This is a genomic window from Kitasatospora brasiliensis, assembly GCF_032654805.1.
GTDB classification, from domain to species: Bacteria; Actinomycetota; Actinomycetes; order Streptomycetales; family Streptomycetaceae; genus Kitasatospora; species Kitasatospora brasiliensis.
Window position 1 is genome coordinate 849387 of the sequence record NZ_JAUOOW010000002.1, and the last position, 111696, is coordinate 961082.

General features: G+C 71.1%; 112 protein-coding genes and 4 tRNA genes (1 of these 116 cut by a window edge). 100 read left to right on the plus strand and 16 right to left on the minus strand.

Annotation, left to right across the window (positions count from 1 at the left end):
- On the plus strand, window positions 1-1495 hold the 3' portion of the coding sequence (locus QWJ13_RS11690; RefSeq protein WP_316523464.1) for an ATP-binding protein. 1070 nt of this gene lie to the left of the window's left edge; 1495 of the gene's 2565 nt are visible here — the last part of the coding sequence; its start codon lies off the left edge, out of view; it ends in the stop codon at window positions 1493-1495.
- The gene (locus tag QWJ13_RS11695) at window positions 1488-2162 is read left to right on the plus strand and encodes a response regulator (RefSeq protein ID WP_316523465.1); all 675 of its coding nucleotides are present in this window, start codon (window positions 1488-1490) and stop codon (window positions 2160-2162) included. Before QWJ13_RS11690 ends, QWJ13_RS11695 begins: the two co-directional genes overlap by 8 nt.
- Before the next feature lie 290 nt (window positions 2163-2452).
- Here the strand turns inward: QWJ13_RS11695 and QWJ13_RS11700 are convergent, their stop codons facing one another.
- Window positions 2453-3721, minus strand: a complete 1269-nt coding sequence (locus QWJ13_RS11700) for an amidohydrolase family protein (RefSeq protein ID WP_316523466.1) — start codon at window positions 3719-3721, stop codon at window positions 2453-2455.
- Between the two features lie 278 nt (window positions 3722-3999).
- Between QWJ13_RS11700 and QWJ13_RS11705 the strand changes: the two genes are divergently transcribed.
- The 8 genes from QWJ13_RS11705 to QWJ13_RS11740 all read left to right on the plus strand — a co-directional run bounded on the left by QWJ13_RS11705 (window position 4000) and on the right by QWJ13_RS11740 (window position 8747).
- Window positions 4000-4072: transfer RNA gene (locus QWJ13_RS11705), tRNA-Thr, on the plus strand.
- Between the two features lie 43 nt (window positions 4073-4115).
- Window positions 4116-4188 (plus strand) — tRNA-Met (locus QWJ13_RS11710).
- 83 nt (window positions 4189-4271) lie between these two features.
- Window positions 4272-4436, plus strand: coding sequence for a 50S ribosomal protein L33 (gene rpmG / locus QWJ13_RS11715; RefSeq protein WP_006604855.1), 165 nt, complete (start codon window positions 4272-4274; stop codon window positions 4434-4436).
- Between the two features lie 117 nt (window positions 4437-4553).
- On the plus strand, window positions 4554-5012 hold the full coding sequence (locus QWJ13_RS11720; RefSeq protein WP_316523467.1) for a MaoC family dehydratase N-terminal domain-containing protein: 459 nt from the start codon (window positions 4554-4556) through the stop codon (window positions 5010-5012).
- A 5-nt stretch (window positions 5013-5017) separates the two neighbouring features.
- Window positions 5018-5440, plus strand: a complete 423-nt coding sequence (locus QWJ13_RS11725) for a MaoC family dehydratase (RefSeq protein ID WP_316523468.1) — start codon at window positions 5018-5020, stop codon at window positions 5438-5440.
- A gap of 99 nt (window positions 5441-5539) precedes the next feature.
- Entirely contained in the window at window positions 5540-6103 is a 564-nt protein-coding gene (locus QWJ13_RS11730) for a TetR/AcrR family transcriptional regulator (protein ID WP_316523469.1), read from the plus strand.
- 93 nt (window positions 6104-6196) lie between these two features.
- Entirely contained in the window at window positions 6197-7645 is a 1449-nt protein-coding gene (locus tag QWJ13_RS11735; protein ID WP_316523470.1) for a DHA2 family efflux MFS transporter permease subunit, read from the plus strand.
- Between the two features lie 19 nt (window positions 7646-7664).
- Window positions 7665-8747, plus strand: coding sequence for a UDP-N-acetylmuramate dehydrogenase (locus tag QWJ13_RS11740; protein WP_316524005.1), 1083 nt, complete (start codon window positions 7665-7667; stop codon window positions 8745-8747).
- 4 nt (window positions 8748-8751) lie between these two features.
- Here QWJ13_RS11740 and QWJ13_RS11745 read toward each other — a convergent pair whose 3' ends face one another.
- Complete coding sequence (locus QWJ13_RS11745; protein ID WP_316523471.1) at window positions 8752-9816, minus strand: adenosine deaminase; 1065 nt, start codon at window positions 9814-9816, stop codon at window positions 8752-8754.
- Window positions 9817-9959: 143 nt separating this feature from the next.
- Window positions 9960-11207, minus strand: a complete 1248-nt coding sequence (locus QWJ13_RS11750) for a pyridoxal phosphate-dependent aminotransferase (protein WP_316523472.1) — start codon at window positions 11205-11207, stop codon at window positions 9960-9962.
- A gap of 282 nt (window positions 11208-11489) precedes the next feature.
- Here QWJ13_RS11750 and QWJ13_RS11755 point away from each other — a divergent pair.
- The 14 genes from QWJ13_RS11755 (at window position 11490) to QWJ13_RS11820 (ending at window position 28702) form a co-directional block, all read left to right on the plus strand.
- Window positions 11490-11562: transfer RNA gene (locus QWJ13_RS11755), tRNA-Trp, on the plus strand.
- A 147-nt stretch (window positions 11563-11709) separates the two neighbouring features.
- Complete coding sequence (secE, locus tag QWJ13_RS11760) at window positions 11710-12033, plus strand: preprotein translocase subunit SecE (RefSeq protein WP_316523473.1); 324 nt, start codon at window positions 11710-11712, stop codon at window positions 12031-12033.
- A 206-nt stretch (window positions 12034-12239) separates the two neighbouring features.
- Window positions 12240-13115, plus strand: a complete 876-nt coding sequence (gene nusG / locus QWJ13_RS11765) for a transcription termination/antitermination protein NusG (protein WP_316523474.1) — start codon at window positions 12240-12242, stop codon at window positions 13113-13115.
- Window positions 13116-13280: 165 nt separating this feature from the next.
- Entirely contained in the window at window positions 13281-13715 is a 435-nt protein-coding gene (gene rplK, locus QWJ13_RS11770) for a 50S ribosomal protein L11 (RefSeq protein WP_030232334.1), read from the plus strand.
- Between the two features lie 78 nt (window positions 13716-13793).
- Entirely contained in the window at window positions 13794-14516 is a 723-nt protein-coding gene (gene rplA / locus QWJ13_RS11775) for a 50S ribosomal protein L1 (RefSeq protein WP_316523475.1), read from the plus strand.
- 171 nt (window positions 14517-14687) lie between these two features.
- Entirely contained in the window at window positions 14688-15470 is a 783-nt protein-coding gene (locus QWJ13_RS11780; RefSeq protein WP_316523476.1) for a hypothetical protein, read from the plus strand.
- A 121-nt stretch (window positions 15471-15591) separates the two neighbouring features.
- The gene (locus QWJ13_RS11785; protein WP_316523477.1) at window positions 15592-16503 is read left to right on the plus strand and encodes an SCO4651 family lipoprotein; all 912 of its coding nucleotides are present in this window, start codon (window positions 15592-15594) and stop codon (window positions 16501-16503) included.
- 118 nt (window positions 16504-16621) lie between these two features.
- Complete coding sequence (locus QWJ13_RS11790) at window positions 16622-17488, plus strand: SCO4651 family lipoprotein (protein WP_316523478.1); 867 nt, start codon at window positions 16622-16624, stop codon at window positions 17486-17488.
- Between the two features lie 354 nt (window positions 17489-17842).
- Window positions 17843-18406 (plus strand): 50S ribosomal protein L10, encoded by a 564-nt coding sequence (gene rplJ / locus QWJ13_RS11795; RefSeq protein ID WP_316523479.1) that lies wholly within the window; start codon window positions 17843-17845, stop codon window positions 18404-18406.
- A gap of 91 nt (window positions 18407-18497) precedes the next feature.
- Complete coding sequence (gene rplL / locus QWJ13_RS11800; protein ID WP_316523480.1) at window positions 18498-18881, plus strand: 50S ribosomal protein L7/L12; 384 nt, start codon at window positions 18498-18500, stop codon at window positions 18879-18881.
- 710 nt (window positions 18882-19591) lie between these two features.
- Window positions 19592-23068: a DNA-directed RNA polymerase subunit beta gene (gene rpoB, locus QWJ13_RS11805; protein ID WP_316523481.1), complete on the plus strand. Its 3477-nt coding sequence runs from the start codon at window positions 19592-19594 to the stop codon at window positions 23066-23068.
- 98 nt (window positions 23069-23166) lie between these two features.
- Entirely contained in the window at window positions 23167-27060 is a 3894-nt protein-coding gene (locus QWJ13_RS11810) for a DNA-directed RNA polymerase subunit beta' (protein WP_316523482.1), read from the plus strand.
- Window positions 27061-27193: 133 nt separating this feature from the next.
- Window positions 27194-27267: transfer RNA gene (locus QWJ13_RS11815), tRNA-Met, on the plus strand.
- 220 nt (window positions 27268-27487) lie between these two features.
- Window positions 27488-28702, plus strand: coding sequence for a cytochrome P450 (locus QWJ13_RS11820; RefSeq protein WP_316523483.1), 1215 nt, complete (start codon window positions 27488-27490; stop codon window positions 28700-28702).
- Window positions 28703-28796: 94 nt separating this feature from the next.
- On the opposite strand, the gene QWJ13_RS11825 is transcribed toward QWJ13_RS11820, so the two are convergent.
- From QWJ13_RS11825 to QWJ13_RS11840, 4 genes are all read right to left on the minus strand, one after another.
- Window positions 28797-29909, minus strand: a complete 1113-nt coding sequence (locus QWJ13_RS11825; protein WP_316523484.1) for an ADP-ribosylglycohydrolase family protein — start codon at window positions 29907-29909, stop codon at window positions 28797-28799.
- An 84-nt stretch (window positions 29910-29993) separates the two neighbouring features.
- Window positions 29994-31265: a DUF2786 domain-containing protein gene (locus tag QWJ13_RS11830; RefSeq protein ID WP_316523485.1), complete on the minus strand. Its 1272-nt coding sequence runs from the start codon at window positions 31263-31265 to the stop codon at window positions 29994-29996.
- Window positions 31266-31353: 88 nt separating this feature from the next.
- Complete coding sequence (locus tag QWJ13_RS11835; protein WP_316523486.1) at window positions 31354-32967, minus strand: GumC domain-containing protein; 1614 nt, start codon at window positions 32965-32967, stop codon at window positions 31354-31356.
- Complete coding sequence (locus QWJ13_RS11840; protein WP_316523487.1) at window positions 32964-33743, minus strand: ABC transporter ATP-binding protein; 780 nt, start codon at window positions 33741-33743, stop codon at window positions 32964-32966. Before QWJ13_RS11840 ends, QWJ13_RS11835 begins: the two co-directional genes overlap by 4 nt.
- A gap of 301 nt (window positions 33744-34044) precedes the next feature.
- Between QWJ13_RS11840 and QWJ13_RS11845 the strand changes: the two genes are divergently transcribed.
- The 9 genes from QWJ13_RS11845 to QWJ13_RS11885 all read left to right on the plus strand — a co-directional run bounded on the left by QWJ13_RS11845 (window position 34045) and on the right by QWJ13_RS11885 (window position 44533).
- Window positions 34045-34593 carry a DUF1707 and DUF4190 domain-containing protein gene (locus tag QWJ13_RS11845; RefSeq protein ID WP_316523488.1) on the plus strand — a complete coding sequence of 183 codons (549 nt, stop codon included), beginning with the start codon at window positions 34045-34047 and terminating at the stop codon, window positions 34591-34593.
- A 191-nt stretch (window positions 34594-34784) separates the two neighbouring features.
- Window positions 34785-36542 carry a hypothetical protein gene (locus QWJ13_RS11850; RefSeq protein ID WP_316523489.1) on the plus strand — a complete coding sequence of 586 codons (1758 nt, stop codon included), beginning with the start codon at window positions 34785-34787 and terminating at the stop codon, window positions 36540-36542.
- A gap of 19 nt (window positions 36543-36561) precedes the next feature.
- Window positions 36562-38163 carry a DUF2142 domain-containing protein gene (locus QWJ13_RS11855; RefSeq protein ID WP_316523490.1) on the plus strand — a complete coding sequence of 534 codons (1602 nt, stop codon included), beginning with the start codon at window positions 36562-36564 and terminating at the stop codon, window positions 38161-38163.
- 389 nt (window positions 38164-38552) lie between these two features.
- A complete protein-coding gene (gene rpsL / locus QWJ13_RS11860) occupies window positions 38553-38924 on the plus strand; it encodes a 30S ribosomal protein S12 (RefSeq protein ID WP_014144289.1) in 372 nt (123 codons plus the stop codon).
- Window positions 38925-38926: 2 nt separating this feature from the next.
- Window positions 38927-39397, plus strand: a complete 471-nt coding sequence (rpsG, locus tag QWJ13_RS11865; RefSeq protein WP_030055803.1) for a 30S ribosomal protein S7 — start codon at window positions 38927-38929, stop codon at window positions 39395-39397.
- A 39-nt stretch (window positions 39398-39436) separates the two neighbouring features.
- The gene (fusA, locus tag QWJ13_RS11870) at window positions 39437-41542 is read left to right on the plus strand and encodes an elongation factor G (RefSeq protein WP_316523491.1); all 2106 of its coding nucleotides are present in this window, start codon (window positions 39437-39439) and stop codon (window positions 41540-41542) included.
- A gap of 196 nt (window positions 41543-41738) precedes the next feature.
- Window positions 41739-42932, plus strand: coding sequence for an elongation factor Tu (gene tuf, locus QWJ13_RS11875; RefSeq protein WP_316523492.1), 1194 nt, complete (start codon window positions 41739-41741; stop codon window positions 42930-42932).
- A gap of 192 nt (window positions 42933-43124) precedes the next feature.
- Window positions 43125-44087: a glycosyltransferase family 2 protein gene (locus QWJ13_RS11880; RefSeq protein WP_316523493.1), complete on the plus strand. Its 963-nt coding sequence runs from the start codon at window positions 43125-43127 to the stop codon at window positions 44085-44087.
- Window positions 44084-44533 carry a GtrA family protein gene (locus tag QWJ13_RS11885; RefSeq protein WP_316523494.1) on the plus strand — a complete coding sequence of 150 codons (450 nt, stop codon included), beginning with the start codon at window positions 44084-44086 and terminating at the stop codon, window positions 44531-44533. The genes QWJ13_RS11880 and QWJ13_RS11885 overlap by 4 nt, the downstream gene beginning before the upstream one ends.
- Before the next feature lie 64 nt (window positions 44534-44597).
- Here QWJ13_RS11885 and QWJ13_RS11890 read toward each other — a convergent pair whose 3' ends face one another.
- A complete protein-coding gene (locus tag QWJ13_RS11890) occupies window positions 44598-45197 on the minus strand; it encodes a dTDP-4-dehydrorhamnose 3,5-epimerase family protein (RefSeq protein ID WP_316523495.1) in 600 nt (199 codons plus the stop codon).
- The gene (gene rfbA / locus QWJ13_RS11895; RefSeq protein ID WP_316523496.1) at window positions 45194-46069 is read right to left on the minus strand and encodes a glucose-1-phosphate thymidylyltransferase RfbA; all 876 of its coding nucleotides are present in this window, start codon (window positions 46067-46069) and stop codon (window positions 45194-45196) included. Before rfbA ends, QWJ13_RS11890 begins: the two co-directional genes overlap by 4 nt.
- Window positions 46070-46149: 80 nt before the next feature.
- Between rfbA and rfbB the strand changes: the two genes are divergently transcribed.
- The 43 genes from rfbB (at window position 46150) to glmM (ending at window position 76210) form a co-directional block, all read left to right on the plus strand.
- Window positions 46150-47127, plus strand: coding sequence for a dTDP-glucose 4,6-dehydratase (gene rfbB, locus QWJ13_RS11900; RefSeq protein ID WP_316523497.1), 978 nt, complete (start codon window positions 46150-46152; stop codon window positions 47125-47127).
- Window positions 47124-48059: a dTDP-4-dehydrorhamnose reductase gene (gene rfbD / locus QWJ13_RS11905; protein WP_316523498.1), complete on the plus strand. Its 936-nt coding sequence runs from the start codon at window positions 47124-47126 to the stop codon at window positions 48057-48059. Before rfbB ends, rfbD begins: the two co-directional genes overlap by 4 nt.
- Window positions 48060-48076: 17 nt before the next feature.
- Window positions 48077-49387 (plus strand): lipopolysaccharide biosynthesis protein, encoded by a 1311-nt coding sequence (locus tag QWJ13_RS11910; RefSeq protein ID WP_316524007.1) that lies wholly within the window; start codon window positions 48077-48079, stop codon window positions 49385-49387.
- 68 nt (window positions 49388-49455) lie between these two features.
- Window positions 49456-50145 carry a glycosyltransferase family 2 protein gene (locus QWJ13_RS11915; RefSeq protein ID WP_316523499.1) on the plus strand — a complete coding sequence of 230 codons (690 nt, stop codon included), beginning with the start codon at window positions 49456-49458 and terminating at the stop codon, window positions 50143-50145.
- Window positions 50142-50540, plus strand: coding sequence for a DUF2304 domain-containing protein (locus QWJ13_RS11920; RefSeq protein WP_316523500.1), 399 nt, complete (start codon window positions 50142-50144; stop codon window positions 50538-50540). Before QWJ13_RS11915 ends, QWJ13_RS11920 begins: the two co-directional genes overlap by 4 nt.
- 5 nt (window positions 50541-50545) lie before the next feature.
- Window positions 50546-51448 (plus strand): glycosyltransferase family 2 protein, encoded by a 903-nt coding sequence (locus tag QWJ13_RS11925; RefSeq protein ID WP_316523501.1) that lies wholly within the window; start codon window positions 50546-50548, stop codon window positions 51446-51448.
- A 132-nt stretch (window positions 51449-51580) separates the two neighbouring features.
- Complete coding sequence (locus QWJ13_RS11930) at window positions 51581-53392, plus strand: hypothetical protein (RefSeq protein WP_316523502.1); 1812 nt, start codon at window positions 51581-51583, stop codon at window positions 53390-53392.
- A gap of 392 nt (window positions 53393-53784) precedes the next feature.
- A complete protein-coding gene (gene rpsJ, locus QWJ13_RS11935; RefSeq protein ID WP_012785157.1) occupies window positions 53785-54093 on the plus strand; it encodes a 30S ribosomal protein S10 in 309 nt (102 codons plus the stop codon).
- A 14-nt stretch (window positions 54094-54107) separates the two neighbouring features.
- A complete protein-coding gene (gene rplC, locus QWJ13_RS11940) occupies window positions 54108-54755 on the plus strand; it encodes a 50S ribosomal protein L3 (RefSeq protein WP_207810335.1) in 648 nt (215 codons plus the stop codon).
- Window positions 54756-54760: 5 nt separating this feature from the next.
- Window positions 54761-55438, plus strand: a complete 678-nt coding sequence (rplD, locus tag QWJ13_RS11945; protein WP_316523503.1) for a 50S ribosomal protein L4 — start codon at window positions 54761-54763, stop codon at window positions 55436-55438.
- Window positions 55438-55755, plus strand: coding sequence for a 50S ribosomal protein L23 (gene rplW, locus QWJ13_RS11950; protein WP_030280768.1), 318 nt, complete (start codon window positions 55438-55440; stop codon window positions 55753-55755). The genes rplD and rplW overlap by 1 nt, the downstream gene beginning before the upstream one ends.
- Window positions 55756-55801: 46 nt before the next feature.
- On the plus strand, window positions 55802-56638 hold the full coding sequence (gene rplB / locus QWJ13_RS11955; protein ID WP_030232466.1) for a 50S ribosomal protein L2: 837 nt from the start codon (window positions 55802-55804) through the stop codon (window positions 56636-56638).
- Window positions 56639-56649: 11 nt separating this feature from the next.
- Window positions 56650-56931 carry a 30S ribosomal protein S19 gene (gene rpsS, locus QWJ13_RS11960; protein ID WP_030280772.1) on the plus strand — a complete coding sequence of 94 codons (282 nt, stop codon included), beginning with the start codon at window positions 56650-56652 and terminating at the stop codon, window positions 56929-56931.
- Window positions 56932-57013: 82 nt separating this feature from the next.
- The gene (rplV, locus tag QWJ13_RS11965) at window positions 57014-57361 is read left to right on the plus strand and encodes a 50S ribosomal protein L22 (protein WP_030280773.1); all 348 of its coding nucleotides are present in this window, start codon (window positions 57014-57016) and stop codon (window positions 57359-57361) included.
- On the plus strand, window positions 57361-58185 hold the full coding sequence (gene rpsC / locus QWJ13_RS11970; RefSeq protein ID WP_316523504.1) for a 30S ribosomal protein S3: 825 nt from the start codon (window positions 57361-57363) through the stop codon (window positions 58183-58185). Before rplV ends, rpsC begins: the two co-directional genes overlap by 1 nt.
- A gap of 5 nt (window positions 58186-58190) precedes the next feature.
- Entirely contained in the window at window positions 58191-58610 is a 420-nt protein-coding gene (gene rplP / locus QWJ13_RS11975) for a 50S ribosomal protein L16 (protein WP_030457415.1), read from the plus strand.
- Window positions 58610-58834, plus strand: a complete 225-nt coding sequence (gene rpmC, locus QWJ13_RS11980; RefSeq protein WP_316523505.1) for a 50S ribosomal protein L29 — start codon at window positions 58610-58612, stop codon at window positions 58832-58834. The genes rplP and rpmC overlap by 1 nt, the downstream gene beginning before the upstream one ends.
- Complete coding sequence (gene rpsQ / locus QWJ13_RS11985) at window positions 58834-59106, plus strand: 30S ribosomal protein S17 (protein ID WP_030280777.1); 273 nt, start codon at window positions 58834-58836, stop codon at window positions 59104-59106. The genes rpmC and rpsQ overlap by 1 nt, the downstream gene beginning before the upstream one ends.
- Window positions 59107-59208: 102 nt before the next feature.
- Entirely contained in the window at window positions 59209-59580 is a 372-nt protein-coding gene (gene rplN / locus QWJ13_RS11990) for a 50S ribosomal protein L14 (protein WP_030300391.1), read from the plus strand.
- Between the two features lie 15 nt (window positions 59581-59595).
- On the plus strand, window positions 59596-59907 hold the full coding sequence (gene rplX, locus QWJ13_RS11995; RefSeq protein ID WP_030263484.1) for a 50S ribosomal protein L24: 312 nt from the start codon (window positions 59596-59598) through the stop codon (window positions 59905-59907).
- Window positions 59907-60476: a 50S ribosomal protein L5 gene (gene rplE, locus QWJ13_RS12000; RefSeq protein WP_316523506.1), complete on the plus strand. Its 570-nt coding sequence runs from the start codon at window positions 59907-59909 to the stop codon at window positions 60474-60476. Before rplX ends, rplE begins: the two co-directional genes overlap by 1 nt.
- A gap of 4 nt (window positions 60477-60480) precedes the next feature.
- Window positions 60481-60666 (plus strand): type Z 30S ribosomal protein S14, encoded by a 186-nt coding sequence (locus QWJ13_RS12005; RefSeq protein ID WP_030055830.1) that lies wholly within the window; start codon window positions 60481-60483, stop codon window positions 60664-60666.
- 267 nt (window positions 60667-60933) lie between these two features.
- Window positions 60934-61341 carry a 30S ribosomal protein S8 gene (rpsH, locus tag QWJ13_RS12010; RefSeq protein ID WP_316523507.1) on the plus strand — a complete coding sequence of 136 codons (408 nt, stop codon included), beginning with the start codon at window positions 60934-60936 and terminating at the stop codon, window positions 61339-61341.
- Window positions 61342-61363: 22 nt separating this feature from the next.
- Window positions 61364-61903: a 50S ribosomal protein L6 gene (gene rplF, locus QWJ13_RS12015; protein ID WP_316523508.1), complete on the plus strand. Its 540-nt coding sequence runs from the start codon at window positions 61364-61366 to the stop codon at window positions 61901-61903.
- A 3-nt stretch (window positions 61904-61906) separates the two neighbouring features.
- Entirely contained in the window at window positions 61907-62290 is a 384-nt protein-coding gene (gene rplR, locus QWJ13_RS12020) for a 50S ribosomal protein L18 (RefSeq protein WP_316523509.1), read from the plus strand.
- A 48-nt stretch (window positions 62291-62338) separates the two neighbouring features.
- Window positions 62339-62959: a 30S ribosomal protein S5 gene (gene rpsE, locus QWJ13_RS12025; RefSeq protein ID WP_316523510.1), complete on the plus strand. Its 621-nt coding sequence runs from the start codon at window positions 62339-62341 to the stop codon at window positions 62957-62959.
- Complete coding sequence (gene rpmD / locus QWJ13_RS12030) at window positions 62959-63141, plus strand: 50S ribosomal protein L30 (RefSeq protein ID WP_030251557.1); 183 nt, start codon at window positions 62959-62961, stop codon at window positions 63139-63141. Before rpsE ends, rpmD begins: the two co-directional genes overlap by 1 nt.
- A 2-nt stretch (window positions 63142-63143) precedes the next feature.
- Window positions 63144-63596, plus strand: a complete 453-nt coding sequence (gene rplO, locus QWJ13_RS12035; protein ID WP_030280790.1) for a 50S ribosomal protein L15 — start codon at window positions 63144-63146, stop codon at window positions 63594-63596.
- 338 nt (window positions 63597-63934) lie between these two features.
- Window positions 63935-65245: a preprotein translocase subunit SecY gene (gene secY / locus QWJ13_RS12040; protein WP_316523511.1), complete on the plus strand. Its 1311-nt coding sequence runs from the start codon at window positions 63935-63937 to the stop codon at window positions 65243-65245.
- Window positions 65245-65898 (plus strand): adenylate kinase, encoded by a 654-nt coding sequence (locus tag QWJ13_RS12045; protein WP_316523512.1) that lies wholly within the window; start codon window positions 65245-65247, stop codon window positions 65896-65898. Before secY ends, QWJ13_RS12045 begins: the two co-directional genes overlap by 1 nt.
- A gap of 118 nt (window positions 65899-66016) precedes the next feature.
- On the plus strand, window positions 66017-66856 hold the full coding sequence (gene map, locus QWJ13_RS12050) for a type I methionyl aminopeptidase (protein ID WP_316523513.1): 840 nt from the start codon (window positions 66017-66019) through the stop codon (window positions 66854-66856).
- A gap of 133 nt (window positions 66857-66989) precedes the next feature.
- Window positions 66990-67415, plus strand: a complete 426-nt coding sequence (gene mscL / locus QWJ13_RS12055; RefSeq protein WP_316523514.1) for a large conductance mechanosensitive channel protein MscL — start codon at window positions 66990-66992, stop codon at window positions 67413-67415.
- A 194-nt stretch (window positions 67416-67609) separates the two neighbouring features.
- A complete protein-coding gene (gene infA, locus QWJ13_RS12060) occupies window positions 67610-67831 on the plus strand; it encodes a translation initiation factor IF-1 (protein ID WP_003956442.1) in 222 nt (73 codons plus the stop codon).
- 33 nt (window positions 67832-67864) lie between these two features.
- Window positions 67865-67978 (plus strand): 50S ribosomal protein L36, encoded by a 114-nt coding sequence (gene rpmJ, locus QWJ13_RS12065; protein WP_003956441.1) that lies wholly within the window; start codon window positions 67865-67867, stop codon window positions 67976-67978.
- A 175-nt stretch (window positions 67979-68153) separates the two neighbouring features.
- On the plus strand, window positions 68154-68534 hold the full coding sequence (gene rpsM / locus QWJ13_RS12070; RefSeq protein WP_316523629.1) for a 30S ribosomal protein S13: 381 nt from the start codon (window positions 68154-68156) through the stop codon (window positions 68532-68534).
- A gap of 72 nt (window positions 68535-68606) precedes the next feature.
- A complete protein-coding gene (rpsK, locus tag QWJ13_RS12075) occupies window positions 68607-69014 on the plus strand; it encodes a 30S ribosomal protein S11 (protein ID WP_014136257.1) in 408 nt (135 codons plus the stop codon).
- A gap of 130 nt (window positions 69015-69144) precedes the next feature.
- A complete protein-coding gene (locus tag QWJ13_RS12080) occupies window positions 69145-70167 on the plus strand; it encodes a DNA-directed RNA polymerase subunit alpha (RefSeq protein ID WP_049649049.1) in 1023 nt (340 codons plus the stop codon).
- A gap of 127 nt (window positions 70168-70294) precedes the next feature.
- Window positions 70295-70762, plus strand: coding sequence for a 50S ribosomal protein L17 (gene rplQ, locus QWJ13_RS12085; RefSeq protein WP_316523633.1), 468 nt, complete (start codon window positions 70295-70297; stop codon window positions 70760-70762).
- Window positions 70763-70842: 80 nt separating this feature from the next.
- The gene (gene truA / locus QWJ13_RS12090; protein ID WP_316523635.1) at window positions 70843-71757 is read left to right on the plus strand and encodes a tRNA pseudouridine(38-40) synthase TruA; all 915 of its coding nucleotides are present in this window, start codon (window positions 70843-70845) and stop codon (window positions 71755-71757) included.
- Between the two features lie 41 nt (window positions 71758-71798).
- The gene (locus QWJ13_RS12095) at window positions 71799-73457 is read left to right on the plus strand and encodes an ABC-F family ATP-binding cassette domain-containing protein (RefSeq protein ID WP_316523637.1); all 1659 of its coding nucleotides are present in this window, start codon (window positions 71799-71801) and stop codon (window positions 73455-73457) included.
- Between the two features lie 232 nt (window positions 73458-73689).
- Window positions 73690-74133, plus strand: coding sequence for a 50S ribosomal protein L13 (rplM, locus tag QWJ13_RS12100; RefSeq protein ID WP_045305876.1), 444 nt, complete (start codon window positions 73690-73692; stop codon window positions 74131-74133).
- Window positions 74134-74178: 45 nt separating this feature from the next.
- Window positions 74179-74679, plus strand: coding sequence for a 30S ribosomal protein S9 (rpsI, locus tag QWJ13_RS12105; protein WP_316523640.1), 501 nt, complete (start codon window positions 74179-74181; stop codon window positions 74677-74679).
- Between the two features lie 166 nt (window positions 74680-74845).
- Complete coding sequence (gene glmM / locus QWJ13_RS12110; protein WP_316523642.1) at window positions 74846-76210, plus strand: phosphoglucosamine mutase; 1365 nt, start codon at window positions 74846-74848, stop codon at window positions 76208-76210.
- A 73-nt stretch (window positions 76211-76283) separates the two neighbouring features.
- On the opposite strand, the gene coaA is transcribed toward glmM, so the two are convergent.
- The gene (gene coaA, locus QWJ13_RS12115; RefSeq protein ID WP_316523644.1) at window positions 76284-77279 is read right to left on the minus strand and encodes a type I pantothenate kinase; all 996 of its coding nucleotides are present in this window, start codon (window positions 77277-77279) and stop codon (window positions 76284-76286) included.
- A gap of 99 nt (window positions 77280-77378) precedes the next feature.
- On the opposite strand from coaA, the gene glmS reads away from it, so the two are divergent.
- The 6 genes from glmS to QWJ13_RS12145 all read left to right on the plus strand — a co-directional run bounded on the left by glmS (window position 77379) and on the right by QWJ13_RS12145 (window position 84344).
- Window positions 77379-79235: a glutamine--fructose-6-phosphate transaminase (isomerizing) gene (glmS, locus tag QWJ13_RS12120; RefSeq protein ID WP_316523646.1), complete on the plus strand. Its 1857-nt coding sequence runs from the start codon at window positions 77379-77381 to the stop codon at window positions 79233-79235.
- Window positions 79236-79340: 105 nt separating this feature from the next.
- Window positions 79341-80816: an NAD(P)H-hydrate dehydratase gene (locus tag QWJ13_RS12125; RefSeq protein WP_316523648.1), complete on the plus strand. Its 1476-nt coding sequence runs from the start codon at window positions 79341-79343 to the stop codon at window positions 80814-80816.
- 173 nt (window positions 80817-80989) lie between these two features.
- The gene (gene alr / locus QWJ13_RS12130; protein ID WP_316523649.1) at window positions 80990-82189 is read left to right on the plus strand and encodes an alanine racemase; all 1200 of its coding nucleotides are present in this window, start codon (window positions 80990-80992) and stop codon (window positions 82187-82189) included.
- Window positions 82186-83409, plus strand: a complete 1224-nt coding sequence (locus QWJ13_RS12135; protein WP_316523650.1) for an alpha/beta fold hydrolase — start codon at window positions 82186-82188, stop codon at window positions 83407-83409. Before alr ends, QWJ13_RS12135 begins: the two co-directional genes overlap by 4 nt.
- 119 nt (window positions 83410-83528) lie before the next feature.
- Window positions 83529-84026, plus strand: coding sequence for a tRNA (adenosine(37)-N6)-threonylcarbamoyltransferase complex ATPase subunit type 1 TsaE (gene tsaE, locus QWJ13_RS12140; protein ID WP_316523651.1), 498 nt, complete (start codon window positions 83529-83531; stop codon window positions 84024-84026).
- A gap of 120 nt (window positions 84027-84146) precedes the next feature.
- Window positions 84147-84344, plus strand: a complete 198-nt coding sequence (locus QWJ13_RS12145) for a hypothetical protein (protein ID WP_316523652.1) — start codon at window positions 84147-84149, stop codon at window positions 84342-84344.
- 27 nt (window positions 84345-84371) lie between these two features.
- Here QWJ13_RS12145 and QWJ13_RS12150 read toward each other — a convergent pair whose 3' ends face one another.
- On the minus strand, window positions 84372-84938 hold the full coding sequence (locus QWJ13_RS12150) for a hypothetical protein (RefSeq protein ID WP_316524010.1): 567 nt from the start codon (window positions 84936-84938) through the stop codon (window positions 84372-84374).
- Between the two features lie 154 nt (window positions 84939-85092).
- Between QWJ13_RS12150 and tsaB the strand changes: the two genes are divergently transcribed.
- From tsaB to QWJ13_RS12175, 5 genes are all read left to right on the plus strand, one after another.
- A complete protein-coding gene (tsaB, locus tag QWJ13_RS12155) occupies window positions 85093-85749 on the plus strand; it encodes a tRNA (adenosine(37)-N6)-threonylcarbamoyltransferase complex dimerization subunit type 1 TsaB (RefSeq protein WP_316523653.1) in 657 nt (218 codons plus the stop codon).
- A gap of 23 nt (window positions 85750-85772) precedes the next feature.
- Entirely contained in the window at window positions 85773-86261 is a 489-nt protein-coding gene (rimI, locus tag QWJ13_RS12160; RefSeq protein WP_316524012.1) for a ribosomal protein S18-alanine N-acetyltransferase, read from the plus strand.
- A complete protein-coding gene (tsaD, locus tag QWJ13_RS12165; protein WP_316523655.1) occupies window positions 86254-87345 on the plus strand; it encodes a tRNA (adenosine(37)-N6)-threonylcarbamoyltransferase complex transferase subunit TsaD in 1092 nt (363 codons plus the stop codon). The genes rimI and tsaD overlap by 8 nt, the downstream gene beginning before the upstream one ends.
- Complete coding sequence (locus QWJ13_RS12170; protein WP_316523656.1) at window positions 87342-87602, plus strand: hypothetical protein; 261 nt, start codon at window positions 87342-87344, stop codon at window positions 87600-87602. The genes tsaD and QWJ13_RS12170 overlap by 4 nt, the downstream gene beginning before the upstream one ends.
- Before the next feature lie 76 nt (window positions 87603-87678).
- Window positions 87679-88587, plus strand: coding sequence for a polysaccharide deacetylase family protein (locus QWJ13_RS12175; protein ID WP_316523658.1), 909 nt, complete (start codon window positions 87679-87681; stop codon window positions 88585-88587).
- Window positions 88588-88591: 4 nt separating this feature from the next.
- Here QWJ13_RS12175 and QWJ13_RS12180 read toward each other — a convergent pair whose 3' ends face one another.
- On the minus strand, window positions 88592-89764 hold the full coding sequence (locus QWJ13_RS12180; protein ID WP_316523660.1) for a THUMP-like domain-containing protein: 1173 nt from the start codon (window positions 89762-89764) through the stop codon (window positions 88592-88594).
- A gap of 166 nt (window positions 89765-89930) precedes the next feature.
- Window positions 89931-90242: a hypothetical protein gene (locus QWJ13_RS12185; protein ID WP_316523661.1), complete on the minus strand. Its 312-nt coding sequence runs from the start codon at window positions 90240-90242 to the stop codon at window positions 89931-89933.
- A gap of 249 nt (window positions 90243-90491) precedes the next feature.
- Between QWJ13_RS12185 and groES the strand changes: the two genes are divergently transcribed.
- From groES to QWJ13_RS12200, 3 genes are all read left to right on the plus strand, one after another.
- Window positions 90492-90797, plus strand: a complete 306-nt coding sequence (groES, locus tag QWJ13_RS12190; RefSeq protein WP_014136232.1) for a co-chaperone GroES — start codon at window positions 90492-90494, stop codon at window positions 90795-90797.
- A gap of 115 nt (window positions 90798-90912) precedes the next feature.
- Window positions 90913-92541 (plus strand): chaperonin GroEL, encoded by a 1629-nt coding sequence (gene groL / locus QWJ13_RS12195; RefSeq protein ID WP_316523665.1) that lies wholly within the window; start codon window positions 90913-90915, stop codon window positions 92539-92541.
- A gap of 133 nt (window positions 92542-92674) precedes the next feature.
- On the plus strand, window positions 92675-93673 hold the full coding sequence (locus QWJ13_RS12200) for a LysR family transcriptional regulator (RefSeq protein WP_316523666.1): 999 nt from the start codon (window positions 92675-92677) through the stop codon (window positions 93671-93673).
- 120 nt (window positions 93674-93793) lie between these two features.
- Here the strand turns inward: QWJ13_RS12200 and QWJ13_RS12205 are convergent, their stop codons facing one another.
- On the minus strand, window positions 93794-94120 hold the full coding sequence (locus tag QWJ13_RS12205; RefSeq protein WP_316523667.1) for a WhiB family transcriptional regulator: 327 nt from the start codon (window positions 94118-94120) through the stop codon (window positions 93794-93796).
- 564 nt (window positions 94121-94684) lie between these two features.
- Here QWJ13_RS12205 and QWJ13_RS12210 point away from each other — a divergent pair.
- From QWJ13_RS12210 to QWJ13_RS12225, 4 genes are all read left to right on the plus strand, one after another.
- Entirely contained in the window at window positions 94685-95296 is a 612-nt protein-coding gene (locus QWJ13_RS12210; protein WP_014136228.1) for a response regulator transcription factor, read from the plus strand.
- 338 nt (window positions 95297-95634) lie between these two features.
- The gene (locus tag QWJ13_RS12215; RefSeq protein ID WP_316523671.1) at window positions 95635-96351 is read left to right on the plus strand and encodes a sigma-70 family RNA polymerase sigma factor; all 717 of its coding nucleotides are present in this window, start codon (window positions 95635-95637) and stop codon (window positions 96349-96351) included.
- A 262-nt stretch (window positions 96352-96613) separates the two neighbouring features.
- A complete protein-coding gene (gene guaB / locus QWJ13_RS12220; protein ID WP_316523673.1) occupies window positions 96614-98116 on the plus strand; it encodes an IMP dehydrogenase in 1503 nt (500 codons plus the stop codon).
- 149 nt (window positions 98117-98265) lie between these two features.
- A complete protein-coding gene (locus QWJ13_RS12225; RefSeq protein ID WP_316523674.1) occupies window positions 98266-99393 on the plus strand; it encodes a GuaB3 family IMP dehydrogenase-related protein in 1128 nt (375 codons plus the stop codon).
- 83 nt (window positions 99394-99476) lie between these two features.
- On the opposite strand, the gene QWJ13_RS12230 is transcribed toward QWJ13_RS12225, so the two are convergent.
- On the minus strand, window positions 99477-100049 hold the full coding sequence (locus QWJ13_RS12230) for a hypothetical protein (RefSeq protein WP_316523675.1): 573 nt from the start codon (window positions 100047-100049) through the stop codon (window positions 99477-99479).
- Window positions 100050-100301: 252 nt separating this feature from the next.
- On the opposite strand from QWJ13_RS12230, the gene QWJ13_RS12235 reads away from it, so the two are divergent.
- Window positions 100302-102248 carry a serine/threonine-protein kinase gene (locus tag QWJ13_RS12235; RefSeq protein ID WP_316523677.1) on the plus strand — a complete coding sequence of 649 codons (1947 nt, stop codon included), beginning with the start codon at window positions 100302-100304 and terminating at the stop codon, window positions 102246-102248.
- A 23-nt stretch (window positions 102249-102271) separates the two neighbouring features.
- Here the strand turns inward: QWJ13_RS12235 and QWJ13_RS12240 are convergent, their stop codons facing one another.
- Window positions 102272-102841 (minus strand): SHOCT domain-containing protein, encoded by a 570-nt coding sequence (locus QWJ13_RS12240; RefSeq protein WP_316523679.1) that lies wholly within the window; start codon window positions 102839-102841, stop codon window positions 102272-102274.
- A gap of 57 nt (window positions 102842-102898) precedes the next feature.
- On the opposite strand from QWJ13_RS12240, the gene QWJ13_RS12245 reads away from it, so the two are divergent.
- The 5 genes from QWJ13_RS12245 (at window position 102899) to QWJ13_RS12265 (ending at window position 111463) form a co-directional block, all read left to right on the plus strand.
- Entirely contained in the window at window positions 102899-104017 is a 1119-nt protein-coding gene (locus tag QWJ13_RS12245; RefSeq protein WP_316523681.1) for a protein kinase domain-containing protein, read from the plus strand.
- Window positions 104018-104178: 161 nt separating this feature from the next.
- Window positions 104179-105921, plus strand: coding sequence for a serine/threonine-protein kinase (locus tag QWJ13_RS12250; RefSeq protein WP_316523684.1), 1743 nt, complete (start codon window positions 104179-104181; stop codon window positions 105919-105921).
- A gap of 84 nt (window positions 105922-106005) precedes the next feature.
- On the plus strand, window positions 106006-107637 hold the full coding sequence (locus QWJ13_RS12255) for a succinic semialdehyde dehydrogenase (RefSeq protein ID WP_316523686.1): 1632 nt from the start codon (window positions 106006-106008) through the stop codon (window positions 107635-107637).
- 95 nt (window positions 107638-107732) lie between these two features.
- The gene (locus QWJ13_RS12260; RefSeq protein ID WP_316523687.1) at window positions 107733-109565 is read left to right on the plus strand and encodes a GMC oxidoreductase; all 1833 of its coding nucleotides are present in this window, start codon (window positions 107733-107735) and stop codon (window positions 109563-109565) included.
- A gap of 326 nt (window positions 109566-109891) precedes the next feature.
- A complete protein-coding gene (locus tag QWJ13_RS12265) occupies window positions 109892-111463 on the plus strand; it encodes a hypothetical protein (RefSeq protein ID WP_316523688.1) in 1572 nt (523 codons plus the stop codon).
- Window positions 111464-111696: the final 233 nt, after the last annotated feature.

Below are 111696 nucleotides of genomic sequence, written 5' to 3' on the forward strand. Positions count from 1 at the left end.
CGAGGACATCGACGTCCACATGGTCACCCACGCGTTCACCGGCCGCGGCCGGCTGCCCTCGCTCGGCCGCCGCCACTCCCGGCGCCGCACCATCGCCGGCTACCTCTCCGGCCTGGTGGTGCCCTGGCTGCTCACCGCCCTGCTCTCGCAGGCGCACCACAGCATCAACCTGACCACCGACGCGCTGATCTTCCAGCTCGGCGTGGTCATCGTCGCCCTGCTCGGCGGCGCCGTGTCCGCCCTGCTGGCCTCGTTCGTCGCCTCGGTGCTGCTCAACTACTACTTCATCCCGCCGATCCACAGCCTGACCATCGGCGAGACCAACAACATCGTCGCCCTGGTCGTCTTCGCCGCCATCGCGCTCACCGTCTCCACCGTGGTCGACCACGCCGGCCGGCTCACCAGCCGGGCCGCCCGCGCCACCGCCGAGGCCGAGACCCTCTCCACCCTGGCCGGCAGCGTGCTGCGCGGCGCCGACGCGCTGCCCGCCCTGCTGGAGAAGTCCCGGACGGCCTTCGGCATGCGGGCCGTCGCCCTGCTCTCCCGGGCCGACGGCGAGGTGCTCGCGCACAGCGAGGGGGACCACCAGGACGAGGGCGAGGGACCGTACGAGACCACCGAGGTCCCGGTCGGCGGGGAAGCCGTCCTGGTGCTCACCGGCCGCCGGCTGCCCGCCGCCGACCAGCGGGTGCTCACCGCCTTCGCCGCCCACGTCGCCGCCGCGCTGGAACGCGACCGGCTGGCCGTGGCCGCCGCCGAGGTCGAGCCGATCAAGGCCGCCGACCGGATGCGCACCGCCCTGCTCGCCGCCGTCAGCCACGACCTGCGCACCCCGCTGGCCGCCGCCCGCGCCTCGGTCGGCTCGCTGCGCAGCCCCGACGTCGAGTTCTCCGCCGAGGACCAGGCCGAACTCCTCGCCACCGCCGACGAGTCGCTGGTGAAGCTCACCCGGCTGGTCGACAACCTGCTCGACATGAGCCGCCTCCAGGCCGGCGCGCTCACCCTGCACCTCACCGAGACCCACCTGGACGAGATCCTGCCCCGGGCGCTCGACAGCCTCCCCGACCCGTACGCCCCGGTCCAGCCGCTCGACCTGGACACGGCCCCGCCGGTGCTCGCCGACCCGCCGCTGCTGGAACGGGTGCTCGCCAACGTGATCACCAACGCGCTGCGCTACAACGCCCCCGGCGCGCCCGTCCTGGTCACCGCCAGCCACCACGCTGACCTGGTCGAGATCCGGGTGATCGACCGAGGACCGGGCATCGCCCCGGAGGACCGCGACCGGGTCTTCCTGCCCTTCCAGCGCCTCGGCGACACCGACAACACCACCGGCGTCGGCCTCGGCCTCGCCCTCTCCCGCGGCCTCGCCGAGGCGATGGGCGGCAGCCTGGAGGTCGAGGACACCCCGGGCGGCGGCACCACCATGCTGCTCACCCTGCCCGCCGCGAACCCCGCCGCGCACCCCGCCGACACCGCGGAGGAACCACATGAGTGAAATCCTGGTCGTCGACGACGAGCCGGCCCTGCTGCGCACCCTGCGGATCAACCTCAGCGCCCGGCGCTACGCCGTCCGCACCGCCGCCAGCGGCGGCGAGGCGCTCGACCGCGCCGCGCACTCCACCCCGGACGCCGTCCTGCTCGACCTCGGCCTGCCCGACCTCGACGGGATGGACGTGCTGCGCGGCCTGCGCACCCACAGCGCCGTGCCGGTCATCGTGCTCTCCGGCCGGACCGACGCCGCCGACAAGGTGGGCGCCCTGGACGCGGGCGCCGACGACTACCTCACCAAGCCGTTCCTGATGGACGAACTGCTGGCCAGGCTGCGCGCCGTGCTGCGCCGGCCGCCGGCCGGGGTGCCGCTGAGCCGGCCCGTGATCGGGGACTTCACCGTGGACCTCGCGGCCACCACGGTGAACGGCCCGGCGGGCCCCGTCCGGCTCACCCCGACCGAGTGGCGGATCCTCACCCTGCTGCTCGCCAACCCGGGCCGGCTGGTGCCCGGCCGGCAGATCCTGCGCGAGGTGTGGGGCCCGGCCCAGGAGGGGCGCGGCAACTACCTGCGGGTCTACTTCGCCGGGCTGCGCCGCAAGCTGGAGCGCGACCCGGCCCGGCCGCGGCACCTGGTCACCGAGCCGGGGATCGGCTACCGCTACGTCCCCTGACCGGCGTACGGGCGGTGGCACCGGCGCGCGCCCGTGTCGGCCGCCGGTGCGCGCGCCGGTCGTCAACGAGCCGTCAAGGGAGGCCGACAAGCCGACAGGAGGGCGTCAAGGCCGTCGGGTGGCGGTGTTCCGCGGGCGTAGCGTCGTCGTCGAAGGAGCGGGCCCTGCTCCGTGTGGGGGAGGTCCGGGGCCGCTCCGGCCGCCGTCCGAGGACGGCCGGCAGGTGGGGGAGGGGCGCGCGACACCTGTCGCGCGCCCCCAGCTGTCCCCGGAGCCGACGAGGGCCCGGCTCAGCCGTCCCCGCCCCCGCACTGCCGGGGCAGCGCCAGCGCCACCGTGTCCGCGAACTCCCGTACCGCGCTGGTCCGGCTGACCACCCGGCCGCAGTGCACCACCAGCCGGCTGTGCCCGCCCGCGAGCGCCCCGGCCAGGCTGTCCCCGCGCACCGCCAGCAGCTCCGCCGGGAACCCGGCGTCCACCCGGACCGGCGGCAGCCCGAGCGCCGCCCGGGCCTGGTTGGCCACCGCGTCGTACGACTCCTCCGGCCCCAACTCCCCACCGGCGGCCAGCAGATAGGCCGACTCCAGCGGATCCGCCCGGCCGACCGGGTTGGACGGATCGCGCAGCGCCCCGCTGCCCGCCGCCAGCGGCACCCCGGCCGCCGCCAACTCCCGGACCAGACCCGGCCGCAGGCCCGCCGGACGCCCCTCCAGCCCGGTGCAGCAGCCGTTCTGCGGCAGGCAGACCACCCGCACCCCGCTGGTCGCCAGCACCGTCGCCGCGCCCCGGGCCATCGCCCCGCACGGGCCGAGCGTCACCCGGGGGCGCAGCGGCGCCAACGCCCCGGCCAGCCGGGCGAGTCGGGGCGCGTCGTCGGCGCTGGTGTGCAGGTCCACCGCGCAGTCCGCCTCCCGGGCGGCCTCCAGCAGCAGCTGCGCGTACCCGGCCGGGTCCGGATCCAGCTCCGGGCAGCCGCCGGCCGCCGTGGCGCCCAGCCTGAGCGCCTCGCGCAGCTGGGCCCGCCCGTCCGCGCCGGCCCGTCCGGTGAGCAGCCGGGGCATCGCCACCGCCTGGAGCTCGGCCAGCCCGCGCAGCGCCTGCCGGGCGGTGAGCACCGCCTCCAGCCGGTCCAGCCCGTGCACGTCGCCGATCCGGACGTGGGTGCGCTGGGCGGTGGCGCCGTAGCCGAGCGAGGTGAGCGCGGCCTCGGTGATCCGGCGGGTGAGGTCGGCCGGGGTGTCCGGTGGCGGGGTGGGCAGGGCGGCGGAGAAGGCGGCGTCGTAGTGGGCGTGCGCCTCGGCGGGGGCCGGGAGCAGCAGGTAGCCCCGCAGGTCGATCCGGGCGCCGGTGGTGACGGTCGGCGTGCCGGGCAGGGCGGGCAGCGGGCCGAGGCTGCCGGCGGTGCCGACCGCCTGGATCCGGTCACCACTGATCCGGACGTCCACCACCCGTCCGTCGGCCAGTCGGGCGTCGGTGAGCAGGAGGACCGGGCCGTGCCCGAGGGGGTTGGCCGCCGGGCCGGGCCCGGAGTGCGGCCCGTCCGCGGCTGCGCTGTCCATCGCCGGCTCCTTCTCGGGCCGGCCCGCGTGGTCGGCCCCGTACGGCTGGCCCGTCCAGCCGGCCAGTCCTCCCGATCAATGAGCGACGAGCCTATGGGCCCGTGGGGCGGGGCGCCGGGAGGCGGGCAATAGTCGTATCGGGTCGGGGCGCGCGGCTCCCAGGCCGATCGAACGCCGTGCCTTGGATCGCTTGTCAGTGCACCTCGCCCACCTGCGGTCTCCGCCGCGGGATACGGATTTCACCTCCGGGCGCGAAACGTGTAATCTCTTCCTCGTTCGCCCCTATAGCTCAGTCGGTAGAGCGTCTCCATGGTAAGGAGAAGGTCTGCGGTTCGATTCCGCATGGGGGCTCAGGTGAGAAGCGGTCAGCTCCGGCTGTGCTGCGGATCACTGTGGCGGTGTAGCTCAGTTGGTAGAGCAAGCGGCTCATAATCGCTGTGTCACCGGTTCAAGTCCGGTCACCGCTACCCCGCGTAGTCGGTCGGGAGATCGCACTCCCGGTCGGCTACTCTTGTTGTGTTCTTATTCGTTGTCCAAGGAAGGCACTCCCGTGGCTGCCACCGACGTCCGCCCGAAGATCACGCTGGCCTGCGTGGAGTGCAAGGAGCGGAACTACATCACCAAGAAGAACCGGCGTAACGACCCGGACCGTCTTGAGATGAAGAAGCACTGCCCCCGCTGCAACTCGCACACCGCGCACCGCGAGACCCGCTGACCCTTTCGTAGGGCGACGGGCCTGTGTGAATTCAGGTCTCTGACTCCGGGCCGCACCCCTCAACAGGGGGTGCGGCCCGGAGTTTTTCCGTATCCACCCGCGTTCCGAGGAGCCGCCATGGCGCTCGACCCCTCCTTCATCGGGCGTAGCTACCCGCCCACCGAGCCGTACGAGGTCGGCCGGGAGAAGATCCGCGAGTTCGCGACCGCGATCGGCGACGCCAACCCGGCGTACACCGATCCGGAGGCGGCGAAGGCGCTGGGCCACCTGGACGTGATCGCCCCGCCGACCTTCCCGTTCGTGATCACCTACCGTGCGGCCGCCCAGGTGGTCGAGGACCCGGAGCTGGGCCTGGACTTCACCCGGGTGGTGCACGGCGACCAGAAGTTCGCGTACACCCGCCCGGTGCGGGCCGGTGACCGGCTGTCGGTCGCGGTGACGATCGACAACATCAAGTCGCTGGCGGGCAACGACGTGCTCACCGTCCGTGGCGAGGTGACGGACGCGACCGGCGAGCACGTGGTGACGTCGGTCATGACCCTGGTGGCCCGGGCCGCCGACGAGGCGGGGGAGTGAGCGCGATGGCGATCAGCTACGACGAGGTCGAGGTCGGCACCGAGCTGCCGGCGCAGTCCTTCCCGGTGACCCGCGACACCCTGGTGCGCTACGCGGGCGCCTCGGGCGACTTCAACCCGATCCACTGGAACGAGAAGTTCGCGCTGGAGGTCGGCCTGCCGGACGTCATCGCGCACGGCATGTTCACCATGGCCGAGGCGATCCGGGTGGTCACCGACTGGGTCGGCGACCCGGCCGCGGTGGTCGAGTACGGGGTGCGGTTCACCCGGCCGGTGCCGGTGCCGAACGACGGGGTCGGCGCGGTGGTCGAGGTCTCGGCCAAGGTCGCCAAGAAGCTGGACGACCGCAAGGTGCAGGTCGACCTGCTGGCCACCACGGGCGGCCAGAAGGTGCTCGGGATGTCCCGGGCCGTCGTCCGGCTGGTCTGAGCCCGGCGAGGGCGGAGCCGCCGCGGCCGGGACCCGCGAGGGAACCCGGCCGCGGTCGCGGGCCTTGCGTAGCTAGTGATTGGCCACTAACTTGAAGGCATGGCGAAGTCGAGCATCCGGATGAGTGCGGAGGAGCGGCGCGAGAGCGTCGTCCGGGCCGCCCTGATCGAGTTCGCCCGGGGTGGCTACCACGGCACCTCCACCGAGGCGATCGCCCGCCGGGTGGGCGTCTCGCAGCCGTATCTGTTCCGGCTCTTCCCGGGCAAGCAGGCGATCTTCGCCGCGGCCGCCGAGCGCTGCGTCGAGGAGACCTGGCGGGTCTTCGACGAGGCCTCCACCGGGCTGTCCGGCTCGGCGGCGGCCGAGGCGATGTCCGACGCGTACATGGGCCTGGTCGAGGACCGGGACCAGCTGATGATGCAGATGCAGCTCTACGTCTCGGTGTCCGCGGCCCGGGCGGCCGGCGAGGAGGAGATCGGGGAGACCGCCCGGCGGCTGTGGGAGAGCCTGTTCGACCGGGTCAGGATCCGGATCGGCGGTGACATGGAGGATGCCACCCGGTTCTTCTCCTACGGGATGCTGATCAACACCCTGGTGGCGCTGGGCTATCCGCCGGACCACCGGATCTGGAGCGGCTTCGAAGGATGCGGGCCGCCCGCGTAGCCGACCGGGCCGCACGGTGCCTCCGTGCGGCCTTTTCTCGGCCCATAGAAGTTATTGAGCAATAACTACCTAGAGAGGGACCTGGGGGACGTCATGACGGAGAAACCGGCGGCCATGGGCAGAGCCGCGATCTGGACCCTGGTGATCGTCAGCGCGGCGGGCTTCATGGCCGCCCTGGACAACCTGGTGGTCACCACCGCGCTGCCGTCGATCCGCGAGGAGCTCGGCGGCGGGCTGTCCGACCTGGAGTGGACGGTCAGCGCCTACACCCTGAGCTTCGCCGTGCTGCTGATGTTCGGCGCGGCCCTCGGCGACCGCTTCGGCCGCCGCCGGATCTTCCTGGTCGGCCTGGCGGTCTTCACCGCAGGCTCCGCCGCGGCCGCCCTCTCCCCGCAGATCAGCGAGCTGATCGCCGCCCGGGCCGTCCAGGGCGTCGGGGCCGCGGTGATGATGCCGCTCACCCTCACCCTGCTCACCGCCGCCGTGCCCGAGGCCAAGCGGGGACTGGCCTTCGGCATCTGGTCGGGCGTCAGCGGCCTCGCCGTCGCCGCCGGACCGCTGATCGGCGGCTCACTGACCGAGCACTTCTCCTGGCAGTGGATCTTCTGGGTCAACGTCCCGGTCGGCCTGGTCCTGCTGCCGCTGGCCTTCCTGCGGCTCGGCGAGAGCCGGGGCGAGTCCGGCCGGACCCTGGACGCACCCGGAACCGTGCTGGTCAGCCTGGGGATGTTCGGGGTCGTGCTCGGCCTGATCCGCGGCAACCCGGACGGCTGGACCAGCCCGCTGGTCCTCGCCGCCCTGATCGTCGGCGCCCTGCTGCTGGTCGCCTTCGTCTGGTACGAGCAGCTGGTGGCCGCCCACCCGATGCTGCCGATGCGGCTCTTCCGCAGCCGGGCCTTCTCGGCCGTCAACGCCGCCAGCCTGCTGATGTACCTCGGGATGTTCGGCTCGATCTTCCTGATCAGCCAATACCTCCAGGGCGTCGGCGGCTTCAGCCCGCAGGAGGCCGGCATCCGGATGCTGCCGTGGACGGCCATGCCGCTGCTGGTCTCGCCGATCGCGGGCATCGCCTCCGACCGGATCGGCGGCCGGCCGATCGTGGTCGCCGGGCTGGCCCTGCAAGCCGTGGGACTGGCGCTGTTCGGCCTGGTCGTGGACGGGAGCACCGGCCTGGACTACGTCGCCCAGATCCCGGCCATCGTGATCTGCGGGATCGGCATGTCGCTGTACTTCGGCCCGACCGCCCAGCTGGTGATGGCCAGCGTCCGGCCGCAGGAGCAGGGGATCGCCTCGGGCGCCAACAACGCGCTGCGCGAGGTCGGCGGAGCCCTCGGGGTCGCCGTGCTGGCGGCGGTCTTCTCGGCCCAGGGCGGCTACCAGTCGGCGCGGGACTTCACCGACGGGCTGGTGCCCGCGCTGTACGTGGGCGCGGCCGCCGTCGCGCTCGGGGCGCTCGCCGCGGTGTTCATCCCGCGGCGGCGCGCGGCGAAGGTCGCGGCGGCGGGGGAGCGGGCCGGCGAGGCGGCGCCCGCCCGGATCTGAGGAACGGCCGGTGGCCGGGGTGCCGGAGGGCGCCCCGGCCACCCGTACGCTGGTGGGCGTGCTGGTAGAAAACGACGCCCCCCTCGCCCCGCTGACCACGCTGCGGCTCGGCGGCCCGGCCCGCCGCCTGGTGACCGCGCACACCGACGACGAGGTGATCGCCGCCGTCCGCGAGGCCGACGCGGCCGGCGAGCCGCTGCTGGTCCTCGGCGGCGGCTCCAACCTGGTGATCGGCGACGCCGGCTTCCCCGGCACCGTCCTGCGGATCGCCACCGCCGGCCTCGCCCTGGACGGCACCGTCCTGGAGGTCGCGGCCGGCGAGACCTGGTCCGAGGTGGTCCGCCGAACCGTGCTGGACCACGGCCTGGCGGGCGTCGAGTTCCTGGCCGGCATCCCCGGCTCGGCGGGCGCCACGCCGGTGCAGAACGTGGGCGCGTACGGCCAGGAGGTCGCCCAGTCGATCACCGAGGTGGTCGCGTACGACCGCACCGCCGACGCGGTGGTCACCCTCTCGAACGCCGAGTGCGCGTTCTCCTACCGGCACAGCCGCTTCAAGGCCGAGCCGGACCGCTACGTGGTGCTGCGGGTGCGCTTCGCCCTGGCGGACCACGCGGGGCTCTCCACCCCGGTCAAGTACGCCGAGGTGGCCCGGCACTTCGGCGTCGAGCAGGGCGAGCGGGTGCCGCTGGCCGAGGCGTACCGCGCGGTGCTGGGCCTGCGCTCCGGCAAGGGCATGGTGCTGGACCCGGCGGACCATGACACCTGGTCGGCAGGCTCCTTCTTCACCAACCCGGTGCTCACGGCCGCGCAGTACGAGTCCTTCCGCACCCGCCCGGGCGCCGAGAACGCTCCCGCCTACCCGGCCCCGGAGGGCTGCACCAAGACCTCGGCGGCCTGGCTGATCGACAAGGCGGGTTTCGGCAAGGGCTACGGCAGCGGCCCGGCGACGCTCTCCACCAAGCACACCCTGGCGCTCACCAACCGCGGTTCGGCCACCGCCGAGGACTTGCTGGCACTGGCCCGGGAGATCCGGGACGGGGTCCGCGAGGCCTTCGGGGTGGAACTGGTGAACGAGCCGGTGATGGTCGGCGTCAAGCTCTGACGCCTCACACCGGTACGGCGGCCGCGTCCACGGGGGCGTGGCCGTCCACCAGCCAGGCGTCGATGTCCGCCAGCAGCTCCTTGCGGACCGCCTCGGGCGCGACCGAGCCACGCACCGACTGCCGGGCCAGCTCGGCGAGCTCCGCGTCGGAGAAGCCCAGCACGTCCCGGACCAGCTCGTACTGGGCGGCCAGCCGGCTGCCGAACAGCAGCGGGTCGTCCGCGCCCAGGGCGAGCGGCACCCCGGCGTCGAAGAGCCGGCGCAGCGGCACCTGCTCGGGCTGCTCGTAGACGCCGAGCGAGACGTTGGAGGACGGGCAGACCTCGCAGGTGATCTGCCGGTCCGCCAGCCGCTCCATCAGCCGGGGGTCCTCGGCGGCGCGCACGCCGTGGCCGATCCGGGCGGCGCCCAGGTCGTCCAGGCAGTCCCGGACGGACTCCGGGCCGGACAGCTCGCCGCCGTGCGGGGCCGCCAGCAGCCCGCCGTTGCGGGCGATCGCGAAGGCCCGGTCGAAGTCCCGGGCCATGCCGCGGCGCTCGTCGTTGGAGAGGCCGAAGCCGACCACCCCGTGGTCGGCGTAGCGGACGGCCAGCCGGGCCAGCGTCCGGGCGTCCATCGGGGATTTCATCCGGTTGGCCGCGACCAGGACCCGGATGCCCACCCCGGTGGCCGCGGCGGCGTGCTCCACGGCGTCCAGGATCAGCTCCAGCGCGGGGATCAGCCCGCCCAGCCGGGGCGCGTACGAGGTCGGGTCGACCTGGATCTCCAGCCAGCGGGAGCCGTCCCGCCGCTCGTCCTCGGCGGTCTCCAGGACCAGCCGGCGGATGTCCTCCTCGTCCCGCAGCACCGAGCGGGCGGTGTCGTACAGCCGCTGGAAGCGGAACCAGCCCCGTTCGTCGGTGGCGCGCAGTCGGGGCGGCTCGCCGGAGCTGAGCGCCTCGGGCAGCCGGACGCCGTGCTTGTCGGCCAGCTCAAGGAGGGTGGCGGGCCGCATCGAGCCGGTGAAGTGCAGGTGCAGGTGGGCCTTCGGGAGGCCCCTGACGTCTCGCGGATTCAACAGGCGTTCCATTCGCGAATACTGCCGTATACGGCCCCCGAACGGGAACCGCCTCCTTTCCATCCCCTGAAGGGGTGAAAGGAGGCGGCGTGTCGGGTGAATCCCGAATGTCAGGTTGACGCCGAGGTCAGCCGACGAGGGTCAGCCGACCGGGGTCAGTCGCGGGCCTCGCCGAGCAGCTTCTGCACCCGGCTGACGCCCTCGACCAGGTCGGCGTCGCCGAGCGCGTACGACAGGCGCAGGTAGCCCGGGGTGCCGAAGGCCTCGCCCGGGACGACCGCGACCTCGGCCTCGTCCAGGATCAGGGCGGCCAGCTCGCCGGAGGTCTGCGGACGACGGCCGCGGATCTGCTTGCCCAGCAGGCCCTTGACCGACGGGTAGGCGTAGAAGGCGCCCTCGGGCTCGGGGCAGAACACGCCCTCGATCTCGTTGAGCATCCGCACGATGGTCTTGCGGCGGCGGTCGAAGGCCTCGCGCATCTCGGCCACCGCGTCCAGGTCGCCGGCCACGGCGGCCAGGGCGGCGCGCTGGGCGACGTTGGAGACGTTCGAGGTGGCGTGCGACTGGAGGTTGGTCGCGGCCTTGATGACGTCCTTGGGGCCGATCACCCAGCCCACCCGCCAGCCGGTCATCGCGTAGGTCTTGGCGACACCGTTGACCACGACGCACTTGTCGGCCAGCTCGGGCAGCAGGGCCGGCAGCGAGGTGAAGCTCGCGTCGCCGTACACCAGGTGCTCGTAGATCTCGTCGGTGAGCACCCACAGGCCGTGCTCCAGCGCCCAGCGGCCGATCGCCTCGGCCTCGGCCTCGGTGTACACCGCGCCGGTCGGGTTGGACGGCGAGACGAACAGCACGACCTTGGTGTTCTCGGTGCGGGCGGCCTCCAGCTGCTCGACCGAGACCTTGTAGCCGGTGGTCTCGTCGGCGACGACCTCGACCGGGACACCGCCGGCCAGCTGGACCGACTCCGGGTAGGTGGTCCAGTACGGGGCCGGGATGATGACCTCGTCGCCCGGGTCCAGGATCGCCGCGAAGGCCTCGTAGATCGCCTGCTTGCCGCCGTTGGTGACCAGCACCTGGGAGGCGTCCACCTCGTAGCCGGAGTCGCGCAGCGTCTTGGCGGCGATCGCGGCCTTCAGCTCGGGCAGGCCACCCGCCGGGGTGTAGCGGTGGTTCTTCGGGTCGCGGCAGGCCTCGACGGCCGCCTCGACGATGTAGTCCGGGGTCGGGAAGTCGGGCTCACCGGCGCCGAAGCCGATGACCGGGCGGCCGGCGGCCTTGAGGGCCTTGGCCTTGGCGTCCACGGCGAGGGTCGCGGACTCGGCGATCGCGCCGATCCGGGCGGAGACCCGGCGGTCGGCGGGGCGGATGGACTGGTCGGGCTGAGGGGTGGAAGCGCTCATGCCTGCATCGTCCCAGAACCAGGACGGACCGGGCATCGGTGTATCGGCATCCGTACGCCCCCGTCCGCATCGCGATCCCCGGCGACCCTCGGGGGAGGCCCCGCCGGATCGGCCATCCGACGGCTGACCGGCCGGTCCTGCAGAAGAGGTTCGACCAAACGCCCCTCGACCACGTACACTCACTGCTCGACGGCCCGCCGAGATACCGGAGCTTTCACCGCCTGTGCAGACAGCGGGGGGAGATGCGGTAGGTTGGTCGCCACCGGAGCCGCGAGGCGCCGTAGGGCAATAGCTCAATTGGTAGAGCACCGGTCTCCAAAACCGGCGGTTGGGGGTTCGAGTCCCTCTTGCCCTGCTGCTAGATCCGTTTTCAGCCCGTTCGCTCCACAGGAGTGAGCGGGCTTGATGCGGAGATGGCACCGACCAGCACCGCTAGCCGGCCGGTCGTGCCCCACCGGGTGCGCGGCGAAGTCCGGCAGGACCCGGATTCAGGTGAGGACGAGTGACGGAGACCACGGGCTCCACCGCAACGCCTGAGAGCGGCAACCCCGAGGGTGCCGACAGCGCTGCGGAGACCACGTCGGCCGAGGCGTCGGGCAAGCGCGGGAACAAGAAGTCCGGCAAGCGGGCCAAGAAGGGCCTGTTCGCGCGGATCGGTCTGTTCTACCGCCAGATCATCGCGGAACTGCGCAAGGTCGTCTGGCCGTCGCGCGGCGAACTCACCAACTACACCGCCGTCGTGGTCACGTTCGTCGTGGTCGTGATGGCCTTCGTGGCCGGGCTGGACTACGGCTTCTCCAAGCTGAGCCTCCTGGTCTTCGGCTGACGGCCGCCCCCTTCGCAACAGCCTCCCGACCCGGGCCGATTCTTCGGCCCGGGTCGAGCTGTCGGCGCCGGACGTACGCGCGGCTACCGTGGACTCGGTACTGTTGAAGTCTCCGAGACCTCACCTGGCGCCCGCGCGAGCGGCCGCACGCCGGGCCGGTCGCGGAGCGCGCCACCTTCACCATCTCCAGGAAAGAAGCAGCCACCGTGTCTGAGTCCCCCCTGTACGACGCCGACGAGACCGTCCGCGAGGCGGATGTCGCCGCCGAGCTGGACGCGGCCGAGCTGGCTGACGACGTCGAGTCCGCCGAGCAGATCGTCGACGCCGCGGACAGCGACGAGGACGAGGTCGAGGCGTTCGACGAGGCCGAGGCCGGCGAGCCCGCCGAGGAGGCCGCGCTGCACGTGGAGGGCGAGGTCGAGGCCGAGGGCGAGGTCGAGGTCGAGGAGGAGGCCGCCGAGGAGGAGGCCGTCGAGGTCGACCCGGTCGCCAAGTTCCGCGAGGACCTGCGCTTCATGCCGGGCGAGTGGTACGTGATCCACACCTACGCCGGCTACGAGAACCGGGTGAAGCAGAACCTGGAGCAGCGCGCCGTCTCGCTGAACGTCGAGGAGTACATCTTCCAGGCCGAGGTGCCGCAGGAGGAGGTCGTCCAGATCAAGAACGGCGACCGCAAGACCATCCGCCAGAACAAGCTCCCCGGCTACGTCCTGGTGCGCATGGACCTCACCCCCGAGTCCTGGGGCGTCGTGCGCAACACCCCGGGTGTCACCGGCTTCGTCGGCAACGCCTACGACCCGTACCCGCTGACCCTGGACGAGGTCGTCAAGATGCTCGCCCCGGACGTCGAGCGCCAGGCGGCCAAGGAGGCCGGCAAGCCCTCGCCGGTCAAGCCGAGCGAGATCCAGGTGCTGGACTTCGAGGTCGGCGACTCGGTCACCGTCACCGACGGCCCGTTCGCGACCCTCCAGGCGACCATCAACGAGATCAACCCGGACTCGAAGAAGGTCAAGGGCCTGGTCGAGATCTTCGGCCGGGAGACCCCGGTCGAGCTCTCCTTCGACCAGATCCAGAAGAACTAGTCGTACAGACTTCGGATTCGGGGCGGGGCCGAGGGCCCTGCCCCGAATCCGTTTTGGTCCAGCGGCGCAGACGCGTTAGCCTGGTCCGATGTGTGTGCTGGCGGCCGGGTGTCGCCCCGGTTCCGCACGCATCAGCAATCACCTCTCGGAAGGACCCGGAGAGACATGCCTCCCAAGAAGAAGAAGGTCACGGGGCTTATCAAGCTCCAGATCAACGCCGGTGCGGCCAACCCGGCGCCGCCGGTCGGCCCCGCGCTGGGTCAGCACGGCGTCAACATCATGGAGTTCTGCAAGGCCTACAACGCTGCGACCGAGTCGCAGCGCGGCATGATCGTGCCGGTGGAGATCACGGTCTACGAGGACCGTTCCTTCACCTTCATCACGAAGACGCCGCCGGCCGCGCGCCTCATCCTGAAGGCTGCCGGTATCGAGAAGGGCTCCAGCGAGCCGCACAAGACCAAGGTCGCCAAGCTCACCAGCGCCCAGGTCCGCGACATCGCCACCACCAAGATGCCCGACCTGAACGCCAACGACCTGGACGCGGCGGAGAAGATCATCGCCGGCACCGCCCGGTCGATGGGCATCACCGTCGAGGGCTGAGAACCCCTCTCGTCCCCTTGTGGTAGGGCCCGCGCAGGCCCGTGACACCACAACTCCATTCACCATTCAGGAGCAGCCATGACGCGCAGCAAGGCCCTTAAGGCCGCGGACGCCAAGGTCGACCGCGAGCGCCTTTACGCCCCCCTCGAGGCCGTCCGCCTCGCCAAGGCGACCAGCACCACCAAGTTCGACGGCACCGTTGAGGTCGCCATGCGTCTGGGCGTCGACCCGCGCAAGGCCGACCAGATGGTCCGCAGCACCGTGATCCTCCCGCACGGCACCGGTAAGACCGCTCGGGTCCTGGTCTTCGCGACCGGCGAGCGTGCCGAGGCCGCGCGTGCTGCGGGCGCCGACATCGTCGGTGCCGACGAGCTGATCGACGAGGTCGCGAAGGGCAAGCTGGACTTCGACGCCGTCGTCGCCACCCCGGACCTCATGGGCAAGGTCGGCCGCCTCGGCCGCGTGCTCGGTCCCCGTGGTCTGATGCCGAACCCGAAGACCGGCACCGTGACCCCGGATGTCGCCAAGGCTGTCAACGACATCAAGGGCGGCAAGATCGAGTTCCGCGTCGACAAGCACTCGAACCTGCACTTCATCATCGGTAAGGCCTCCTTCACCGACGAGCAGCTGGTCGAGAACTACGCCGCCGCGCTGGACGAGGTGCTCCGCGCCAAGCCGTCCGCCGCCAAGGGCCGCTACATCAAGAAGACCGCGTTCTCGACCACCATGGGCCCCGGCATCCAGGTGGACCCGAACCGCACCCGCAACCTCCTCGTCGAGGAGGACCCGGCCGCGGTCTGAGCCCCAGCGCTCTAGAGCAGTCCGTACGACGGGCCCGTACCCCCTTCACCGGGGGTGCGGGCCCGCCGTCGTTCCCGGATCGGGACACCGGCGGATGGGAACGGTCGGCCGGGGCGTCGTACGCTCTGCCGGTCAGACCACGTGGAGCACCTGTGACCGCCGGAGTGTGCCGTGCCACCCGCCCCTCGCCCCACCGTTCTCGTGGCAGCCGCGCTGCTGCTCGCCACCACCACCGGGTGCAGCCTGCTGGCCGCTCCGACCACCGCCACCCCCGGGGGGCCCGCGCCGGTGCCGCCCAGACAGGTGGTGCTCACGGCCGCGCAGGCGCTGGACGACGCCGGCGGTGCCCGGATCGACGTGGTCCAGGAGGGCCCGGCCGGCCGGCGCACCGCGAGCGGCTCACTGGTCTGGGGCGACGCGGACGAGGCCGCGCTGACCGTCACCGACGAGTCGGGCAGCGGACGGCTGACCCTGAAGGACGGCGCGCTCGACCTCGCGTACCAGGGCGGCGCGGCCAAGCACGCGGAGCGGAGCACCGCCGAGTCGGCCGACCCCAGGGCCGGTACCGGCCCGGCCGGCTTCGCGGGCGGCTGGATGACCACGCTGATCAGCAGCCCGGGCGGCCGGGCGTACGGGATCGCACAGGGCGTCAAACTCGTCTCGCTCGGCGGCGAGCAGCTGGCCGGGGTGACCGCGGCGCACTACCGGGGCTCGGCGCCGGTGGCCGAACTGTTCGGCAAGGGCGACGAGTTGAGCTCGCGGCAGCGCGCCGCCACGCTGGACTGGTACCGGCAGCACGGGGTGACGGCGATCGGCTACGACCTCTGGGTGGGGCCGGGCATGCAGCTGCTGCGGCTGCGCGAGACGGTCACGGGGAGCGCCGGAACCACGGTGACCACGACGGATGTCTCGGCGCCCGGCGCGGCGGACGCGACGCCCACCGCCGGCGGCTGACGGGGGAGGGGATATCCGGTGCGTGGGGGATCCGACGATCCGTTAGAGTCCGCGTGAGAAGAAGATGAGAAGAGCTGACGATCTGCTCTTCCATCGGGGGTTCGGTTCTCTAGGGGGAATCATGGCTGGAACCCGCAAGACCGCCGTCGCCGTCGTCCTCGCCGCTCTGGCGCTGACCGCGACCGCTTGCAACAACAACGACGAGAAGAAGGCCGACTCGGCCGCCCCGACCACGGCGGCCACCGGCTCGACGGCCTCGGCCGCACCGACCGGTGGCGCCAAGCCGGAGAAGGTCAGCCCGGCGGTCTACCTGGAGCAGGTCACCCAGAAGACCAGCGCCGCCAAGTCGGCGAAGGTCGAAGAGCTGATCAAGGTCGGTCAGGTGAGCATGACGGGCAAGGGCGTGGCGTCCTGGGCCGACGGCCTGGAGGCCGACCTCACCATGGACCTGTCCGGCTCCCCGATGGCCAAGCTCCTGGAGCCGGTGACCGGCGGGCCGAACGTGCGCTACCTGTACACCAAGGACGCGATGTTCATGCACCTGGGCGGGAAGGCCGTGGCGGGCGGCGGCCCGGAGTGGGTGCGCTACAGCAAGGCCGACATGGCCAAGGCGTCCGGCGGTTCGAGCGACCAGCTCCAGAGCGCGGACCCGGTGCAGGGCGTCCGGACGCTGATCGCCGGCGGCAAGATCACCGAGGTCGGCCCGGAGACGGTGAACGGCAAGGCCACCACCCACTACAGCGGCGTGCTCAGCGCCGACGACGTGGCCAAGGCCACCAGCCAGGGCATGAGCCAGGAGCAGGTCGACAAGCTCAAGCAGAAGCTGACGGCGGCCGGCATCACCAGCGACAAGATCGACGTCTGGGTCGACGCCGACCAGCTCGTGGTCAAGCGGCGCGAGCAGGCCGAGGCCAAGGCCGGGACGATGGACATCACGGTCACCTACTCGGACTACGGCACCCCGGTGAACGCCACCGCCCCCAAGGACTTCACCACCCTCGCCGACCTCCAGAAGGCCGGCGCCACCGACTGATCCGTCCCGGTGGATCCGTACCGTCCCGAGGGGGCCGCCCTCGGGCCGGTCGGGGACGGGTGGCATGGTGGCCGGACGAGGGGCCGCCGGCGGACGGGGCCGGGCGAGAGGGGCAGCGATGGCGGGACGGCAGCGATGGGTGGCAGCGGCCGTCGTCGTCCTGCTGGCGGGCGCGCTGAGCGGGTGCGGCGGCGGGAGCGGGGAGAGCACCGCCGTGCCGACCGGCAGCCCGAGCCCGACCAGCGCCTCCCCGAGCGCCCAGGCCAAGCCCACCGACCGCTCGCCCCACGGGGTGCTGCTCTCCGCGCAGCTGACCATGCAGACCGCCCGCCGGGCCAAGGTCAGCTACCGGCTCGGCGCCGACGCCGGATCCGGCCCGCTGTTCTGGCAGCCCAAGACCGCGCTCCAGATCAAGCGCTCCACCCCGGCCGACGCCGAACAGCTGATCGTCGTGGACACCATCGCCTACCAGGGCGGGGACGCCGCCACCGCGGCCCGGCACGGCGGCAAGCACTGGGAGCGCTTCACCGTCCCGCCGGACCCGGACGGCCGCAAGGAGATCCCGTACGCCGGGCTGATCGACCTGCTGAACCCGGTCGAGGCGCTGACCGCGGCCACCGCCGAGGGAACGGACCCGGAGTTCGTCGGCGAGGAGAAGTACGAGGACTCCACCGTCGAGCACTACCGGGTCGCCACCACCGCCGAGAAGTACGCGGCCGCCCAGACCCAGCTGAGCCAGTCCCGCCGGGACGGCCTGCGGGCCGCTCTCGCGCCCGGCGGCTCGGCCTCGCTCACCCTGGACCTCTGGCTCAACGACAAGGACCAGCTGGTCCGGCTCCAGCGCACCGGCAGCGGGGACAGCGGCAGGGCGGACGACTCGGTGCTCTACACCGACTTCGCCGGGGCGCTGCTCTCGGCCCAGGCACCGGCCGAGAGCGACACCGTGGACACCGGCGTCCGGACGGTCTCCCCGCCGGCCCGCTGAGCCGGGAGCACGCCGAGCCGCGATCCGGGGGCGATTTGCACCTTGCGGCCGGCTCCCGCTACTGTGGCGGAAGCCAAAGACCGCTGGTTGTCGCCGCGAGCCCGTCAGGGATCCGGCGGCCGAAGGATCTGCGCTTCGTCGCAGGCAGCCCGCGCAGGTGTGTCTGGAGCTTCGACTTCCGGGTACCGCGTTCGCGTGGCCGCCCGTCGAGGTCGTTCCGAGCCCCGTGCCCCTGCGCACCGGGGCTCGTTGCATTTCCGCAAGAGCTTTCCTTCCGTCCGGTCGGTCCACGGCGACCTAGGTCGACTTTCGCGGTCGGCCCGACTTCGACATCACGGAAGGAGGCGTAAGCCTATGGCCAGGCCCGACAAGGCTGCTGCCGTTGCCGAGATCACGGACAAGTTCCGTGGCTCCTCCGCGGCGCTGCTGACCGAGTACCGCGGTCTCTCGGTGAAGCAGGTCAAGACCCTGCGTCGCTCGCTCGGCGACAACGCCGAGTACGCCGTGGTGAAGAACACGCTGACCAAGATCGCGGCCAATGAGGTCGGGATCACGGAGCTCGACGACCTGTTCAACGGTCCGACGGCTGTTGCCTTCGTCACCGGTGACCCGGTGGAGTCGGCGAAGGCTCTGCGTGACTTCGCCAAGGAGAACCCCGCTCTCGTCATCAAGGGCGGTGTCCTTGATGGCAAGGCGCTGTCCGCCGACGAGATCAAGAAGCTCGCGGACCTTGAGTCCCGCGAGGTGCTGCTCGCCAAGCTGGCGGGTGCCCTGAAGGCCAAGCAGTCCCAGGCTGCCGCGCTCTTCCAGGCCCTGCCGTCGAAGCTCGTCCGCACTGTGGACGCGCTGCGCGACAAGGTCGAGCAGGGCGGTGCCGGTACGCCGGCTCCCGCCGCCGAGGACGCTGCCGCCGAGTAATTCGGCAGGCTCCGGCCTCGCTGCGGGCCCGTACGCCCGCCCCACCCGTACATCCGGCACCAACCTGCCGATTTAGTGGAAGGACGCCATCATGGCGAAGCTGTCCCAGGACGAGCTGCTCGCGCAGTTCGAGGAGCTCACCCTCATCGAGCTGGCCGCCTTCGTGAAGGCCTTCGAGGAGAAGTTCGACGTCACCGCCGCCGCCCCGGTCGCCGTTGCCGCCGCCGGCGTTCCCGGTGCCGCCGCTGAGGCCGTCGAGGAGCAGGACGAGTTCGACGTCATCCTCGAGGCCGCTGGCGACAAGAAGATCCAGGTCATCAAGGAGGTGCGCACCCTGACCTCCCTCGGCCTGAAGGAGGCCAAGGACCTCGTTGACACCGCTGGTGCCAAGGTCCTGGAGAAGGTTGCCAAGGACGTTGCCGAGAAGGCCAAGGCCGCCCTTGAGGGTGCCGGCGCCAAGGTCACCGTCAAGTGACTTCTCGCTCTCTCTGAGAGAGCCTGAAGCCGGGCCGATCACCCTTGCGGGTGATCGGCCCGGCTTTTTCGCGTTTCCAGGCCCCGGTCGGGCCCCGTCCGGGCCGTGCCGGGCCCTGTTCCCCCGACCGGCCGGTAGGGCCCGCCGGTGTGGCCGACAGGGCACTCGGCGCCGTCGGTGCCGGGAGGTATGGTGATCAACGTCGTCGAGGGCGGCCCCACCACGGTTTCTGTAACGCCGAGGGGGTCCGGATCGATAGACCGGTCGAGGCCCGCGCCGTCGGCGGGCCCTTGACGAACCTGGCGCGGCGCGCGATTCTCAAGGCGCGAGTCCGCCCGGTTGGTTCGCCGCTGGATGCATAACCAGTGGCACCGGCGGGAAATGACTCCACGTGAGTTAGAGCAGTACCCGGCGGGCGTCCGCGCCCGTCGGCTACCGGGAGGAGTCTCCGATTCGGTCTCCGAATCAGAGCTGGACAGCAGTGTCGCCTTTGGCTACACTGTCCCTTTGCGCTGCCTGTTAGCTGCTCCGTGACTCGTCGCCCGGAGTTTGCGTTGCCCTGAAGGGGTCTGGCATCGCCTCCGCAAAGCGGCTCTGACCTCGGGTTTCGACCCCGGCAGAGGCCAGTGGCGAGGGAGGCGGGACCAAGCCCAAGCAGGCCCGGCTGGTACGCGCGTAGTGAGCTCCGAGCCCTCGGAAGGACCCCCCTCTTGGCCGCGCCGCGCAACGCCTCGAACAATTCCGCCGCATCCACCGCCCCGCTCCGCGTCTCCTTCGCGAAGATCAAGGAGCCCCTCGAGGTCCCGAACCTCCTGGCCCTGCAGACCGAGAGCTTTGACTGGCTGCTCGGCAACGCGGCCTGGAAGACCCGGGTCGAGCAGGCGCTGGAGTCTGGTCTGGACGTCCCCACCAAGTCCGGTCTGGAGGAGATCTTCGAGGAGATCTCGCCGATCGAGGACTTCAGTGGGTCGATGTCGCTGACCTTCCGCGACCACCGTTTCGAGCCGCCGAAGAACTCCATTGACGAGTGCAAGGACCGCGACTTCACGTTCGCCGCCCCGCTCTTCGTCACGGCCGAGTTCACCAACAACGAGACCGGTGAGATCAAGTCTCAGACGGTCTTCATGGGCGACTTCCCGCTCATGACCCACAAGGGCACGTTCGTGATCAACGGCACCGAGCGTGTCGTCGTGTCGCAGCTGGTCCGCTCCCCGGGTGTGTACTTCGACTCCACCCTGGACAAGGTGTCCGACAAGGACATCTACTCCTGCAAGGTCATCCCCTCGCGTGGTGCCTGGCTGGAGATGGAGATCGACAAGCGCGACATGGTCGGCGTCCGCATCGACCGCAAGCGCAAGCAGTCCGTCACCGTGCTGCTCAAGGCCCTCGGCTGGACCAACGAGATGATTCTCGAAGAGTTCGGCGAGTACGAGTCCATGCGCAACACCCTGGAGAAGGACCACACCCAGGGCCAGGACGACGCGCTGCTGGACATCTACCGCAAGCTGCGTCCGGGCGAGCCGCCGACGCGCGAGGCCGCGCAGACGCTGCTGGAGAACCTGTACTTCAACCCGAAGCGCTACGACCTCGCGAAGGTCGGCCGCTACAAGGTCAACCGCAAGCTGGGCAACGCCGAGTCGCTGGACTCCGGCGTGCTCACCGAGCCCGACATCATCGGTGCGATCAAGTACCTGGTGAAGCTGCACGCGGGCGAGACCGAGTGGCGTGACGGCGAGGGCCGCGACATCGTGGTCGAGGTCGACGACATCGACCACTTCGGCAACCGCCGCCTGCGCAACGTCGGCGAGCTCATCCAGAACCAGGTCCGTACGGGTCTCGCCCGTATGGAGCGCGTCGTGCGCGAGCGCATGACCACCCAGGACGTCGAGGCGATCACGCCGCAGACCCTGATCAACATCCGGCCGGTCGTCGCCTCCATCAAGGAGTTCTTCGGCACCAGCCAGCTGTCGCAGTTCATGGACCAGACGAACCCGCTGTCGGGCCTGACCCACAAGCGCCGTCTGTCCGCCCTCGGCCCCGGTGGTCTGTCCCGTGAGCGGGCCGGCTTCGAGGTCCGAGACGTGCACCCCTCGCACTACGGCCGCATGTGCCCCATCGAGACCCCCGAAGGCCCGAACATCGGTCTGATCGGCTCGCTGGCCTCGTACGGCCGGGTCAACGCGTTCGGCTTCATCGAGACGCCGTACCGCAAGGTCGTCGACGGTGTGGTCACCGAGAAGGTCGACTACCTGACCGCCGACGAGGAGGACCGCTACGTCATCGCCCAGGCGAACGCGCCGCTGACCGCGGACCTGCACTTCGCCGAGCCGCGTGTCCTGGTCCGCCGCCGTGGCGGCGAGATCGACTACATCCCGGGCACCGAGATCGACTACATGGACGTCTCGCCGCGCCAGATGGTGTCGGTCGCGACCGCCATGATCCCGTTCCTTGAGCACGACGACGCCAACCGCGCGCTCATGGGCTCGAACATGATGCGCCAGGCGGTGCCGCTGCTGAAGAGCGAGGCTCCGCTGGTCGGTACCGGCATGGAGTACCGCTGTGCCGTCGACGCCGCCGACGTGATCACCGCCGAGAAGCCCGGTGTGGTCCAGGAGGTCTCGGCCGACTACGTCACCGTGGCCAACGACGACGCGACCTACACCACGTACCGCGCCGCCAAGTTCACCCGCTCCAACCAGGGCACCGCCTTCAACCAGAAGGTGCTCGTGGACGAGGGCGCCCGGGTCGAGGCCGGCCAGGTGCTGGCCGACGGCCCGTGCACCGACGAGGGCGAGATGGCCCTCGGCAAGAACCTGCTCGTGGCGTTCATGTCGTGGGAGGGTCACAACTACGAGGACGCGATCATCCTGTCGCAGCGCCTCGTGCAGGACGACGTCCTCTCCTCGATCCACATCGAGGAGCACGAGGTCGACGCCCGTGACACCAAGCTCGGCCCCGAGGAGATCACCCGGGACATCCCGAACGTCTCCGAGGAGGTCCTGGCGGACCTCGACGAGCGCGGCATCATCCGCATCGGCGCCGATGTCGTCACCGGCGACATCCTGGTCGGCAAGGTCACCCCGAAGGGTGAGACCGAGCTGACCCCCGAGGAGCGCCTGCTCCGCGCGATCTTCGGTGAGAAGGCGCGTGAGGTCCGCGACACCTCGCTGAAGGTGCCGCACGGTGAGTCCGGCAAGGTCATCGGCGTCCGCGTCTTCGACCGCGAAGAGGGCGACGAGCTTCCCCCGGGTGTCAACCAGCTGGTCCGCGTCTACGTGGCCCAGAAGCGCAAGATCACCAACGGTGACAAGCTCGCCGGCCGTCACGGCAACAAGGGCGTCATCTCCAAGATCCTGCCGGTCGAGGACATGCCGTTCCTGGAGGACGGCACCCCGGTCGACATCATCCTCAACCCGCTGGGTGTCCCGTCCCGAATGAACCCGGGACAGGTCCTGGAGATCCACCTCGGGTGGCTCGCCAAGCAGGGCTGGGACGTCTCCGGCCTCGCCGACGAGTGGGCCCAGCGCCTCCAGGCGATCGGCGCCGACACCGTCCAGGGCGGCACCAACCTCGCCACCCCGGTCTTCGACGGCGCCCGCGAGGACGAGATCACCGGTCTGCTGGACAACACCACCCTCACCCGTGACGGTGAGCGCCTGGTGAACTCCACCGGCAAGGCCCGGCTGTTCGACGGCCGCTCCGGCGAGCCGTTCCCGATGCCGGTCTCGGTCGGCTACATGTACATCCTCAAGCTGCACCACCTGGTCGACGACAAGCTGCACGCCCGTTCGACCGGTCCGTACTCGATGATCACCCAGCAGCCGCTCGGTGGTAAGGCGCAGTTCGGTGGTCAGCGCTTCGGTGAGATGGAGGTGTGGGCCCTTGAGGCGTACGGCGCTGCCTACGCGCTCCAGGAGCTCCTCACCATCAAGTCCGACGACGTCCTCGGCCGAGTCAAGGTCTACGAGGCCATCGTCAAGGGCGAGAACATCCCCGAGCCCGGCATTCCCGAGTCCTTCAAGGTCCTCATCAAGGAAATGCAGTCGCTCTGCCTCAACGTGGAGGTGCTGTCCTCGGACGGCCAGTCCATCGAGATGCGGGACTCCGACGAGGACGTGTTCCGCGCCGCCGAGGAGCTCGGCATCGACCTGTCCCGGCGCGAGCCGAGCAGCGTCGAAGAGGTCTGACGGAGGTTGGGCCGGCCGCCGCGGCGGCCGGCCCGCCCCCAGGCCCCCCTCAGACCACATGAACGACTCTCGACTTACGAAAGAGGGCTTGACGACCAGTGCTTGACGTCAACTTCTTCGACGAGCTCCGCATCGGCCTGGCCACCGCCGACGACATCCGCCAGTGGTCCCACGGCGAGGTCAAGAAGCCGGAGACCATCAACTACCGCACCCTGAAGCCCGAAAAGGACGGACTCTTCTGCGAGAAGATCTTCGGCCCCACCCGGGACTGGGAGTGCTACTGCGGTAAGTACAAGCGCGTCCGCTTCAAGGGCATCATCTGCGAGCGCTGCGGCGTCGAGGTGACCCGCGCCAAGGTGCGCCGCGAGCGGATGGGCCACATCGAGCTGGCCGCCCCGGTCACCCACATCTGGTACTTCAAGGGTGTCCCGTCCCGCCTGGGCTACCTGCTGGACCTGGCGCCGAAGGACCTCGAAAAGGTCATCTACTTCGCCGCCTACATGATCACCTGGGTCGACGACGAGCGCCGCCAGCGCGACCTGCCGTCCCTGGAGGCGCACGTCTCGGTCGAGCGTCAGCAGATCGAGAACCGTCGCGACTCCGACCTCGAAGCCCGTGCCAAGAAGGCCGAGACCGACCTGGCCGAGCTGGAGGCCGAGGGCGCCAAGGCCGACGTGCGCCGCAAGGTGCGCGAGGGTGCCGAGCGCGAGATGAAGCAGCTGCGCGACCGCGCGCAGCGCGAGCTCGACCGCCTCGACGAGGTGTGGGCCCGCTTCAAGAACCTCAAGGTCCAGGACCTTGAGGGCGACGAGCTGCTCTACCGCGAGCTGCGCGACCGCTTCGGCACCTACTTCTCCGGCTCGATGGGCGCGGCGGCCCTCAAGGACCGCCTTGAGACCTTCGACCTGGCCGAGGAGTCCGAGCGCCTGCGCGAGATCATCCGCACCGGCAAGGGCCAGAAGAAGACCCGTGCGCTCAAGCGCCTCAAGGTCGTCTCGGCGTTCCTCCAGACCACCAACAAGCCCAACGGCATGGTGCTGGACTGCGTCCCGGTCATCCCGCCGGACCTGCGTCCGATGGTGCAGCTGGACGGTGGCCGCTTCGCGACCTCCGACCTGAACGACCTGTACCGCCGCGTCATCAACCGCAACAACCGCCTGAAGCGGCTTCTCGACCTCGGTGCCCCCGAGATCATCGTGAACAACGAGAAGCGCATGCTCCAGGAGGCCGTCGACGCGCTGTTCGACAACGGCCGCCGCGGCCGTCCGGTCACCGGTCCGGGCAACCGCCCGCTGAAGTCCCTCAGCGACATGCTGAAGGGCAAGCAGGGTCGTTTCCGCCAGAACCTGCTCGGCAAGCGAGTCGACTACTCGGCCCGTTCGGTCATCGTCGTCGGCCCGCAGCTCAAGCTGCACCAGTGTGGTCTGCCGAAGGCCATGGCGCTGGAGCTCTTCAAGCCGTTCGTGATGAAGCGCCTGGTCGACCTGAACCACGCGCAGAACATCAAGTCGGCCAAGCGCATGGTCGAGCGTGCCCGTCCGGTCGTGTGGGACGTGCTCGAAGAGGTCATCGCCGAGCACCCGGTCCTGCTGAACCGTGCGCCCACCCTGCACCGCCTCGGCATCCAGGCCTTCGAGCCGCAGCTGGTCGAGGGCAAGGCCATCCAGATCCACCCGCTCGTCTGCACCGCGTTCAACGCGGACTTCGACGGTGACCAGATGGCCGTCCACCTGCCGCTCTCCGCGGAGGCGCAGGCCGAGGCCCGCATCCTGATGCTGTCCTCGAACAACATCCTGAAGCCGGCCGACGGTCGCCCCGTCACCATGCCGACCCAGGACATGGTGCTCGGTCTGTTCTTCCTGACCTCGGACCGCGAGAACGTGAAGGGCGCCGGTCGCACCTTCTCGTCGACCGCCGAGGCGATCATGGCTTTCGACGCCCGCGACCTGGACGTCCAGGCCCCGATCGAGCTGCGCCTGCCGGCCGGCACCGTCCCGCCGCGCGGCTGGACCGCCCCGGTGGACGAGGACGGCCAGTCGACCTGGTACGACGGCGAGCCCTTCCGCCTGAACACCACCCTGGGCCGCGCGCTCTTCAACGAGCTGCTGCCCGAGGACTACCCGTTCGTCGACTACGAGGTGGGCAAGAAGCAGCTCTCCGCGATCGTCAACGACCTGGCGGAGCGCTACCCCAAGGTCGTCGTCGCGGCGACCCTGGACAACCTGAAGGCGGCCGGCTTCCACTGGTCGACCCGCTCGGGTGTCACCGTCTCCATCTCGGACGTCATCGTCCCGCCGAGCAAGCCCGCCATCCTGGAGGGCTACGAGGCCAAGGCCGAGAAGGTCCAGAAGCAGTACGAGCGCGGTCTGATCACCGACAACGAGCGCAAGCAGGAGCTCGTCGGCATCTGGACCCAGGCGACCAACGAGGTCGCGGACGCCATGGCCGCGAACTTCCCGAAGACGAACCCCATCTTCATGATGGTCGACTCGGGTGCTCGTGGAAACATGATGCAGATGCGCCAGATCGCCGGTATGCGTGGTCTGGTGTCGAACGCGAAGAACGAGACCATCGCGCGTCCGATCAAGGCCTCGTTCCGTGAGGGCCTGTCCGTGCTGGAGTACTTCATCTCCACCCACGGTGCCCGTAAGGGTCTGGCCGACACCGCGCTGCGTACCGCCGACTCCGGTTACCTCACCCGTCGTCTGGTCGACGTCTCCCAGGACGTCATCATTCGCGAGGAGGACTGCGGCACCGAGCGCGGCCTGAAGCTGGCGATCGGTTCCGTGGGTGCGGACGGTGTGCTGCGCAAGGCCGACGACGTCGAGACCAGCGTCTACGCCCGCATGCTCGCCGAGGACATCACGGTGGACGGCAAGCTGCTGGCCACCGCCAACACCGACCTCGGTGACGTCCTGATCGACGAGCTGATCCGCCACGGCATCGGCGAGGTCAAGACCCGCTCGATCCTGACCTGTGAGTCGGCCGTCGGCACCTGCGCCATGTGCTACGGGCGCTCGCTGGCCACCGGCAAGCTGGTCGACATCGGTGAGGCGGTCGGCATCATCGCCGCCCAGTCCATCGGTGAGCCCGGCACCCAGCTGACCATGCGTACCTTCCACACCGGTGGTGTGGCCGGTGACGACATCACCCAGGGTCTGCCCCGTGTCGTCGAGCTCTTCGAGGCCCGTACCCCGAAGGGTGTGGCCCCGATCTCCGAGGCCGCCGGTCGGGTCCGGATCGAGGACACCGAGAAGACCCGCAAGCTGGTCATCACGCCGGACGACGGCACCGACGAGATCGCCTACCCGGTCTCGAAGCGTGTGAAGCTGCTCGTCAGCGAGGGCGAGGCGGTCGAGGTCGGCCAGAAGCTGACCATGGGTGCCACCAACCCGCACGACGTCCTGCGCATCATGGGCCAGCGTGCCGTCCAGGTCCACCTGGTCGCCGAGGTCCAGAAGGTCTACAACTCGCAGGGTGTGTCGATCCACGACAAGCACATCGAGATCATCATCCGGCAGATGCTCCGCCGCGTGACGATCATCGAGTCGGGCGACGCCGAGCTGCTCCCGGGCGAGCTCGTCGAGCGCGGCCGCTTCGAGCAGGAGAACCGTCGTGTGGTCGCCGAGGGCGGTCACCCCGCCTCCGGCCGTCCGCAGCTGATGGGTATCACCAAGGCCTCGCTGGCCACCGAGTCCTGGCTGTCGGCCGCCTCCTTCCAGGAGACGACCCGGGTCCTCACCGACGCGGCGATCCACGCCAAGTCGGACCCGCTGCTGGGCCTCAAGGAGAACGTCATCCTCGGTAAGCTCATCCCGGCCGGTACGGGTCTGCCCCGCTACCGCAACATCCGGGTCGAGCCGACCGAGGAGGCCAAGGCCGCCATGTACTCGGCCGTCGGCTACGACGACTACGACCTGTCGCCCTTCGGCGCCGGCTCCGGCCAGGCGGTCCCGCTGGACGACTACGACTACGGCCCGTACACCGGCTGAGTCGGGTAGCTCCGACCGCAGGGCGGTCACCCCTCACGGGGTGGCCGCCCTGCGGCGTTCCCGGGGTGGCGCGGGGCCCGGCGGGAACCGATTAGGTCATTCGGCCGGAGTCGCGTAGAGTCGTGTTCACCGACGCGGGGTGGAGCAGCTCGGTAGCTCGCTGGGCTCATAACCCAGAGGTCGCAGGTTCAAATCCTGTCCCCGCTACTGATTCGAAGGGCCCGGAGGCATCAAGCCTCCGGGCCCTTCGGCGTTCCCGCCGGCCGAGGTGATCCGCGAGCCGATCTCCGAGGTGCTGCCGAAGCCGGTGCGCCGACTTGTCCTGGAGCGGGGCCGAGGGGGAGCCGGAAGGTCGCATTCCCGGACGTACCGCATGCGTACGATGATCATTCCGGCTTCCCCCCTCCTGGCCTGGAGTGATCGACCGATGACGACGACGGCGAAGTTCGACCCCTGGTCGGCGGAGTTCGTGGCCCACCCGTACGACGCGTACGCCGAACTGCGCGAGCACGCGCCGGTGACGTACTTCGAGCCGACGAACCAGTGGCTCGTCTCGCGCTTCGAGGACGTCAGCGCCCTGCTGCGCGACCGGCGGCTCGGCCGCACCTACACCCACCGCTTCGGCCACGAGGAGTTCGGCCGCACCGCGCCCGACCCGGCGCACGAGCCCTTCCACACCCTGAACGACCACGGGCTGCTCGACCTGGAAGGGCCCGACCACACCCGGCTGCGCCGGCTCGTCTCCAAGGCCTTCACCCCGCGCATGGTCGAGGGCCTGCGCCCCACCGTCCAGCGGCTGGCCGGCGAGCTGGTCGACAACCTGCTCGCGGCCGGCGGGGGCGACCTGATCGCCACCGTCGCCGAGCCGCTGCCGGTCGCCGTGATCGCCGAGATGCTCGGCGTGCCGGAGAGCGACCGGCACCTGCTGCGGCCGTGGTCCGCCGACATCACCGGGATGTTCGAGCTCAACCCGAGCGAGGAGGTCGCCCGCCGGGCCGTCACCGCGAGCATCGAGTTCTCCGACTACCTGCGCACCCTGATCCGCGAGCGCCGGGCCGACCCGGGGACGGACCTGATCAGCGCGCTGATCCAGGCCCAGGAGGGCTCCGACGCGCTCAGCGAGCAGGAGATGATCTCCACCTGCGTGCTGCTGCTCAACGCCGGCCACGAGGCGACCGTCAACACCACCGGCAACGGCTGGTGGGCGCTGTTCCGCAACCCCGACGAGCTCGCCCGGCTGCGCGGCTCGGTGGACGAGCTGCTGCCCACCGCCATCGAGGAGCTGATGCGCTGGGACACCCCGCTCCAGATGTTCGAGCGCTGGGTGCTGGAGGACATCGAGGTCGGCGGCGTCACCATCCCGCGCGGCGCCGAGATCGCCCTGCTGTTCGGCTCCGCCAACCGCGACCCCGAGCGCTTCGCCGACCCGGACCGCCTCGACCTCGGCCGCACCGACAACCCCCACATCACCTTCGGTGCCGGAATCCACTTCTGCCTGGGCGCCCCGCTCGCCAGACTGGAGCTCACCGAGTCCTACGGAACCCTGCTGCGCCGGGCCCCGGGCCTGCGGCTGGTCCGCGAGCCCGAGTGGAACCCGGGCTACGTGATCCGCGGGCTCAAGGAACTGGTGGTCGAAGTCTGAGGTTCGAGGGGGGAGGCCGTGGGCCGGGCGACCGGGGCGCTGCCGGGGCCGGCGATCGGCGCGCTCCGGGACCGACCGAGGGCACGCGGCGGGGTCACCGGGCCGGGTAGCGCCCGCCGAGCCCCGGGTGGAGCGGGTCGCGGCTGCCGAACAGCACCAGCAGGTCGTCCGCGACCTGCCGCAGCTCCGCCCGGCCCTCGACCGCTCCGGCCCACTCGGGGGGCAGCGCGGCGGCGCCGTACGCGGCTCCGACCAGGTTGCCGCAGACCGCGCCGGTCGAGTCGCTGTCCCCGGAGTGGTTCACCGACAGCAGCAGCGCGGTGCGCACCGGGTCCGGGTCCAGGGTGGCGGCCAGCAGCGAGTACACCGCGATGGCCAGGCACTCCTCGGCGATCCAGCCGAGGCCCACCCGCTCCACCGTGTCCGCCATCGGCTCGGCCTCCTGGGCCAGCCGCACCGCCCGGGCCAGCGCCTGGACGGTCTCCTTGGAGCTCGGCAGCTCGCGGATCTGCTCCACCGTCTCGCCGACCGCCGCCCACGGCTCGGTGCCGTCGGCGAGCCGCTCGATCAGCGCCGCGAAGGCGCCGGCCGCGAGGTAGCCGGTCGGGTGCCCGTGGGTGAGCTGGGCGCACTGCACCGCCAGCCCGAAGGACTGCTCGACGCCCAGCCGGGCCAGCCCGAACGGCGCCGAGCGCATCACCGTGCCGCAGCCCTTGGAGCCCGGGTTGATCGGCCCGAGCTGCCCGATCGGGGACGGCGACTCGAACACCGGGTGCTCGGAGACCCCGCTCATGCAGGCGTTGCCCGGTGCCCGCCGCGCGTACAGGAACGGTCGGCTCAGCAGCCAGCCGTCGTACGGGTGGGGCTGCGGCTCGGTGTCCGGCCCGCTCTGGTACTGGGTCCGCAGCCAGCGCCGGTAGGCGCTGTGGACGGCCTCCGGCACCGAGCCGCCGCCGCCCGTCCAGCCGCGGACGAAGCCGCGGATCAGGCCCTCGGCGGTGAACAGCGTCATCTGGGTGTCGTCGGTGACCTCGACCGGGCCCGGCCCGGCCGGCAGGGTGGTCACGCCCTGCGGCCCGTACCGGTCCTGGATCTGGTGGAGCTGCTGGAACTCCACCGGCCAGCCCAGCGCGTCGCCGATCGCGCCGCCGAGCAGTGCTCCGCGCACCCGGTCCCGGTACCCCGACTCCGCCGCCGGCTCCGTCACGTCGAGTCCCCCTTCGTTCGTGGCGGACAACGTTCTATCAGGTCTCCCTGAGCGCCGGGCCGCCCTTGTGGATCTTGGCGGGTCCTAGCGCCGGATCTGCCCGGCGCGTCCGTGCAGCGCGGCCCGGTCGGCGGCGGCGCGGCCGGCCGCCCAGCCCACGCCGTCGCTGACCCGCACGCGCTGCGAGACCAGCTTGGGGAACAGCCGGCCGATCTCCTCGTCCACCGCCACCGAGCGGGCGGCGAGGGCGGGCAGCAGCCGCTCGTCGGGCAGCAGCTGCTCCTCGGTGCCGTCCTCGCGCAGGTGCCGTCCGGCCGCGGCGGCGCTGGTGGCGCGCTCGGTGGCGGCGGTCAGCCGCTCGCGGATCCGCGCCGCGTACGCGACCAGGAAGGACTGCCGGAACGCCTTGCTGCGGGAGTCCCGGCGGGAGCCCGCCTTGTTGAGCGCGTGGGTGGCCTGCACCAGCAGCGAGGTGTAGAGCAGCTCGACGCCGTCCAGGTCGCCGTCGAAGCCGACCACGGTGCAGAAGCCGAACTCCTTCGCCCACACGACCCGGCACCGGTTGGCCACCGCGACCGCGTCCAGCAGCATCGTCTTGGGGCCCTCGTACGGGTTGTCCACGCCGATCCGCAGCGCCGCCGGGGTGTCCCGGTCGGTGCCGCCCGCGTCCAGCAGCGCCTCGTCGATGCTGTGCTGGGCCATCAGCTGCTGGGCCTTGGCGGTCAGTGCCTCGGCCTCCTCCGGGTACTCGGTGGACTCGGCCTTGGCCAGCAGCGCCCGGATCCGCGCCAGCATGCGGGGCTCGCCCGTCACCGGCGCCGCGTGCCCGCGCCGACCGGCCTGCCCGGGGGCGGGCCCGGCCGGGGCGATCGGGGGCAGCCGGCCCCAGGTGCGCAGCAGCTCCAGGACGGCGGTGGCGAGCGCGAAGCGGTCCTGCCGGTGCCGGTGGGCGAAGGCGCCGAGGTACTCCTCGTCGCCGGACCACCACACCTCGGTCTCCAGCTCGCGCAGCTGTTCGAGCCAGCGCCGGTCCAGGGCGGCCGCGGGGTGGCGGCGGCCCTCGGCGGCGATCAGGTCCACCGCGAGGGCCAGGTGGACGGGCTTCAGCTCGCGCCGCACCACCCGGACCAGGTCGGCCGGACGCCAGCCGGCCGACCAGCAGCGGCCGACCGCGGTGTCCGCGTGGCTCAGCAGCGCCCGGCTCACCTCCGGCCACTGCCCGGCCGAGGCGGCCAGCAGCGAGGCCCCGGTGTCCAGAGCGAGGTCCAGTGCGTCCTCCGGGGCCGTCAGCACCGACCGCACCGCCTCATCCAGCAGCGGCCCGGCGTTCCCGGCCTGCTGCGCGCCCTTGCCCACGGTGTGTCCCTGCTCTCCTCGACGGTCCGGCCCTCCTGCCCATGATGCCGGAGCCGCCGACGGAGCCCGTCCGCCGAAACGGTTCGGCTCAGCGCTCGATGGCCTTGGCCAGGATCTCCGGCGTGCGCTCCAGCAGCCGGCCCGCAGCCACCCGCACCCCCAGCGCGGCGACCAGGGCGCCGTACAGCGGGCCGACCAGCAGCAGCGGCCAGCTCGGCAGCCCCGAGAGCAGCGCCCAGCCGAGCAGGCCGCCGACCGGCAGGGCCAGCACCGCGACACCGACCATCGAGCCGAACTGGTTGAGCAGGATCAGCCCGCCCTGCCCCGGGGCGGCGTTGCGCATCGGGTTGCTGTCGGCCGGCATGGTGTACGGCACCAGCACGCTGAACATCGAGCCGAGCGCGACCCCGCAGCCGAGCAGCGCCAGCGCCAGGCCGAGCGCGGCCGGCAGCTGCCCCCACCCGCCGGTGACGGCCGCCAGCAGCAGCCCCAGCAGCGCCGTCACCGGGACGGCGTACGACAGCACCGCGTACGCCCGGCCGCGCAGCTCGGCCCGGGCGTCGGCCGGGGTGCACAGGGTGGCCGCGACCATCCAGAACGCCGAGCCGTCCATGCCGAACAGATTGAGCATCTGGAGCCCGAGGAACAGGCCCGTCATCGCCAGCAGGTAGACGCTCGCCCAGCCCTGGACCATCGACAGCACGCAGACCACCAGCGTCATCCCGATGCCGGTGAACAGCGCCGCCTTGGCCCGCGGCTCGCGCCAGGCGTACCGCAGGTGGCGCTGCATCACCGCGCCCGTCCGGCCCTCGGGCAGGAAGCCCCAGCCGCGCGAGCCGCGCACCCCGCGGGCCACCTCCAGGGTGGAGGCGTCGGCGGTGACCATCAGCTCCTGGAGACTCCGCCGCCACCAGCGCAGCAGCAGCGCCAGCAGCACGGCCGCCGCGGCGAGCTGGAGCACCGCCAGGCCGTACCGGCCCTCGCCGACGGTGCGCGCCGCGTCCACCGCGCTGATCGGCGGGATCCACCGCAGCACGGAGGCGATCGGCTTCAACGGGCTGAGGTCGATCGGCCCGCCCCGGCGGCCGAAGACGCTCTGCGAGCCGACGTTGGCCGCCTGGACCAGCAGTGCGAAGGCCAGCCCGCCGAAGATCGCGAAGTCCTTGCCGCGTCGACTGGAGAGCATCCGGGCATTGCCCGCCGCGACCGCCCGGGAGAGCGTGACCAGGCAGAGCACCGCGAGCGGCACGCCGAGCACCGCGACCGCGGCCGAGGCCCCGCCGGCCGCGCCGGCCAGCACCGCGCCCGTCACCAGCACCAGGCTGATCAGCGGGCCGGGACCGATCAGCGCGGCCACCAGCGAGCCGCGCAGCATCGGGCCGGGCCGCAGCGGCAGCATGGTCAGCCGGGTCGGGTCGGCGCTCTCGTCGCTGGAGAACAGGAACAGCGGCAGCGCGGCCCAGCCCAGCGTCAGCACGCCGAGCAGCATCACCCCGGCGTCCCCGGAGCCGGCGTAGCGCCCGTTCAGCGCGGCCAGGGCGACGGCGATGCCGCCCGCGAAGGCCAGGCCGAACAGGCCGCCGATCACATAGACGGCCGTCCGGCCGGGGCTGCGCCGCAGCCCGTTGCGCAGCAGCCGCAGTTTGAGCGCCACCAGGCCCCGGACCACCGTCCGCCCGTCGGGCACCGAAGCACCGGTCACCGGGAGCCACCGCCCAGCCAGCCGAGTGACTGCCCGTCGTCCTCGCGCACGCCGATCAGCTCCAGGAAGGCCTCGTGCAGGCTGCGCCCGGCCCGTACGGAGTCCAGCGGGCCCTGGGCGATCACCTGGCCGGCGTTGATCACCGCGACCCAGTCGCAGAGCTGTTCGACCAGCTCCATCACATGACTGGAGAAGACCACCGTGGAACCGGCCGCCGCGTACCGCTTGAGCACGCCGCGGATGGTCTGGGCGGAGACCGGGTCGACGCCCTCGAAGGGCTCGTCCAGGAACAGCACGTCGGGGTTGTGCAGCAGCGCGGCGGCCAGCCCGATCTTCTTGCGCATGCCGGTGGAGTAGTCGGCGACCAGCTTGTCGGCGTCCCGGCCGAGGTCCAGGACGGCCAGCAGCTCCTCGGCGCGCCGGTCCACCTCGGCGCCGGGCAGACCGCGCAGCCGCCCGGTGTACTGGAGCAGCTCGCGCCCGCTGAGCCGCTCGAACATCCGCAGGCCCTCGGGCAGGATGCCGATCCGGGCCTTGACCGAGACCGGGTCCGCCCAGACGTCGGTGCCGTGCACCAGGACGGTGCCCTGGTCGGGGCGGAGCAGCCCGGTGACCATCGACAGCGTGGTGGTCTTGCCGGCACCGTTCGGCCCGACCAGCCCGATGAACGCTCCGGCCGGCAGCTCCAGGCTCAGTCCGGCGACGGCGGCCTGGGCGCCGAAGCGCTTCCAGAGCCCTTGGATGCTGACGGCGGACGGTGGCGCTGACTCCCGCATGGCGGCCCTTCTTCTCGTGGTGGTCGACACCGTGCCGGCTGAAGCCGAGTCAGCCGGAACCGTGCTGGTCGTAGCCCTCGCAGCCAGCCTGGCACCGCTCGAACGGGCTGTCGCCCGAGTTGAGCATCCCCTGAGCGTGTCCGCCGAACGGGTGAGGCGCGCCGCCCGGCCGCCGCCCCCCCCGGGTCTTCTTCCCGACGGCTGCCGGGCCGATTCGGCAACTACTCGGTGCGGTCGTTCGTCCTGCACTATGAGGAAGCAGTGACGTGCGCGGGGGTGCCGCGCTACCGGGAGGTTGCGGATGTCCGTACAACCGTGGGGTGAGCCCGGGCCCGGCCATCCGCCGGGCAAGCCGTCGGTCGGGGGCTGGCAGCCGGCGCCCGCGCCGACGCACCAGGCCGCGATGCGGGCGGGCCACTCGGACCGGGACCGGACGGTCGACGTGCTCAAGGCGGCGTTCGCCGAGGGGCGGCTCTCCGTCCAGGAGTACGAGCAGCGCCACGAGGCGGCGTCCGCCGCGCAGACCTACGGCCAGCTGGCCGCGCTGGTGGCCGACCTGCCCTCCGGGCCGATGGTGGCGCCGCCGACCGTCGCGACGCCCGTACCGGCCACCTTCATGGCCGTCCCGGCGCCGGCCCCGGTCCGCCGCCCCACCAACGTGCTCGCCGTGGTCTCCCTGGTGTGCAGCCTGATCGGCTTCTCCGCCCCCGCCGTGATCACCGGCCACATCGCCCGCTCGGAGATCCGCCACCGCGACATGGACGGCGACTGGGCGGCCGTGCTCGGCCTGGTCCTCGGCTACATGGGCTGTGCCTTCTGGACCCTGCTCGTCCTCTTCGCCATCGCCTGACCGACGGGACGGGTCCAGGGCCCGGGCGGCGGCGTCGGGGTGCTCCGCGCCCTTCGCCGATGGGGCCTTCGGAACGTGAAGGACCTATGATGCCCGGGGCTGCCGCCGTGCGACTTGAGGCAGAACGTTCCGTCACCGACCGGCGCAGGGGCCGGGCCGAGCCGAGCGACCATGAGCTGAGGACCGTACCAGTGACAGTCAGTGCCCAGGAGGCCTCCAGAATCCCGCCCGGCGGAGGGCGTTCGCTGATCCGGGGAGCGGTCGGCCGCTCCGGGGCCGGGCTCCGGAACTCGGCCCCGCTGCTGCTCGCGGGGGAGGCGGTGGTCTCCTTCCTGGCCGCGCTGGTGCTCCCGCTGCTGGCGCACGGCTTCAAGCTGAACCCGCTGGACCGGATCGCCCAGGTCAGCGGCCTCGCCGCGGTGCAGCTGCGGTTCGCGGTGATCGGCTTCTTGGTGCTCGGAGCGGTCGTGCTCGCGATGCGCTTCCGCTCGGGCCGGCACTTCGGCCTGGTGTCCCGCTTCTCCGCCGCCGCCCTGGCCGGCCTCGCCAGCGGCTTCGTGGCGGCCGGCGCGGTCATCGCGCTGCTCGGCACGCCCTGGCCGATGTTCGGCCTCAACGGCGACAGCGGACGCATCGTCGAGTGGGCCCACGCGGTGGCGAACGGCCAGCCCTCGGGCTCGCCGGTCTACCCGCCGGCTCCGCTCTACACCCTGGGCTACTACGCCGAGTGGTTCCACGGCGGCAACACCGCGTACGCCTTCAAGGACCTCCAGATCCTCGGCGCCGCCGCGTTCGGCCCGCTGGTCTACCTCTCCTGGCGGATGCTGCTCAGCCCGGTCCGCGCGCTCGCCTTCGGCGTGCTGCCGGCCTTCGCGCTGATCGACGCCTACAAGCCGTACAGCCAGACCGTGCTGGTCGTCCTGGTGCCCGTCCTGGTGGCGCTGGTGGTGCACCTGCGCCGCGCCGGCACGGACGCCTGGCGGACGCTGCTGCTCAAGGCGGCCGGTTTCGGCGCGCTGCTGGGCCTGCTGTTCCTCACCTACTCCGGCTGGTTCCTGTGGAGCGGCCTGGGCGTGCTGGTCGCGATACTCGCGTACTTCCCGTGGCGGGCCGACCGGCGCAAGGGCCTGGCCTACCTCGGTGCCACCGGCGCCGCGTTCCTGCTGGTCGGCGGCAGCTACCTGGTGACCATGCTGACGGAGGGCCAGGAGACCAAGGACTCCGCCTTCCGCTTCGACAACTTCACCGACCCCGCCTACTTCCTGATGTGGCGCACGGACATGCCGGGCAAGGTGGGGGAGTGGCCGATCCCCGGCGAGTTCGGCGGCATGGGCCTGTTCGCCGTGGTGATGTTCGTCGCACTGGGCGCCGCCCTCTGGCTGGGCATCCGCAAGCCGATGGTCGTCACCATCTGCTGCATGTTCGCGAGCGCCTGGGTGATGCGGATGTACATCGCCTCGCACATGTACGAGACCCAGACGGTCCAGCTCTACACCCGGACCAACAACCAGATGCTGTACTGCGGCCTGCTGCTCTGTGCGCTGACCGCCCACCTGGTGTCGCTCCGGCTGGTCGAGCGCAAGCGGGCCGTCGAGGCCGGTGCGGCGGGGGCGGGCGGCGAGGCCGACGGAACCCCGTCGGCCGGCCCGGGCGCGCCGTCCACCGGCCCGGGCCTGCCCGGCCGACCCGCCGCTGTGGTCGGCACGTTGTTCGCTCTGCTCTTCCTGTTCGGTACGGTTTCGTCCTCGATGTCGGACCGTTACATGCCGGCGCACGAGAACGACTACCGCATCCTGCCCTGGGTGTCGCACACCGTGCAGAAGCTCGACGGTCACTGCCCGAAGTTCGCGCCCGGTGGGCAGTGCTCCAAGGACGGCGACCAGTCGTGGATAAACATGGTTTGGCTCAGCCCGGAGCACGAACCGGCGCCCGCCGCGAGCTCGCACTGACCCCGAAGGCCCACTCCAGATGATGATCAACGCCGTCAAGAGCCTCGGCGACCGGCTCGCCTCCTCGCCGAGGCGGCTGTGGCTCGTCGCGTTCGCGATCCTGTTCACGCTGAGCGCGTCCTGGTCGTTCTCCACCCCGACCGGAGGCTCTCCGGACGAGCACGCGCACCTGATCCGGGCGGCGGCCGTCGCCCGCGGTCAGCTCAACGGTGAGGAGGTGATGGCTCCGCACACGGTGGGCGGCATCGAGGGCATGTTCGCCGAGACCGGCGTCAAGCTCCCGCGGATCTACCAGGACCTCAAGGACGTCAACGCCTGCTACGTCTTCCGGTCCGAGAACTCGGCCGCCTGCGCCCCGCACCTGCGGGATCGGCCCGGGACGGTCGAGGTGACCACCGCGGCCGGCCGCTACCACCCGGCGTACTACTTCGCGGTCGGCTGGCCCAGCCTGCTGGTGCACGGCGAGAAGGCCTTCTACCTGATGCGCCTGATGTCGGCGCTGATCTGCTCCGCCCTGGCGGCGAGCGCGGTGGTCTCGGCGGCGGAGTGGCGCCGGCGTTCCTTCACCCTGCTCGGCGTGGTCACCGCGACGACCCCGATGGCGCTGTTCATGTTCGGTGTGGTCAACCCGAGCGGTCCGGAGATCGCCGCGGGCATCCTGGTCTGGAGTGCCGGGCTGCCGATGCTGATGAGCCCGGACCCGCACCTGCTGAACCGCCGTCTGGCCCGGCTCGGGGTGGGCGCGCTGGTGTTGATCAGCATCCGCCCGCTGGGCCTGATCTGGTTCGCCGGCGCCCTGTTCTTCGGGCTGCTGCTGAGTCAGAAGGGGGCCGTGCGCGAGGTGGTCCGCCACCGGGTGACCTGGTACTGGGGCGGCGCGTCCCTGCTGGCGGCCGTCTCGGCGCTGGCCTGGTCGTCGACCCACCCGGACCACTCGGTGATCGACACCCCGAGCAACCTCACCCCGCTGACCGCGGCTCGGAAGACCTTCGACGGCGGTCTGATGTACATGAAGCAGATGATCGGCTACTTCGGCTGGCTGGACGCCCAGCCGCCGGCCGGGACGCTGCTGGTCTGGTGCGGCGTGGTGCTGGCGCTGGCGATGATCGCGCTGTGCTACGCCCGGTTCCGGGACACCCTGGCGATCGTCGGCGTGATGGTCGGCATCGTGGTGATACCGATAGCGGCACAGGCCATGCAGGCGCGCCAGCTCGGCATGATCTGGCAGGGGCGCTACCTGCTGCCGTTCGCCGTCGGACTGCCGATCATGTGCGCGGCGCTCTGCCACGAGCGGCTGCCGTGGGGCGGCTTCGCCTGGCGCCGGCTGCTGGTCATCTTCGGCTTCTCGCTCTCCCTGGTGAACGTCGCCGCCTTCCTCTGGGCGCTGCGCCGCAACACCGTCGGCACCACCGGCCCGCTGCTGATCAGTCCGGCCCACTGGTCCCCGCCCGGCAGCTGGGTGCTGTGGCTGGTCGTGTACACCCTGGCGACCCTCGCGCTGGGCGTGTTCGTCGCGATGCCGGACAACCGGGAGCGCCCGCTGCCGCAGGCACCCGGGGCGCCCGGGAACGGCGCCTCGCAGGGGCCGGCCCGGCTCGCCGGGGCCCGCGCGGAGGCGTAGGGTTCGCCGTGCGGGGGGCGCCCGGTTGTGGTAGGGGGCCCCGCCGCCGGCCGGTTCCCGGCCCGCCTCCGCTTCCGCTTCCGGTGCGAGCCCCGCGACCTGCGGCGTTGCATTTGTTTTGACCGCGCCCCATGCGCTAGGTACGCTCTGACCTTGTGCCTGGGGTGTCCCCGGGTCCTTGTGCGTGCATGCACACCGGTCGCCGCGCCGAGCCGGAGCGCCTCCCAGCGCGCCGCGCGTAGAGCGCCGTCGCTGTACATCAGCCATGGGATTCCGTGCCGGAAAAAGCCCAACACACCCGACCGCGTGGGTCGACCACGGGGTCGTGTGCGAGGGAGACACCGCAGGTTAGTTCCACCAAGCCTTGGCACACAGAAAACGGAGAAACGGTGCCTACGATCCAGCAGCTGGTCCGAAAGGGCCGGCAGGACAAGGTCGAGAAGAACAAGACTCCCGCGCTGAAGGGCTCCCCGCAGCGCCGTGGGGTCTGCACGCGTGTGTACACGACCACCCCGAAGAAGCCGAACTCGGCTCTCCGCAAGGTCGCCCGTGTGCGCCTCACCAGCGGGATCGAGGTCACCGCTTACATCCCGGGCGAGGGCCACAACCTGCAGGAGCACTCCATCGTGCTGGTGCGCGGTGGTCGTGTGAAGGACCTTCCTGGTGTCCGCTACAAGATCATCCGCGGTTCGCTTGACACCCAGGGTGTCAAGAACCGCAAGCAGGCCCGCAGCCGCTACGGCGCCAAGAAGGAGAAGTAAGAATGCCTCGTAAGGGCCCCGCCCCGAAGCGCCCGGTCATCATCGACCCGGTTTACGGCTCCCCGGTCGTCACCCAGCTGGTCAACAAGATCCTGCTGCACGGCAAGCGCTCCACCGCCGAGCGGATCGTCTACGGCGCCCTTGAGGGCGTTCGCGAGAAGACCGGCTCGGACCCGGTCGTCACGCTGAAGCGCGCGCTGGAGAACGTCAAGCCGGCCCTTGAGGTCAAGTCCCGCCGTGTCGGTGGCGCGACCTACCAGGTTCCGGTCGAGGTCCGTCCGGGCCGCGCCAGCACCCTGGCGCTGCGCTGGATGGTCGGTTACTCCCGCGCCCGTCGCGAGAAGACCATGACCGAGCGCCTGATGAACGAGATCCTCGACGCCAGCAACGGTCTGGGCGCTTCCGTGAAGCGTCGCGAGGACACCCACAAGATGGCCGAGTCCAACAAGGCCTTCGCGCACTACCGCTGGTAGTCCGTACCCCGTCACTAGACAGAGAGAGAACGAGCCACCATGGCTGCAACCTCCCTTGACCTCGCCAGGGTCCGCAACATCGGGATCATGGCGCACATCGACGCGGGCAAGACCACCACCACCGAGCGGATCCTGTTCTACACCGGTGTCTCGTACAAGATCGGTGAGGTCCACGATGGCGCTGCCACCATGGACTGGATGGAGCAGGAGCAGGAGCGCGGCATCACGATCACGTCGGCCGCGACGACCTGTCACTGGACGGTCGACGACGTCGACAACACCATCAACATCATCGACACCCCGGGTCACGTCGACTTCACCGTCGAGGTGGAGCGTTCGCTGCGCGTCCTCGACGGTGCCGTGACGGTGTTCGACGGTGTCGCCGGTGTCGAGCCCCAGTCCGAGACCGTGTGGCGGCAGGCTGACCGCTACGGCGTTCCGCGTATCTGCTTCATCAACAAGCTGGACCGCACGGGCGCCAACTTCTTCTTCTGCGTCGACACCATCGTGGAGCGCCTCGGCGCCACCCCGCTGGTGATGCAGCTGCCGATCGGCGCCGAGTCGGACTTCCAGGGCGTTGTCGACCTGGTCCGCATGAAGGCTCTGGTCTGGTCCGCCGAGGCCGCCAAGGGCGAGATGTACGACGTCGTCGACATCCCGGCCGACCTGGTGGACCAGGCGAACGAGTACCGCGAGGCGCTGATCGACACCGTCTCCAACGTGAGCGACGAGATCATGGAGCTCGCCCTTGAGGGCGATGACATCCCGGTCGAGCTGCTCCAGACGGCGATCCGCAAGGGCACCCTGAACTCGGACTTCACCCCGATCTTCTGTGGTACCGCCTTCAAGAACAAGGGCGTTCAGCCCCTGCTCGACGCGGTCGTCAAGTACCTGCCGTCGCCGCTGGACATCGAGTCCATCGAGGGCACCAAGCCCAACGACCCGGACACCAAGATCTCGCGCAAGGCGTCGGACGAGGAGCCCCTCGCCGCCCTCGCGTTCAAGATCATGTCCGACCCGCACCTGGGCAAGCTCACCTTCGTCCGGATCTACTCCGGTCGCCTGGAGTCCGGCACCTCGGTGCTGAACGCCGTGAAGGGCAAGAAGGAGCGCATCGGCAAGATCTACCGCATGCACGCGAACAAGCGTGAGGAGATCGAGTCGGTGGGCGCCGGCGACATCGTCGCCGTCATGGGCCTGAAGCAGACCACCACCGGTGAGACGCTGGCCGACGAGAAGAACCCGGTCATCCTGGAGTCCATGGACTTCCCGGCCCCGGTCATCCGCGTCGCCATCGAGCCCAAGTCCAAGGGTGACCAGGAGAAGCTGGGTGTTGCCATCCAGCGTCTCGCCGAGGAGGACCCGTCCTTCCAGGTCAACACGGACGAGGAGACCGGCCAGACCATCATCGCGGGTATGGGCGAGCTGCACCTTGAGGTGCTGGTCGACCGTATGCGCCGTGAGTTCAAGGTCGAGGCCAACGTCGGCAAGCCGCAGGTCGCGTACCGCGAGACGATCCGTCAGGCCGTCGAGCGCATCGACTACACCCACAAGAAGCAGACCGGTGGTTCCGGTCAGTTCGCCAAGGTGCAGATCGCGATCGAGCCGCTTGAGCAGGCCGAGGGCTACGAGTTCGTCAACAAGGTCACCGGTGGCCGCGTCCCGCGCGAGTACATCCCGTCGGTCGACGCCGGTTGCCAGGAGGCCATGGAGTTCGGTGTCCTCGCCGGCTACCCGCTCCAGGGTGTCCGCGTGAGCCTGCTCGATGGCCAGTCGCACGACGTCGACTCCTCCGAGCTCGCGTTCAAGATCGCCGGTTCGATGGCCTTCAAGGAAGGCGCGAGGAAGGCCAAGCCGGTCCTCCTTGAGCCGATGATGGCCGTCGAGGTCACCACGCCCGAGGACTACATGGGCGACGTGATCGGTGACATCAACTCTCGCCGTGGCCAGATCCGGTCCATGGACGAGCGTCACGGTGCCCGCGTCGTCACGGCGCTGGTGCCCCTCTCCGAGATGTTCGGCTACGTCGGTGACCTGCGCAGCAAGACCTCTGGTCGCGCCAGCTACTCGATGCAGTTCGACTCGTACGCCGAGGTCCCCAAGGCCGTGGCTGAGGAGATCATCGCCAAGTCCAAGGGCGAGTGACATCCCGATATTCGGGATGATTGCGACCCCTTAGGCTATTAGGAGGCGACCCGGGAGAATCCGGACGGATTCTCCCGGGGCCTCCGGCCCCCTACCCCGCGGGACGGTACGAGGTGCTTCCGGCACCACGGACCCAGCCCGATCAAGACCAACTGACGTCAGCACGGCGTACAGGAACTGTCCTCAGGAGGACTCAGTGGCGAAGGCGAAGTTCGAGCGGACGAAGCCCCACGTCAACATCGGCACCATCGGTCACATTGACCACGGCAAGACCACGCTGACTGCGGCCATCACCAAGGTGCTGCACGACGCGTACCCGGACCTGAACCCCTTCACGCCGTTCGACCAGATCGACAAGGCCCCGGAGGAGCGTCAGCGCGGTATCACCATCTCGATCGCGCACGTCGAGTACCAGACCGAGGACCGGCACTACGCGCACGTCGACTGCCCGGGTCACGCTGACTACATCAAGAACATGATCACCGGTGCCGCCCAGATGGACGGCGCCATCCTGGTGGTCGCCGCCACCGACGGCCCGATGCCGCAGACCAAGGAGCACGTCCTCCTGGCCCGCCAGGTCGGCGTTCCGTACATCGTCGTCGCCCTGAACAAGGCCGACATGGTGGACGACGAGGAGATCCTGGAGCTCGTCGAGCTTGAGGTCCGTGAGCTGCTCTCCGAGTACGAGTTCCCGGGCGACGACCTGCCGGTCGTCCGCGTCTCCGCGCTGAAGGCCCTTGAGGGCGACGCCGAGTGGGGCCAGAAGCTCCTCGGCCTGATGAAGGCCGTCGACGAGAACATCCCCACCCCGGCTCGCGCCGTGGACCAGCCGTTCCTGATGCCGATCGAGGACGTCTTCACGATCACCGGTCGTGGCACCGTCGTCACCGGTCGCATCGAGCGCGGCATCCTGAAGGTCAACGAGACCGTTGACATCATCGGCATCAAGAACGAGAAGACCACCACCACGGTCACCGGCATCGAGATGTTCCGCAAGCTGCTCGACGAGGGCCAGGCCGGTGAGAACGTCGGTCTGCTGCTCCGCGGCATCAAGCGCGAGGACGTCGAGCGCGGCCAGGTCATCATCAAGCCGGGTTCGGTTACCCCGCACACCGACTTCGAGGCCCAGTCCTACATCCTGTCGAAGGACGAGGGTGGCCGTCACACCCCGTTCTTCAACAACTACCGCCCGCAGTTCTACTTCCGCACCACGGACGTGACCGGCGTCGTGACCCTCCCCGAGGGCACCGAGATGGTCATGCCGGGCGACAACACCGCCATGACCGTCGCGCTGATCCAGCCGATCGCCATGGAGGAGGGCCTGAAGTTCGCCATCCGTGAGGGTGGCCGCACCGTCGGCGCCGGCCAGGTCACCAAGATCATCAAGTAATTGACGATCTGACCTGCCTGCCTCGTACAGGCTGAGTCCGAAGGGCCCCGCTCACCGCTCGGTGCGCGGGGCCCTTCGGCGTCTCAGCGGGCGTTCAGCCGGCGCCCGGCTCCTTCCACCGGCCGCTCATCGCCGACTGTTATGGTCGGGCCACCAGCCAGCCCCGCCGTCGCGGAAAGTGGGACCCAACGCATGTCAACGGCACCGCTGTTGTCGGTCGTGATGCCGATCTACAACGAGCAGGAGGCGCTCCCGCTGACCGTCGAGCGGCTGCGGCCGATCCTCGACGGGCTCGGGGTCGCCTACGAGGTGGTCGGCGTCGACGACGGCAGCACCGACGTCACCCCGGTGCTGATGCGCAAGATCCGCCAGGACTGGCCGGAGTTCCGCATCGTCCGCTTCGCCCGCAACTCCGGGCACCAGGCCGCCCTCACCGCCGGCATCCACCGGGCCTTCGGCGACTACGTCGTCTCCATCGACGCGGACCTCCAGGACCCGCCGGAGAAGATCCCCGAGATGCTGGAGCTCGCCCGCGAGCAGGGCCTGGACATCGTCTACGGGGTGCGCGGCGACCGCGGCACCGACACCTTCTTCAAGCGGCACACCGCCGGCGCGTACTACTGGCTGATGCGCAGGCTGGTCGGCAAGCGGATGCCCAACCAGGCCGGCGACTTCCGGCTGCTCAGCCGGGCCGCGGTGGACGCCCTCAAGGCGATGCCCGAGCACCAGCCGGTCTACCGGCTGCTGGTGCCCTGGCTGGGCTTCCCCAGCGGCGAGGTGGTCTACGTGCGCGAGGAGCGGGTCGCGGGCAGCACCCACTACCCGCTGTCCAAGATGGTCCGGCTCGCGCTGGACAGCGTCACCAACTTCTCCGCCGCCCCGCTGCGGCTGGCCACCTGGCTCGGGCTGTTCAGCTTCCTGATCTGCATCCTGCTGGCGCTCTACACCACGGTCGCGTACGCGCTGGGCTCCACCGTGCCCGGCTGGTCCTCGCTGTTCATAGGGATGCTCTTCATCGGCGCCGTGCAGCTGGTCTGCGTCGGCCTGCTCGGCGAGTACGTCGGCCGGATCTACTCGGCCGTCCAGGCGCGGCCCGCGTACTTCGTGGGCTACGACTCGGCCGAGGAACCGGACCGGTACGGTACGGGCGCGTGAACGAGATCCTCTCCGCCGGCCGGGACGAACGCGACGAGCCCGCCGAGGCGCCCCGGCCGGTCCGCCGGCAGCTGCCGTCCTTCCTGGTCATCGGGGTGCTGAGCACCCTCTTCTACCTGGCGCTGTTCGTCCTGCTGCGGGCGGCGACCTCGCCGCAGGTGGCCAACCTGGTGGCCCTGGCGGTCAGCGCGGTGGCCAACACCGCGGCCAACCGGCGCTTCACCTTCGGCATCACCGGCTCGGACGGCGCGGTGCGCCACCAGCTCCAGGGCGCCGTGGCGTTCCTGATCGGGCTGGGTCTGAGCAGCGGCGCCCTGGCGCTGCTGGACGTCGCCGTGCCGGACGCCTCCCGGGTGGTCGAGGTGACCGGGCTGGTGGTGGCCAACGGCCTCGCCACGGTGGCCCGGTTCGTGCTGCTCAAGCTGTGGGTCTTCCGGAAGCGCTGAGCGACCGGGGGAACGACGGAGGGGACGCGCGCCGCGGCACGCGTCCCCTCCGTCGTCATTCCCACTACTGCTGCTTCAGGGACTCCGTGTAGGCCTTGCAGGCCTGGTAGTCCGGCAGCAGGCCGCCGGCGAGGGCCTCCGCGAGGGAGGGCGCCACCGCGTCGCGGGCCGAGAGCTGGGGGGCGTCGGTCGGCCACTCGATGCCGAGCTCCGGGTCCAGCGGGTGCACGCCGTGCTCGCCGGTCGGGTTGTACGTCGCCGAGCAGAGGTACGTCAGCGTGGCGTCGTCGGTGAGGGCGCAGAAGCCGTGGCCGAGGCCCTCGGGGATGTAGACGGCCTTGCGCTCGGTGTCGTCCAGCCGGACGAACTCCCACGAGCCGAAGGTCGGCGAGCCGACCCGCAGGTCGACGATGACGTCCAGCACCGCGCCGCGGGTGCAGGCCACGTACTTGGCCTGGCCGGGCGGGACGTCGGCGAAGTGGATGCCGCGCACGACGTCCTTGGCCGAGAGCGACAGGTTGGCCTGGGCCAGGTCCAGCGGGTGGCCGACGACCTCGGCGAGGAGGTCGAAGCGGTACCACTCGGTGAAGTGGCCGCGGGAGTCGCCGTGGACCTGCGGGGTGATCTCGAAGGCGCCCTCGATGGAGAGCTCGCGGAACTTCACTTGGCGGCCGCCTCTTCGAGCAGTCCCAGCAGGTACTGGCCGTACCCGCTCTTCAGCAGCGGCTCGGCGAGCTCGCGCAGCTGGGCGTCGTCGATCAGCCCGGCCCGCCAGACGGCCTCCTCGATGCAGCCGATCTTGAAGCCCTGGCGCTCCTCGATGACCCGGACGAACTCCGAGGCCTGGACCATCGACACGAACGTGCCGGTGTCCAGCCAGGCGGTGCCGCGGTCGAGGATCGTCACGTGCAGGTCGCCGGTGCGCAGGTACGCGTCGTTGACGGCGGTGATCTCCAGCTCGCCGCGGGCGCTCGGCTTCAGGGTGCGGGCGATCTCGACGACCCGGTTGTCGTAGAAGTACAGGCCGGGGACGGCGTACCGGGACTTGGGCTCGGTCGGCTTCTCCTCGATGGAGATGACCTGGCCGGTCTCGTCGAACTCCACCACGCCGTACGCGGTCGGGTCGGCCACCGGGTAGGCGAAGACCCGGCCGCCCTTGATGTCGGCGTGCTCGGTGAGCCGGGTGCCGAGGCCGCTGCCATGGAAGATGTTGTCGCCGAGGATCAGGGCCACCGGCTCGTCCCCGATGAAGTCCGCGCCGAGCACGAAGGCCTGGGCGATGCCCTCCGGCTTCTCCTGGACGGCGTACTGCAGCTTGAGGCCGAACTGCGAGCCGTCGCCCAGCAGCCGCTCGAACTGGTCCCGGTCGTTCGGAGTGGTGATGATCAGGATTTCGCTTATCCCGGCCATCACGAGGGTCGAGAGAGGGTAGTAGATCATCGGCTTGTCGAAGACCGGGAGGAGCTGCTTCGACACCGCACGGGTCAGCGGCCACAGCCGCGAGCCGGTGCCGCCGGCCAGGAGGATTCCACGCATGGAAGCACCCTATTCGAGATCTCGAACGCGGTAGGGGCCGGGGCGGGAGGGCATTCGAGCGGCGGTAGACTACGCGCATTATGCGCATCCTCGTGACCGGCGGCGCCGGATTCATCGGTTCGGAGTTCGTCCGTCAGCTCCTCGGGGCTGACGAGAATGCCCGGATCACCGTCTTCGACAAGCTCACCTACTCGGGTGTCCTGGAGAACCTGGCCCCGGTGGCCGGCCACCAGGGCTACACCTTCGTCCAGGGCGACATCTGCGACGTGGACGCCGTCGACCAGGTCATGCCTGGCCACGACGTGGTGGTGCACTTCGCCGCCGAGTCCCACGTGGACCGCTCGATCGCCGGCGCGGGCCCGTTCGTGCTGACCAACGTCGTCGGCACCCAGGTGCTGCTCGACGCGGCCCGCAAGCACGGCGTCGGCCGCTTCGTGCACATCTCCACCGACGAGGTGTACGGCTCGATCAGCGAGGGCTCCTGGACCGAGACCTGGCCGCTGGAGCCGAACTCCCCGTACTCGGCCTCCAAGGCCTCCTCGGACCTGCTGGCGCTGGCCTACCACCGCACCCACGGCATGGACGTGGTGGTGACCCGCTGCTCCAACAACTACGGGCACTACCAGTTCCCGGAGAAGGTCATCCCGCTGTTCACCACCAACCTGATCGACGGCAAGAAGGTGCCGCTGTACGGCGACGGTGGCAACGTCCGCGACTGGCTGCACGTCTCGGACCACTGCCGGGGCATCGAGCTGGTCATGCGCGGCGGCCGCGCGGGTGAGGTCTACAACATCGGCGGCGGCACCGAGGCGACCAACAAGGAGCTGACCGGCCTGCTGCTGGAGGCCGCCGGCGCCGGCTGGGACATGGTCGAGCACGTCGAGGACCGCAAGGGCCACGACCTGCGCTACTCGATCGACATCAGCAAGATCCGCGAGGAGCTCGGCTACGAGCCGCAGGTCCGCTTCGAGGACGGCCTCGCCGCCACCATCGCCTGGTACCGCGAGAACCGCGCCTGGTGGGAGCCGCTGAAGCAGAAGGCGGCCCTGGCCAAGTGACCGCGAACGCCGCCGGCCGGGTGCGCTGGCTGGTCACCGGCGCGGCCGGGATGCTCGGGCAGGACCTGCTGTCGGTGCTCGGCGCCGACCCGTCCGCCGAGATCACCGCGCTGCGCCGGGCGGACCTCGACATCACCGACGCCGCGGCCGTGCAGGCCGCCGTCGAGGGCCACGACATCGTGGTCAACTGCGCCGCGTGGACGAACGTCGACGGCGCGGAGACCGAGGAGGACGCCGCCACCGCCGTCAACGGCACCGGCGTGCGCCTCCTGGCCGCGGCCTGCGCCAAGACCGGCGCGCGGCTGCTGCACGTCTCCACCGACTACGTGCTGCCGGGCGACGCCACCGAGCCCTGCCCGGAGGACGCCCCGACCGCGCCGGTGAACGCGTACGGCCGCAGCAAGCTGGTGGGGGAGCGGGCGGTCGCCGAACTGCTCCCCGAGCACGGCTACGTCGTGCGCACCGCCTGGCTGTACGGCGAGCACGGCCCGAACTTCGTGGCCACCATGCTCAAGCTCGCCGCCCAGCGGGACACCCTGGACGTGGTGGACGACCAGCACGGCCAGCCGACCTGGTCGTACGCGCTGGCCGGCCGCCTGGTCGAGCTGGGCCTGGCCGCGCTCGCCGGGCAGGCCCCCGCCGGGGTCTACCACGGCACCGCGAGCGGCCGGACCACCTGGTGCGGACTGGCCCGCGAGACCTACGCGCTGAGCGGGCTGGACCCGGAGCGGATCCGTCCGACCACCTCGGAGGCCTTCGTCCGCCCGGCCGCCCGCCCGGCCTTCAGCGTGCTGGCCCACGACCGCTGGGCCGCCGCCGGGCTGGCGCCGCTCCCGGAGTGGCGGGCGATGCTGGCCGAGGCCCTGACCCGCCCCGTCTTCGCCGAACTGGCCGCCACGGCCCGGACCACCGAGAGCGACAGACCTCAGTGAAGAACCCCTTGACGAAGGTGGCTGCCGCGCTACCGCCAGGAACCCTGGCGGTGGCCGGCGGCACCGTCGTATTGGGCGCCGCCAACTACATCCACCTGGGAGTGGCGGGCCACAGCCTGTCGGTCGACGACATGGCGAACGTCTCGCTGCTGTGGACGATCGTGATGTCCGTCGGCATCGGCGTCTTCTTCCCGATCGAGCAGGAGCTCACCCGGATCGTCGCCGCGCGCGCGGCGCTCGGCCACGGTGCCGCCCCGGTGCTGCGCCGGGCGACCCTGCTCACCGGCGGGATCCTCGCGGCGACCCTGGTCGCCCTCGGCGCCGCCTCCGGCCCGATCGCCCGGGTGATGTTCCACGGCGACCGCTCGCTGGTGCTGGCGCTCGGCGGTGCCTTCACCGGCATGGCCGTCTGCTACCTCACCCGCGGCGTGCTGGCCGGCCTCGGCCGCTTCGGCCCGTACGGCCTCCAGCTCGGCCTGGACGGCGGCCTGCGGATCGGCCTGGCCTTCGCCTTCGGCGTGGCCGGGGCGCACTCCGCGCTCGCGTTCAGCCTGATCCTGGCGATCGCGCCGATCCTCGCCACGATCGCCACGCTGCCCCCGCTGCTGCGCGCGGCCAAGCCCGGCGAGCAGGTCTCCTGGTCCGAACTCTGTTCCGGGCTGGGCCTGTTGATCTGCTCCACGCTGCTCTCGCAGGTCGTGGTGAACGCCGCGGTGATGAGCACCAAGCTGCTCTCGCCGACCGACTCCGCGCTGATCGCCGCGCTGCTCAACGCGCTGGTGCTGGCCCGGGTGCCGCTGTTCGTCTTCGGCTCGCTCCAGGCCTCGCTGCTGAGCGGCCTCTCCACCGCGATCGCGACGGGGGACCGGGCCGCCTTCACCGGGATGCTCAAGAAGATCGGCGTCGTGGTGGGCGCGCTCGGCCTGCTCGGCGGCATCCCGGCGGTCGCCCTCGGCCCGTGGCTGATCCAGGTGCTGTTCGGCGCCAAGCCGGTGCTGGGCTGCCTCGACTTCTTCTGGTTGTCCGCCGGAACCGTCGCGTACATGTTCGCGATGGTGCTCGGGCAGGCGCTGATGGTATTCAAGCGGCACAACCTTCAGCTGCTCTGCTGGGCGGTCGGCACCGCGGTCCTCGCGGGGGTGACCTTCCTGCCCGGGGAGGTGGCCACCCGCGTGATCCTTGCGTACACGGCCGGTTCGGTGGCCACCGTCCTCGGTATGCTGGCGGTTCTGAGGCAGAGTTTCGCTCGTTCGGCGACGACTTACGCCGGTTCCGTCCAGCAGCCGGGGGACACCGCGGTGTTGAGCAGCCGGACGGCCGGTGACTGACCGTGTCCGCCCCTCATCTTCAGATCGCCGCGCAGCAGCGCGGGCCAGACCCCATTCATGGAGCCTCCGTGTCCCAGTACGACGATGTTTGGCTGGTGATCCCGGCCTACAACGAAGGCCAGGTGATCGCCGACGTTGTGGAGGGGGCGCGAAAGACGTTCCCGAACATCGTGGTGGTCGATGACGGGAGCGGCGACGACTCGGCCAAGCACATCATGACGACCGGCGCGCACCTGGTGCGCCACCCGGTCAACCTCGGCCAGGGCGCGGCCCTCCAGACCGGCCTCGCCTACGCCCTCGCCCAGCCGGGCGCCAAGTACTTCGCCACCTTCGACGCGGACGGCCAGCACCAGACCGCGGACGTCGAGAAGATGGTCGCCCTGCTGCGGGAGGGCGAGACGGACGTCGTCCTCGGCTCGCGCTTCATCGAGCAGAACGGCCAGGTGCCGTGGATCAAGCGGGTGGTCCTGCGCACCGCGGCGACCGTCAGCCCGACCGCGCGCAAGCTCAAGCTCACCGACGCCCACAACGGCCTGCGCGTGCTGAACCGCGAGGCCGCCGGCCGGCTGCGGATCACGATGAACGGCATGGCACACGCCTCGGAGATCGTCAGCTTCCTGGCCGGCTCGGACCTGCGGGTCGCCGAGCTTCCGGTGGACATCCTGTACACCGACTACTCACGCGCCAAGGGTCAGTCCCTGATCAACGGCGTCAACATCATCTTCGACATCTCGCTGCGGGAGCGTAGCCGCCGATGAAATTCTTCTGGATCCAGCTGGTTCTCATTCTCGGCTCGGTCACTCTCGCCTTCATGTTCATCCGGCGTTGGGACCGTGCCAACACCCGCGCCTGGAAGCGGATCGCGTTCTCGGTCTTCGTGATCGTGAACATCTACGCGGTGCTGCGCCCCACCGACGTGACCTGGCTGGCCCACCAGCTCGGCGTCGGCCGCGGCACCGACCTGGTCCTGTACGTGATGGTGCTGGCGATGGGCTTCCTGACCCTGAACACCTTCCTGCGCTTCCGTTCGCTGGAGAAGAAGCTCACGGACCTGGCGCGCACCGTGGCCATCAACGAGGGCGCCCGGCTGAACGAGGAGCGCTTCGACCTGGACCTGCCGATCTCCGCGCCGGTCGACCGGAGCAAGGCCTGAGTCCCATGGCGACCTTCGAGTTCATGCTGCCGTACTACGGCGATGTGTCGCTGATGCAGGCCGCCGTGCGGAGCATCCTCGGCCAGAGCGACCCGGACTTCCGGCTGACCGTCATCGACGACGGCCAGGAGCCCGACGTCCCCGGCTGGTTCGCCGAGCTCGGCGACGACCGGGTGACCTACCTGCGCAACGAGCAGAACCTCGGCATCACCAAGAACTTCCAGAAGTGCGTGGAGCTGTCCACGGCCGACCACGTGGTCATCATGGGCTGCGACGACCTGCTGCACCCGCACTACCTGAAGACCGTCCGGGAGATCCTCAAGGTCAACCCGGACCTGGGCATGGTGCAGCCGGGCGTCGAGGTCATCGACGGCGGCGGCAGGGTCACTTCCGGCCTGGCCGACAACGTCAAGGAGAAGCTCTACGCGCCGACCGTCCGCGGCCGGCGGCTGATGGGCGGCGAGGAGCTGGCCGCCAGCGTGCTGCGCGGCAACTGGCTCTACTTCCCGTCGATCTGCTGGCGGGGCGAGGCGCTGCGCGCGGTCAACTTCCGCGACGAGTACTCGGTGATCCAGGACCTGGCCCTGGTCGTCGACCTGCTGGAGCGCGGCGAGCAGATGATGGTGGACAACACCACCGTCGTCTTCCAGTACCGCCGGCACGCCGTCAGCGAGTCCTCGGTGCAGGCCTTCTCCGGCACCCGGTTCACCGAGGCGGAGCGGTACTTCAACGCGGTGGCCGAGCGGATGGAAGCCCGCGGCTGGAAGAAGGCCGCCCGTGCGGCCCGGTTCCGCAGCGCCTCCCGCCTGCACGCGCTGACGATGCTGCCGGGCGCGCTGAAGCGCGGCCAGACGGCCGGCGCCAAGACCCTGGTCCTCCACGCGCTGACCGGCGGGCAGCGGCATTAGGGCCTCGCGCCCCGGGGTTCTCCCCGCGACCGGCTCCGAGGCACGGCCACCCGATGGTGAACTGCCGCCTGGGGGCCGGTCGTTGTCGTACATGACGAGGTCGTCAACTCATAGAAGTAGGGAAGTGTCCGGGTGCAGCCGCTGATCGACCCTGCCCACACGTCCGACGGGCAGAGCCGGGGTGAGGACGGCGGCCGGACCGCGTCCGACGCCCCGGCTCCGGCCGTCCCGGCCCGGCTCCGGGCGCTGGCCGCCCACCGCTGGTTCTGGCCGGTGGCCCTGCTGCTCGGCTACGGCGGACAGGTGGTGTTCCGCCTGGCGCTGTCGATCCACAACTACTTCCCGTCGGTGCACGCCGACGAGGACTCGTACCTGGTGATCGCGCGGGTGCTGGCCGGCCGGCCGACCACCGAGATGCCGGTCGGGGTGGTGATCCCCGGCGGGTACCCGCTGCTGATCTCGCCGGCCCTGCGGATCGCCGACAACCCGGCCACCGCGTACCACCTGATCATGGGCATCAACGCGGTGCTCAACGCGCTGGTGTTCCCGCTGGTCGTGGTGGCGGCACGGCGGCTGGGGCTGCGCCGGCGGGACGCCTACCTGGTGGGCACCGCCGTGGCGCTGGTGCCGCCGGTGGTCTTCTACTCCCAGTTCGTCATGTCGGACACGGTGCTCCCGGTGCTCCTGCTGGCCTGGGCGATCACCATGCACGGCTGGCTCTCGCCCGGTTCGGCGCGCCGCCGGACGCTGTACGCGGTGGCGATGGGCCTGGTGGCCGGCTACTCGATGGCCACCCACGACCGCGGCGGCGTGGTGGTGGCGCTGACCGCGCTGGTCCTGGTCGTGGTGCTGGCCTTCGGCTGGGCGCCGCGACTCGCCTCGCTGGCCGGGATCGGCGGGCTCGGGGTGTCCTACCTGGGGGCGAAGCTGCTGGCCGGCTTCGTCGAGGGCCGGTTCAAGGACGTGCCGCCGAGCACCGTCGGCAACAAGGTCTTCGAGAACCTGGAGGACCCCCAGTACCGCGGCACGATCATCGCCCGCACCTTCGGGCAGCTCTGGTACTTCATGACCTCGACGTACGGCCTCGGGGCGGTCGCCTTCGTGCTGTGCGTGGTGGTCGTGTTCCGGCGGCGGTACACGGTGGCCGAGCGGGTGGTGGCCTTCGTCATGGTCGCCATGCTGTTCGGCACCGCGCTGGCCTCGGCGGCGGGCCTGGCGGACAACGCCCGGGTCGACAACTGGGTGTACGCCCGGTACTGCGCGGTGCTGGTGCCGCTGTTCCTGCTGGTCGGCCTGGTCGCGCTGTTCCGGGCGGGCACGCGCTCGCTGCTGTGGCTGGCCGGGACGGGCGTGGCGGTGATCGGGATCATCCAGCTCTCGGTCGGCGCGTACGCGGGCTCCGAGCTCAAGCTCTGGGTCAGCTCGTGGACGGTGCCGGACGCGATGTTCCTGGCCTCGGCCTGGAACGGCCTGCACATGGCCCGGACGACCGTCGCCGCGGTGATGGTGCTGGCCGCCTGCCTGCTGCTGCGGGTGGCCGGCGGCCGCCGGGTGGTCGCGGCCGTGGTGGGCTGCGTGACGATGTTCGCCGCCTACGCGACGGTCACCATCACCAACAACGTGTCCGAGCCGCACGCCAAGGCCCGCAAGTACGAGGCGGTCGGCCTGGCCAAGGAGGCCGGGCTGCGCAAGGGCGACAACCTGGTCATGGACTGGGACCTCGACTGGGACACCCGGATGTCGCTGACCTACGAGGTCTACTGGGGCCGGGTCTGGACCGACAACGTGAAGGCCGGCAACACCCCGCCGGAGCGGGCCAACACGTTCCTGGTGACCCTCGGCAAGGACGTCGCGCCCGAGGACAGCTGGCCGAAGCCGGCGCCGGGCTGGCACGTCGCGAAGTTCGACAAGGACCGCGGCTGGGTGCTCTGGCGCAAGGGCTGACCAGCGGAACCACCTGATCGGGGCCGGTGAGCAGCGTCTCACCGGCCCCGATTGGCATCCGGGCTGCTCCGTGTGGCAGTATGTCCAAGTTGCTCGGTTGAGTTGCCGATGCTGCGCGCCTCCCGCCGGGAGGACTGGAAGCGAGTCCCATGTACTCGTCGTTCCCGTGATGGCCGTCAAGCGTGAGTTCTACGCCACGGCAGCTGCGGGGCGAAAGTACGGGAATCTTCCGGGAAGCGTGTGCGGGGCCTCGACCCGGCCACCCCCACCCCGAAAGTTCGAAACCGACGAATTTCTTCGCCGGTTTTTTGCAAGCGCGAGTGCGACACGCCCGAGCGCGGGGGCCGGAGGGGGTCGTGCGGCAACTAAGGACAAAGGACTACTGAGTAGCCATGGCGGGACAGAAGATCCGCATCCGGCTCAAGGCCTACGACCACGAGGTCATCGACTCCTCGGCGAAGAAGATCGTCGAGACGGTGATTCGTACTGGTGCGCAGGTCGCGGGCCCGGTGCCGCTGCCCACTGAGAAGAACGTGTACTGCGTCATCCGCTCGCCGCACAAGTACAAGGACTCGCGCGAGCACTTCGAGATGCGTACTCACAAGCGTCTGATCGACATCCTCGACCCCACGCCGAAGACGGTTGACTCGCTGATGCGTCTCGACCTGCCGGCGGGCGTCGACATCGAGATCAAGCTCTGAGAGGCGCACCGAAGATGGCTAAGCAGATTAAGGGCATCCTGGGCGAGAAGCTCGGCATGACCCAGGTCTGGGACGAGAACAACCGGGTTGTCCCGGTGACCGTCGTCAAGGCTGGGCCCAATGTCGTGACCCAGGTCCACACCGCCGACAGCCCGGCCGGCTACAGCGCCGTCCAGCTCGGCTTCGGCGAGATCGACCCCCGCAAGGTGAACAAGCCCCTCGCGGGCCACTTCGCCAAGGCCGGTGTCACCCCGCGCCGCCACCTGGTCGAGATCCGTACCTCGGACGCGTCCGAGTACACCCTGGGCCAGGAGATCACCGCCGAGCTGTTCGAGGCGGGTGTCAAGGTCGACGTGACCGGCACCTCCAAGGGCAAGGGCTTCGCCGGTGTCATGAAGCGTCACAACTTCAAGGGCCTCGGCGCCGGTCACGGCACCCAGCGCAAGCACCGCTCGCCCGGTTCCATCGGTGGCTGTGCCACGCCGGGCCGCGTGTTCAAGGGCCTGCGCATGGCCGGTCGGATGGGCCACGAGCGTGTGACCACCCAGAACCTGACCGTGCACGCGGTCGACGCGGAGAAGGGTCTGCTGCTCATCAAGGGCGCCGTCCCGGGCCCGAACGGCGGCCTCGTCCTCGTCCGCACCGCGGCGAAGGGGCTGTGAAGGATATGAGCACCATTGACATCCTGTCGCCGGCTGGCGACAAGACCGGCAGCATCGAGCTGCCGGCCGAGATCTTCGACGCGAAGGTCAGCGTTCCGCTGATGCACCAGGTCGTCGTGGCGCAGCTCGCTGCGGCCCGTCAGGGCACCCACAAGACCAAGACTCGTGGCGAGGTCCGCGGTGGCGGCAAGAAGCCGTACCGCCAGAAGGGCACCGGCCGCGCCCGTCAGGGCTCGACCCGCGCGCCGCAGTTCGCCGGCGGTGGCGTCGTGCACGGTCCCGTGCCGCGCGACTACTCGCAGCGGACCCCGAAGAAGATGATCGCCGCCGCCCTGCGCGGTGCGCTCACCGACCGGGCCCGCCACAACCGCATTCACGTCGTCACCGGCGTGACCGCGACCGAGGCGCCGTCGACCAAGGCCGCCAAGGTCCTGTTCGGCAAGATCACCGAGCGCAAGAACGTCCTTCTGGTCGTCGAGCGCGCGGACGAGCTGGGCCTGAAGTCCGCTCGCAACCTGCCGAACGTCCACATCCTGGACGCCGGTCAGCTGAACACCTACGACGTGCTCGTCTCCGACGATGTGGTCTTCACCCAGGCCGCCTTCGAGCGTTTCGTGGCCGGTCCGGCCGCGTCCGCCAAGGCCGTTGCCGCTGAGGGCGAGCTCGAAGGGAGCGCCGCCTGATGAGCGACGTTACGAGCAAGACGTTCACGGACCCCCGTGACGTCCTGGTGAAGCCGGTCATCTCCGAGAAGAGCTACAGCCTTCTCGACGAGAACAAGTACACGTTCATCGTGTCGCCGGGCGCCAACAAGACTCAGATCAAGCAGGCCGTCGAGGCGGTCTTCTCGGTCAAGGTCGAGGCTGTCAACACGATCAACCGTCAGGGCAAGCGCAAGCGCTCCAAGACGGGCTTTGGCAAGCGCAAGGACACCAAGCGCGCCATCGTGACGCTGGCCGAGGGCAACCGCATCGACATCTTCGGTGGTCCGGTCTCCTGAATCAGGGGATCGTGATCGTCGATTAGGACGAGGACGAGAGAGCCAAATGGGCATCCGCAAGTACAAGCCGACTACGCCGGGCCGTCGTGGCTCCAGCGTGGCCGACTTCGTAGAAATCACGCGGTCCACTCCGGAGAAGTCGCTGGTTCGCCCCCTGCACAGCAAGGGCGGCCGTAACAACGCCGGTCGTGTCACCGCTCGCCACCAGGGTGGCGGTCACAAGCGCGCCTACCGCGTGATCGACTTCCGTCGTCACGACAAGGACGGCGTGCCGGCCAAGGTCGCGCACATCGAGTACGACCCGAACCGCACCGCGCGCATCGCGCTCCTGCACTACGCGGACGGCGAGAAGCGCTACATCATCGCGCCGCGCGGCATCGCGCAGGGTGACCGGATCGAGAACGGCGCTGGCGCCGACATCAAGCCGGGCAACAACCTGCCGCTGCGCAACATCCCGGTCGGTACCACCATCCACGCGGTGGAGCTGCGTCCCGGCGGCGGTGCCAAGCTGGCCCGCTCGGCCGGCTCCGGCATCCAGCTGCTGGCGCGTGAGGGCAAGATGGCGCACCTGCGCATGCCCTCCGGTGAGATCCGCCTGGTCGACGCGCGCTGCCGCGCCACCGTCGGCGAGGTCGGCAACGCCGAGCAGTCGAACATCAACTGGGGCAAGGCCGGCCGTATGCGCTGGAAGGGCGTTCGCCCGACCGTGCGTGGTGTGGCCATGAACCCGATCGACCACCCGCACGGTGGTGGTGAGGGTAAGACCTCCGGTGGTCGCCACCCGGTCTCGCCGTGGGGTAAGCCCGAGGGCCGTACCCGTCGCCCGAACAAGGCGTCGGACAAGCTCATCGTGCGCCGCCGCAAGACCAACAAGAAGCGCTAGGAGCAGGTCAGATGCCGCGCAGTCTCAAGAAGGGCCCCTTCATCGACGGCCACCTCATCAAGAAGGTGGACGCTCAGAACGAGGCGGGTACTCAGAACGTCATCAAGACCTGGTCCCGTCGTTCCGTGATCTCCCCGAGCATGCTCGGTCACACGATCGCGGTTCACGATGGCCGTAAGCACGTCCCGGTGTTCGTCACCGAGTCGATGGTCGGCCACAAGCTCGGCGAGTTCGCTCCGACCCGCACCTTCCGTGGCCACGTGAAGGAAGACCGGAAGTCGAAGCGCCGCTAATTGGCCCAACGTGGCCTCCGGGCCACGGGCTGAGCTTGCGCGCCAAGAAGACTCAATGACTTACTCCATTAAGGGGACAACCATGGAAGCCAGGGCACAGGCGCGGTACATCCGCGTGACGCCCATGAAGGCCCGCCGCGTGGTGGACCTCATCCGTGGCATGAATGCCACGGAGGCCCAGGCCGTCCTGCGTTTCGCTCCGCAGGCAGCCACCGTGCCGGTCGGCAAGGTGCTCGACAGCGCCATTGCCAACGCCGCGCACAACTACAACCACTCCAACGTGGACGACCTCTACATCTCCGAGGCGTACGTTGACGAGGGCCCGACCCTGAAGCGGTTCCGTCCGCGTGCCCAGGGCCGCGCCTACCGGATCCGCAAGCGGACCAGCCACATCACCGTGGTCGTCAGCAGCAAGGAAGGGACCCGGTAATGGGCCAGAAGGTTAACCCGCACGGGTTCCGCCTCGGCATCAGCACGGACTTCAAGTCCCGTTGGTACGCCGACAAGCTGTACAAGGACTACGTCAAGGAAGACGTCGCCATCCGTCGTCTCATGACGAAGGGCATGGAGCGCGCCGGCATCTCCAAGGTCGAGATCGAGCGCACCCGTGACCGCGTCCGCGTGGACATCCACACCGCCCGCCCGGGCATCGTGATCGGTCGCCGCGGCGCGGAGGCCGACAAGATCCGGGGCAACCTGGAGAAGCTGACCGGCAAGCAGGTCCAGCTGAACATCCTTGAGGTCAAGAACCCCGAGCTGGACGCCCAGCTCGTGGCTCAGGGCGTCGCGGAGCAGCTGTCCTCCCGTGTCTCCTTCCGTCGTGCCATGCGCAAGTCGATGCAGGGCACCATGAAGTCCGGCGCCAAGGGCATCAAGGTCCAGTGCTCCGGTCGTCTCGGCGGCGCCGAGATGAGCCGTTCGGAGTTCTACCGCGAGGGTCGCGTGCCGCTGCACACCCTGCGTGCGAACGTCGACTACGGCTTCTTCGAGGCCAAGACCACCTTCGGCCGCATCGGCGTGAAGGTCTGGATCTACAAGGGCGACGTCAAGAACATCGCCGAGGTCCGCGCTGAGAACGCCGCTGCCCGCTCGGGTAACCGCCCGGCCCGTCCCGAGGGTGGTCGTCCCGCCCGCGGTGGCGAGCGCCGTGGTGGCGAGCGCGGTGGCCGTGGCCGTCGTCCCGCCGCTGCCGAGGCCCCCGCGGCCCCGGCCGCCGAGGCTCCGGCTGCTGAGAACACCGGAACGGAGGCCTGACCCCAATGCTGATCCCCCGTCGGGTCAAGCACCGCAAGCAGCACCACCCGAAGCGCCGCGGCGCTGCCAAGGGTGGCACCGAGCTGGCGTTCGGCCAGTTCGGCATCCAGGCCGTGACCCCGGCCTACGTGACGAACCGTCAGATCGAGTCCGCTCGTATCGCGATCACCCGTCACATCCGTCGTGGCGGCAAGGTCTGGATCAACATCTACCCGGACCGCCCGCTCACCAAGAAGCCGGCCGAGACCCGCATGGGTTCCGGTAAGGGTTCGCCGGAGTGGTGGATCGCGAACGTGCACCCGGGTCGGGTCATGTTCGAGCTGTCGTACCCGAACGAGAAGATTGCTCGCGAGGCGCTCACCCGTGCCGCGCACAAGCTTCCGATGAAGTGCCGGATCGTCCGGCGCGAGGACGGTGAAAGCTGATGTCGGCCGCTATCAAGGCTGCTGAGCTTCGTCAGCTGGACAACGAGGCCCTCGTTGCCAAGCTCCGCGAGGCCAAGGAGGAGCTGTTCAACCTCCGCTTCCAGGCGGCGACCGGGCAGCTCGACAACCACGGACGGCTCAAGCTGGTCCGTAAGGACATCGCGCGGATCTACACCCTGATGCGCGAGCGCGAGCTGGGCATCGAGACGGTGGAGAACGCCTGATGACTGAGAACACCAACGAGACGCGCGGTTTCCGCAAGACCCGTGAGGGTCTCGTCGTCAGCGACAAGATGGACAAGACCGTCGTCGTCGCCGTCGAGGACCGCGTCAAGCACGCTCTGTACGGCAAGGTCATTCGCCGTACGAACAAGCTGAAGGCGCACGACGAGCAGAACGCGTGCGGCGTGGGCGACCGGGTTCTCCTCGCGGAGACCCGCCCGCTGTCCGCGACGAAGCGCTGGCGCGTCGTCGAGATCCTCGAGAAGGCCAAGTAACGAAGCCGATGTGGTACGGCCGTATGTGCAGCGGGTCCCGATGGGACGCCGATGTGAGCAGCGGCCGGCCCGTCGACTCTCGTTGACGATCAGGAGAAAGCTGTGATCCAGCAGGAGTCGCGACTGCGTGTCGCCGACAACACTGGTGCCAAGGAGATCCTTTGCATCCGTGTTCTCGGTGGCTCCGGTCGCCGCTACGCCGGTATCGGGGACGTCATCGTCGCCACCGTCAAGGACGCGATCCCCGGTGGTTCGGTGAAGAAGGGTGACGTCGTCAAGTGCGTCGTCGTCCGCACCGTCAAGGAGCGTCGTCGTCCGGATGGCTCGTACATCCGTTTCGACGAGAACGCTGCGGTCGTTCTGAAGAACACCGACGGTGACCCCCGTGGTACGCGCATCTTCGGCCCGGTGGGCCGCGAGCTGCGCGACAAGAAGTTCATGAAGATCATCTCGCTGGCGCCGGAGGTGCTCTGACCCATGGCGAACAGCATGAAGATCAAGAAGGGTGACCTGGTTCAGGTCATCACCGGCAAGGACAAGGGCAAGCAGGGCAAGGTCATCCAGGCCATGCCGGCTGAGAACAAGGTCCTCGTCGAGGGTGTCAACCGGGTCAAGAAGCACACCAAGCCGGGTCCGGGTACCCAGGGTGGCATCGTGACCGTCGAGGCCCCGGTGCACGTCTCCAACGTCCAGCTGGTCGTGGAGAAGGACGGCAAGAAGGTCGTCACCCGCGTCGGCTACCGCTTCGACGACCAGGGCAACAAGATTCGCGTTGCCAAGCGAACCGGTGAGGACATCTGATGTCTGAGACGTCTGTTGAGAAGGTGGCCCCCCGCCTCAAGGAGCGTTACAACTCCGAGATCAAGGGCCAGCTGCACGAGCAGTTCAAGTACGAGAACGTCATGCTGATCCCCGGCCTGGTCAAGGTCGTGGTCAACATGGGTGTCGGCGAGGCTGCCCGTGACAGCAAGCTGATCGAGGGCGCGATCCGCGACCTGACCGCGATCACCGGTCAGAAGCCGGCCGTGACCAAGGCTCGCAAGTCCATCGCGCAGTTCAAGCTGCGCGAGGGCCAGCCGATCGGCACCCACGTCACCCTCCGCGGTGACCGCATGTGGGAGTTCCTGGACCGTCTGGTGTCGCTGGCCCTGCCGCGTATCCGTGACTTCCGTGGCCTCTCCCCGAAGCAGTTCGACGGCCGTGGCAACTACACCTTCGGTCTGACCGAGCAGGTTATGTTCCACGAGATCGACCAGGACAAGGTCGACCGTCAGCGCGGTATGGACATCACCGTCGTGACCACCGCTCAGACCGACGACGAGGGCCGGGCGCTCCTGCGCGCTCTGGGCTTCCCGTTCAAGGAGGCGTGAGCCAATGGCGAAGAAGTCCCTCATCGCGAAGTCCGAGCGCAAGCCGAAGTTCGGCGTCCGGGCCTACACCCGGTGCCAGCGCTGCGGCCGTCCGCACTCGGTGTACCGCAAGTTCGGCCTGTGCCGTGTCTGCCTCCGTGAGATGGCGCACCGCGGCGAGCTGCCGGGCGTGACCAAGAGCTCCTGGTAATCCAGGCGCTTTAGGCACGCAGCGACGTAGAGGTGCCCGATCCCACACCGGTCCGTTTTGGGCCTACCGTACGGTTCCCGTAAGGTTGTGGGGTCGGGCCCCCTGCCGCGGCTTCCCCATGGATGCCCGTGGTCCTCTTCTGGGAGGGCTCGCACCCAGTCTTACTACGTCGTAGGTCCCCTGCGCTTGTGCCCCTGACGAACTCGCGAGAGTGCGAAAGGGGGACCTGGTGCGGAGAAACCACGGCGAGAGAGGCCTGAGGCCATCATGACCATGACCGACCCCATCGCAGACATGCTCACGCGTCTGCGTAACGCGAACTCGGCGTACCACGACTCTGTCGCGATGCCGTCGAGCAAGATCAAGGCGCACGTCGCCCAGATCCTCCAGCAGGAGGGGTACATCTCCTCCTACAAGGTTGAGGAGCCCGCTGAGGGCGAGGTCGGCAAGAAGCTGACCATCGAGCTCAAGTTCGGCCCCAACCGTGAGCGCTCCATCGCCGGCATCAAGCGCATCAGCAAGCCGGGTCTGCGCGTTTACGCAAAGTCCACCAACCTGCCGAAGGTTCTCGGCGGCCTGGGCGTGGCGATCATCTCCACGTCGTCCGGCCTCCTGACCGACAAGCAGGCCGCCAAGAAGGGCGTAGGCGGAGAAGTTCTCGCCTACGTCTGGTAATTCGGGAAACGGAGGTACAGCAATGTCGCGCATTGGACGGCTGCCCATCCAGGTCCCCGCTGGCGTGGACGTCACCATCGATGGCCAGGCGGTCTCGGTGAAGGGCCCGAAGGGCTCGCTCACCCACGTCGTCGCCGAGCCGATCGAGATCGGCAAGGGCGAGGACGGCACCGTGCTCGTCACCCGCCCCAACGACGAGCGTCGCTCTAAGGCCCTGCACGGCCTGACCCGCACGCTGGTGGCGAACATGATCACCGGTGTGACCCAGGGCTACCGCAAGTCGCTGGAGATCAGCGGTGTTGGTTACCGTGTGAACGCGAAGGGCTCCGACATGGAGTTCTCGCTCGGCTACAGCCACCCGATCCTGGTCTCTGCGCCGGAGGGCATCTCCTTCGTCGTCGAGTCGCCCACCAAGTTCCACGTGGACGGCATCGACAAGCAGAAGGTCGGCGAGGTCGCCGCGAACATCCGCAAGCTGCGCAAGCCCGACCCGTACAAGGCCAAGGGCGTCAAGTACGCGGGCGAGGTCATCCGCCGCAAGGTCGGAAAGAGTGGTAAGTAAGCGATGAGCGTCTCTGTCAAGATCGGCAAGGGCAACGCCTACAAGAGCGCCGCTCGCAAGCGCCGCGCGATCCGCGTTCGCAAGCGCGTCGTCGGCACCGTGGCGCGTCCGCGCCTCGTCGTGACGCGCTCGAACCGTCACATGGTCGCCCAGGTCATCGACGACGCGCAGGGTCACACCCTGGCGTCGGCGTCCACCCTCGACGTGTCCATCAAGGGCACCGAGGGCGACAAGACCGAGCTGGCCAAGAAGGTCGGGAGCCTGGTCGCCGAGCGCGCCAAGGCCGCCGGCATCGAGTCGGTCGTCTTCGACCGCGCGGGCAACCGGTACGCCGGCCGCATCGCCGCCCTGGCGGACGCGGCTCGCGAGGCCGGGCTCGACTTCTAAGCCGCTCGTCGACTCTGTCGACGGACGTAAACGAGAGAGGTAATTCCAATGGCTGGACCCCAGCGCCGCGAAGGCGGCGCCGGTCGCGGCACGGGTGGCGAGCGGCGCGACCGTAAGCGTGACGGTCAGGGCAACGCCCCGGCTGTCGAGAAGACCGCTTACGTCGAGCGCGTCGTCGCGATCAACCGTGTCGCCAAGGTTGTCAAGGGTGGCCGTCGCTTCAGCTTCACCGCGCTCGTCGTGGTGGGCGATGGCGAGGGCACCGTGGGTGTCGGTTACGGCAAGGCGAAGGAGGTTCCGGCCGCCATCGCCAAGGGTGTTGAGGAGGCCAAGAAGAACTTCTTCAAGGTCCCCCGTATCCAGGGCACCATCCCGCACCCGATCCAGGGTGAGAAGGCCGCCGGCGTCGTGCTGCTGAAGCCCGCCGCCCCCGGTACCGGTGTTATCGCCGGTGGTCCGGTGCGCGCCGTCCTGGAGTGCGCCGGCATCCACGACATCCTGTCGAAGTCGCTCGGCTCGGACAACGCGATCAACATCGTGCACGCCACCGTGGTGGCTCTGAAGGGCCTCGTTCGCCCCGAGGAGATCGCCGCCCGTCGTGGTCTGCCGCTGGAGGACGTGGCCCCCGCCGCTCTGCTGCGGGCGCGTGCTGCTGGGGTGAGCGCCTGATGGCTCGCCTGAAGATCACGCAGACCAAGTCGTACATCGGCAGCAAGCAGAATCACCGTGACACCCTGCGTTCGCTTGGTCTCAAGCGCATGCACGACGTCGTGGTGAAGGAGGACCGTCCCGAGATCCGCGGGATGGCCCAGACGGTCCGTCACCTGGTGACGGTTGAGGAGGTGGACTGATCATGGGCGACAACCCGATCAAGATCCACAACCTGCGGCCCGCCCCGGGTGCCAAGACCGACAAGATCCGTGTGGGTCGTGGTGAGGGCTCCAAGGGTAAGACCGCTGGTCGTGGTACCAAGGGCACCAAGGCCCGCTACCAGGTTCCGCAGCGCTTCGAGGGTGGCCAGATGCCGCTCCACATGCGTCTGCCGAAGCTGAAGGGCTTCAAGAACCCGTTCAAGATCACGTTCCAGGTTGTCAACCTGGACAAGCTGGCCGAGCTCTACCCGCAGGGTGGAGAGGTCACGGTCGAGGACCTGGTCGCCAAGGGCGCCGTTCGCAAGAACTCCCTCGTCAAGGTGCTCGGCACCGGCGAGGTCTCGGTCGCCCTCCAGGTGACGGTCGACGCCGTCTCCGGTTCGGCCGCCGAGAAGATCAAGGCTGCCGGCGGTACGGTCACCGAGCTCGTCTGAGCCCGCTGACTCCGGCTTACGAGCCCCGCACCTCCTTCGGGAGGTGCGGGGCTCGTTCCGTTTCCGGAGCCGTCCTTTTTCGAGGGCCGCTTTCGAGGCCCGCGGCCGTGTCGGCGCTCGTTCTTTTGTGTGGCAAAACCGGGCATCCCGTACCCCATGCGTGGGGGAGCGGCGGTACACGCTTCTTCGGAGTGGCCGCGCACTGTTAGAGTCCGTGGAGTTCCCTTGTAGGCTGCGCGTAGGCTCGCCTGTGCCATCTGTACGGGAACCCGAACCGCAAACTCCCCATTCAGGACCGACCCTCCCGCCGACGACGCGCGGGAGGCGCAGGAGGCACCGTGCTCAGTGCGTTCGCGCGGGCGTTCCAGACGCCCGACCTGCGCAAGAAGCTGCTGTTCACGCTGGGCATCATGGTGCTGTTCCGGCTGGGCTCGCACATTCCGATCCCGGGCGTGAGTTTCACGGCCGTGAACGAGTGTGTGAAGGACACGAAGAACAGTGGCCTCTTCGGACTCGTCAACCTGTTCAGCGGGGGCGCGCTCCTCCAGCTGACGATTTTCGCCCTCGGCATCATGCCGTACATCACGGCGAGCATCATCCTCCAGCTCCTCACCGTCGTGATCCCGCGACTGGAGATGCTGAAGAAGGAGGGACAGGCCGGCCAGGCGAAGATCACCCAGTACACCCGGTACCTGACCATCGCGCTCGCCGTGCTCCAGGGCACCGGCATCGTGGCGACGGCCTCCAGCGGCGCGCTGTTCTCCGGCTGCCCGCTGGCCAACCAGATCGTCCCGGACACCGGCGTGTTCCGGATCGCCGTCATGGTGCTCACGATGACCGCCGGCACCACGGTCATCATGTGGCTGGGCGAGCTGATCACCGACCGCGGCATCGGCAACGGCATGTCGCTGCTGATCTTCACCTCGATCGCCGCGCAGTTCCCCTCCAGCATGTGGAACATCAAGACCACCGGCACCATCGGTGGCGGTTGGGTCGAGTTCCTCTCGGTGATCGCGGTCGGCGTCATCGTCGTGATGCTGGTGATCTTCGTCGAGCAGGCGCAGCGCCGGATCCCGGTCCAGTACGCGAAGCGGATGATCGGCCGCCGGGCCTTCGGCGGCACGTCGACCTACATCCCGCTCAAGGTGAACCAGGCCGGTGTCATCCCGGTCATCTTCGCCTCGTCGCTGCTGTACATCCCGGCCCTGGTGGTCCAGCTGACCAACAGCCAGGCGGGCTGGGCGACGTGGATCCGGACGAACTTCGTCAAGGGTGACCACCCGATCTACATGGCCACCTACTTCCTGCTGATCGTCTTCTTCGCCTTCTTCTACGTCGCCATCTCCTTCAACCCCGAAGAAGTTGCCGACAACATGAAGAAGTATGGTGGGTTCATCCCGGGCATCCGGGCCGGCCGACCGACGGCCGAGTACCTGAACTACGTGCTGACCCGAATCACGTGGCCGGGTTCGCTCTACCTGGGCCTGATCGCGTTGATCCCGATGATCGCCCTGGTCGCCTTCGGACAGCAGACCAACTTCCCGTTCGGCGGCACCAGCGTGCTCATCGTCGTCGGCGTCGGACTCGAAACTGTGAAGCAGATCGAGAGCCAGCTCCAGCAGCGCAATTACGAAGGGTTCCTCCGCTGATGCGTATCGTCCTCGTTGGTCCTCCCGGGGCCGGGAAGGGTACTCAGGCGCACTTGCTCGCCAAGACCCTGTCCATTCCCCACATCTCCACCGGCGACCTTTTCCGCGCCAACATCGGCCAGGGCACCCCGCTGGGGCTTGAGGCCAAGAGCTACATGGACGCGGGCCGGCTGGTGCCGGACGAGGTCACCATCGGGATGGCCAAGGACCGGATGCTCCAGGAGGACGCCGCCCACGGCTTCCTGCTCGACGGCTTCCCGCGCAACCTGGGCCAGGCGAAGGCGCTGGACGAGTTCCTCGCCGAGCAGGGCATCAAGCTGGACGGCGTGCTGGACCTGGAGGTCCCCGAGGACGAGGTCGTCAAGCGGATCGCGGGCCGTCGCCTGTGCCGCAAGGACGGCAGCCACGTCTTCCACGTCGCCTACAACCCGCCGAAGGCCGAGGGCGTCTGCGACGAGTGCGGCGGCGAGCTGTACCAGCGCTCGGACGACACCGAGGAGGCCGTGCGGGTGCGCCTGGAGGTCTACCACACGGAGACCGAGCCGATCATCGACTACTACGTGCAGCAGGGCCTGCTGGTGACGATCCCGGCCCTCGGCAAGGTGGACGAGGTCACCGCCCGAGCGATCGAGGCGCTGAAGCAGGAGAGCTGAGCTCTCGGCGAACGTACGAACGGTACGGCCGGGTCGCCCGCCCAGTGCGGGTGGCCCGGCCGTTTCGGCGTCGTACGGTGGTAAGCAGTGGTAATCCGGACTTGGAAGGCGTGACCAGATGGTGGAGATCAAGACCCCCGAGCAGATCGCGAAGATGCGAGCGGCCGGGCTGGTCGTCGCCGAGGCCCTCAAGGCCTGCCGTGAGGCGGTCGTCCCGGGGGTGACCACCCAGGAGCTCAACGACATCGCGGACAAGGTCATCACCGACCACGGTGCCACCTCGAACTTCCGCGCCCACCACGGCGGGCTCTGGTTCCCGGGTGTGATCTGCGCCTCGGTGAACAACGAGGTCGTGCACGGCATCCCCGGCGACCGGGTGCTCCAGGAGGGCGACGTCATCTCGATCGACTGCGGCGCCATCCTGGACGGCTGGCACGGCGACTCGGCGATCACCGTGGCGGTCGGCGAGGTCAGCCCGGAGGTCGAGATGCTGAGCCGGGTGACCGAGGGCTCGATGTGGGCCGGCATCGCCCAGATGAAGAAGAACAACCGCCTGGTGGACGTCTCCAAGGCGATCGAGGGCTACATCCGCCGCCAGCCGCTGCCGCCCAAGGGCAAGTGGGGCATCACCGAGGGCTACGGCGGCCACGGCATCGGCACCGCGATGCACATGGAGCCGCACGTGCTGAACTACGTCGAGCGCGGCCGCGGCAAGGGTCCGAAGCTCGTCCCCGGCACCGTGCTGGCGATCGAGCCGATGGTCTCGCTCGGCACCCCGCACACCACCGTGCTGGAGGACGACTGGACGGTCGTCACCAACGACGGCACCTGGGCCTCGCACTGGGAGCACTCGGTGGCCGTCACCGAGCAGGGCCCGCTGGTGCTGACCGCCTTCGACGGCGGCAAGGCGGAGTTGGCCAAGCTGGGCATCACCGCAGCTCCGGACCCCCTCGCGTAGTCGCGAAGGCGTCCGAAAGCCGCTGCTGACAAGGGATCAGGGCCCTGGAGGTTTGGACCTCCAGGGCTTTTGTCCTATTTTTATCCGCTGGCAGGGTCAGCAGTGGCACACACGAGCGAGCAGGAGACAGCACGTGCTCAAGGGATTCCGCGACTTCATGATGCGCGGCAACGTCGTCGACATGGCGGTCGGTGTCGTCATCGGTGCCGCGTTCACCGCGGTGGTGACCGGGTTCGTGTCCGCCTTCCTCACCCCGCTGGTGGGTGTGGTGGTCGGTGCGGCCGGTGACTTCAGCTCGTACCAGGCGACCATCGCCGGGGTCACCTTCCCCTACGGCCAGTTCCTCAACGTGGTCATCGCCTTCCTGATGACCGCCGCGGTGCTGTACTTCTGCGTGGTGCTGCCGATCACCAAGGCGACCGCGCGCTACATGCCGCAGAAGCCGAAGACGCCGAAGCGCCCCTGCCCGGAGTGCCTGACCGAGATTCCGCTGGCCGCCCGCCGCTGCTCGGCCTGCACCGCCCACGTCGAGCCGCAGACGGCCTCCGCCGGGGCCTGAGGCCACCGGTGTGACGGTGGCCGCTTTCCGGGACCCCGGTTTTGGTGGGGGGCTCGCGCTGGCGTAGGATGGACCGTCGGCTCACTCGTAGCGTGCTTCAGCACGCCCTCTTCCCTTCGGGGGTGGGGTGAACCCAGGTTCGCACGAGCGTTCCGCATACGGTAGCCGGTCCCGGAAGGTGGATCTCGCAGTTCATGGCTAAGAAGCAAGGCGCCATTGAGATCGAGGGCACCGTGATCGAGTCTCTTCCGAACGCGATGTTCAAGGTCGAGCTGCAGAACGGTCACAAGGTCCTCGCGCACATCAGTGGCAAGATGCGCATGCACTACATCCGCATCCTGCCGGACGACCGGGTCGTCGTGGAGCTCAGCCCCTACGACCTCACGCGCGGCCGGATCGTCTACCGCTACAAGTAAGAACGTCAGATCTAGACCCGGAGAACCTGAAACATGAAGGTCAAGCCGAGCGTCAAGAAGATCTGCGACAAGTGCAAGGTGATCCGCCGTCACGGCCGGGTCATGGTGATCTGCGACAACCTGCGCCACAAGCAGCGCCAGGGCTGACGCTCTCCAGCATTTCTCGTAGTACTTCGCGCGACGCGAAAACGTCATAAGCGGGCTACCCGATCCGTCCCCCGCGGACGGACTGCCGCCCCCGGCGCAGAGGCCGGGGCTCCCTCACCGTGAGGTGTTGGAGTAGGTAGCACGCAAGACCTCTGAAGAACCACAGGAGCCTTGAATGGCACGCCTCGCCGGCGTTGATCTCCCCCGTGAGAAGCGGATCGAGATCGCCCTCACCTACGTGTACGGCATCGGCCGTACCCGCGCCCAGCAGACCCTGGCCGAGACCGGTGTCAACCCGGACGTTCGCGTCCGTGACATCACCGAGGACGACCTGGTCAAGCTGAGCCAGTACATCGACGCCAACTACACGGTCGAGGGTGACCTCCGCCGTGAGGTGGCCGCCGACATCCGCCGCAAGGTCGAGATCGGCTGCTACGAGGGTCTGCGTCACCGCCGTGGCCTGCCGGTCCGCGGCCAGCGCACCCACACCAACGCGCGTACCCGCAAGGGCCCGCGTCGCGCGATCGCCGGTAAGAAGAAGCCGGGCAAGAAGTAGTCCGTCCCGTAACCGGACATCCCTCCGGCCCGCGGGTCAGCGGACCGACCACCTCAGTAGGAGAACAGACTTATGCCCCCCAAGGGTCGTCAGGCTGCCGGCGCGAAGAAGATCCGCCGCAAGGAAAAGAAGAACGTCGCTCACGGCCACGCGCACATCAAGAGCACGTTCAACAACACCATCGTTTCGATCACCGACCCGTCGGGCAACGTGATCTCCTGGGCCTCCGCCGGCCACGTCGGCTTCAAGGGCTCGCGCAAGTCCACCCCGTTCGCCGCGCAGATGGCCGCCGAGGCCGCTGCCCGTCGCGCGCAGGAGCACGGCATGCGCAAGGTTGACGTCTTCGTCAAGGGTCCGGGCTCCGGCCGCGAGACCGCGATCCGCTCGCTCCAGGCCACCGGCCTGGAGGTCGGCTCGATCCAGGACGTCACCCCCACCCCGCACAACGGCTGCCGTCCGCCGAAGCGCCGCCGCGTCTGACGCAGCGCCTTCGGGCACGCAGCACCTGCTGTAAACCTCGTACGGGGTCCTGCTTCTTCGCGGGACCCCGTACGCTTGGTCCTGTCGGCATCAAATAGTGGGTGCCGAAACCAACTGGAGGAACCTCCCCATGCTTATCGCTCAGCGTCCTTCGCTGACCGAAGAGGTCGTCGACGAGTTCCGCTCGCGGTTCGTGATCGAGCCGCTGGAGCCGGGCTTCGGCTACACCCTCGGCAACTCCCTGCGCCGCACGCTCCTGTCGTCGATCCCGGGTGCCGCTGTCACCAGCATCCGCATCGACGGCGTCCTGCACGAGTTCACCACCGTGCCGGGCGTCAAGGAGGACGTGACCGACCTCATCCTCAACATCAAGCAGCTGGTCGTCTCCTCGGAGCACGACGAGCCGGTCGTGATGTACCTGCGCAAGCAGGGCCCGGGTGTCGTCACCGCCGCCGACATCGCCCCGCCGGCGGGTGTCGAGGTGCACAACCCGGAGCTGGTCCTCGCCACGCTGAACGGCAAGGGCAAGCTGGAGATGGAGCTGACCGTCGAGCGCGGTCGCGGCTACGTCTCCGCCGTCCAGAACAAGGCCTCCGGCCAGGAGATCGGCCGCATCCCGGTCGACTCGATCTACAGCCCCGTGCTGAAGGTCACCTACAAGGTCGAGGCCACCCGTGTCGAGCAGCGGACCGACTTCGACAAGCTGATCGTCGACGTCGAGACCAAGCCCGCCATGCGTCCGCGTGACGCCATGGCCTCGGCCGGCAAGACCCTGGTCGAGCTGTTCGGTCTCGCCCGCGAGCTGAACATCGACGCCGAGGGCATCGACATGGGCCCGTCCCCGACGGACGCCGCCCTGGCCGCCGACCTGGCGCTGCCGATCGAGGAGCTGGAACTCACCGTCCGCTCCTACAACTGCCTCAAGCGCGAGGGCATCCACACCGTGGGTGAGCTCGTCGCCCGCTCCGAGGCCGACCTGCTCGACATCCGCAACTTCGGTGCGAAGTCGATCGACGAGGTCAAGGCGAAGCTGGCCGGCATGGGCCTGGCCCTCAAGGACAGCCCGCCCGGGTTCGACCCGACCGCTGCCGCCGACGCCTTCGGCGCCGACGACCTCGACGACTCGCACTTCGCCGAGACCGAGCAGTACTAAGAGAATTGGCCGCGGGGGCGGTTCCACGGAGCCGCCCCCGTCGTCGTGAAAGTCGTGCGGGCACCGTGCCCGTACGCCCGCTGCGGTACCTGGTACGGCCGCAGTCGGAGATTCAAGGAGTAATTCCATGCCGCGTCCCACCAAGGGTGCCCGCCTGGGCGGTGGCCCGCACCACGAGCCGCTGCTGCTCGCCGGCCTGTGCCGTGAGCTGTTCCAGTACGGCCGCATCACCACGACCGAGGCCAAGGCCCGTCGGATGCGCCCGCTGGCGGAGAAGCTGATCACCAAGGCGAAGAAGGGCGACATCCACAACCGTCGCCTGGTGCGCAAGACCATCACCGACATCTCGGTGCTGCACACCCTCTTCACCGAGATCGCGCCGCGCTACGAGAACCGCCCGGGTGGCTACACCCGCATCACCAAGATCGGTCCCCGTCGTGGCGACAACGCCCCGATGGCCGTGATCGAGCTGGTCGAGGCGCTGACCGTCGCGCAGACCGCCGTCGGCGAGGCCGAGGCCGCCACCAAGCGTGCCGTCAAGGAGGCCGACGCCAAGGTCGAGGCCACCGAGGCCGAGGCCGCCGAGCAGGCCTGACACCGCTAGGTGTGTTGCGGGCCCGCTCTCCCATCCGTGGGGGAGCGGGCCCGTTCCTCATGTCCAGGGAGTGAAGAGCAGTGGTCAACGATTGCGCCGAGCAGCCGCCGGTGAAGGACGGCCCGGCCGACGGGTACGTCCGGGTCCGGCTGGACCTCGCCTACCAGGGCGCCGAGTTCTCCGGCTGGGCCCGCCAGAAGGGCGGCCGCCGGACGGTCCAGGAGGAGATCGAGACCGCGCTCCAGATCGTCACCCGCAGCCCGGAGCTGTTCCCGCTGACCGTGGCCGGCCGCACCGACGCCGGGGTGCACGCCCGCGGCCAGGTCGCCCACGTCGACCTGCCGGCCGAGCTGTGGGAGGCGCACCGGGAGAAGCTGCTGCGCCGGCTGGCCGGCCGGCTGCCCGGGGACGTCCGGATCTACCGGGTCGGCGAGGCGCCGGCCGGGTTCGACGCCCGCTTCTCGGCGATCTGGCGCCGCTACGCGTACCGGGTCGCCGACCACCCCGGCGGGGTGGACCCGCTGCTGCGCGGCCACGTGCTCTGGCACGACCGCCCGCTGGACGTGGAGAAGATGAACGCGGCGGCGAAGCTGCTGCTCGGCGAGCACGACTTCGCCGCGTACTGCAAGAAGCGCGAGGGGGCCACCACCATCCGCACCCTGCTGGAGCTCCACTGGGACCGCGTCCCGGTGGACACCTACGCCGCCCAGGAGGGCTCGCTCGCGGTCGCCACCGTCCGGGCCGACGCCTTCTGCCACAACATGGTCCGGGCGCTGGTCGGCGCGATGCTGCTGGTCGGCGACGGGCACCGGCCGGTGGAGTTCCCCGGCGAGGTGCTGGCCGGCGGGGTGCGCAACTCCGCCGTCAACGTGATCCGGCCGTACGGGCTCACGCTGGAGGAGGTCGGCTACCCGCCGGACGACCAGCTGGCCGAACGCAACCGCGCGGCCCGGCGGATGCGCACCCTGCCCGGGCAGCCGGCCGCCGACGGGTAATCCGTTTTGGCCCGGCGCGTCCGCTTGGGACAATCCCTCCCATGGGACACGTCGAAATTTCACACCTGGAGTACTACCTTCCTGACGGGCGGGTGCTGTTCGACGACGCGTCCTTCCGGGTCGGCGAAGGTGCCGCGGTCGCCCTGGTCGGTGCCAACGGGGCCGGCAAGACCACCCTGCTGAGGATGATCGCGGGGGACCTCCAGCCGCACGGCGGCTCGGTGACGATCAGCGGCGGGCTCGGCGTGATGCGCCAGTTCGTCGGCACCACCGGCCGCGAGGACCAGCAGTCCACCCCCGGCGCGCTGCCGGCCGACGCCTCGGTGCGCGACCTGCTGGTCTCCGTCGCCCCGGAGCGGATCGCCAAGGCGGCCCGCGCGGTGGACGCCGCCGAGCTGGCGATGATCGCCCAGGACGACGAGAAGACCCAGATGGCCTACGCCCAGTCCCTCTCGGACTGGGCCGACGTCGGCGGCTACGACTACGAGACCGACTGGGACGTCTGCACCATGGCGGCCCTGGGGATGCCCTTCGACAAGGCCCAGTGGCGCGGCCTGAACACCCTCTCCGGCGGCGAGCAGAAGCGGCTGGTGCTGGAGGCGCTGCTGCGCGGCCCCGAAGAGGTGCTGCTGCTCGACGAGCCCGACAACTACCTGGACGTCCCGGCCAAGCGCTGGCTGGAGGAGGCGATCAAGGCCACCTCGAAGACCGTCCTGTACATCTCGCACGACCGCGAGCTGCTCTCCAAGACCGCCGACAAGATCATCTCGGTGGAGTCCGGTGCGGCCGGCAGCAGCGTCTGGGTGCACGGCGGCGGCTTCGACTCCTTCCACGAGGCCCGCAAGGACCGCTTCGCGCGCTTCGAGGAGCTGGGCCGGCGCTGGGACGAGGAGCACGCCAAGCTCAAGAAGCTGGTCGTCACCCTGCGCCAGGCCGCGGCCGTCAGCCACGCCCTGGCCACCCGCTACGCCGCCGCCCAGACCCGGCTGAAGAAGTTCGAGGAGGCCGGGCGGCCGGAGGAGCCCCCGCGCGAGCAGAGCATCACCATGCGGCTCAAGGGCGGCCGCACCGGGATGCGCTCCTTCACCCTGGAGCAGCTGGAGCTCACCGGCCTGATGCGGCCCTTCGACCTGGAGGTCTTCTACGGCGAGCGGGTCGCGGTGCTGGGCGCCAACGGCGCCGGCAAGTCGCACCTGCTGCGGCTGCTGGCCGGCGACGAGACGGTCGCCCACAGCGGTTCCTGGAAGCTCGGCGCCCGGGTCGTGCCCGGCCACTTCCGGCAGACCCACGCCCACCCGGAGCTGTTCGGCCGCACCGTGCGCTCGATCGTGGAGGAGGAGCACGCGCTCAGCCGCGGCGCCGCGATGGGCGCGCTGCGCCGGTACGAGCTGGACCGCCAGGAGGAGCAGAAGTTCGAGTCGCTGTCCGGCGGGCAGCAGGCCCGGCTGATGATCCTCAAGCTGGAACTCTCCGGGGTGACGGCCCTGCTGCTCGACGAGCCGACCGACAACCTGGACCTGGAGAGCGCCGAGGCGCTCCAGGCCGGGCTGGAGGCCTTCGAGGGCACCGTGCTGTGCGTCACCCACGACCGTTGGTTCGCCAAGACCTTCGACCGCTTCCTGGTGTTCGGCGCGGACGGCAAGGTGTTCGAGGCGCCGGAGCCGGTCTGGGACGTGACCCGGGTGGAGCGCGAACGCTGAGTGACGGCCCGGAGGGTTCCCGGCGATTTTTGACCGCTTCGGGCCGTGCCGGTAACCTGGACGCTTGATGTGCGTATTGGCTCGCTCTTTCTCACGTGAGAGGTCGGTACGCCGGAGACATCAGGTCGTCGACCAGCGGTCCCCCTTGAATTGCGTCCAAGGATGGCCAGACTGCTCTTCCGTCCAGGTGCTCCTGTCAGGACTCACTCACTGAAAAGCGAAGGCTACGACCGTGCGTACGTACAGCCCCAAGCCCGGCGACGTCCAGCGTCAGTGGCACGTCATCGACGCGACCGACGTCGTGCTCGGCCGCCTGGCTTCCCAGGCCGCCAACCTCCTCCGGGGTAAGCACAAGGCGATCTACGCGCCGCACGTTGACACTGGTGACTTCGTCATCATCATCAACGCGGACAAGGTGCACCTGTCGGGTAACAAGAAGACCCAGAAGCTGGCCTACCGCCACAGCGGTTTCCCGGGCGGTCTCCGCTCGGTCCGCTACGACGACCTCCTGGAGAAGAACCCGGAGAAGGCCGTCGAGAAGGCCATCAAGGGCATGATCCCCAAGAACAGCCTGGGCCGCCAGATGCTCTCGAAGCTGAAGGTCTACTCGGGCGACCAGCACCCGCACGCTGCCCAGCAGCCGGTGCCGTTCGAGATCACCCAGGTCGCGCAGTAATTCGGCCACCAAGCCCCCCAACACTGAAAAGAGCTGAGGAACATCGTGGCCGAGACCACTGAAACCCTTGAGGTCGACTTCGACGAGACCGTCGAGGGCGAGTACACCTCCGAGGAGAGCTACACCTCCGAGTCCCTGGCCGGCCGCTTCGGCGAGGCCGTCCCGGGCGCCGGCCTTGGCCGCCGCAAGGAGGCGATCGCCCGCGTGCGCATCGTCCCCGGCACCGGCCAGTGGAAGATCAACGGTCGCACCCTTGAGGGCTACTTCCCCAACAAGGTGCACCAGCAGACCGTGAACGAGCCCTTCAAGCTCCTGGAGCTGGACGGCCGTTACGACGTCGTCGCCCGCATCAGCGGTGGCGGCGTCTCCGGCCAGGCCTACGCGCTGCGCCTCGGCGTCGCCCGTGCCCTGAACGAGGCCGACGTGGACAACAACCGCGGCGCGCTGAAGAAGGCCGGCTTCCTGACCCGTGACGCCCGCGCCGTCGAGCGCAAGAAGGCCGGTCTCAAGAAGGCCCGCAAGGCGCCGCAGTACAGCAAGCGCTAATCGCCTCCCCGGGGGTGCGGTCCGCCCTGGCGGCGCACCCCCTGGTTGCGCGAAAAACCGTCGCCCCGGAGTACCTCGCGTACTCCGGGGCGACGTGTTCCCCGGCTTCTGTGCGGCGGCCGGGACTATCGGTTGGTTCCGAGCAGTGGTGATGGAGGACGGGACAGTGGGACGACTCTTCGGTACGGACGGCGTGCGCGGGGTGGCCAACGAGGGCCTGACGGCGGAGCTGGCGCTCGGGCTGTCGGTCGCGGCGGCCCATGTGCTCGGCGAAGCCGGCGCCTTCGACGGCCACCGGCCGGTCGCGGTGGTCGGCCGGGACCCGCGCGCCTCGGGCGAGTTCCTGGAAGCCGCCGTCATCGCCGGTCTGGCGAGTGCCGGTGTCGACGTCCTGCGGGTCGGCGTCCTGCCCACCCCGGCCGTGGCCTACCTCACCGGCGCGCTCGGCGCCGACTTCGGCGTGATGCTGTCCGCCAGTCACAACGCCATGCCGGACAACGGCATCAAGTTCCTCGCCCGCGGCGGCCACAAGCTGGACGACCGGATCGAGGACGCGATCGAGACCCACTACCGCAAGCACACCCTCGGCGACGAGGACTGGAACCGTCCGACCGGCGCGGCCGTCGGCCGGGTGCGCGAGTACACCGAGGGCTTCGACAAGTACGTCGCCCACCTGATCGGCGTCCTGCCCAACCGCCTGGACGGCATCAAGGTCGTCATCGACGGCGCCCACGGCGCGGCCGCCTACGTCGCCCCCGAGGCCTTCGCCCGGGCCGGCGCCGAGGTCGTCCACACCCTGGGGGCCGAGCCCACCGGCCTCAACATCAACGACGGCGTCGGCTCCACCCACCTGGACCGGCTGCGGGTCGCGATGAAGGAGCACCGCGCCGACCTCGGCATCGCCCTGGACGGCGACGCCGACCGCTGCCTGGCCGCCGACGCCGAGGGCAACGAGGTGGACGGCGACCAGATCATCGCCATCCTCGCGGTCGCCATGAAGGAGGCCGGCACCCTGCGCCGCAACACCGCGGTGGCCACCGTGATGTCCAACCTCGGCTTCAAGCTGGCGATGGAGCGCGAGGGCATCGAGCTGGTGGAGACCGCCGTCGGCGACCGCTACGTGCTGGAGGCGATGAAGGAGCAGGGCTTCGCGCTGGGCGGCGAGCAGTCCGGCCACGTCATCCTGCTGGACCACGCCACCACCGGCGACGGCACCCTGACCGGCCTGATGCTGGGCGCCCGACTGGCCGCCACCAAGCAGCCGCTGGCCGACCTCGCCACCGTGATGACCCGGCTGCCGCAGGTGCTGGTCAACGTCAAGGGCGTCGACAAGTCCCGGGTGAAGACCAGCACCGAGCTGGCCGCCGCCGTCGCCGAGGCCGAGGCCGAGCTGGGCTCCACCGGCCGGGTGCTGCTGCGCCCCTCGGGCACCGAGCCGCTGGTCCGGGTGATGGTCGAGGCCGCCGACCCGGCGCAGGCCGAGGCGGTCGCGCAGAAGCTGGCCGAGGCGGTGCGCACCCACCTGGGCTGAGCCCGGAACGCACAGGAGGGCCCCCGCCGGTGCGGCGGGGGCCCTCCTCGTCGTGCGGTTCCCCGGTGTGGTGTCAGAGCTTGCGCAGCAGGGCGCGGCGGACCTTGTGGTCCGGGCCCTTCTGCAGGATCAGGGTGGCCCGGCCGCGGGTCGGCAGCACGTTCTCCAGCAGATTGGGCTTGTTGATGGTGCGCCAGACCTGCCGGCCGTACTCCATCGCCTCCTCCTCCGGCACCTCGGTGAAGCGGCGGAAGTAGGAGTTCGGGTCCTGGAAGGCGGTCTGCCGCAGCTTGCGGAAGCGGTCCAGGTACCAGTGCTCGATGTCGTCGGTGCGGGCGTCGACGTAGATCGAGAAGTCGAAGTAGTCGGCCACCGCGAGGCGGGTGCGGCCGTCGGTGCCGGGCAGGGCCGGCTGGAGCACGTTCAGGCCCTCGACGATCAGGATGTCCGGACGCTCCACGGTCAGCCGCTGGTCCGGGACGATGTCGTACACCAGGTGCGAGTAGACCGGCGCGCTGACCCTGTCCTTGCCGGCCTTCACGTCCGCCACGAAGCGCGTCAGCGCCCGGCGGTCGTACGACTCGGGGAAGCCCTTGCGGGCCATCAGGCCGCGGCGGCGCAGCTCGGCGTTGGGGAGCAGGAAGCCGTCGGTGGTGACCAGTTCGACCCGGGGGTGCTCGGGCCAGCGGGCGAGCAGCTCCTGGAGCAGGCGGGCGGTGGTGGACTTCCCGACCGCGACCGAGCCGGCCACCCCGATGATGAAGGGGGTGCGGGTGCGCTCGGTGTCCGGGGTGTCCAGGAAGGTGCCCAGGGTGCCGCGCAGTTCGTGCGTGGCGTGGATGTACAGGTTCAGCAGCCGTGACAGCGGGAGGTAGACGTCGCGGACCTCGTCCAGGTCCAGGGCGGTGCCCAGGCCGCGGAGTTGCTCCACCTCCTCGGCGGTCAGCGGCAGCGGCGTACGCTCGCGCAGCGCGCTCCACTCGGCCCTGCTGAGGTCCACGTAGGGGGACGGTGACGGGCCGGGCGTGGCGGCGCCCCGCGGACAGAGTTCGGTCAGCACATGCTCCATTGTGAGCCGTAGCGGCGTTCACGGTCGTTGTGGTGTCGGTCACGCAGCGTTCCCGCGCGGCGGGAAAACGGCCACAGAACCGCCCTTATGCTGGCACGCATGTGCGGAATTGTTGGATACGTGGGCGCACAGTCCGCCCTCGACGTAGTAATCGCAGGCTTGCAGCGGCTGGAGTACCGGGGTTACGACTCGGCCGGTGTCGCGGTGCAGGTGCAGGGCTCCGACGGGCAGTGGAGCCTGGCCACCGACAAGCGGGCGGGCAAGCTCGCGAACCTGGAGAAGTCGCTCGCCGAGGCCCCTCTGCCCGGCGGCACCACCGGCATCGGCCACACCCGCTGGGCCACCCACGGCGGCCCGACGGACGCCAACGCCCACCCCCACCTGGACGACCACCAGCGGGTCGCCGTGGTGCACAACGGCATCATCGAGAACTTCGCGCAGCTGCGCGCCGAGATCGCCGAGCGCGGCCACACCCTCCGCTCCGAGACCGACACCGAGGTCGTCGCCCACCTGCTGGGCGAGGCCTACGCGGGCGACCTCGCCGAGGCGATGCGGGTGGTCTGCCGTCAGCTGGAGGGCGCCTTCACCCTGGTGGCCGTGCACGCCGACGCGCCCGACGTGGTCGTCGGCGCCCGCCGCAACTCGCCGCTGGTGGTCGGCCGCGGCGAGGGCGAGAACTTCCTCGCCTCCGACGTCGCCGCCTTCATCGCGCACACCCGCGAGGCGATCGAGCTGGGCCAGGACCAGGTGGTCGAGCTGCGCCGCGAGGGCGTGACCGTCACCAACTTCGACGGCACCCCGGCCGACGTGCGCGAGTACCACGTCGACTGGGACGCCTCCGCCGCCGAGAAGGGCGGCTACGACTACTTCATGCTCAAGGAGATCGCCGAGCAGCCGAAGGCCGTCGCCGACACCCTGCTCGGCCGGATCGGCACCGACGGCCGGCTGACCCTGGACGAGCTGCGGATCTCCGACGCCGACCTGCGCTCGGTCGACAAGGTCGTGATCGTCGCCTGCGGTACGGCCTTCCACGCCGGCATGATCGCCAAGTACGCGATCGAGCACTGGACCCGCATCCCCTGCGAGGTCGAGGTCGCCTCGGAGTTCCGCTACCGCGACCCGATCATGGGTCCGGGCACGCTGGTCATCGCCATCTCGCAGTCCGGCGAGACCATGGACACCCTGATGGCGCTGCGGCACGCCCGCGAGCAGGGTGCCAAGGTGCTGGCGATCTGCAACACCAACGGCTCCACCATCCCGCGCGAGTCGGACGCGGTGCTGTACACCCACGCCGGCCCGGAGGTCGCGGTCGCCTCCACCAAGGCGTTCCTGACCCAGCTGGTCGCCTGCTACCTGGTCGCCCTGTACCTGGGCCAGGTGCGCGGCACCAAGTGGGGCGACGAGATCTTCGCCGTCATCAAGGAGCTCGGCGACGCGCCGAAGCAGGTCGAGCAGGTCCTGGAGACCATGGAGCCGGTGCGCGAGCTGGCCCGCTCGCTGGCCGACGCCCGTTCGGTGCTGTTCCTCGGCCGCCACGTCGGCTTCCCGGTGGCCCTGGAGGGCGCGCTCAAGCTCAAGGAGCTGGCGTACATGCACGCCGAGGGCTTCGCGGCGGGCGAGCTCAAGCACGGTCCGATCGCGCTGATCGAGGAGGGGCTGCCGGTCGTGGTGGTCGTGCCCTCGCCGCGCGGGCGGTCGATCCTGCACGACAAGATCGTCTCCAACATCCAGGAGATCCGGGCCCGTGGCGCCCGCACGATCGTGATCGCCGAGGAGGGCGACGAGGCCGTCGTCCCGTACGCGGACCACCTGATCCGCATCCCGGCCACCCCGGTCCTGCTCCAGCCGCTGGTCTCCACCGTCCCGCTCCAGGTCTTCGCCTGCGAGCTGGCCACGGCCAAGGGCCACGAGGTCGACCAGCCGCGCAACCTGGCGAAGTCGGTCACCGTCGAGTAAGGCTCGTCGAGGCGCCCCTGCGGTGGCTGTGCCCTACCGCAGGGGCGCCGTCGTGCGCTCTTCCGGCTAGCGTCGGCGGTAGCCGACTGCTGAAGGAGCCCCGCCATGCGTCATGCACACCGTGTGGACACCGTCCGGGCCGCGGAGGCCGCGTTGATGGCGCGGCTGCCGGAGGGGACGCTGATGCAGCGGGCGGCCGCCGGGTTGGCGGCGACCTGCGCACGGCTGCTGACACGGCGTCGGGGGCGGGTGTACGGGAGCCGGGTGGTGGTGCTCGCGGGCAGTGGGGACAACGGGGGTGACGCCCTGTACGCCGGGGCCGCGCTGGCCCGGCGCGGGGCGCGGGTGACGGCGGTGCTGCTGACGCCCGACAAGGCGCACCCGGGCGGGCTGGCCGCGCTGCGGGCCGCCGGCGGGCGGGTGACGGTGGAGCAGGAAGTCGGCCTGGCCGACTTCTCGCGCGCGGACCTGGTGCTGGACGGCATCGTCGGCATCGGCGGCCGGGGCGGGCTGCGCCCGGAGGCCGAGCCGTACACCCGGGCCGAGCGGCCGGGGACCGTGGTGGCGGTGGACCTGCCGAGCGGGGTGGACGCCGACACCGGCGAGGTGCCGGGCGCGGCGCTGCGCGCGGACGTCACGGTCTGCTTCGGCACGTACAAGCCCGGCCTGCTGGTCGACCCGGGGGCCTCGTACACGGGCGCCGTACAGCTGGTCGGCATCGGGCTGGAGCCGCCCGCGGCGCAGGTGACGGCGCTCCAGCACGCGGACGTGGCGGCGCTGCTGCCGGTGCCGGGCGCGGAGAGCGACAAGTACCGGCGCGGCGTGGTCGGGGTGGCGGCCGGCTCGGCGACGTACCCGGGCGCGGCGCTGCTCGCGGTGGCCGGGGCGCTGCACGGCGGCGCGGGCGCCGTCCGGTACGTGGGCACGGCGGCCGAGGAGGTGGTGCGGCGCTTCCCGGAGGCGCTGGTCACCGAGGGCGGTCCGGCCGGGGCCGGACGGGTGCAGGCCTGGGTGGTCGGGCCGGGCGGCGGCGAGGGGGCGCGGCAGGCGCTGACCGAGGCGCTGGCGAGCGACGTCCCGGTGCTGGTGGACGCGGACGGGCTGACCGAGCTGGGCCGGCTGGGCCCGGACGCGCTGGCCGGCCGCACCGCGCCCACCCTGCTCACCCCGCACACCGGCGAGGCCGCCCGGCTGCTCGCGGGCGCCGAGGGCGGCGCGCCGCCGGCCGCCGGCGAGCTGGCCGCGGCCCGGCTGGCCACCGCCCGCCGGCTGGCGGCCCACTACCGGGCGACGGTGCTGCTCAAGGGCTCCACCACGGTGGTCGCCGACCCGGGCGGGGCCGTCCGGGTGAACCCCACCGGCACCTCCTGGCTGGCCACCGCCGGCAGCGGCGACGTCCTGGCCGGGCTGGCCGGCTCCCTGCTGGCGGCGGGCCTCGCGCCGCTGGACGCCGGCTCGGCGGCCGCCTACCTGCACGGCCTGGCCGGCCGGGAGGCGGCGGGCGAGCCGGGCGCCCCGGTGACGGCGCTCGCGGTGGCCGGAGCGCTGCCGGCGGTGTGGCGGTCGGTCCGCGCCGGGTAGGGCGCGGGCGGGTAGCCGCGGGCCGCGGGCCGATGGCCGGAACCAAGACATCCGTTTGCGGCGTCCTGAACGGGGTGAAAGGGCGGTCCGCCGCACGCCGACGCGTCGTACCGGGCCGCCGCGCCGCAGGGCCGTTCGGCGAGGACTCCGGGACGTCTGGGAGACTGACCCTGATGACAACTGCGAACACGACCGGCACAACCCCCCTCACCGACGGCGTACGGGCCGAGGCGACCATCGATCTCGCCGCCCTGCGCGGCAACCTCGCCGCGCTGCGCGAGCGCATCGGCAATACGGCGGTGATGCTCGCGGTCAAGGCGGACGCCTACGGCCACGGCGCGGTCGAGTGCGCCCGGGAGGCGGTCGCGAACGGCGTCGGCTGGCTCGGCTGCGCGACCCCGGACGAGGCGCTGGCGCTGCGCGCCGCGGGCATCCGCCCGGAGCACGCCCGCATCCTGTGCTGGCTGTGGACGCCGGGCGGGCCCTGGCGCGAGGCACTGCGCGCGGACCTGGACATCTCGGTCAGCGGCCAGTGGGCGCTGGACGAGCTGCTGTCGGCCGTCCGCGAGACCGGCATCCCGGCCCGGGTGCACCTGAAGGCCGACACCGGCCTCGGCCGCAACGGCTGCCAGCCGCACGACTGGCCGCAGCTGGTGGCCGCCGCCCGCCGCGCCGAGGCCGAGGGGCTGCTGACGGTCGTCGGCGTCTGGTCGCACTTCGCCGCGGCCGACGAGCCCGGCCACCCGTCGATCCAGGCCCAGCTGGACTCCTACCGCGCCGCGCTGGCCGCGGCCGAGGCGGCCGGGCTGCGCCCGGTGGTCCGCCACCTGGCGAACTCGCCGGCCGCCCTGCTGCTGCCCGAGTCGCACTTCGACCTGGTGCGCACCGGCCTGGCCGCGTACGGGCTGTCGCCGGTGCCCGAGGTGGGCTCGCCGGCCGACTTCGGGCTGCGCCCGGTGATGGCGCTGACCGCGCGGCTGGCGCTGGTCAAGCACGTCCCCGGCGGGCACGGGGTCAGCTACGGCCACCACTACACGACGCCGGGCCCGACCACCCTGGGCCTGGTCCCGGTCGGCTACGGCGACGGCATCCCGCGGCACGCCAGCGGCACCGGCCAGGTGCAGATCGACGGCAAGTGGCGCACGGTGGCCGGCCGGGTCGCCATGGACCAGTTCGTGGTGGACCTCGGCGGCGACACCCCGGCGATCGGCGACGAGGTGCTGCTGTTCGGCAACGGCGAGCGCGGCGAGCCCACCGCCGAGGACTGGGCCCGAGCCTGCGGCACCATCTCGTACGAGATCATCACCCGGATCGGCGCCCGGGTGCCCCGCCGCTACCTGGGCGGCAGCCGCACCGAGGGCGCGTCGGCATGACCGACGCACCGGCCGGACGCAATCCGGTCGCGGCGGTCGCCAAGGCGGCCGGGGCCGCGACCGGGGTGAGCCGGGCCGGGGTGATCGGGATCTCGGTCGGCGTACTGGCGGCCGGGGCGGCCGCGGGCGTGGCGATCGAACGGCTGACCGTCGGCCGGGCGATGCGCCGCCGGGCCCGGGTCGAGCTGGACGCCAAGGCCCCGTACGGCTCGCTGCGCGGCCGCCCGCGGACGGTGACGGCGCCGGACGGCACCGAGCTGTACGTGGAGCTGGACGGCACGGGCTGGGCCGAGCCGGACGGCGGCACCACCCATCCGGAACCGCTGACCGTGGTGTTCTGCCACGGCTACTGCCTCAACCAGGACAGCTGGCACTTCCAGCGGGCCGCGCTGCGCGAGGGCCTGCGGCTGGTCTTCTGGGACCAGCGCAGCCACGGCCGCTCCGAGCGCTCCCGCTCGTACCTGGCGGGTGAGCCGGCCGGCATCGACCAGCTGGGCGGCGACCTCAAGGCGGTGATCGACGCCGTCGCCCCGACCGGGCCACTGGTGCTGGTGGGGCACTCCATGGGCGGCATGACGGTGATGGCGCTGGCCGACCAGCACCCGGAGCTGTTCCGCGAGCGGGTCGCCGGAGTGGCGCTGATCGGCACCCTCGCCGGGGACTGGAACGAGGTCAGCCTCGGCCTGCCGAAGGCCGGCGCGAAGCTGTTCAAGAAGGTCGCGCCCGGGATGGTGAAGCTGCTGGGCCGCCAGGTCGACCTGGTGGAGGCGACCAGGCGGCTGGGCTCGGACGTGACCTCCGTCTTCTACCGGCGGTTCTCCTTCGGCGGCCGGGACGTCGACCCCGGCGTGGTGCGCTTCGCCGAGCAGCTGCTGGACGCCACCCCGATCGACGTGGTCGCCGAGTTCTACCCGGTGTTCGGCGTGCACGAGAAGTACGAGGCGCTGGCCGCCCTGCGCGGCCTGCCGGCCCTGGTGATGGCCGGGACGAAGGACCTGCTGACGCCCGCGGCGCACAGCGAGGCGATGGCCGAGCGGCTGCCGGGCGCCGAGCTGGTGCTGGCCGAGGGCGCCGGGCACCTGGTGATGCTGGAGTGCCCGGAGCTGGTCGACCACGAGCTGGCCCGGCTGCTGCGCCGGGCCGCGGCCTTCGCCCGGGCGGCGGCGCTGCCCGAGACCGTCCTCGACCTGGCCCAGGAGCCGGAGGCCGATCCCGTCTGAGGCCCCGCCGGTGGCCGACGCAACCTCGCCGGGCGCCCGGCGGGCCGTCGATGTGGCACGGTAAGCGGTGGCGGCCGGTGGTCGGTGCGCCGGTACGGACCGAAGGGCAAGACACGCGCATGGGCTCGCACGCCACTCTCACCGTCCCCACCCCGGAGCGGATGGGCCGGCTCGGCCGGGAGCTGGCCGCGTTGCTGCGGCCGGGTGACCTGGTGCTGCTCTCCGGCGAACTGGGAGCGGGGAAGACCACGCTGACCCGGGGCCTGGGGGCGGGCCTGCAGGTCCGCGGGGCGGTGACCTCGCCGACCTTCGTGATCGCCCGGGTGCACCCGTCCCTGGTCGGCGGCCCGGCCCTGGTGCACGTGGACGCGTACCGGCTGGGCGGGGACCTGGACGAGATGGAGGACCTCGACCTGGACGTCTCGCTGCCCGAGTCGGTGGTCGTGGTCGAGTGGGGTGAGGGCAAGGTCGAGCGGCTGTCCGAGGACCGGCTGGAAGTCCGGATCGAGCGCGCCATCGGCGACACCGCGGACGGCGACGACCAGGACCCGCGCCGGGTGGTGCTGACCGGCATCGGCCCGCGCTGGGCCGACGTGGCGCTGGCGGACCTCGGCTAGTCGAGCCGCCGACACGGTTGCGACATCTTGCCGACAAGCCGTCGGCAAGATGTTGCGGCCGGGGTGCCGGACATGGTGGGATGGGTGTTGCGGTTAGGTCTGCCTAACTAGGGAGGCGCCATGTCGAGCCCCACCCCCGCCCCGCAGCGCGCGGTCCGCGTCGCCGGGGCCGGAGAGTCCGCCCGCCGCGCTCCGGGAGAGCCGATGCGGGCGCTGCTGGCCGCCTGCGCGGCCGCCGAGGCGGTCTCCACCCCGCCCGAACCGGGGCCCAAGCAGGACGACGAACGGCCCGAGGCGCGGACGCCCCGGGCCGCGTGAGCGCCGGTCTTCCAGCCCCGTACGGGGTCAGGCGACCACGATCACCTTGGTGTCCTTCGGGGCGAAGTCCCAGAGCAGCTGCCCCTCGGCGCGGCCGCTGCGGATGCCGCCGGTCTTGGCGCTCGGGTCGGTGGTCGGCGTCGCGCCGTCCACCGCCGCGCTGAAGCCGAACACCACGCCGTTCTGCTGGGCGAAGCGCACCACGTGCTCGATCTGCTTGCCGTCCGTGCCGGTGGTGGTCTGGGTGCGGCTGTACACCGCGTAGCTGCCCGGGGCCGGCTCGACCGTGCCCGGCGTGACCGCGAAGGCGGCCGCGACCTGCGGGGTCTTCTTCGGGTCGACCAGCCAGACGTAGTGACTGCCGACCGAGTAGACGACCCGGGTGCCGGAGCCGGAGGTGGTCGGCAGCGGCGGGACGGTCGGGGTGGGCGCGGCGCTCGGCGCCGCCGAGGTCGCCGTGCCGGTCGCCGTCGTGGTGACGGTGGGCTTGATGCCGCCCGCCCGGTCCTGGGCGCCGTTGGCCTGGAAGGCCAGCAGGCCGACCATCGCCAGGGCCCCCAGGGTCAGCCCCGTGACCACTACTCCAGGACCCATCTTCGCCACGTCGCCGCTCCCGTTTGCCGTCCCTTTGCGTACGGCCCCATCGTGCCAGGTTCATCCGTGCGGGTCGCACGCCTCGGATGTGTGTTCCCGGGGGGTACGCCTTGCCGATCGGCCGGTCGGCCCAACGTCGGTCTAACCTTGACCCGTGCTGCTGCTCGCGTTCGACACCGCTACCCCCGCCGTCACCGCCGCCGTCCACGACGGCACGGCCGTCCTCGCCGAGACCCACCAGGTCGACGCCAGGCGCCACGGCGAACTGCTGCTGCCCACGATCGACCAGGTCCTGCGGGCCGCGGGGGTGGACAAGCGCCGGCTCACCGGCATCGCGGTCGGCGTCGGCCCCGGCCCGTACACCGGCCTGCGGGTCGGCCTGGTGACCGCCGCCGCGCTCGGCCACGCCCTCGGGCTGCCGGTGCACGGCGTCTGCACCCTGGACGCGATCGCCTTCCAGGCCCGCGCCGAGGGCCTGGCCGGGCAGCCGTTCACGGTCGCCACCGACGCGCGCCGCAAGGAGGTCTACTGGGCCTCGTACGACGCCGAGGGCCTGCGCACCGAGGGCCCGGCTGTGGACCGCCCGGCTGAGCTGACCTCGCCGGCGCGCTCGGTCGGCGCCGGCGCGCTGCTCTACCCCGACGCCTTCCCGGGCGCGCACGGCCCCGAGCACGTCTCGGCCGGCGCACTGGCCGGCTTCGCCGCCGCCGAGCTGGCCGCCGGGCGCGAGCTGCTGCCGAACCACCCGCTGTACCTGCGCCGCCCGGACGCCCAGGTCCCGGCCGGCTACAAGGCGGTGCTCCCGGCGTGAACCACGGCACCACCCTGCGTCCGATGCGCTGGTGGGACATCGCGCCGGTGCTGGAGCTGGAGCTGCGGCTCTTCCCCGAGGACGCCTGGTCCGCCGGGATGTTCTGGTCCGAGCTGGCCGAGGCCCACTCCGGCGGCACCCGCCACTACACCGTCGCCACCGCCGCGGACGGCTCGATCGTCGGCTACGCCGGGCTGATGGCGGTCGCCGGCGAGGGCGACGTCCAGACCATCGCCGTCGACGAGCGCCACCAGGGCGCCGGCCTTGGCACGGCGCTGCTCACCGACCTGATCCGGGAGGCCGCCCGGCGCGAGTGCGCCGAGCTGCTGCTGGAGGTGCGGGTGGACAACCCGCGCGCCCAGCGGCTCTACGAGCGCCACGGCTTCGAACCGGTGGGCATCCGGCGCGGCTACTACCAGCCCGCCAACGTCGACGCGCTCGTGATGCGCCTCGACGTCCCGAGTACTGACAGCACTGACCCGAAGGACATTGAGGACACCCGCCATGGCTGACGAACCGCTCGTCCTCGGCATCGAGACCTCCTGCGACGAGACCGGCGTCGGCATCGTGCGCGGCACCACGCTGCTGGCCGACGCGGTCGCCTCCAGCGTCAACGACCACGCCCGCTTCGGCGGCGTCGTCCCGGAGATCGCCAGCCGCGCGCACCTGGAGGCGATGGTCCCGACCATCCAGCGCGCCCTGGACACCGCCGGGATCAAGGCCGGTGACCTGGACGGCATCGCCGTCACCGCCGGCCCCGGCCTGGCCGGCGCGCTGCTGGTCGGCGTCAGCGCCGCGAAGGCGTACGCCTGGGCGCTGGACAAGCCGCTGTACGGGGTCAACCACCTCGCCTCGCACATCTGCGTCGACCAGCTGGAGCACGGCCGGCTGCCCTCGCCGACGATGGCCCTGCTGGTCTCCGGCGGGCACTCCTCGCTGCTGCTCAGCGAGGACATCACCAGCGACGTCCGCCCGCTCGGCGCGACCATCGACGACGCGGCCGGCGAGGCCTTCGACAAGGTCGCCCGGGTGCTCGGCCTGGGCTTCCCCGGCGGCCCGATCGTCGACCGGACGGCCCGCGAGGGCGACCCGAAGGCGATCGCCTTCCCGCGCGGCCTCACCGGCAAGAACGACCCCGAGTACGACTTCTCCTTCTCCGGCCTGAAGACCGCCGTCGCCCGCTGGGTGGAGGCCAAGCGCCGGGCCGGCGAGGAGGTGCCGATCGCCGACGTGGCGGCGTCCTTCCAGGAGGCGGTCACCGACGTGCTCACCCGCAAGGCCGTCAAGGCGTGCAAGGACAGCGGCGTCGACCACCTGATGATCGGCGGCGGCGTGGCGGCCAACTCGCGGCTGCGCGAGATGGCCCAGCAGCGCTGCGACCGGGCCGGCATCCGGCTGCGGGTGCCCCGGCCGGGCCTGTGCACCGACAACGGCGCGATGGTCGCGGCGCTGGGCGCCGAGATGGTGTGGCGCGACCGCGCGCCGTCCGCCTTCGACCTGTCGGCGGACTCCTCGCTGCCGGTCACCGAGGTCCACGTCCCCCACACGGACGTCCACGGCCAGGCCTACCACGCCCTCGGCGGCGGCGCGGCATGACCGTCGCGGCGATGTGGGAAGCCCGGGCGGCGGCCGGCCGAGGAGCCGAACTCGCCGCCTGGGCACGGGAGTCGGCACTGCCCGCGCTGCGCGGCTCGGCCGGGCTGGAGCGCCTCGAACTGCTCTCCGCCCCCGGCGAGCGGGTGCTGCTGATCGCCTGGTGGAGCGGCGAGCCGGTGCCCGTCGCCGACCCGCCGGCCGAGCTGCTCGGCCGCCCGGTGCACCGCTGGTCCTTCACCAGCGAGCACGTCGAGTAGTCGATCGGGAACCGATCTCGCGTTCGTTACCGTGCTAGCTGAGAGAAGGCCGGACGGGAAGCGGGAGTGCGCTGCGGTGATCAGGGACGGGCGTGGCAGGACCAGGACGTACGCGGCGGGGGCGCTGGCCCTGCTGGCCTTCGCCACCGCGTGCGGCGAGAGCGGAGGCGGCGGCAGCGCCGCCCCGGCCACCCGGAGCACCGGCGCGGCCGCGCCCAAGCCCACCGAGGCGGCGCCCACCAGCGCCGCCCCGACCACCGCCGCCCCGGCGGGCGGCGCGGACCCGGCGGCCTGGGCCAAGTGGAACCTCACCCCGCTGGCCCCCGCCCCGGCGCCGCCCGCCGACAAGCCCATCAAGCTCGAACGGACCGGCCCGGTACCGGTGTTCAGCGAGGTGAAGACGAACGACAAGGTCGTCTTCATCACCATCGACGACGGCGCCGAGAAGGACCCGAAGTTCGTCGAGATGCTGACCGACCTCAAGGTGCCGATCTCGATGTTCCTGACCCGGGACATCGTCAGGAACGACTACGCCTACTTCAAGCCGCTCCAGGCGCTGGGCAACCACATCCAGAACCACACCGTGGACCATCCGGTGATGAGCAAGATCCCGGCCGAGAAGCAGAAGTCCGAGATCTGCGACGCCCAGTCCGCGCTCACCCAGCAGTACGGCACCGCCCCGCTGCTGTTCCGCCCGCCGTTCGGTGACGGCGCCAGCACCTCGACGCTCAACACCTCGGTGCAGCAGTGCGGCCCGCGCGCGATGGTGCTGTGGCGCGAGTCCATGCAGATCCACGACATGCAGTACCAGGCGGGGGACAAGAAGCTGAAGCCCGGCGACATCATCCTGGCGCACTTCCGCGGCCCCTCGGAGCTCAAGGGCGCCACGATGACCCAGATGTTCGGCGACCTGCTGGCCCGGATCCAGGAGCAGGGCTTCTCGGTGGCCCGGCTGGAGGACTACATCCAGGCCCCGGCCTCGTAAGGCCTCAGGCCCGCACCGGCTGCCCCAGCATCATCAGCGGGCCGTGGTCGGTGCGGCTGAGGATCACCGTGACGGTGTTCGGCCCGGAGGGCTTGAGCTGGCGGCGCAGCTCCTCCGGGGTGATCGCCATCCCGCGCTTCTTGATCACCACGGTGCCGACCGCCCGCTCGCGCAGCAGCGCCTTCAGCTTCTTGATGTTGAACGGCAGCACGTCGGTGAGCTCGAAGGCGTGCGCGTACGGGGTGGCGACCAGCTCGTCCGAGGTCAGGTAGGCGATCTTCGGGTCGATCAGCCGCCCGCCCACCTGCTCGGCCACCTCGGCCACCAGGTGGGCCCGGATCACCGCGCCGTCCGGCTCGTACAGGTAGCGCCCGACCGGGCCGGCCGGCGGGTCGGGCAGGTCGCCGCCGGCCAGGCTGGCGCCCTGCGGCAGCAGCGTGGCGCGGTGCGGGCGCTCGGCCCTGGTGCCGAACCAGAGCACCGCCTCCTTGACGTCGCCGTGGTCGGAGACCCACTCGGCCTCGGCGTCCTCGGGCACCGCCTCGTGCGGGATGCCCGGGGCGACCTTCAGCGCGCCGATCGGGGTCCGCCGGCCGGCCTCGATCGCCCAGGAGAGCGGCGGGGCGTACGCCTCCGGGTCGAACACCCGGCCGCGCGAGGTACGCCGGGCCGGGTCGGTGAACACCGCGTCGTAGCCGGTGACGTCCACCTCGGCGACGTCCGCGCAGCGCACCTCGACCAGCTCGGCCAGGCCCAGCGCGGCGGCGTTCGCGGCGGTGGCCGCGCAGGCCGCCGGGTCCTTGTCCACGGCCAGCACCTCGATGCCCGCCCGGGCCAGCGCCAGCACGTCCCCGCCGATGCCGCAGCACAGGTCCGCCAGCCGCCGCACGCCCAGGTCGGCGAAGCGCCGCGCCCGCCACTCGGCCACGCTGCGCCGGGTGGACTGCTCGACCCCGTTGGGCGTGAAGTACATCAGGTCGGCGTCCGCCCCGAACTTCGCCCGCGCCCGCTGCCGCAGCCGCGCCTGCCCGAACGCCGCCGACACCAGCTCCGCCGGATGCTCCCGCCGCAGCCTGGTCGCCAGCGCCAGCTCCTCCTCGGGCGCGAACTCGCGCAGCTCGGCGAGCAGGGCCTGGCCCTCGGGCGTCAACAGCGGCTGCAGGTTCTCGGTGTCCACGGGCCCATTCTCGCGGGTCAGGGACCGGGGAAGCCCGCCATGGCCCAGCCCGGCGCCAGGAAGGGGGCCGCCGCGGCGGCGACCGACAGGACCCCGGTAGCCGGTGCGCCGGGTGCGGAAGGCGATGGACAGGGGCATCCCGAGGGCTTCGGCGGCTCGGGCGTCGTCACCGGAACGCCCCCAGGGCGAGCAGCAGAGGCACCACGAAGGGCGCGACTGCGGCGGCGATCGGCAGGGCCCGGTAGTCCGCCCGCAGAGCGCGCGAGAAGACGGTGAACGGGATGCACCAGCCGATCACGGCGGCGCAGAGCACGGCGGTCATCAGCGTGCCGCCCGTGTCGTAGCCGGCGGCCTCGGCCGTGGCCGAGCCGAGCCGGAACACGATGGCCGGCAGGGCGGCCAGCAGCGGGAACAGCAGCAGCGCGAGCGTCGCGTCCTTCGTGTCGGACGGGCCGACGCGCACCGGAGTGTCGGTCATGCGGCGAGTCTGCCCGCCGGGGCGTGGACCGCACATGAGTACGGCTACTCGGCCTCGAACCGGAGATCTCAGGGCGCGCCGTTGGCACTCTGGTTGACTGAGTGCTAACACGGCCCTATGGTCGTCCTTGGCACTCACCACCTGGAGAGTGCTAACGCGACGACGCGTGTCTGACCCCCGCGACGGCAGGCCCGCAGGATCGCCCCTACCCGTTAGAAAACCCCGTAATCTCCGAAGGGGAGCTCGGACGTGACCACCAGCAGCAAGGTTGCCATCAAGCCGCTCGAGGACCGCATCGTGGTCCAGCCGCTCGACGCCGAGACCACCACGGCCTCCGGCCTGGTTATCCCGGACACCGCCAAGGAGAAGCCCCAGGAGGGCGTCGTCCTGGCCGTCGGCCCGGGCCGCTTCGAGGACGGCCAGCGTCTGCCGCTCGACGTCGCCGTCGGTGACATCGTCCTGTACTCGAAGTACGGCGGCACCGAGGTCAAGTACCAGGGCGAGGAGTACCTGGTGCTCTCGGCCCGCGACGTCCTCGCGATCATCGAGAAGTAAGACGTTCCGACCCGCCCCGGATCCGTGTCCCAGTGACAGGGGCCCGGGGCGTGGTTGTTGGTTCACGTAGTTCGGCGGCCGGTGGGCCGGTCGTAGCCCCGAGGGAATAGGGAACATGGCGAAGATTCTTCAGTTCGACGAGGACGCCCGCCGCTCGCTGGAGCGCGGTGTCAACAAGCTGGCCGACACCGTCAAGGTGACCATCGGCCCCAAGGGTCGCAACGTCGTCATCGACAAGAAGTTCGGCGCCCCGACCATCACCAACGACGGTGTCACCATCGCCCGTGAGGTCGAGCTGGACGACCCGTACGAGAACCTTGGCGCGCAGCTCGTCAAGGAGGTCGCCACCAAGACCAACGACGTCGCGGGCGACGGCACCACCACCGCCACCGTGCTGGCCCAGGCCCTGGTCAACGAGGGTCTGCGCAACGTCGCCGCCGGCGCCGGCCCGGCCGCCCTGAAGAAGGGCATCGACAAGGCCGTCGCCGCCGTCTCCGAGCACCTGCTGTCCGTCGCCCGCGAGATCGAGGGCAAGGACGACGTCGCCGCCGTCGCGTCCCTCTCCGCGCAGGACACCCAGGTCGGCGAGCTGATCGCCGAGGCGATCGACAAGGTCGGCAAGGACGGTGTCATCACCGTCGAGGAGTCGAACACCTTCGGCGTGGAGCTGGACTTCACCGAGGGCATGCAGTTCGACAAGGGCTACCTGTCGCCGTACTTCGTCACCGACGCGGAGCGTCAGGAGGCGGTCCTGGAGGACCCGTACATCCTGATCAACCAGGGCAAGATCTCCTCCATCCAGGAGCTGCTGCCGCTGCTGGAGAAGATCCTCCAGGGCGGTGCCTCGAAGCCGCTGCTGATCATCGCCGAGGACGTCGACGGCGAGGCGCTGTCGACCCTGGTCGTGAACAAGATCCGTGGCACCTTCAACGCCGTCGCCGTCAAGGCCCCGGGCTTCGGCGACCGCCGCAAGGCGATCCTCGGCGACCTGGCCGTCCTGACCGGTGGCCAGGTCATCTCCGAGGAGGTCGGCCTCAAGCTCGACCAGGTCGGCCTGGACGTGCTGGGCACCGCCCGCCGCGTGACCATCACCAAGGACGAGACCACCGTCGTCGACGGTGCCGGTGACGCCGAGGCCGTGGCCGGCCGCGTCGCCCAGATCAAGGGTGAGATCGCCGCGACCGACTCCGACTGGGACCGCGAGAAGCTGCAGGAGCGCCTGGCCAAGCTGGCCGGCGGCGTCTGCGTCATCAAGGTCGGCGCCGCCACCGAGGTGGAGCTGAAGGAGCGCAAGCACCGCCTGGAGGACGCCATCTCGGCGACCCGCGCCGCGGTCGAGGAGGGCATCGTCGCCGGCGGTGGCGCCTCCCTGGTCCACGCCGCCAAGGTGCTGGACGAGGGCCTGGGCCTGTCGGGCGACGAGGCCACCGGTGTCGCCGTGGTCCGCAAGGCGCTGCACGAGCCGCTGCGCTGGATCGCCCAGAACGCCGGCCTGGAGGGCTACGTCATCACCTCCAAGGTCTCCGAGCTGGAGATCGGCCAGGGCTACAACGCGGCCACCGGCGAGTACGGCGACCTGGTCAAGGCCGGCGTCATCGACCCGGTCAAGGTCACCCGCTCCGCTCTGGAGAACGCCGCCTCGATCGCCTCCCTGCTCCTCACCACCGAGACCCTCGTGGTGGAGAAGAAGGAGGAGGAGGCCGAGGCCGGCCACTCGCACGGCGGCCACGGCCACTCGCACTGAGGCTCCGACGCCTGACCGGAGGCCCGGTCCGCCCCCTCGGGGAGGCGGGCCGGGCCTCCGGCGTGTGCTGCCCTTGAGGCTTCAACTATCAGTAGAATTTTGCAGAATCCAAAGATTGCCTTATAACTGAGGCATGATCGAGGCCCGCCATCTGCGCGTCCTGCGTGCCGTCGCCCGCACCGGCTCCTTCTCCGCCGCCGCCCGCGAGCTGGGGTGTACGCAGCCCGCCATCAGCCAGCAGATGAAGGCGCTGGAGAAGTCCGTGGACACCCCGCTGGTGGTCCGCTCGGGCCGCGGGATGCAGCTCAGCGAGGCCGGGCGGGTCCTGCTCAAGCATGCCACCGGAATCCTGGCCGGGCTTTCCGCCGCCGAGGAGGAGGTGGCGGCGATCGCCGGGCTGCGGGCCGGGCGGGTGCGGCTGGTGTCCTTCCCGACCGCGAGTTCCACCCTGGTGCCGCCCGCGGTCGCCCGCCTGCGGGACAGCCATCCGGGGGTGCGCGTGTCGCTGGTCGAGGCGGAGCCGCCGGAGGCGCTGGCGATGCTGCGCGGCGGCGAGTGCGAGATCGCGCTGGCCTTCCGCTACCCGCAGTGCGACGGCGCGGTCGCGCTCCCGGCGCCCGGCCACGGCACGCCGCGCGAGGCGCGGGCCGAGGCCAATCTGGAGGCCCAGCAGCTGACGGCCGGGACGGACTGGTCCGATCTGGTGGTCACCCCGCTGCTGGACGACCCGATGGTGGGCCTGCTGCCCGCCGGCCACCCGCTGGCCGGGAGCGGTGGGGCGGTCGAGCTGGCCGAGCTGGCGGGGGAGCAGTGGATCGCCGGCTGCCCGCAGTGCCGGGGGCACCTGGTGGAGCTGTGCGCCGCGGCGGGCTTCGAGCCGCGGATCGACTTCGCGACGGACGACTACCCGGCGGTGGTCGGCCTGGTGGCGGCCGGGCTGGGGGTGGCGGTGCTGCCCCGGCTGGCGCTGCAGTCGGTGCGCCCTGACGGCGTGTCGACGGTCTCGGTGCGGACGGCCTCCGGGGCGCCGGCGGTGCGCCAGGTGGTCGCGCTGACCCTGCCGGACCTGGCGGAGGTGCCGGCCGTCGCGCTGATGCTGGAGCGGCTGGCCGGATCGGCCGGGGGCCGCTGACGGTGGGTGACGAGGCCGCGGTGGCGCGGTACTCGGGGTGAGCGAACCGAAGTGAACGGACTGCGATCAGGCTGAAGCGCGGAGAAGGAACGTTTCTTCACGGCGCTCGAAGAGACGGGTCTAGCGCCGGGCGATCGCCGGCGGGGCCAGCGGGACCTCGACCAGCCGGTGCCGCGAGCGCCCCAGCATCTCCTCGCGCTCGTCCTCGGTCATCCCGCCCCAGACGCCGTACGGCTCCCGGACCGCCAGCGCGTGCGCCGCGCACTCGGCGATCACCGGGCAGCGCATGCAGACCTCCTTGGCGCTGGCCTCGCGCGAACTGCGCGCGGCCCCGCGCTCGCCCTCGGGGTGGAAGAAGAGCGAGCTGTCCACGCCACGGCAGGCTGCGGAGAGCTGCCAGTCCCAGAGGTCCGCGTTGGGACCGGGGAGGCGGGAGAAATCTGCCATGGCTCATTCCCTTCAGAGGCTGTCGGCCGTCGGCCGGGCGGTTCGGCCGGGACTGCTGCCGAGCGCTGCGGCGGGGCTTCCTGCACTGGTGTGGACACCTGGAAATATGACTTAAGGCAACTCCATGGACAAGTCACCCACACACTGGCACAACAGTCAATGACCATACGAAAGCGATAAATAAGGGCATAGTGGGGCGCGGGCTCCGGCGGGCGCGGGTGTGGCAATCGGGTGGCCGACGGGCGCGCGACGCGCCGGATCGGTGTGCGGGTCGTACGCCGACCGCGCGCGAGCTGCGCAAAAGTGCGGCGTGTGCACCGCGATGCGGCTGATCGGTAATGGGTTGGCCACGTACAGTGGTGGAGATGGCCCCGAAGGCCGTAACTCATTCGAGTGACGGTCGTTGGAAGTGCGGAGGCGGTTAGCGGGCGCCGGACGTCGGGAACGATCGCGGGCAAGTTGGGGCGATCAGGACGGAGTCTGTCGCCGATCGGCCGTGTCGGAGAGGTTCGTACCAGCCAGGAGGCTCAACGTGACGCGGATCAGCTGCGGAGGACGACGGTCATGACTTCCGTTCTCGTTTGCGACGATTCCCCGCTCGCCCGCGAGGCGCTTCGCCGCGCGGTCGCGACCGTACCCGGTGTGGACCGGGTCACCACCGCGACGAACGGGGAGGAGGTCCTCCGCCGCTGGGTGGCCGACCGCTCCGATCTCGTTCTGATGGACGTCCGGATGCCCGGCCTCGGCGGGGTCGAGACGGTCCGGCGGCTGCTGTCCGCCGACCCGGGCGCGCGGATCATCATGCTCACCGTCGCCGAGGACCTCGACGGTGTCGCGCTCGCGGTGGCCGCGGGCGCCCGCGGGTACCTGCACAAGGACGCCTCGCGCGCCGAGCTGCGGGCCACCGTCACCCAGGCCCTCGCCGACCCGACCTGGCGGCTCGCCCCACGCCGGCTGCGCAGCCCCGACATGGGCGCGGCGCCGACGTTGACGGCGCGTGAGATCCAGGTGCTGGAGGGCATGAGCCACGGCCGCAGCAACGCCGAGATCGGGCGCGAGCTGTTTCTGTCCGAGGACACGGTCAAGACCCACGCCCGACGGCTGTTCAAGAAGCTCGGGGCCTCCGACCGGGCGCACGCGGTGGCGCTGGGCTTCCGCTGGGGCCTGGTCCGCTGACCACCGCCGGCGCCGCCGGCTGCGGTGTGCCGCCGGGGGTTCCCGGAGCGGGCGCCGCACGGGCGTGTGACGTTACGGTCCCGAGGTTGCACCATGGAGGAGTGGAGCACCTCGGGGACCAGCGGACAGGCACTGCGGCGAACCACGCAGCCGCAGGACACTCGGCGGACGGCGCGACGGACGGAACCACCACCGACGGCGGCGGGGCGGGAGGCGGCACGGTGCAGGAGGGGCCGGTGGTGCGCGGTACGCCGTACGGTGCCGCAGCGCATAACGTTCCGGTGCACAACTCCGGACGCGGTGCCGCGTTTTCCCGCGCGACCAGGCACCATGGACCGATGCGCGACGACGTCGCCGGTGCGGCCGGCCAGGCGGACCCGGGGGAGGCCGAGCCCTCCGGTCCGGGTCACGATCCGTCGTACGCCGATCCCGGCGGCCCCGCCGACCCGGTCGGTCCGGGCCGACCGCCGGTGCTCGGCACGGGCGGCTCGCCGCTGGTGGGCGAACTGGTCGCGGCCGCGGTGCGTGGCGAGGGCCCGGCGATCGACGCGCTGCTCGCCTACGTCCACCCGCTGGCGCAGCGGTACTGCCGCGCCAAGCTGGCCCGGCTGCCCGGCGGGGCCCGGCACCACGTGGACGACGTCGCCCAGGAGGTCTGCGTCGCGGTGCTCTGTGCGCTGCCCCGGTACAAGGACCAGGGGCGCCCGTTCGAGGCCTTCGTGTACGGGATCGCGGCGCACAAGATCGCCGATCTCCAGCGGGCCGCGATGCGCGGGCCCGGCTCGACCGTGGTGCCGCAGGACGACCTGCCGGAGGTCCCGGACGACGCGCTCGGCCCGGAGGAGCGGGCGCTGCTGAGCAGCGACGCCGCCTGGGCGAAGGAGCTGCTCTCCAACCTGCCGGCCCGTCAGCGCGAGCTGGTGCTGCTGCGGGTGGCCGCCGGGCTGTCGGCGGAGGAGACCGGCGAGGTGCTCGGGATGTCACCGGGTGCCGTCCGGGTCGCCCAGCACCGGGCGCTCAGTCGGCTGCGGGCGCTCGCGGAGGAGTCCTCCTGATTCGCCCCCCTTCGCCCGGTCGCGGGGAATGGCCCATGGGGCGGGGTTGTTGTCAAGGGCACACGAGGACACATTCGCGGTGCCAGTACCATGGGGTATCGGCGCCTGGGCGGGTTGCCAAAGTTTGACGGGTGCGCGCGGGGTCCCCTTGGAGGATCCTCCCAATGCTCCCGGCTTCGGCGGTCTGCGCGAGTGAGCGATGAATGCGCCCCCACCCTCAGGGCGTGAGCGGATTAGGCCGGCCACGGAAGGTACCCCCCAAATGTCTTACAACGCCGCAGGCGTACCCGAGAAGTTCGCCATGCTCGGGCTCACGTACGACGACGTCCTGCTGCTCCCCGGGGCCTCCGAGGTGCTGCCGAACCAGGTGGACACCTCCTCGCGGGTCTCCCGGAACGTGCGCGTCAATATCCCGCTGCTCTCCGCGGCGATGGACAAGGTCACCGAGTCGCGGATGGCCATCGCGATGGCCCGCCAGGGCGGCGTCGGCGTGCTGCACCGCAACCTGTCGGTCGAGGACCAGGCCAACCAGGTCGACCTGGTGAAGCGCTCCGAGTCCGGCATGGTCACCGACCCGATCACGGTCGGCCCGGAGACCACGCTGGCCGAGGCCGACGCGCTGTGCGCCAAGTTCCGCATCTCCGGCGTGCCGATCGCCGACGCGGCGGGCAAGCTTCTCGGCATCGTCACCAACCGTGACATGGCCTTCGAGTCGGACCGCAGCCGCCAGGTCCGCGAGATCATGACCCCGATGCCGCTGATCACCGGCAAGGTCGGCATCTCCGGCGTGGACGCGATGGCCCTGCTGCGCCGCCACAAGATCGAGAAGCTGCCGCTGGTCGACGACGAGGGCCGGATCAAGGGCCTGATCACGGTCAAGGACTTCGTCAAGGCCGAGCAGTACCCGAACGCCGCCAAGGACTCCGAGGGCCGGCTGCTGGTCGGCGCCGCCGTCGGCGCCAGCGCCGAGGCGTTCGACCGGGCCCAGGCCCTGGTCGAGGCCGGTGCGGACTTCCTGGTGGTGGACACCTCGCACGGCCACAGCCACAACGCGCTGGCCTGGATCGCGAAGATCAAGTCGGCCGTCAAGATCGACGTGGTCGGCGGCAACGTGGCCACCCGGGACGGAGCCCAGGCGCTGATCGACGCCGGCGTGGACGGCGTCAAGGTCGGCGTCGGCCCCGGCTCCATCTGCACCACCCGCGTGGTCGCCGGTATCGGCGTCCCGCAGATCACCGCCATCTACGAGGCCGCCCTGGCCTGCCAGGCGGCCGGCGTGCCGGTCATCGGCGACGGTGGCCTCCAGTACTCGGGCGACATCGGCAAGGCGCTGGCCGCCGGTGCCGACACCGTGATGCTGGGCTCGCTGCTGGCCGGCTGCGAGGAGTCCCCGGGCGAGCTGATGTTCATCAACGGCAAGCAGTTCAAGTCCTACCGCGGCATGGGCTCGCTGGGCGCCATGCAGTCCCGCGGCCAGGGCCGCTCGTACTCCAAGGACCGCTACTTCCAGGCCGAGGTCGCCTCGGACGACAAGCTCGTCCCCGAGGGCATCGAGGGCCAGGTGCCGTACCGCGGCCCGCTGTCGGCCGTGCTGCACCAGCTGGTCGGCGGCCTGCGCCAGACCATGGGCTACGTCGGTGCCGCCACCGTGGCCGAGATGGAGAGCAAGGGCCGCTTCGTCCGGATCACCTCGGCGGGCCTCAAGGAGAGCCACCCGCACGACATCCAGATGACCGTCGAGGCGCCGAACTACTCGTCCCGATGACCCGCTGAACGCCGAAGGGCCCGCTGCCGCGGGCCCTTCGCGCGTGTCCGGGCCGTGGCCCGTCGGGGCGGGACCCGCACGGGTACGGGATACTGGGGTGCGGCCGGGGTGACCCGGCCGGCATGAGCAACAAAGCAGAAGGGCTCGAAGTGACTGAGATCGAGATCGGGCGAGGCAAGCGCGGCCGCCGGGCGTACGCCTTCGACGACATCGCCGTCGTCCCCAGCCGGCGTACGCGTGACCCGAAGGAGGTCTCGATCGCCTGGCAGATCGACGCCTACCGCTTCGAGCTCCCGTTCCTGGCCGCCCCGATGGACAGCGTGGTCTCCCCGCAGCAGGCCATCGCGATCGGCCGCCTGGGCGGTCTGGGCGTGCTGAACCTCGAAGGCCTGTGGACCCGCTACGAGGACCCGCAGCCGCTGCTGGACGAGATCGCCGCGATCACCGACGAGTCCACCGCGACCCGTCGGCTCCAGGAGATCTACGAGGCCCCGATCCGCGCCGAGCTGATCAAGCAGCGGATCCAGGAGGTCCGTGACTCGGGTGTGGTCACCGCCGCGGCGCTCTCGCCGCAGCGCACCGCCGAGTTCTCCAAGGCCGTGGTGGACGCCGGCGTCGACGTCTTCGTCATCCGCGGCACCACCGTCTCGGCCGAGCACGTCTCCAGCGCCGCCGAGCCGCTCAACCTGAAGCAGTTCATCTACGAGCTGGACGTCCCGGTGATCGTCGGCGGCTGCGCCACGTACACCGCGGCCCTGCACCTGATGCGGACCGGCGCGGCCGGCGTGCTGGTCGGCTTCGGCGGCGGCGCGGCCCACACCACCCGCAACGTCCTGGGCATCCAGGTGCCGATGGCGACGGCCGTGGCGGACGTGGCGGCGGCCCGTCGTGACTACATGGACGAGTCCGGCGGCCGCTACGTGCACGTGATCGCGGACGGCGGCGTCGGTTACAGCGGCGACATCCCGAAGGCGGTCGCCTGCGGTGCCGACGCGGTGATGATCGGTGCCGCGCTGGCCCGGGCGACGGACGCCCCGGGCAAGGGCTTCCACTGGGGCATGGAGGCCGTCCACGAGGAGCTGCCGCGCGGCAAGCGGGTGGACCTCGGCACGGTCGGCACCACCGAGGAGATCCTGACCGGTCCGTCGCACACCCCGGACGGGACGATGAACCTCTTCGGCGCGCTGCGGCGGGCGATGGCCACCACCGGCTACACGGAGCTCAAGGAGTTCCAGCGGGTCGAGGTGACCGTCAACCCGGCGCTCGACCACCGCTGAGTCGTGACGACGAAGGCCCCTGCCGCGAGCCGGTGGGGGCCTTCGGCCATTTCGGGAAAGGGGCTGTGCCGGGGGGCTTGGGCTCAACTCCGGTTGGCGGCGCGGCGGGTGAGCAGGAAGCCGCCGATCAGGGCGATGGCGTAGAAGGCGGCGTCGAGAGGGCGCAGGTCGGCGCGCCAGGCGGTGGCGGCGTCGTGCAGGAGGCCGTCGGGACCCGGGCCGTCGGTGTGGACCCGGCGGAGGTGTTCGAGCAGCTGGCCGAGGAACAGGGCGCCGACCGCGAGCAGGGCTCCGAGCGGCGGCAATAAGCGGCCCTGGCCGCCGAGCCGGCCGAGCGGGAGGGCGACCAGGCCGGCCGGGGCGATGGCCAGCCAGCCGAGGCTGTCGGCGGCCCGCAGCGGGGCGCTGCCGTACGCCAGGCCGCCGAGCAGCATGGCGAGCAGGGCCAGCGCCACGGCCAGGGCGGTACGGCGGCGGGGGGTGGTCCCGGGGGCGGGCTCGGCGGGTTCGGCGGGTTCGTATCCGGCCATCGGGGCGCCGGGCATGCCGGGGGCGACGTAGCCCTCGGGGGAGGGCGGGAGCGGCGCGACCGAGTAGTGCTGGGCGGTGCGCGGTCTGGCCGATGGGCCGTCAGCGCCCGGTGCGGGTGCGGTCATGGACGTCGAATCCCCCCGGAAAGACGATGAGCTGCCGAACGGTAGCAGTGCCCGGGACAGATCTTGGCGAGTTTTCGATCACAGATCGGGCACGGAGCGCCGCAACCGTTCCGGTTCGTCCCGGCTTGTGGCGGGGGGCGGGTGGTCGAGGGCCCTCCGGACAGGAGATGATGGAGGCTTGGGCGATCGGACCCAGGTCGGGCCGACGCGCCGTCACCACGACCGCCGGCAGCACATGGGGGAACGTTCCGAATGACCCAGGCGCAGGGTTCCACCGGCCGCCTCCTGGCCGGCCGCTACCGCCTGAACGGCGTGCTCGGGCGCGGCGGCATGGGCACGGTATGGCGCGCCGAGGACGAGATGCTGGGCCGGACCGTCGCGGTCAAGGAACTGCGGATGAACGCCAGCGTCGACGAGGAGGAGAAGCACCGGCTGATCACCCGGACGCTGCGCGAGGCCAAGGCGACCGCGCGGATCCGGCACAGCTCGGCGGTGACGGTCTTCGACGTGGTCGACGAGGACGACCGGCCGTGGATCGTCATGGAGCTGGTCGAGTCCCGCTCGCTGGCCGACGTGGTGCGGGAGGACGGGCCGCTGGCGCCCGCCCGGGCGGCGGAGATCGCGCTGGACGTGCTGGGCGTGCTCAGCGCGGCGCACGCGCTCGGCATCCTGCACCGGGACGTCAAGCCGTCCAACGTGCTGATCGGCGAGGACGGCCGGGTGGTGCTCACCGACTTCGGCATCGCCAGCGTGGAGGGCGACGCCTCGGTCACCTCCACCGGGATGCTGGTCGGCGCGCCCTCGTACATCTCGCCGGAGCGAGCCCGCGGGCAGAAGCCCGGTCCGCCAGCCGATCTGTGGTCGCTGGGCGGCACGCTGTACGCGATGGTCGAGGGGCGGCCGCCGTACGACAAGGGCTCGGCCCTGGCCACGCTCACCGCGGTGATGACCGAGGACCTGGCGACCCCGGCCAACGCCGGGCCGCTGCGGCCGGTGATCGAGGGGCTGCTGGCGAAGGACCCGGCCGAACGGCTCGACGCCTCGCAGACCCGGTCGATGCTCAAGCGGGTGGTGGCCGAGGCGACCGCGCGGGCCGAGTCGACCACCGAGCACGCGGTGCCGGTGAAGAAGGCGGCCGAGGCCGCGAAGCCGGAGCCGTCGAAGGACGAGGAGCCGGAGAAGGCGGAGAAGGCGGAGGCCGAGCGGCCGACGCCGTCGAAGCCGTCCGAGGACGGCCGCAAGCGGCCCGTGGGCGGGCTGCTGGGGACGGTCCGGGTGGGCAGCCGGGCCCAGGACGGGGAGCCCGCCGAGCGGCCCCCGGCCGATCCGGCCGCGGAGCCGATCCGGCCGGTGACCAGCGAGTGGAACATGGGCGCGACCCAGGCGGCCGGGGCCGACCCGCGCACCGGCCGGCGGCGGCTGGCCATCGCCACCGTGATCGTGGTGCTGCTGGTGATCGCGGGCGTCGTCGCGGTGATCCAGGCGGTCGGCAACGGGGGCGGCGGTACGAGCGGCGGGGCCTCCCGGAGCGCGGGCGCCACCTCGCCGGTGGCGACCGCCACGGACCCGGTGCCGGGCCAGAGCGCGGCGGCCCCGGAGAGCGCCCCCGCTCCCGCGCCCGAGCCGACGCCGGCCGGGACGACACCGGCGGCCGGAGACCCGGCCGCCGTACCGGAGCCCCCCGCGCAGTCCGCCCCCGCGCCCGCCGCTCCGGCGCAGCCGCCGGCCGCGTCGCAGCCCGAGCCGGGCGGGGCGGTGCCGGCCGGGTACCACGAGTACAAGGACCCGAGCGGGTTCTCGGTGGTGCTGCCGGACGGCCTCCAGCAGACCGGCTCGGAGGCCACCAAGCGGATCTTCAAGAACGCGGCCGACGGCAGCCAGCTGCGGATCGAGTGGACCACCTCGCCGGGGCCGAGCGCGGTCGCGGACTGGCAGGAGTCCGAGCCCGGCCTGCGCGCCCAGGTCTCCAACTACCAGCGGGTCAACCTGGCGGCGATCGGCTACCGGCAGTGGAGCAACGCGGCGGACTGGGAGTGGACCAGCGGCACGCCCAAGACGCACTCGCTCAACCGCGGCTTCGTGACCGGGAGCCCGGCCAAGTACGGGTACTCGATCTACTGGATCGTCCCGGACGCCGAGTGGGCCGCGCAGGCCCCGGTCCGGGACGTCGTCTTCAACAGCTTCCAGCCCGCGCCGTAGGGCGTGTGATGCGGGCGGCGGGTTCAGCCGATCAGGCGCTGCTTGGCGCGGGTGAACTCGTCCTCGGTGAGCGCGCCCGCGGTGCGCAGGGCGGCCAACCGCTCCAGCTGGCCGATCAGCTGCTCGCCGGCGTCGAGCCCGCTGCCGGACCCGGCAGCGGGCCCGGCGGCCGCGGCCGGGGCGGCGGCGGCGAGTTCGGGCTTGCGGGTGGTGCGGGCGGCCCGTGCGGCGGCCCGGAGCTGCTCGGCGAAGAACTCGGCCTTGACCACCTCCTCGAAGCGGTGCGAGCCGGTCAGCGCCACCACCAGGAGCACTTCACCGTTGAGCTTGGTGCGGGTCACGGTGGCGTCGGTGACGGCGGCGAGCGGAACCGGTACCGGAGGCTTTCCGTCCTTCAGGAAGAGCAGCCGGTGGGTGGTCAGCACGAGCACTCCCTTGCGGAAGTGGTCGGGGTGGCGGCCCGCGGTGGAGGCGACCGGCTTCTCGTCGTCGAGCACGTTCGCCTCGACGGTGCGGATCGTCTCGGCCCGGTTGGTTTTGCCGCGGTTCCCGGATGCCTCGAAGGCGGCGTCGATCAGATCGGTCCAGTCCATGGGATCGAGCCTACGGGAGCCGCTCAGTAGGCTGCTCGGTGAGCGAGAGGAACTGGCATGCGAGGCGGCGCCGGGCAGTTGCTGGCGGGGCGGTACCGGCTGACGGACCGTCCCGAACCGCTGCGTGCCCACGCGGTGGACGAGCGGACCGGGGAGTCGGTGCTGCTCAGCGCCCTGGAGTTGCCGGGGCTGCTGACGGTGGGACAGGACCCGGAGGAGGCGGCCACGGCGCAGGCGGACCGGCTGGTGCGGCGGGTCGCGGCGGTCGGCTCGGCCGCGCCGGTCGCCCACCCGCGGCTGCTGCGCGGGGTCGGGGCGTTCGTCGACGGCGAGCTGCTGTGGACGGTGGAGGAGCGGCCGGCCGGGCGGACGGTGGCCGAGCTGCTCGCCGACGGGCCGCTGTCGCCGTACCGGGCGGCCGAGTTGGCGGCGGACCTGGCCGGCGCGCTGCGGGCGCTGCACGCGGCCGGGCTCACCCACGGCAATCTGACCGCGGAGTCGGTGCTGGTCTGCGAGGACGGCGCGGCGATGCTCGGCGGGCTGCTCGCCGGGGTGGCGCAGGAGGCGCTGGCCGAGGAGCTCGGCGGGCCGGCCGGGCGGCGCCGGTACGAGGTGCGGGCCACCCTGGTCGGTCCGGTGGCGGAGCGCTGGCCGCTGGACGGCGGCCCGGCGGGCGACTGCTGGGCTCTCGGGGCGCTGGTGCAGCGGCTGGTGACCGGCCGTTCGCCGTACCCGGAGCGGGACGTGCCGGAGCTGGTGACGGCCGTACGGGACGGGCGGCGCGAGCCCGCGGCGGTGTGCGGGCCGCTGGCGCCGCTGGCGGAGCGGCTGCTTCAGCCCGATCCGGTGCGGCGGCCGACGGCGGAGGCGGTGCGCGGGGAGCTGGCCGTGCTGTTGGCGGGGGCGCCGGAGCCGGTCGACGAGGAGCGGGTGGAAGGCAGCCTGATCGGCAGGGTGCCGGCGCCGCGGGTGGAGGTGCCGGCGGCGGTTCGGCGGCCGGGCGGGCGCGCCGGGAAGGCGGTGCCCCGCAAGGGCGGGAACGGCCGGGACTTCGGGGCGGGAAACGGGGCGAAACCGTCTCGGATACCCCCGGCCCTCTTGGGTCCGCTGTTGGTCGCGGGAGTGTTTGTGCTGCTCGTGTCGGGAATTGTCGCGGTGGTGCTGTTCGCAGGCTGACGGTCCTTCCGGATTCCGGTCGTCCGGTCCAGCGGGTGGGTGTGATTACCGGGGGAGGCAAGGTGCGCCTAATGTGTGCGTGGGATTTGTTCGAACAGTGGTCTGCACCAGGCCCTCCGTCGCGGTGACGGCAGGCGGAATGTGTGGGGGAGCGGGCGCAGATGGGCGTGCAGGACCGGCCGGAGGCGGCCGAGGCGGAGCGGTTGCTGGCCGGGCGGTACGAGCTCGGCGAGCGGCTCGGCCGGGGCGGCATGGGCACCGTCTGGCGGGCCTGGGACCGGATGCTCGACCGTGAGGTCGCGGTCAAGGAGCTGACCGTCAACCACCTGCCCGAGGAAGACCTCCAGATCCTGCACACCCGGATGAAGCGCGAGGCCAGCGCCGCCGCCCGGATCAAGCACCCCGGCGTGATCACCGTGCACGACGTGCTGGAGCAGGACGGCCGGCCGTGGATCGTGATGGAGCTGGTCGACGGCCGCTCGCTGGCCGACGTGATCAGCCAGGACGGCACCCTCCAGCCGCGTGCCGCCGCCGAGGTCGGCAGCCAGGTGCTGGCCGCGCTGCACCGCGGCCACCAGCTGGGCGTGCTGCACCGGGACGTGAAGCCGGCCAACGTGCTGCTGGAGCGCGGCACCGGGCGGGTGGTGCTGCTGGACTTCGGCATCGCGAAGTACGAGGGCTCGACCGAGCTGACCCGGCCGGGCGACCTGGTCGGCTCGCCGGACTACCTGGCGCCGGAGCGCGCCCAGGGCGAGCGGCCCGGGCCGGCCTCCGACCTGTGGGGCCTCGGGGCGACGCTGTACGCGGCGGTCGAGGGCCAGTCGCCGTTCCGCCGGGACTCGCCGATCACCACCCTCGCCGCGGTGGTCGACGAGCCGCTGCCGGAGCCGCGGCGGGCCGGCCCGCTGGGGCCGGTGCTGGCCGCGCTGATGGCCAAGGACCCGGCCGAGCGGCCCACCGCGGACGAGGCGGCCCGGATGCTGGCCGAGGTGCGGGCCGGGCACACGATGGGACTCAAGTCGGTCGCCCCGATGCGCATGCCCACCCAGTCGGTGCCGGTGGTGGACCGCAGCGAGGCTCCCGAGGAGTCCGCGGCGGAGCCGGCCGAGGGGTCGGAGGAGCCGACCGAGCCGCAGGCGGCCGCACCCGTTCCCACGGAAGACACCGCCGGGGGCGCGCAGACCGCCGCCCAGGCGCCCACCGGGCCCGTCACGCCGGTGCCGCACTCCGATGCGCCCGTGCGCGGACCGGCCAAGCGCCGCAGCCTGCTGAAGATCGTGGGCATCGCGGTGGCCGTCGGCCTGCTGGCCGCCGCCGGCACCTTCCTCGCCACCCGGACGGTGGTGGGCGGTGGCGGCGCCGGCAGCACCCTCGACGACCCGACGCCGACCGCCGTCGAGTCCACCGGGCCGGAGCCCACCAGCGACGCCAGCCCCGCGATAGCACCGCCCAACGGCTACCACTGGGTCGACGACCCGGCCGGCTTCCGCTTCCCGCTGCCGAACGGGACGCCGTCCTGGCAGCGGATCAGCTCCGGGGACAACCAGATCTACTACACCCCCGACAACAAGGTGCACTACCTCCAGTTCGCCGTCACCGTCGGCCAGTCGGTCAAGCCGCTGGAGCACCTGCGGCAGATGGAAATCAGCCTCACCAAGTCGCTCAAGGACTACAAGCAGCACCGGATGGCCGGCAGCGCGGTGAAGGGCCAGGAGGCGGCGGTCTGGGAGTTCAGCTACGCGGCCAAGGAGGGCGGCCGCCGGCGGGCGATCGAGACCGAGTTCATCAGCCAGGACGGCACCAGCTACGCGATCTACTCGTCCAGCCCGGAGAAGGGCAGCGAGTGGAACGAGGCCGAGCAGCGCTTCAACGCGGTGCTCAACAGCTTCACCCCGATCCGCTGACCGGCGCCCGCTTTCACCCGACTGGGGCAGATTCTTGTTACCGACGGGTACCGGACCGGCCGCCGAGCGCCTAGGCTGCGCCGTATGTCGGACCTCACAGCAGACGCAGTGGCCACCGAACACCCCGGCGCCGGCAACCCGGCCGCCCCCGGCGGCGGGCGGACCGTCGCGACGGCCGTCCCGCCGTCCCTGGTCGCGAGGCTTGCCGCCGGCGTCACCGCCACCGGTGAGCCCGACCTGGTGGAGACCCTCGCCCCGCTGACCGGTGAGCCGCTGGCCAGCCTGCCGCAGTCCACCCCGGCCGACGTCGAGGTCGCCTTCCAGCTGGCCCGCCGCGCCCAGACGGCCTGGGCCGCGCTGCCGGTGCGCCGCCGGGCCGCCGTCCTGCTGCGCTTCCACGACCTACTGCTCAAGCGGCAGGACGAGGTGCTGGACATCATCCAGGCGGAGACCGGCAAGGCCCGGCTGCACGCCTTCGAGGAGGTGCTGGCCGTCGCCATGGCCGCCCGGCACTACGGGCGGGCCGCGCACGGGTACCTCAAGGACAAGCGGCGCGGCGGAGCGCTGCCGGTGCTCACCCACACCGTCGAGGGCCGCCGCCCCAAGGGCGTGATCGGCCACATCTCGCCGTGGAACTACCCGCTGGAGCTGTCCGTCGGCGACGCCCTGCCCGCCTTCGCGGCCGGCAACGCGGTGGTCAACAAGCCCGACACCCAGACCGCGCTGACCGCCCTGTGGGCCCGCGAGCTGCTGGTCGAGGCCGGGCTGCCGGCCGACCTGTGGCAGGTCGTGATCGGCGACGGCCCGGTGATCGGCCCCGCCGTGGTGGAGCACGCCGACTACGTCTCGTTCACCGGCTCCACCCGCACCGGCCGCGACGTCGCCCAGCGGGCCGCCGCCCGGCTGGTCGGCGCCTCGCTCGAACTCGGCGGCAAGAACGCCATGCTGGTCCTCGCCGACGCCGACCTCGACGCGGCCGCCGCGGGCGCCGTCCGGGCCTGCTTCTCCTCCGCCGGGCAGCTGTGCATCTCGATCGAGCGGCTGCTGGTGCACCGCTCGGTGGCCGACGAGTTCCTGGAGCGCTTCGCCGCCCGCACCCGGGCCCTGCGCCTGGGCGGCGGCCTCGCGTACGGCGCCGACATGGGCTCGCTGGTCTCCGTCCGCCAGCTGGAGACCACCACCCGGCACGTGGAGGAGGCGGTCAAGGCGGGTGCCACTGTGGTGGCCGGCGGGCGCGCCCGGCCGGACCTCGGCCCGTTCTTTTTCGAGCCGACCATCCTCGACGGCGTCACCCCGGAGATGGCGGTCTGCGCCGAGGAGACCTTCGGCCCGGTCGTCTCCGTCTACCGCTTCGACACCGAGGAGGAGGCGGTGGCCGCCGCCAACTCCACGCCGTACGGCCTGAACTCCAGCGTCTGGACCAGGGACCTGCGGCGCGGCCGGACGGTCGCGGCCCGGCTGCGCACCGGCACGGTCAACGTCAACGAGGCGTACGCCGCCACCTACGGCTCGGTCGCCGCGCCGATGGGCGGCATGGGGGACTCCGGGCTGGGCCGCCGGCACGGCGCCGAGGGCATCCTGCGCTTCACCGAGGCGCAGACCATCGCCACCCAGCGGCTGATGCCGCTCGCGCCCTCGTTCGGCCTGGACGACAAGCAGTTCGCCGCCATGATGACCGGCGGGCTGCGGGCGCTCAAGGCGCTGCGCTTCAAGTAGGCCTTCGGCAAGACGCGCCTAGGGCCCCGCCGGACCGGCGGGGCCGAACTCGCGGTACCCGCAGACAGGTTCACCCGGTGAAGGAGCGGTGGCAGATGGTGGAGTCCGGCGGTGCGGCGGAGTTCGACTACGACGTGGTGGTGGTCGGGTCCGGCTTCGGCGGTTCGGTCGCGGCCCTGCGGCTGACCGAGAAGGGCTACCGGGTCGCCGTCCTGGAGGCGGGACGGCGCTTCGACCGGGACGAACTGCCCAGGAACTCCTGGGACGTGGCGAACTACCTGTGGGCGCCGCAGCTCGGGCTGTACGGCATCCAGCGCATCCACCTGCTGGCCAACGTGCTGATCCTGGCCGGCGCCGGGGTCGGCGGCGGCTCGCTGAACTACGCCAACACCCTGTACGTGCCGCCGAAGGCCTTCTTTGATGACCGCCAGTGGCGCCACATCACCGACTGGCAGCAGGAGTTGGCGCCGTTCTACGACCAGGCGCAGCGGATGCTCGGGGTCCGGCTCAACCCGACCCTCACCCCCTCCGACGTCCACCTCAAGGCGGCCGCCGAGCAGATGGGCGTCGGCGACACCTTCCACATGGCGCCGGTCGGGGTCTTCTTCGGCGACGGCGAGGACGCCGGGGGCACCTCCCGGACGGAGTCCGGGGGAGGTTCGGCCAAGACCGCGCCCGGCCGCGAGGTCGCCGACCCGTACTTCGGCGGTGCCGGCCCGGCCCGCAAGGCCTGCGTGGAGTGCGGCGAGTGCATGACCGGCTGCCGGCACGGCGCCAAGAACATGCTCACCGAGAACTACCTGTACCTGGCGGAGCGGGGCGGTGCGGAGATCCACCCGCTCACCACGGTGGCCCGGATCCGGGAGTGCGGCGGGGCCGACGGGAGCCGTGGCTTCGCGGTGGACGTGCGCCGCACGGACTCGCGGTCGAAGACCGACCGGGTGAAGGCGGGCGCGCGGACCATCACGGCCGCCCGGGTGGTGGTCGCGGCCGGCACCTACGGCACCCAGTCGCTGCTGCACCGGATGCGGGAGTCCGGCCACCTGCCCCGGATCTCGGAGCGGCTGGGCGAGCTGACCCGCACCAACTCCGAGGCCCTGGTGGGCGCGCAGACCACCGACCGGCGCTACGGCACCCGGGCGGACTTCACCAAGGGCGTGGCGATCACCTCCTCGATCCACCCGGACGCCAACACCCACATCGAGCCGGTCCGCTACGGCAAGGGCTCCAACGCGATGGGCGCGCTGTCCATCGCCCAGGTCAAGGGCGGCGGGAAGGGCCCGCGCTGGCTGCGCTACCTGGGCAACTCGGCGCTCCACCCGCTGAACTTCGTCCGCTCGATGAACCAGCACCGCTGGTCCGAGAAGACGATCATCGGGCTGGTGATGCAGTCGCTGGACAACTCGATCACCGTCTCGCTGAAGAAGGGCCCGCTGGGCAAGGCGCGGCTCACCTCCACCCAGGGCCACGGCGCCCCCAACCCGACCTGGATCCCGGCCGCCGAGCAGGGCGCCCAGGCACTGGCCGACGAGATCAACGGCTTCGCCGGCAGCACCGTCGGCGAGATCTTCGACATCCCGATGACGGCGCACTTCCTCGGCGGCTGCCCGATCGGCGACGCCCCCGAGACCGGCGTGGTGGACCCGTACCACCGGCTCTACGGCTACCCGGGGATCAGCGTGGTGGACGGCTCGGCCGTCTCCGCCAACCTGGGCGTCAACCCCTCGCTCACCATCACCGCCCAGGCCGAGCGCGCCATGTCGATGTGGCCCAACAAGGGCGAGGCGGACGGGCGCCCGGCGCAGCACGAGGGGTACCGGCGGGTCGCGGCGGTGGCGCCGGTGCGCCCGGCGGTGCCGGAGGGCGCGTTCGGGGCGCTCCGGCTGCCGCTGCTGCCCGTCCCGGAGGTGCCGAAGAAGCGCGGCTGAACCAGCGCTACCGGCCAATCCGCGTGCGCCGGTGCCCGGTTGACATCCGTTCGGATCCGATGGGATAAACGGGCTCCTCCCTGGGGCCGCCAGGGACTCGTCGAGCGGGGGGAACGCGGGCCATGGCCAACTGCACATCGTGCGGCGCGACTTCGGAGGGGGGAGCGACCGTCTGCGGTGCGTGCGGACGGCCGTCGACGCCGCCGCCTCCGTCGCCGCCCCCGCCGCCCCCGTCGGCCCCGCCGACGGCCGCGCGGCCCGTCGTCCCGCCGCCCGCCCCCTCGTACGCCCCGCCGCCCGGCGCGCCCGGGTACCCGCCGCCCGCGGTGGGCAGCTGGGGCGGCGGGAAGCCGTACGAGCCGCGGCGCGGGCCCTCGCCGGTGCTGCGCCGGCTGATCGGGGCGGACTGGCGTCCGGCGCTGGCGGCCGCGATCGCCCCGACCGGCGTGCTGCTCCTGGCCGCGCTGATCGCGGCCGTCCCGAGCGGCTACGACTACGACTCGTTCGCCGCCTCACCCGGCTTCGGCGACCGCTACGGCACGGCGCTGGCGATGGCGCTGAACGCGCTCGGCGCGCCGTTCAAGCTGACCGGGCACCAGATGTCCGGCGGCGAGTCCATGAACGACCTGGAGCTGGCGCTCCGGGTGCTGCCGATGACCGTCTCCGTGCTCTGGGCGCTGGCGCTCTGGCTCGGCCTGCGGGCCGGGGCCCGTCGCCGCAGGGCGGGCGGCGCCCAGCTGACCAGGAGCCAGGCCGGGGGCGAGGCGCTGCGCACCGCCGTGGTGCTGGCCGGGGTGACACTGCTGCTCGGGCTGGTCTGCGGGACGACCTGGCAGCCGACGGAGTTGGACCCCGACGAGGCCCTCTCCTCGATTCGGATCCTCGGGATGAGCTTCGGCGCGGACTCGGGCTGGCCGGAGGCGGTCGGCTGGACCGCCCTGCTGGCCGCCGCGCTGGCCTTCACCGTCTACGGCACCGACGCCCTGCGCTGGGCGGCCTGGCGCAGCGCGTCGGTGCGCGGCTGGGCGGTGGCCGCGCTGACGGCGGGCCGGGCGCTGGCGCTGTCGGTCGGCCTGGCCGCGCTGGTGGCCTTCGTGCTGATCGCGGCGAACGGCAAGAGCGGCGTGGAGACGGCGGTCTCGCTCGCCTTCCTGCCCAACCTGGGCCTGCTGCTGCTCGGCTTCGGCTCGGGGGAGACCTGGCGGGTGCACGCCGGGCTGTCCGGCGAGGACACCGGCTGGGGCGATCGCAGCAGCACCGTGGAGTTCTCCTTCTTCGACCTGCACGGCGCGACCGGCGACTGGCGCTGGAGCGGCCTGCTGGCGCTCGCCGCGGCGGGCCTGCTCGGCTGGTCGGCGTACCGGCGGCGGCTGGACGCGGCCGACCGGATCCGGCTGGCGACCGTGTACGCGGTGCTGATCACCGTGCTGACGGTGGTGGCCGGCGGGCAGATGGTCAGGACGATGTCGATGCCGGGCTGGATCTCCTCGGGCCGGGTGGACATGTCCCAGGAGACCTCGGTCGGCCTGGGGTTCCTCAGCGTGCTGCTGGCCAACCTGCTCTGGGCGGTGGTCGGCGCGGTGCTGGTGCCGCCGCTGCTGACGGCCTTCCGCGGCCGGGGCGTGGGCGCGCCGCACACCGCCGTGCCGTACGCCGAGTCGCCGTTCGCCGCGGCCCAGGGCGCCGCGGCCCAGGGCGCCGGGGCCCAGGGCGCCGGGGCTCAAGATCCCGCGGTGCCGCCGCAGGTGCCGTACCCGACCCAGGGGCACGGCGTCCCGCCGCAGGCCGCGGGCCCGAGCGAGGTGCTCGACTCGCACCAGGCGCAGCCGCCCGGCGCGGTGCCGCCGCCTCCGGGCCAGGACTCGGTCGACCCGAGCGTCTGGCGCCGGCACCCTTGAGCGCTCCGGGCGGGGGTGCCCGGGAAAGGGCAAAGGGCCCCGCGGGGGAACGGGGCCCTTTGTCGGCCAGCACCGGCGTCAGGGCCGCGCCAGTGCTGGGGTGACGGCGCCGGGGGAGGAGCGCCGTCGTGTCGGTTGGCTTTCGGGGTGCGCCCCGAGCGGGCGCTCACGCCCGCGTGCGACGGGGTCGGCACGTGGGTCTGCGCCGGTCCTGCGCTCACGGAGCGTTAACT

What these genes read in the sequence shown, in the direction of transcription:
- QWJ13_RS11695 (WP_316523465.1), top strand. Translation starts at nt 1,488, where the DNA reads ATGAGTGAAATCCTGGTCGTCGACGACGAGCCGGCCCTGCTGCGCACC.
- QWJ13_RS11700 (WP_316523466.1), bottom strand. Translation starts at nt 3,721, where the DNA reads ATGGACAGCGCAGCCGCGGACGGGCCGCACTCCGGGCCCGGCCCGGCG.
- QWJ13_RS11720 (WP_316523467.1), top strand. Translation starts at nt 4,554, where the DNA reads ATGGCGCTCGACCCCTCCTTCATCGGGCGTAGCTACCCGCCCACCGAG.
- QWJ13_RS11725 (WP_316523468.1), top strand. Translation starts at nt 5,018, where the DNA reads ATGGCGATCAGCTACGACGAGGTCGAGGTCGGCACCGAGCTGCCGGCG.
- QWJ13_RS11730 (WP_316523469.1), top strand. Translation starts at nt 5,540, where the DNA reads ATGGCGAAGTCGAGCATCCGGATGAGTGCGGAGGAGCGGCGCGAGAGC.
- QWJ13_RS11735 (WP_316523470.1), top strand. Translation starts at nt 6,197, where the DNA reads ATGACGGAGAAACCGGCGGCCATGGGCAGAGCCGCGATCTGGACCCTG.
- QWJ13_RS11745 (WP_316523471.1), bottom strand. Translation starts at nt 9,816, where the DNA reads ATGGAACGCCTGTTGAATCCGCGAGACGTCAGGGGCCTCCCGAAGGCC.
- QWJ13_RS11750 (WP_316523472.1), bottom strand. Translation starts at nt 11,207, where the DNA reads ATGAGCGCTTCCACCCCTCAGCCCGACCAGTCCATCCGCCCCGCCGAC.
- rplK (WP_030232334.1), top strand. Translation starts at nt 13,281, where the DNA reads ATGCCTCCCAAGAAGAAGAAGGTCACGGGGCTTATCAAGCTCCAGATC.
- rplA (WP_316523475.1), top strand. Translation starts at nt 13,794, where the DNA reads ATGACGCGCAGCAAGGCCCTTAAGGCCGCGGACGCCAAGGTCGACCGC.
- QWJ13_RS11785 (WP_316523477.1), top strand. Translation starts at nt 15,592, where the DNA reads ATGGCTGGAACCCGCAAGACCGCCGTCGCCGTCGTCCTCGCCGCTCTG.
- QWJ13_RS11790 (WP_316523478.1), top strand. Translation starts at nt 16,622, where the DNA reads ATGGCGGGACGGCAGCGATGGGTGGCAGCGGCCGTCGTCGTCCTGCTG.
- rplJ (WP_316523479.1), top strand. Translation starts at nt 17,843, where the DNA reads ATGGCCAGGCCCGACAAGGCTGCTGCCGTTGCCGAGATCACGGACAAG.
- rplL (WP_316523480.1), top strand. Translation starts at nt 18,498, where the DNA reads ATGGCGAAGCTGTCCCAGGACGAGCTGCTCGCGCAGTTCGAGGAGCTC.
- QWJ13_RS11820 (WP_316523483.1), top strand. Translation starts at nt 27,488, where the DNA reads ATGACGACGACGGCGAAGTTCGACCCCTGGTCGGCGGAGTTCGTGGCC.
- QWJ13_RS11840 (WP_316523487.1), bottom strand. Translation starts at nt 33,743, where the DNA reads ATGCGGGAGTCAGCGCCACCGTCCGCCGTCAGCATCCAAGGGCTCTGG.
- QWJ13_RS11845 (WP_316523488.1), top strand. Translation starts at nt 34,045, where the DNA reads ATGTCCGTACAACCGTGGGGTGAGCCCGGGCCCGGCCATCCGCCGGGC.
- QWJ13_RS11855 (WP_316523490.1), top strand. Translation starts at nt 36,562, where the DNA reads ATGATGATCAACGCCGTCAAGAGCCTCGGCGACCGGCTCGCCTCCTCG.
- rpsG (WP_030055803.1), top strand. Translation starts at nt 38,927, where the DNA reads ATGCCTCGTAAGGGCCCCGCCCCGAAGCGCCCGGTCATCATCGACCCG.
- fusA (WP_316523491.1), top strand. Translation starts at nt 39,437, where the DNA reads ATGGCTGCAACCTCCCTTGACCTCGCCAGGGTCCGCAACATCGGGATC.
- QWJ13_RS11880 (WP_316523493.1), top strand. Translation starts at nt 43,125, where the DNA reads ATGTCAACGGCACCGCTGTTGTCGGTCGTGATGCCGATCTACAACGAG.
- rfbA (WP_316523496.1), bottom strand. Translation starts at nt 46,069, where the DNA reads ATGCGTGGAATCCTCCTGGCCGGCGGCACCGGCTCGCGGCTGTGGCCG.
- rfbB (WP_316523497.1), top strand. Translation starts at nt 46,150, where the DNA reads ATGCGCATCCTCGTGACCGGCGGCGCCGGATTCATCGGTTCGGAGTTC.
- QWJ13_RS11920 (WP_316523500.1), top strand. Translation starts at nt 50,142, where the DNA reads ATGAAATTCTTCTGGATCCAGCTGGTTCTCATTCTCGGCTCGGTCACT.
- QWJ13_RS11925 (WP_316523501.1), top strand. Translation starts at nt 50,546, where the DNA reads ATGGCGACCTTCGAGTTCATGCTGCCGTACTACGGCGATGTGTCGCTG.
- rpsJ (WP_012785157.1), top strand. Translation starts at nt 53,785, where the DNA reads ATGGCGGGACAGAAGATCCGCATCCGGCTCAAGGCCTACGACCACGAG.
- rplC (WP_207810335.1), top strand. Translation starts at nt 54,108, where the DNA reads ATGGCTAAGCAGATTAAGGGCATCCTGGGCGAGAAGCTCGGCATGACC.
- rplD (WP_316523503.1), top strand. Translation starts at nt 54,761, where the DNA reads ATGAGCACCATTGACATCCTGTCGCCGGCTGGCGACAAGACCGGCAGC.
- rplW (WP_030280768.1), top strand. Translation starts at nt 55,438, where the DNA reads ATGAGCGACGTTACGAGCAAGACGTTCACGGACCCCCGTGACGTCCTG.
- rplB (WP_030232466.1), top strand. Translation starts at nt 55,802, where the DNA reads ATGGGCATCCGCAAGTACAAGCCGACTACGCCGGGCCGTCGTGGCTCC.
- rpsS (WP_030280772.1), top strand. Translation starts at nt 56,650, where the DNA reads ATGCCGCGCAGTCTCAAGAAGGGCCCCTTCATCGACGGCCACCTCATC.
- rplV (WP_030280773.1), top strand. Translation starts at nt 57,014, where the DNA reads ATGGAAGCCAGGGCACAGGCGCGGTACATCCGCGTGACGCCCATGAAG.
- rpsC (WP_316523504.1), top strand. Translation starts at nt 57,361, where the DNA reads ATGGGCCAGAAGGTTAACCCGCACGGGTTCCGCCTCGGCATCAGCACG.
- rplP (WP_030457415.1), top strand. Translation starts at nt 58,191, where the DNA reads ATGCTGATCCCCCGTCGGGTCAAGCACCGCAAGCAGCACCACCCGAAG.
- rpmC (WP_316523505.1), top strand. Translation starts at nt 58,610, where the DNA reads ATGTCGGCCGCTATCAAGGCTGCTGAGCTTCGTCAGCTGGACAACGAG.
- rpsQ (WP_030280777.1), top strand. Translation starts at nt 58,834, where the DNA reads ATGACTGAGAACACCAACGAGACGCGCGGTTTCCGCAAGACCCGTGAG.
- rplX (WP_030263484.1), top strand. Translation starts at nt 59,596, where the DNA reads ATGAAGATCAAGAAGGGTGACCTGGTTCAGGTCATCACCGGCAAGGAC.
- rplE (WP_316523506.1), top strand. Translation starts at nt 59,907, where the DNA reads ATGTCTGAGACGTCTGTTGAGAAGGTGGCCCCCCGCCTCAAGGAGCGT.
- QWJ13_RS12005 (WP_030055830.1), top strand. Translation starts at nt 60,481, where the DNA reads ATGGCGAAGAAGTCCCTCATCGCGAAGTCCGAGCGCAAGCCGAAGTTC.
- rpsH (WP_316523507.1), top strand. Translation starts at nt 60,934, where the DNA reads ATGACCATGACCGACCCCATCGCAGACATGCTCACGCGTCTGCGTAAC.
- rplF (WP_316523508.1), top strand. Translation starts at nt 61,364, where the DNA reads ATGTCGCGCATTGGACGGCTGCCCATCCAGGTCCCCGCTGGCGTGGAC.
- rplR (WP_316523509.1), top strand. Translation starts at nt 61,907, where the DNA reads ATGAGCGTCTCTGTCAAGATCGGCAAGGGCAACGCCTACAAGAGCGCC.
- rpsE (WP_316523510.1), top strand. Translation starts at nt 62,339, where the DNA reads ATGGCTGGACCCCAGCGCCGCGAAGGCGGCGCCGGTCGCGGCACGGGT.
- rpmD (WP_030251557.1), top strand. Translation starts at nt 62,959, where the DNA reads ATGGCTCGCCTGAAGATCACGCAGACCAAGTCGTACATCGGCAGCAAG.
- rplO (WP_030280790.1), top strand. Translation starts at nt 63,144, where the DNA reads ATGGGCGACAACCCGATCAAGATCCACAACCTGCGGCCCGCCCCGGGT.
- QWJ13_RS12045 (WP_316523512.1), top strand. Translation starts at nt 65,245, where the DNA reads ATGCGTATCGTCCTCGTTGGTCCTCCCGGGGCCGGGAAGGGTACTCAG.
- map (WP_316523513.1), top strand. Translation starts at nt 66,017, where the DNA reads ATGGTGGAGATCAAGACCCCCGAGCAGATCGCGAAGATGCGAGCGGCC.
- infA (WP_003956442.1), top strand. Translation starts at nt 67,610, where the DNA reads ATGGCTAAGAAGCAAGGCGCCATTGAGATCGAGGGCACCGTGATCGAG.
- rpmJ (WP_003956441.1), top strand. Translation starts at nt 67,865, where the DNA reads ATGAAGGTCAAGCCGAGCGTCAAGAAGATCTGCGACAAGTGCAAGGTG.
- rpsM (WP_316523629.1), top strand. Translation starts at nt 68,154, where the DNA reads ATGGCACGCCTCGCCGGCGTTGATCTCCCCCGTGAGAAGCGGATCGAG.
- rpsK (WP_014136257.1), top strand. Translation starts at nt 68,607, where the DNA reads ATGCCCCCCAAGGGTCGTCAGGCTGCCGGCGCGAAGAAGATCCGCCGC.
- QWJ13_RS12080 (WP_049649049.1), top strand. Translation starts at nt 69,145, where the DNA reads ATGCTTATCGCTCAGCGTCCTTCGCTGACCGAAGAGGTCGTCGACGAG.
- rplQ (WP_316523633.1), top strand. Translation starts at nt 70,295, where the DNA reads ATGCCGCGTCCCACCAAGGGTGCCCGCCTGGGCGGTGGCCCGCACCAC.
- QWJ13_RS12095 (WP_316523637.1), top strand. Translation starts at nt 71,799, where the DNA reads ATGGGACACGTCGAAATTTCACACCTGGAGTACTACCTTCCTGACGGG.
- coaA (WP_316523644.1), bottom strand. Translation starts at nt 77,279, where the DNA reads ATGGAGCATGTGCTGACCGAACTCTGTCCGCGGGGCGCCGCCACGCCC.
- glmS (WP_316523646.1), top strand. Translation starts at nt 77,379, where the DNA reads ATGTGCGGAATTGTTGGATACGTGGGCGCACAGTCCGCCCTCGACGTA.
- QWJ13_RS12125 (WP_316523648.1), top strand. Translation starts at nt 79,341, where the DNA reads ATGCGTCATGCACACCGTGTGGACACCGTCCGGGCCGCGGAGGCCGCG.
- alr (WP_316523649.1), top strand. Translation starts at nt 80,990, where the DNA reads ATGACAACTGCGAACACGACCGGCACAACCCCCCTCACCGACGGCGTA.
- QWJ13_RS12135 (WP_316523650.1), top strand. Translation starts at nt 82,186, where the DNA reads ATGACCGACGCACCGGCCGGACGCAATCCGGTCGCGGCGGTCGCCAAG.
- tsaE (WP_316523651.1), top strand. Translation starts at nt 83,529, where the DNA reads ATGGGCTCGCACGCCACTCTCACCGTCCCCACCCCGGAGCGGATGGGC.
- QWJ13_RS12145 (WP_316523652.1), top strand. Translation starts at nt 84,147, where the DNA reads ATGTCGAGCCCCACCCCCGCCCCGCAGCGCGCGGTCCGCGTCGCCGGG.
- QWJ13_RS12150 (WP_316524010.1), bottom strand. Translation starts at nt 84,938, where the DNA reads ATGGGTCCTGGAGTAGTGGTCACGGGGCTGACCCTGGGGGCCCTGGCG.
- rimI (WP_316524012.1), top strand. Translation starts at nt 85,773, where the DNA reads ATGCGCTGGTGGGACATCGCGCCGGTGCTGGAGCTGGAGCTGCGGCTC.
- tsaD (WP_316523655.1), top strand. Translation starts at nt 86,254, where the DNA reads ATGGCTGACGAACCGCTCGTCCTCGGCATCGAGACCTCCTGCGACGAG.
- QWJ13_RS12170 (WP_316523656.1), top strand. Translation starts at nt 87,342, where the DNA reads ATGACCGTCGCGGCGATGTGGGAAGCCCGGGCGGCGGCCGGCCGAGGA.
- QWJ13_RS12185 (WP_316523661.1), bottom strand. Translation starts at nt 90,242, where the DNA reads ATGACCGACACTCCGGTGCGCGTCGGCCCGTCCGACACGAAGGACGCG.
- groL (WP_316523665.1), top strand. Translation starts at nt 90,913, where the DNA reads ATGGCGAAGATTCTTCAGTTCGACGAGGACGCCCGCCGCTCGCTGGAG.
- QWJ13_RS12200 (WP_316523666.1), top strand. Translation starts at nt 92,675, where the DNA reads ATGATCGAGGCCCGCCATCTGCGCGTCCTGCGTGCCGTCGCCCGCACC.
- QWJ13_RS12205 (WP_316523667.1), bottom strand. Translation starts at nt 94,120, where the DNA reads ATGGCAGATTTCTCCCGCCTCCCCGGTCCCAACGCGGACCTCTGGGAC.
- QWJ13_RS12210 (WP_014136228.1), top strand. Translation starts at nt 94,685, where the DNA reads ATGACTTCCGTTCTCGTTTGCGACGATTCCCCGCTCGCCCGCGAGGCG.
- QWJ13_RS12215 (WP_316523671.1), top strand. Translation starts at nt 95,635, where the DNA reads ATGCGCGACGACGTCGCCGGTGCGGCCGGCCAGGCGGACCCGGGGGAG.
- guaB (WP_316523673.1), top strand. Translation starts at nt 96,614, where the DNA reads ATGTCTTACAACGCCGCAGGCGTACCCGAGAAGTTCGCCATGCTCGGG.
- QWJ13_RS12230 (WP_316523675.1), bottom strand. Translation starts at nt 100,049, where the DNA reads ATGACCGCACCCGCACCGGGCGCTGACGGCCCATCGGCCAGACCGCGC.
- QWJ13_RS12235 (WP_316523677.1), top strand. Translation starts at nt 100,302, where the DNA reads ATGACCCAGGCGCAGGGTTCCACCGGCCGCCTCCTGGCCGGCCGCTAC.
- QWJ13_RS12240 (WP_316523679.1), bottom strand. Translation starts at nt 102,841, where the DNA reads ATGGACTGGACCGATCTGATCGACGCCGCCTTCGAGGCATCCGGGAAC.
- QWJ13_RS12245 (WP_316523681.1), top strand. Translation starts at nt 102,899, where the DNA reads ATGCGAGGCGGCGCCGGGCAGTTGCTGGCGGGGCGGTACCGGCTGACG.
- QWJ13_RS12250 (WP_316523684.1), top strand. Translation starts at nt 104,179, where the DNA reads ATGGGCGTGCAGGACCGGCCGGAGGCGGCCGAGGCGGAGCGGTTGCTG.
- QWJ13_RS12255 (WP_316523686.1), top strand. Translation starts at nt 106,006, where the DNA reads ATGTCGGACCTCACAGCAGACGCAGTGGCCACCGAACACCCCGGCGCC.
- QWJ13_RS12260 (WP_316523687.1), top strand. Translation starts at nt 107,733, where the DNA reads ATGGTGGAGTCCGGCGGTGCGGCGGAGTTCGACTACGACGTGGTGGTG.